Raw genomic sequence first — 113280 nt, forward strand, 5'->3', positions numbered from 1 at the left:
ACGAGCGATTAGAGGTGGCGCACAAATTCCCGATCCTTGGGCGCGAGCCGACTATTGCGGATTCTCGTTTTGTTCGCTATCTGTTGGCTTGGCGCATAAGCACTTGTACATGCCCGCCGGATTGGTCGGAGCCAGCCCGCTGAGCCGCTGCCGTCAGCCCGCATCTGGCTGTGGTTGACGTGGTTTTAACGGCTGAAAGGCATGGTGGGACCGGACGATCCAAACTATGTTTGACGCCAAGCTAGATAAGTGGACCGCTAATGGCTCGCGGCGAGTTGATGAAAAAGCTGTTAGCGAGTTACGGCCGGGACGACGAATTCCGGGCGATTGCTGAACAGATCATTCTGGAGGAGGAGCAGAAGAACAACCACGTTCTAGCTCGGTCGCTCCGCCAAACCCTAGACCATGCCTCGAACCGCGCGCCCCCACCGCGGGCGCTGGCACCGCTCATTCCGTTCCCGGACGCCGCCAACGATTTCGTCGAGCGCGTCGAGCCGGAGCACACCAAGGACGACATTGTTCTCAGCAAGGCCAATATCCGGATCTTTTCCGGACTAATTCAGGAATTTCGCCGCGCTGATGACATCCGCCGCAGCGGACTCCCGGTGCGCTCGAAGCTGCTGTTCTGTGGACCTCCGGGCTGCGGAAAGACTCTTTGCACCGAGATCTTCGCGGGCGAGCTCGGGCTTCCGCTGTTCGTGGTCAAGATCGACCGCCTGATCTCCTCCTATCTTGGCGAAACCGCGACCAACATTCGCAAGATTTTCGAGTTCGCGCGCAAGCAGCCCTGCGTCCTCTTTCTCGACGAATTTGATGCGCTGGCGCGCTCGCGTGATGATACGAGCGAGCACAACGAGCTGCGGCGCGTGGTCAACAGTCTTTTGATCTTCATCGACCGAATCAAGCCGAAGGGCTTTCTGGTTGCGGCGACCAATCTCGACCAGTCCCTTGACCCCGCGGTCTGGCGCCGCTTCGACGAGGTCATCTGGTTCGAAAAGCCGGACCGGGAGATGATCGAGCACTTCCTGGCGCTGAAATTCAAGAATATCAAAACAGCTTTCGATCCAGTCTCTCATGTCGGTTCGCTGGATGGCTATTCTTTCGCCGAAATCGAACGCATTTGCGTGCAGGCGATCAAGGCCGCCGTAATCGAGCGCCGCAAAGAGGTCCGTGAATTGGACTTCTGTCACGCCGTCGCTGATGAGATTCGACGGCGATCCGGCACCGCACGCCTGCAGCATTTGGAAGACTAATCCGGCGTGCCGCGCTACGACCACCTCCAGCTCCTGCGGCTTCCCGAGCGTCTCGAGCGCCGGAAGCATGGAGGAGGTGGTGCTGCTCCTCAACGAGATGTCGGCGGACATAGCCGCAAGCTTCGGGCCGAGCTCGACACCGCGATCGCGGAGCAGCAACGCCGCCGGCGTCCGGAATTCGTCGACCCGTCGCTCATTCTGCGCGTTCGCATGACCGGAATGACGATGGAGGAAGACTGGGAGCGGCTTGGACTGACCCTCCTCGCCAGCGATGAAGACAAAACCCTGATCCTCTTCGCATCGAATGACGATCTGCAGGGTTTTCGCGATCGCCTGCAAGCCTATGCGCAGGGAACCCCGCCTGGACAAGCCGCCCCGTCCTACAATGGCTTCATCACCCGCATCGAAGAGATTAGCGCGGTGGAACCTCGTGATCGTATCGGGCTGCGATTGCGTGAAGAAGGGCTGACCCTGCCTGAAGACTTCGATGCGGACCGGATCTTCGTCCTCGACCTCGAGCTATGGGACATTGGCCGGCGTGAACTCCGCACCCGAAAGCTTGAGCAAATCGCCGAGTACATTAATGCGCGGGGAGGCGAAGTGCTTGACCGCTACGTTGGCCCGTCGATTACGATGCTGCGGGCGCGCATGTTGGGCACCGTAATACAAACGCTTCTCACGGTCGAAGACGTTGCCGATCTCGATCTGCCGCCTGAACCTGATATCGCCACCGGCGAGGCGTTTGAGTTGACGATCGCCGATTTGCCGGAGACGGACGACCTTGGCAACGACGCGCCGGTCATTGGTATCATCGACAGCGGCGTCAACGATCATCCGTTGCTGGCGGGTGCCATCGTCGGTGCGATCGGCGTGCCGGAAAGGCTCGGCACGGCCGACGATTGGGGCCACGGCACGCGCGTTGCCGGCGTGTCGCTATTTGGCGATCTGCGCGATCAGATTGCTGTTGGTGCGTTGGTACGAGCGGGGCGCATTGCTTCGGCCAAGGTCGTGAACGAACGTGGTCAGTTCGACGAGCGTCGTCTTGTTCCCTCCCAGATGCGCGAAGCCTTGACCACTCTCAATCAGCGTTTCGGTTGTCGGCTCTTTGTGGTCGCGCTCGGTGATCCCAAGCGCACCTATGACGGAGGCAAGGTTGGGCCTTGGGCAGCGACGCTCGATGAACTCGCCCGCGAACTCGATTCCCTCATCATCGTGTCGGCCGGCAATCGCGCGCCCCGCAGCGGCAACCGTCTGGAACAAGCCGTCACGGAGTATCCCGGCTATCTGCTCGAGCCGGCCAACCGTCTGTGTGAGCCTGCGGGCGCCATGAACGTTCTCACGGTCGGCGCGTTGGCGCACGGCGAGGGTCTTGGGCCCGATCTTGTCGAGCACGTTCATATCCGACCCATTACGCGTGCGTTCGAGCCTGCGCCCTTTACGAGGATAGGGCCCGGCATCGGCGGTTCCATCAAGCCGGATCTAGTCGATGTCGGAGGCACGATGGTATTCGATCCCGCAGTAGGACGGCTGCGGCTGGGCGAAGACTTGCCGACCGCCGGTGTTCTCACGCTCCATCATCTGTTTCTTGACCGGTTGTTTACGGCGGGGTCTGGCACGTCCTATGCGGCCCCTCGCGTTGCCCACAAAGCCGCTCAGATTCTTGCGCGCTTTCCCCGTGCATCTGCGAACCTTGTCCGTGCGTTGCTTGCAGGCGCGGCGCGCATTCCGGATGAGGCCCAGCTCAGGCTTCAAACCCTCGGTGACGATGCCATGCGTTCAATCTGCGGCCATGGCGCTGTTGATTCAGAGCGAGCAGCATATTCGGATGATCATCGCGTCGTGCTGTATGCCGAGGATGAATTGGCGCTCGACCACTTTGCGGTCTATCAGTTGCCGATTCCCGAACTGTTCCAGAGTGGCGGTCGTCGCAGCATCCGCGTGACGCTTGCCTTCGATCCCCCAGTTCGTCACACCCGCGCCGACTATGCCGGAATTGGCATGAATTTTCGTCTCGTGCGAGGATGCAGTCCCGAACGGATCTTCGAGCATTTCCGACGGAGAACCCAGGAGGAGGGGCGTCAGCCGGATATCGATAATCGTTTCGACTGCGACCTGAAGCCGGGCCCGCGCGAGCGTGAACGCGGAACTCTGCAAACTGCGAGCGTAACGTTTACGCGTGGCACCGAAGCCTATGGCGACAATTATTATCTAGTCGTGCGTTGCGATGGCGGCTGGGCGGGAACGTTCGAAACGCAACAACGCTTTGCAATCGTGGTGGAGTTGACCCATCAAGCAGAAGTGCAATTGTATGAGCGGCTGCGTGCTCGTGTCCGGCTCCAAGGTTAAGCAGAGAGTGGAATGAGCCGTTCGACACCTTCGTCACGGATCCTGATGCGATACCGACGTCGGTCCGATCCGATTTCTCCGCGCCGCGCTTCACTTCCACCAACGCCGTGTCGCAGACCCGACCGAGCCGGGCAAAATATCGCTGATTGATCTTGAGGGTATGCGATGAAATGGGGAGACAACGCCCGAGATTTTGATACCGCACTGGCGGTGTGGCCGCACTATCGCCCACTGTTCGATAACTGGCTGATGCAGGAACTGGTGGAGCAAGGCGACAAGGCTCCGATCTGGCGCGACCGCAGGGTGCCGACCGAGAATGGACGCGTGCGCGGCGACATCTATCCGGACCGCGAGGCCGCACTATCGGCCGCCGCCTCACTCAATCAGACGCTGCACGACGCGCTCGCAGCGCGCGAGATGGATGCCGCGAGGAAACGTTCGCTCCAGCTTAAAGTCGCAAAGAACCTGCAATCCAAAGAACGCCTTCGCGACGAAGAAGAGCTTATGCTCGCCGAGGCACGCCGCCGGCACGCCAATGATCCGCGACCGGACCCTTCTGCAATTGTGCTGCCTGCGGAGTCAGTTCCTTTTCGTCAGGAATTGAGCGAACAGCTTTCAGACATGCCCTATTTGAGGGTCGTGATCGTGACGGTCCGGGAGACGAATCGCAGTTGGCACCGCTCCATTCTTTACCTCTCGCACGACAATAAATGGTCCAAGCCTTACATCGCCGGCGAGCGATCTGCGGCAAAGGCGATGCGAGCACGAATCGCCAACGGCTTCGGCTACAGCGCCGACGACCATTGGGGAAAGACCAAGGCCAAGATTCGTCAGATCTTGTTGCCCCGCGCCAACCAGTTGCTGCAACTCGCAAGCGTGCAGCGTATGCTGGCGGAAGCGTTGGCCAATGGTCATAAGGTGCTGGTCTCGAACGGCATCGTCTTCTGGTACGAAGAAGATGGCGGCATCGGTTGGCAGATCAAACAGACCACGTCCACCAAAGAGTCCGAGGGAAGCACCTTGTGGAAGGAAGGCACAATCCGCTCGATCAACCACGGCCGATTGGTCATTTTGCCTTATATCAAAGAGAGCGGCGAGCAGGTGCGCGGGCACACCAGGAACGGACCGAATGACGGCAGAGCCAAACCACGGCACCCCGATCACTACGTCGATATTCCCTTTGCGCAACTCGACGGTGACCTCATGATCGGTCTGTTCGGCGAATTGCCCTACGAATAACCTGGATCGCCGCGCTAGCGTCACTACACAGCAAACGGAAGCCTCGGCTCGTTCCGCTCATCGCGGGTTCGCGCGAAGGCTTCTGCGGCGGCGCTAGCAATACGATGATGCGTCAGCTGCGATCGTTAGATCGATAGACCAAGCTGCAGCTCTGCCTCGTTGCCTTGTAACGACGAAAGCGACACCCCCAACAGCCGGACTGGCTTCGAAAAGGGCATCTCGTTCTGAAGCAATGCGACCGATAGGCGTTCGAGGTCCGCGCGACTCGAAACGGCGACGGGTACCGACCTGCTGCGCGTAATCATCTCGAAGTCGTTGAACTTGACCTTCAGAGTCACCGTCCGCCCCCGCGCTCCCTTGTCTTCACAGTGCAGCCAGATCTTGTCTATCAATGGCTGAAGTTCGGCGACCATGGTTTCGAAATCGGTCAGGTCGCTAGAGAAGGTATTCTCTGCGCCGACCGACTTTCGTATTCGATCAGAGCGGACCTCACGGTTGTCGACGCCCCGCGAGATCCAGTAGTAATAGCTGCCGGCCTTCCCGAAGTTCGCCTGCATGAATTCGAGTGACTGGTTTCGCATGTCGAGGCCGGTGTACAGGCCGAGCGAGTTCATCTTGGTGCTGGTCGCCGGCCCGATGCCGTGAAACTTGCCGACGGGGAGGGTTTCGACGAATGTCGGTCCCATCTCGCGGGTGATGACGTACTGGCCGTTGGGCTTGCGGTGGTCGGATGCGAGCTTGGCGAGAAACTTGTTGTAGGAGATGCCGGCAGAGGCGTTGAGGCCGGTTACCTCCTTGATCTTCGCGCGGATCGCTAACGCGATGTCCCGGGCGAACGTAATGCCTTGCAGATTCTCGGTCACGTCGAGGTAGGCCTCGTCCAGCGACAGCGGCTCGATGATCGGGGTGTGCTCGGCGAAAATCTCGCGGATCTGCTGCGAGACCGCCCTGTAGACCTCGAAGCGAGGTTTCACGAAGATCAGATCGGGGCACTGCCGCTTGGCCGTCACCGAAGGCATGGCCGACCGGACACCGAATTTGCGGGCCTCGTAGCTAGCGGCTGCTACCACGCCGCGCTCGCGGGAACCGCCGACAGCTACGGGCTTGCCGCGGAGATCTGGATTGTCCCGCTGCTCGACCGACGCATAGAAGGCGTCCATGTCGATGTGGATAATCTTGCGTTGGCGGCCCCGGGGAGCGGCCTGGTCGTCGTCCCCATCGGTCACGTTGTCGGCCCGGTCGGATCTTCCTTGACGCCGCGGGCGACGATCCGAAGCGTTCCGTCGGCGAGCGGCCGCTGCAGCATCAAGGCCTCGCTCGAAGAAGCCGTCATCCAGGCCTCCACTTCGTCGGGCGTAGTTAGGATCACCGGCATCGCCTTCGGGTGGATGGCGCCGACCTCTGCATTTGGGTCCGTCGTGAGGAACGCGAAGAGATCGTTGGTCGTCTCACCTTCCTTGACCTTCCGGACGGATGTCCAGTTAGTCCAGATGCCGGCAAAGCAGGCGAGGGGACGGGTTTCATCGAGCGCGAACCAGATATCACCGCCCTCGGCCTTGTTGAACTCGCTGAAGGAGTTAAAGGGCACCACGCATCGGTTTTCGGCTCCCAGCCATCTCGTCCAGTGCTTGCTTTTTACGTTGCGGATGTTGGTCGTGCCGCCGTCCGGCTCCATTCTGAGCAATTCCTTGAAATCCACTGCCCTGCCCTTGGCCTGCAGTTTCTCGGCTCGCTTCTTCGTGGCTTCCATCAGTGCCTTTGACGACGACGGCATTCCCCACCGCGCCTTAGCAAGTTCGCGGCCCTCGGCTCCGTTCCGCACAATCGGTGCCTTGTAGTCGGGAAAGATCCCGGGCATCGGCGCCAGGTTGCCGACGTATCGGTTCACGACACGAAACAGCGCGCTGATCGCAGCCTGGTTGGTCGTGATCGAATAAAGATTGCACATCGGTCAGGGTTCGGTTCGAGAGTGGCGCGGCTGCCACGTCAACTGTAGCAGAGTCGCGGATGGACGCCGCCCCGCCTTGGCGCATTTGCGGCAGCGCAGCCGGCTGGCGAGATCGTGCACGAAGGTGGTCGGCGGGTGCTTCATCGCAGCGAGGTCCACGTCGCTCGGCGTCTTGCAGCGCGCACACCTGATCTCTAGCCAGGGGAAGCCTCCGTTCACGGCCTGGTCGATGGTCGGCGACGGATCGATCGGTTCGCCGTCACTCCACATCCGCTCGTTCCAGCTTTCGCAAAGCAGCCTATCGGCTTGCTGGATCATTGCCTCGCCCTTGGCCCGCATCTCTGCCGATTGAGTAGCCAGGATGTTGGCCATCGCGCGTGCCTTGCCGAGCTCTTTTGCCAGAGCCTTACGATCGCCGCCCGACAGGGGCGTAGGGTGATACTTCGGGGCCATCCGGACATCCAGACGCAAAGAGAACGGATCGGCAAATCCAGAGCGACTACGACGCCTCGAACGCTGGCCAGCACCCGTCTTCTTCATGCCTGCCGGTGCGCTGCCGGCAAGTGTTGTCGAGCAGCCGCTGCGCGACGTCCTTCCACAGCGCGTCGGCGCCATACAAGCGGACGGCATCGGCGGTCTGGATTTCTACAGTCCGCTCGCAGCGGCGGCAGGAGACGCGGAGTACGTGACGCTGAATTTCGGAGAGCCGTCGCTGCCGCATCTTGGTCTCGGTCGTGCCGGCGCGAGGGTCTTTGAGGACTGAGTCCCAATATTCGGCCGGGAGCGGCGGATCTGGAGCCGCAGTGGAAGGGCTCGGCCTACGGGCGGCTTCGGCGGCCAGCTTTTCCATCTGCTTTGGGGTCGGCATGCGCCAGCTCGCGGGTCGGTCGGTCATGCCTGAATTAGAACATAACAAGAACAACTAAGGCAACTGCTGAGAAAAATCCTCTTATGGGACGGGCCGCGATGTCGGAACCAAGCCGGTTGGTTCGTCTTGAATCCGGCATCAGTAATGGAGTTCCCGCGATGGCCCCCCGCGCCAACTGGAAAGGCTTCCTGCGTCTTTCCCTCGTCACCTGTCCGGTTGCGCTCTACCCGGCCACCTCGGAATCCGAAAAGGTCTCGTTCAACCAGCTGAACCGAAAGACCGGCCATCGGATCAAGTACGCCAAGGTCGACGCCGACACCGGCGAGGAGGTCGACAACGAGGACATCGTCAAGGGCTATAAGGTTGATACCGATACCTTCATCGAGGTGACCAAGGAGGAGCTTGAGAACGTCGCGCTGGAATCGACGCGAACCATTGAGATCGACGAGTTCGTCGACCGCAGCGAGATCGATCCGCGATATCTCATTCGGCCCTACTACCTGCGTCCCGACGGCAAAGTCGGGCACGATGCCTTCGCCGTCATTCGGGAAACCATCCGCGAGATGAACAAGGTTGCAATCGGCCGTGTGGTGCTGACCAATCGCGAGCACATCATCGCGCTCGAACCGCTCGATAAAGGCCTGATGGGGACATTGCTGCGCTACCCCTACGAAGTCCGTCCCGCGGATGAGTATTTCGACGATATCCAGGATGTCAAAGTCACCAAGGACATGCTTGATCTCGCCAAGCACATCGTCAATCAGAAGGCGGGCCATTTCGAACCGGACAAGTTCGAAGACCAGTACGAAACCGCCCTCATCGATCTCATCAATCAGAAGCGCGCCGGCAAGCCCATCAGAGCGAAAGAGCGTCCTCGAGGTGAGAATGTCGTCGATCTGATGGATGCGCTGCGCAAGAGCATCGGAAGAGAGGGGGCGGCCGCGACGGAGCCGCCGAAGAAACCAGGCAAGAAGCCGCGCAAGGCGGCGACCGGGCAGAAGGAAATGCTGATGCCGATCGCAGGCAAGAAGCCGGCGAAGGAGACCGCGGCGAAGAAGCCGGCGGCCAAGCCGCAGCGGAAGTCGGCTTAGGAGTCGTGAAGCATCCGGTGAAGCCGAAGGCCACTACTTCGCCGTCCGCGGCAGCCCCGGCGAATGGCGATTCCCATCTCGACGACGTTATACGAGGTCATCTCGTCAGCCGCCTAATGGCTGCCCGGTCGGTGCGCAACGCCAGAACGGCGGCGGACCGCGAGGCCGAAGCAACCGTGCATAGAGCCGTCGACCTCGCGATTCAAATAGCGGTTTGTGCGCTTTGCGCGCCGCTGGGAAGTTTATCAATTTGCGTGATTTTCCCTTGGGAGTGTTTGGTAGCATCGCCTTCAGCCCAATCAGTTCGATTTTGCGGGCTTCGACCCCTGCAGAGCCAATCCATCGGCGCGGTACGCAACCATGGGTGCAACGCACCATCGGCAAGCTTAACATTCTTGAATCCTCAAGGGTGCGAAACCGCGCTATGATTAGATTTTCCCTCAGGGGGCAGCTTATGTTCGACATGGCAACCACCGCGCTTTTGCGCGCGGTTCTCGATGAAGTCTGTGAAAGCGTCTCGCACCGCGAGATCGGGGCACGTACACACGTCGCGTCGAAAATCCTAGAGGCTGCGACGAGAGGCGAAATCTCTCCCGAGGGTCCCAAACAGGTTGGTCGCGACGCCCTCTCGCACGCGCCAACGATGTGGCGCTGATCGCGGGGCGGGCGTGAACTTCCAGGTCACCGTCCTGAAGATTTTGGTAGCTTATCCGGACGGCTTTGCCGTGATGGAGGACCTCAAGAGGGATATGGCCATCCTGGTAACGAGTGGCCGCGACTGGGCGGACCGGACCAGGCGCCTCGCGGCCAATGTGCCCGACCTCGACATCTTCTCACAAGGATTGGTCGAACGGATAAGCGGAGGATGGAAGATCACGTCCAAAGGACGGGCGTTGCTCGAATTGATGGAAGCGCGGCCAACGGCCTTGGAAAGCGCCGAGGCGCCTCCAGTTCTGGAGACGAGTGCGACCTCGTCGGCGCCTGTTCCTCCGCTGCGGCAGCCCGCCGACCGTGCCAAGCGACGGCGCGAAAGACGTGAACGTCGGCGCGAGACGCGCGAACGGGCAAGAGCAAACGCCTCTTGAGGTAGCGACTGAGGGAAGAAAAATCCGCCAAATGGGAGCAGCGTTTGATAGTCCCGGACTGTCGATTTGCCTCCCCAGCCCCAAGCGTACCGCCGTTACCTTGTTTGCGGCCATGCCGGCCCCGATCTACTCGGGACGGTGACTGAGTATGGGTCCTTCTACCGAGCCGGCGAGCGACAATATAGCGAGGAAATGGAGGCCGAACCCGCGCGGGAGAGCTGGCCGGGTTCCTTTTGAGAGGGCGTTGCGCGGTCGGTGAGGCTGTATAGCTACTTCAGACAATCGCCATAAAGTTCACTGACATGCTTCCCAACAGTCAATCTTCACGAAGGCCGTAATGTCCCAGTACTCACTCGATGTATTGCGTCAGCGCTATGTCGTCGAGAAAAGACCGCTCGAGGCCAGCGTCGAGCAGATCTTGCGGGCCGACACCCGCGCCGGAGCGCGTGCCATCCTGGCTTCAATCGATAAACGCCGCTTCGAAAATAGGTCGGAAGGGCAGCGCCTCCGCAAGATGCTCCGCTTCGAGACCTCGCTGTGGGAAACAGGCCATCATGCCGTGGCAGGCGTGGATGAGGCCGGAATGAGCCCACTCGCCGGGCCGGTCTCCGCTGGCGCCGTGATCCTGAAACCGGGCACGCGGACAGTCGGAATCGACGACTCGAAAAAACTCGACGCCGCGGCTCGCGAAAAACTCGCGAAGGAGATCAAGGAAAAGGCGCAGTGTTGGTCTGTGGCGTTCGTCGAGGTCGAGGAGATCGACGCGATCAACATCTATTGGGCGGGCATTCAGGCTATGCAGCGTGCGGTTCGGGGCCTAGGCTTGACGCCGCAGCACTTGCTGATCGATGCGAAGCGGCTGAAGGAAATCGACATCCCTCAGCAGGCCATCATCAAAGGCGACGCCAAGTCCGCCAGCATCGCCGCCGCCTCCATCCTCGCGAAAGTCGAGCGCGACGCCGTCATGCGGACGCTCGACGTGCGACACCCCGGCTATGGCTTCGCGGATCATAAGGGCTACCCGGTGCCGGCTCATTATGAAGCGCTCGCCAGACTTGGCGCATGCGCAGCTCACCGGCGGTCGTTCGGACCGGTTCGTAAGGCTCTCGGGTTGTCGCCCTTACCTCCATGGCCTTCGGCATCTGAGCGCGACGCCGGCTGAACAGGTCTACGCTTCGTCTCGGCGGCGCTATTTTCGCGACCACTTCTTTTCGCGTACGACGTCCTTCGCGTTTTTGTCGGACCGCAGCCCGAGATAGACTGGCTGGCGCAGCTCGCCCTTGCTGGTCCACTCCGCGAACTTCACTTCTGCGACCAACGCAGGATGCACCCAAGTCGTGACCTGCTCATCCTTCACCTTGGCTGGGAACGGCGACTTTGCCGTTTTGAGCTTCATGAGCTTGGCGTGAAGCTCTTCGAGAGCCTGGTGGCTGAAGCCGGTGCCGACGTGGCCTATGTACCGCCATGCATCGCCTTCGCTTACCGCTAGCACGAGAGCGCCGAAGAAGGGCCGGGTTCTCCTCGGCGCCGTGAAGCCGGCTATCACAACCTCCTGCCGCTGCGCGGTCTTCACCTTCAGCCAATCGGCTGTTCGGCGTCCGGACGCATAGGGGCTGTCGGCGCGCTTGGCCATAATACCTTCGAGATGTCTCCGCTCGGCTTCTGCAAAGAACTTCGTTCCCTTGTCTTTGCGGTGGTTGCTGAACGCGATGAGCTTGTGGCGCGGCAGGATGGCCTTTAGCCGCTTCTTGCGCTCTAGGAGCGGCAGCGCGCGCAAGTCGTCACCGTCTGCGAACATGAGGTCGAACGCGCAGTACAAAAGCTTGGCCTTGTGGCGAAGGGCGTTTTGAAGCAACTGAAAATGGGATACGCCGTCCTTTCCGATCGCGACGAGCTCCCCGTCGATCACGGCATCGCCCTTCACGCCCTCCAGCGCTTTGGCGACCTCGATATAGCTGCGGCTGATGATCTTGCCATTTCGGCTGTAGAGCGCAACCTTGCCTCGCCGGATTTCCGCGATCATCCGGAAGCCGTCATACTTGTCCTCGAAAACCCAGCCGGGATCGTCGAACGGCGCGTCGGTGAGCGTAGCGAGCATCGGCTGCAGGCGCTTGGGCAGGGTCGACGTCCGGCTCATTCGAGGCCAATCCTTAAGAGCACGTTGCGAAATGCATGGACGTCCTTCAAGGATTAGGGAACGCTTCGGGGCCGCGTCGTGTTCCGCAGACTCCGTGGCATGCGACCTTGACGCTCGATTAAGGAGGGCGGATCAGACCGATGGCGAGAAAGCTGAAAACCTTTCAGACTTCGATGGGCTTCTTCGATCTGGCGATCGCTGCTCCTTCCATGAAAGCGGCCCTCGAAGCCTGGGGCGCCAATAGCAATCTCTTCCACCAGGGCGCGGCGAAGGAAAGCGACGATCCGGACGTCATTGCTGCGGCCATGAAGAAGCCTGGCGTCGTTCTCAGGCGCCCGGTCGGATCCAACCGATCCTTCAGCGAGCAAGCCGAACTGCCCTCCGATCTCGGCGGGGACAGAAGATCGACGAACGCACCGCGCAAATCGAAGGGCCAAAATTCGAAGAAGCCTTCCTCACGTCCAGTTGACAAGACGGCCGAGCGGAAGGCTGCGCTTGCCTACGAACGGGAGGAGAGGCGCCGGGAGAGTGAACGGGCGAGGGAGGAGGCCGCCAGGCAGAGACAACGTGAGCGCCGTCAGCAGGCGGTCGACAAGGCGCAGGCTGCGCTGGACAAGGCGGAGCAGGAGCACGCGAAGCGGGCTGCCGCCATCCAGGCCGAGGTTGAGGCTCTCGCGAAGAGATCGCAAACCGAAGACGATCGCTGGAATAAGGAGAGGGAGCGATTGGAAGCTGCGCTGCAGCGTGCGCGGAGTTAGTTTCAGTTCTTGCGCGGCGGCACCGAGGGAAGGCAAAGGGTTGCCGTCAAGCGATCATCGTTCGGGATCTGGTACGCGCGCTGCGGCTCGGTTCACCGCGGTACGGTCCCGTCGGTCTTCAGGGGCGAGCTCCATGATCGCTCGATGCAGCTCGGCCGGAATCGTCAGCGGACTTTCGGGGGGCTTGTTCGCCCACTGCCAGAAGCGATCGAACGCGTCCATCACAGGTCCTCCCGCAGGCCCCGGAAGAAGGGGTGGCGGACCTTTCCCTCGGCCGACTTCGCGCGATACTCTATCTCCGCCAGAAGCTTGGGTTCGACCCAGATGCCCTTGTGAGCGATGCGCTTGGTATAAGGCTGGGTCTTCCGGATGAGGGGTTTAAGCCGTTTCTGCAGATCGGCGGCCGAGACCTTGTCGAAGCCGTGGTCGACTTTGCCGGCGTAGACCAGATCGCCGCCCTTGCGTCGGCCGACGTAGATCCCGTCCCACTTCGTCCCATCGAGTGCGAAACCGGCGATGGTCAACGTCTCTCGCTGTACGCAGGTCTTCTTGACCCAGTCATTCGTGCGTCCCGCCGGATAGGCGCTGCCCCGGACCTTCGAGACGACGCCTTCGAGGCCGAGCTTGCAGGCGTGCGCGAACATTTCGCGGCCGTCTATCTCAAAGCTTTCGCTGAACTGGATGTCGGTGCCGCTCAAGATCTTTTTGAGTTCGGCTTTGCGCTGAAACAGCGGCAGCTTCCGGATATCTCGGCCGTTCAGGTAGAGCAGATCGAACGCTACGAGCACGATACTCTTCGATTTGCCCTTGAGCTCGGTCTGCAGGACCGAGAAGTCAGTCGTGCCGTCGGCAGCGGGCACCACGATCTCGCCGTCCACCACCGCCGAGTTCGCCTTGATCCGCCAGGCGTCATGAGCGACCTTCTTGAAGCGATGCGTCCAATCGTGGCCGCGCCGGGTGAAGATCTTCGCCGTCTCGTTGGCCAGATGGACCTGAACACGGTAGCCGTCGAACTTGATTTCGTGAATCCAGCGCTCTCCGGATGGCACCTTCTCGATCGAGGTGGCCAGGGCCGGTTCGATAAAGCCGGGGAAGGGCGCCTTGACGCCGATAGCCGCCGGCATTTTACGCTGAAACGCCACTGCAAAACTCCACGCTACAGCCGATTCAAATTGGCACAGTTCGAATTGTTCCGGAACCGGCGAATCCTTGTTGCGTAGCCTCGACGCTACGAACAGGAGGTATCCATGGCGGCAGCGAAGAAGTCGAAGACGGCGCGCGGGCGAAAACAGGACCGGGCACGGGTAGCCGGCGGGCGGGACTACGAGGTGCAGTACGAGGCGAAGAAGACAGGTAAGTCGGCGCCGGCGGTGAAGAAGGCTGTCAAAAAGGTCGGCAATACGCGGAAGCGAGTGGAAAGGCGGCTAGGCCGCTGAGTAGGAGACGGGTTGGCATCGGTGCTTAGCGTCGGTCCTCCTCGTCAGGGGCGCATTCTGGGCAGCTATCACCAATCGAGTCCAGCACGTCGCGAATTGCGGCCTCCGCTGCTTGAGGGGAGACGTCTGCTGGCGGGTCCTGACGGGCGTTATCGAAGGCGGGCTCTCGTGCATGCGGATCGGCGCGGTCTTGCATCCAACCGTGCTCCTCGCACTCGCGGATGGCGCCGGCTTCGTTCAGCACGTTGATCGCCCAACCGCGCAGGGTGCCGATCGCCGGCCGTCTCTGCTTGGTCATCAGCATTGAAAGGTTCTCCCACGCTCACGCTGAGACGAATCATTTAGTCCCGGAGACGTTCTCCATCGCTAACACACGACTGGGATTCGGGATCGTGGGATCTCGTGGTTTTTCGAAGGCTGAATTTTCAGCTTGGCGAGGTGCTAGGGTGGGCAAGAACGAACTGAAGAAACCACGTCCGAGCTCAGGTGGTTGCCCCTTGTCCGATTAGCGCGTGCGGCTGTCGCCGCACCGGGCTCTCGTGAACCGAGCCGCGCAGCGTCTCGGTAGGGTAGGCGCGAGACACCTCGAAGAGGATATCCCTACGCCTCCCCCCAAACCGTGCGGGCACTTTTCAATGCACACGGCTTTCCGTACGCGCATGCTCTCGACCGGAGACGGCTGCACGGCATGACGGGCACAGGACAATGGTCTTGCGCCGCCAACCGGACCGTTTCCAGACCGTCAGCGATCCGCTTCGCAGGTCACCCAGGCGACGGAGATGATGCATCTCGAATGGTCCCGTCGAATCGCTGCACGCTTCGCATTCGCGAGCGTTAAGTCGATTGATCAGATCATTTGGGCTTTTGACCCACCACGCACCTGCCGTGACGTTGTCGATAGTCGGACTTGTCCAGTAGGCTCGGGTGAGATGTTTCAGTCTCCACAGCTTGATGCTGCGAAGCTTACCACGGACCACGGAGCTAACCTCGTAGTCCGTGCCTTTCCACAGACGCGCCATGGTTCTTGCTCTCGTCGTCCGATGCCGCATCGCCAGCGTCTTCACAAGACTGCGGAACACGACAAGCTCCAGCAATCCCAAGGCGCTCTTGATGTCGTCGGCAAACGAGTGGTAGTTCGCAAACCCACGGAACTCTGAGTTATAGGCGAGGACGGTTGCAACGTCGCTGGTTACCAGGAACTGCTCGCGCGGACTGCCGGTCTTCTTGGCGAGATCGCCATAGCCGTGTTGCTTGCAGAACTTGGTGACTTCCTTGCGCGGCACCCGCAGGCTGACATTGCCGGTGGTCGGCCGACGCATCACGCGCCATGTCCGTCCAGCCGGTCCCTTGCGGCCGGATTTTCGTCCAGCCCCGTAGGATGTGTATGTCGAGATGCGATAGCTCAGGAAGGTCACTCCCTTTGAAGCGGCGTGAACCCCACTTTTCTCGGGCGACACGGCGAGCTTCAAGGTCTCCGTCAGGAATCGTTCGACGCAAGCCATGATCTCACTCGCTTCCCGCTTGCTCCCGATCACGCCGATGAGGAAGTCGTCGGCATAGCGGCAGTAGCGGAGCCTTTTGAAGTTGGGGTCCATCGGATCGACGGAAGGCACTTTCCGTCGCTCCTTATTGATGGCTTTGATCTCCGCAAATGCAGCATCGATCTCGGCCCGATCCGTGCCTTCGGCACGGAGCCGTTCAATCTTCCGGCGGAGACTGAGGACGCGCCGTTCCAACGCCACGTAGCGCGGGAATGGACGTCGCTCACGGCCTTTGTCGAAGTCCGCCTTCATCATCTGCATGTGCTGGTCCAGCTCGTGCAGATAGATGTTGGCGAGCAAGGGCGAGACAACGCCGCCCTGCGGCGTGCCACTGTAAGTGCGTCCATAGACCCAATCTTCCATGTAGCCTGCTTTGAGCATTCCTTCGATCAGACCAATGAACTTATCGTCATCGATCCGCTTCCTTAGAAGCCCAAGCAGGATGTCATGGTCGATGTTGTCGAAGAACCCACGCACATCCACTTCGACCAGCCACTTGCAGCCCGTCCAACTTTTCTTGATGAGCTTGAGTGCGGTGTGACAGGATCGCCCCGGGCGGAACCCATGTGATTCGTTGAGGAACACAGGTTCATAGATCGCTTCGAGTAGAATCCTGACCGCCTCCTGAACGAGCCGGTCTTCCACCGTGGGGATACCCAGCGGTCGTGTCTTGCCGTTGTCCTTCGGGATATAAACCCGCCGGACTGGCCGGAAGCGATAAGTGCCATCTGCCACGCGCCTGGCGATGTCGGCGAGCTTCTCCAGCGACATGCCGTCGAAGGTCTTGCCGTCTACACCGGGCGTCAGAGCTCCCTTGTTGCGGGAGACCTTTTCGTAGGCCCACTCGAAGAGATGCGGACATCTCATCAGGCGGTGAAGGCCATTTACGCGCTTACCCGACCGCGACAAAGTCGGCAGTGATTCAATTCTTCTCTGGATGGTACCGGCCTGCATCAGCAGAACCTCTCCGTCGAAGAATCTCTTCTACGCATACTGCACATGCCGTTATTCGCGGCATCGTCCTTCCCCCGATCGGAGGCGCTTTCGGTCCGGTCGCCCGGCCTTATACGCATGATCGTCCGCCTCGCGGCGGCTGTCCCGGCCGTTACGCCGGGCATTTGGGTACTATGACGGCTCCGTCGCCATACAGGTCCTCGAAAGAACCTGTTGCAGGCGATCCCGTAGTTGCGTGTGCGGGGAGTTGCGGTGTGTTTAGGTGTCCCATTCGTCTCCTTGACCCACGGATGGTGGTCGTCCCACGCGGACTGGTGGCAGTTCGCACTGGCCGGTGCGATCTGCCCCGCGTGGCGTAGCGTGTCAGCCGCGTTCGCTACTGCCAGCCCTTTGGCGACTGGAAACTGGGATTCAGGCAATACAGCTTTCACCATGCACACCTTACTTTGTGCTCTCCACCGGGCTGCGGCGCCCGATTTCAAGACGTTTCCCGGCATGCTCTGGTCCCGTTCTCCTTTCGGAGTCTCAGTCGCTTCCGACACCGGTAAGCCGGGCAAGTAAGAGCCATAACCAGCAGGCTCCATTCTTTCGAACACTCCCTTCTTCTCCACGCCTCAACGGCGCACGCCTAGCGGCTTTGATCCCTCGCGCTAGAGCTTTGGTGCTCCTCGCCGGGGGCACTCGGGAAAGGGGCTCGCCTGCGGCGATCGCTATCACTGCCCCGTTCCCGGGTGCCGCTATTGAACCGGTCTCGTCGCTGCACTCGGACCCGCGTGCCCCTTCGGGTCGCTATGCTCACGCTCTCCGGGTGCCATTTTCCGTTGCGGCGATGCGCCCTTGGGCGCACGCCTGATCGCGAATGAGGCCCTCGGTAGATGGCGCAAGGGCTGAGAGTAAGAGTGCAGGCTGGTTTTTCCGTGACGGGTTAGAAGTTGCGAGAGAGGCTCGCGGCGCCCGTCGCGGAGACCCGCGATGTCAAACACTACTGCTCGCGCGCGCGCCGGCCAGGACCGGGCAACCCTCTATAACGAAATTACCGACAAGATCATTGCCGAGCTTGAGGCCGGACGCGTCCCCTGGGTTCAGCCCTGGGGTACGGCCGCAGCGAAAGCGCCGTTGGCCATGCCGAAAAATGCCTCGACTAATCGGCAATACAGTGGCGTGAACATCCTCATTCTCTGGGGAGCCGTGATCGAACGCAGATTCACCGGGCAAAGCTGGCTCACTTTCCGCCAGGCGCTCTCGCTTGGTGGTCACGTTCGCAAAGGAGAGCGCGGTACCACCGTTGTCTACGCGGATCGTTTCGTGCCGAATGACGAAAGGCGACGCGCCGCCGAGACCGGCGAAGACGCCCAGGCGATTCCATTCCTCAAACGATTTACCGTTTTCAACGTCGATCAGTGCGCAGATCTGCCTGACGAGATTGCCACCGCTGCGCCGCCACCGCCGGCTGGCCTCATCGAACCTACGGTCGACGCCTTGATCAAGGCCAGCGGAATTCCATTTCGGATTGGTGGAGATCGCGCATTCTATGCCACAGCCGAAGACTATGTTCAGGTCCCGCCGCCGCAGGCCTATTTCGAGCCCATCAACTGGCATCGCACCGCGCTGCATGAACTCGGTCATGCGACCGGGCATCCCTCGCGCCTCAATCGCGACCAGAGCGGATCCTTCGGTTCGAAGAAATATGCCTTCGAAGAACTGGTCGCCGAGTTAAGTTCCGCGTTCAGCTGCGCCTCGCTCGGGATCGTGCCGACCGTGCGCCATGCCGACTATATCGGCTCCTGGCTTGACGTTCTGCGCGAAGACAATCGGGCCATCGTGCGTGCCGCATCGCAGGCGAGCAAGGCCGCGGACTATTTGCTCGGCTTCGTTCCCGGGTCCATTGGGCCCGCGTCGCTGGATTCGGCTGTCGCCGATCACGAGGCGGCGTGATGCTTGGCCTCGCGCGAGAGTGAGAGGAGGGAGGCTGTTCGCGACGGGTTGGAAGCCGAGAGAGAGTCTCACGGCCGCCCGTCGTGGAGAGCCAAAATGACGAAAGCCGTACAAAAGATCACGCTGTCGCCTTCCCGGGACATTCCGTTTAACAAGCTCGTGCTCAGCCAGTCGAACGTTCGACGCGTCAAGGCCGGTGTCTCGATCGAGCAGCTAGCCGAGAGCATCGCGCAGCGTACGCTTCTGCAAAGTCTGAGCGTCCGGGCCGTCGCTGATGCAGATGGCAACGAGACCGGCATGTTCGAGGTGCCGGCGGGCGGCAGGCGCTATCGGGCTCTCGAGCTCCTGGTGAAACAGAAGCGCATGACGAAGACGCAGGCGGTTCCGTGCGTCGTCCGCGAGGGCGGCATCGCAGAAGATGACTCGCTCGCGGAGAATGACGAACGGGTCGGTCTGCATCCGCTGGACCAGTTCCGGGCATTCAGGACTCTGACTGATGCTGGCCTCAGCGAGGAAGATATCGCAGCGCGCCATTTCGTGCCCCCGGCGATCGTCAAGCAACGCCTGCGGCTGGCGTCGGTGTCGCCGAAGCTGCACGATGTGTATGCCGAAGACGGCATGACTCTCGAACAGCTGATGGCGTTCTCCATCACGGGCGACCAGGCTCGCCAGGAGCAGGTCTGGGAGAACGCCTGTCGCTCTGGCCATGACGAGCCCTACCAAATCCGCCGAGCGTTGACCGAAAATACCGTCCGCGCCTCGGACCGTCGTGCTCGCTTCGTTGGCGTTGACGCCTACGAGAAGACAGGCGGCGCCGTCGAGCGCGACCTCTTTCAGCATGATGATGGCGGCTGGCTGCAAGACGTCGCGCTGCTCGATCGGCTCGTTAGCGAAAAACTCACCGCTGAGGCCGAGACCATCGCTAAGGAAGGATGGAAGTGGATCACGGTTGCCGTGGATTTCCCCTTCGGTCATGCCACGGGCCTTCGGGAACTCGATGGCAAACCTGCCGATCTCACCGCGGAGGAGCAGGCGACCATTGACGCCCTCAACGCCGAGCATGCCAAGCTGGAATCCGACTACCAGGACGCCGACGAGCTGCCCGATGACGTCGATCAGCGCCTCGGTGAAATCGAGGCGGCACTGGCGGCATTCGAAGACCGGCCGATGCTTTACGAACCGACGGAGATCGCCCGAGCTGGTGTCTTCGTCAGTATTGATTCCGAAGGACGGCTCTCGGTGGACCGCGGCTATGTCCGCCCCGAGGATGAAGCGCCGCAGGAGGATGCGGCCGTCGGGCAGGACGCCCATACATCGTCGAGCGGCGGTCAAGGGTCTAGCAATCCCGGTGTGCAGCGGACGGCCATCTCGGTTGCTGGCGGTGCTGCTGATGCGGAGGATGATGACGAGGATGCCGCGCGACCGCTGCCGGACCGTCTCATCATCGAGCTGACGGCGCATAGGACGCTGGCGTTGCGCGATGCGCTGGCAGAAAATCCTGCGATCGCGTTCCAGGCGGTGCTGCATAACTTCGTGCTGACGGCCTTTTACCGGTTCGCATCGTCCGGAAGCTGCCTTGAGATCGGCCTCCGCACGCCGAACTTTCCCGCTCAAGCCCCGGGCCTGCGGGAGAGCGCGTCCGCGAAGGCCGTCGAGGCGCGGCATGAGTCCTGGAAAGCACGGTTGCCGAAGGGCGAGAACGATCTTTGGGATGCGCTCACAACCCTAGACGGCGCCGCTCAGGCGTCCCTGCTCGCGCACTGTGCGTCATTTGCGGTCAACGCGCTGTACGAGCCAGCCAACCGCTACAATCAGGGCCGTGTCTCTGCCCACGGTGTCCGCACGCGCCTCGACCAGGCCGATGTGTTGGCGCGCGCGGTCGGGCTCGACATGGTGCAGGCCGGCTGGCGACCGACCGTCGACAACTATCTCGGCCGAGTCACCAAGCCTCGCATTCTGGAGGCGGTGCGGGAAGCCAAGGGCGAGCCGTCCGCACAACTGATCGACCATCTGAAGAAGGCTGAGATGGCAAAGGAGGCCGAGCGCTTACTCGATGGTTCGGCCTGGTTGCCGGAGCCGCTGCGCCTTGTCGATCCCGATGCAGCGCCGGTGGTGCAGGAGGGCGAAGCGGGCCCGCTGCCCGAATTCCTCGCCGACGAGGAGGATCGGGAGAACGCCGGCGACGATGACCCGCAACAGCTGGACGCGGCTGAGTGACATAGAGCGGGATGGCTCCAGCCATCCCGCGTTGCTTGGGGGCCGGTGTGCAGCGCCGGTCCCATTTTTTTTGGCGAGCGCTGAGAGGGAGAGTCGGGCCGGGAGGGGTTTGAGCCGTTGGGGTCAGAGAAGAGCGCCTGATGGTTCGACCCGTTCCTGCTCTTCGAAAGAAATCCTGTCATGACCGAATCTCTCGCGGGCGGCGCTGCCGCCGCGCCGCTCTCGATGCGTGCCGCTGCCACTCTCACCACTGCCGCCCTCAAGGCCGCCCGACAGATCTTGACTGATCTCGAACGCGGCCGTCGCATCGATGCCGCAGTCCTGCGTGGCGCCATGGAGGCTGCCTTCGGTGCCTCGGACGCGGCCGGCGCCTGGAACTGGAAGACCGCCTATGATGTCTGCGAGGCGGCAACCGTTCTCTTCCTTCGCAAGTTCGGTCCGGCCATCCGCGCCAAGGCTGGCTCGACGGCTGCCATGCTGCCAATGCTCGCGAGAATCGCGAGCTGTCTGCCGACCCATACGCGGCGCTCCGAGGATAGTCAGGCGCTCCAGCAATTTTCGACGCCGATCCCGCTTGGGCTGGCCGCATGCACCGCAGCCGTCATTACGCCTGCCGACCGCGTTCTGGAGCCATCCGCTGGGACCGGCCTGCTCGCAATCCTTGCCGAGCTCGCCGGCGGCTCTCTGATGTTGAACGAGTTGGCTGAAGGCCGCGCGGCGCTGCTAGATCATTTGTTCGCCAACGTTGAGGTCACGCGGTTCGACGCCGCGCAGATTGATGATCATCTCGACGCGATGTTGTGCCGAGCGTCGTTCTGATGAACCCGCCGTTCTCCGCGGTAGTGAATGTCGATCGACGGATGGCGGACGCGGCCTTCCGGCACATCGCTTCGGCGCTCGCGCGCCTTTGCGACGGTGGACGCCTCGTCGCCATCGCTGGCGCGGGCCTTGCGCCGGATAACCCTACGTGGCTAGAGGCCTTTGTTCGCCTCCAGGCGTGCGGGCGTGTCGTGTTTTCTGCCGCGATCGACGGCGCCGTCTACGCCAAGCACGGCACCCAGACGGACACGAGGCTGCTCGTTATCGACAAGCTGCCCGCCGCGGATCCGAACGCTTTTCCCGCTTCAGTGGGCATGGCGAGTGATGTAGCCACGTTGCTTGAGTGGGTGACGCAGCATGTGCCTCCGAGGTTGCCCGTCGCGGCGCCGGTCGTTGCCGACGTCATTCGGCGCCCTGCAATTTCCCGATCGGCCGGCGCCATTGCACCAAGCCCATCGTCCACTTCCGGGAGCGCGCCGGAAGGTGTGGAACTTGCGTACGAGACCGTCGAATGGTCGCCGCCGGAAGGCGCCCGCCTCACCGATGCGCTGTATGAGGAGTACGGATTGCAGTCGATCCGTATTCCCGGATCATGCGCACATCCGACCAAGCTCGTGCAATCCGCGGCGATGGCGTCCGTTGCGCCACCGAAGCCGTCCTACCGTCCGCGTCTACCTTTAAGTCTGGTGGCGGACGGAGTTCTATCGGACGCCCAGCTCGAAAGCGTCATTTATGCGGGCGAGGCGCATTCCGAATTCCTCGCGGGCTCCTGGACGGTCGATACGACGTTTGACGTTGTGGCCGCCGCGCGCGACGACGCAGAGACTGCCGTCCGCTTTCGCCGCGGCTGGTTCTTGGGTGATGGCACTGGCGCGGGCAAGGGGCGGCAGGTTGCCGGGATCCTGCTCGACAATTGGCTTAAGGGCCGCCGCCGTGCGGTCTGGATCAGCAAATCCGACAAGCTGATCGAAGATGCGCAGCGCGACTGGTCCGCGCTCGGCATGGAGCGACTGCTCGTTACGCCTCTGTCCCGCTTTCGCCAGGGCACACCGATCCGGCTATCGGAAGGCATCCTTTTTGCCACCTACGCCACGCTACGCACCGACGAGCGTGGCGAGAAGCTTTCGCGTGTCGGACAGATCGTTGAATGGTTGGGCTCCGACTTCGACGGAGTGATCGTCTTCGACGAGAGCCACGCCATGCAGAATGCGGTCGGCGGCAAGGGCGAGCGCGGCGATCAGGCGGCCTCTCAGCAGGGGCGCGCGGGCCTGAGGCTCCAGCACGCCTTGCCCAATGCTCGCGTGGTTTATGTCTCGGCAACAGGCGCCACCACCGTCCACAACCTCGCTTATGCGCAACGCCTTGGCCTCTGGGGCGGTGCCGATTTCCCATTCGCCACGCGCGCCGAGTTCGTCGAGGCAATCGAGGAGGGTGGGGTTGCGGCAATGGAGGTGCTGGCGCGCGACCTCAAGGCGCTCGGTCTCTACGCTGCCCGCTCATTGTCCTATGAGGGCGTCGAGTACGATCTCGTCGAACACCAGCTTACGCCGGAGCAGGTTCGCATCTACGACGCCTATGCCGACGCGTTCAGCATCATCCATAACAATCTCGACGCGGCGATGCGGGCCGCCAACATCACCGGCGAAACTGGAACGCTGAACGGGCAGGCAAAATCCGCGGCCCGATCCGCCTTCGAGAGCGCCAAACAGCGCTTCTTCGGCCATCTGCTGACCTCGATGAAGACGCCGTCGCTCATCCGATCGATCGACCGCGATCTCGACGCCGGCCATGCCGCTGTCATCCAGATTGTCTCAACGGGCGAAGCGCTGATGGAGCGCCGGCTCGCGGAGATCCCGACCGAAGACTGGGGCGACGTCCAGGTCGACATTACCCCGCGCGAGTATGTGCTCGACTATCTCGCCCATTCCTTCCCGGTCCAGCTCTACGAGCCCTTTACAGACTCGGAGGGCAACCTCTGCTCTCGGCCTGTCTATCGCGATGGCCAGCCGGTTGAGAGCCGGGAAGCCGTCGCACGTCGCGATCGCCTCATCGAGAAGCTCGCCTCGCTGCCTCCGGTACCTGGGGCGCTCGATCAGGTCGTGCAACGTTTCGGCATCGACATGATCGCCGAGGTGACCGGCCGTTCGCGCCGTGTCGTGCGCAAGGGCGACCGGCTGGTGGTCGAGAACCGCGCCGGCTCGGCCAACCTCGCCGAGACCTCGGCCTTCATGGACGACGTCAAGCGGATCCTCGTGTTCTCCGACGCAGGCGGCACGGGGAGGAGCTACCATGCCGAGCTGTCGGCCCGGAATCGCCGCTTGCGGGTCCATTATCTGCTCGAGCCCGGCTGGAAGGCGGATGCTGCGATCCAGGGCCTCGGCCGCACAAACCGGACCAATCAGGCACAGCCGCCGCTGTTTCGTCCCGTCGCGACAGACGTGAAGGCCGAAAAGCGCTTCCTTAGCACCATTGCGCGCCGGCTCGACACCTTGGGAGCAATTACGCGCGGACAGCGCCAGACCGGAGGGCAGGGCCTGTTCCGGCCCGAGGACAATCTCGAAAGCCAGTATGGGCGTGACGCGTTGCGTCAACTCTACACACTGCTCGTCCGAGGCAAGGTCGACGGATGCTCGTTCGAGAAGTTCGAGGATGCGACCGGCCTGAAGCTGACAGATGCCAATGGGCTCAGGGATGACCTGCCGCCGATCACGACCTTTCTGAACAGGTTATTGGCGCTCACCATTGACCTACAGAATGTGCTGTTCACCGCCTTCGAGCAGCTCTTGACCGCTCGGATCGAAGGCGCGGTTGCATCCGGCACCTACGACGTGGGGTTGGAAACCCTCCGTGCCGAGAGCTTTGTCGTCACCGACCGGCGGACGATCTATGACCATCCGGGGACCGGCGCCGAGACCCGGCTGCTCACGGTCGCCCAGCGCCAGCGCAATCATCCGGTGAGTCTGGATGACGCTCTTGCTCGTCTTTCCGATCGTCAGGCCGTCCTGCTCGTCAATGAGCGCTCGGGACGAGCCGCTGTGCAGGTCCCCGCGGCGGGCGTCATGCTCGATGACGGCGAGATCGAGCGGCGCGTCCGTCTGATCCGGCCGATGGATCAGCACACGGTCCCCTTGACCACCATGGCCGAAAGTCATTGGGACGAAGCGGATCGTGAACGCTTTGCCTCGACCTGGCTGGCGGAGCTTGCCGAGGTGCCCGAGTTCACGGAAAGCACGATCCACGTTGTGGCGGGCTTGCTGTTACCGATCTGGAAGCGGTTGCCGAACGAGTCGACCCGCGTCTATCGGCTCCAAACCGATGCGGGCGAACGCATCATCGGACGCAAGGTCTCTGCTGTCTGGGTCGCAAGCGTCCTTGCGGCGGACGCGCCTTCGCTGACGCCGGATGCTGCCTTTGCTGCGCTGGTGGAAGGACGGACCGTCCTCGATCTAACGGAGGGCCTCCAGCTTCGTCGAGTCCGGGTGATGGGTGCATATCGCATCGAGCTGTCGGGATTCAACGACACGATGCGCGATCGCCTCCGTGCTTACGGCCTCTTTGGGGAGATCATCTCCTGGAAGCTGCGCATGTTCGTACCCACGGACGCGAGCGGCATTGAGGTCCTGTCGAGGGTGCTCGACACCTTTCCGGTTACGGGCGTCAGTGAGCGGGAGGCCGCGTGATGTCCGGCGATGTCTCCGAGCTGGCAGGCCGCCTCGCGCGCGAGGCCGAGGCGGTGTGCCGACACTATCTCCCCAATGGTAAGCGGGCGGGGCGGTACTGGGTGGTGGGCGACGTCCACAACACCCCGGGCCGCTCGTTGTTTGTGCGGCTCCAGGAATCGTCGAAGGGCCCCGCCGGCAAATGGACCGATGCCGCGACCGGGGGGCATGGCGATCTCCTCGACATCATCCGCGAAAGCCTTGCCTTGCGAGACTTCCGCGAGGTCGCCGAGGAGGCGAGGCGCTTTCTGAAGCTGCCTCGCTCTGAGGAGCAATCACTCCCGAGACCCGTTCGTCCAGTCGTGCCGGCCGGATCGCAAGAAGCAGCCCGTCGACTTTTTGCAATATCCGGTCCGATCGAAGGGACGTTGGTGGAAACGTATTTGCAACGTCGTGGAATAAGCCAAATCCACCATGGTGGTAGCCTGCGCTTCCACCCACGTTGCTACTACCGACCGGACGAGCATTTGCCGACTGAAACCTGGCCGGCGATGATAGGCTCTGTCACGGACGCCGAGGGACGGATCACCGGCGTGCATCGCACCTGGCTAGATCCACACGGCTTTGATCGCGTGCGGCTCGGCAAGGCCCCGATCGACACGCCACGACGGGCCATGGGCGACCTGCTTGGTAACGCCGTTCGCTTCGGCGTGGTGGACGACGTGCTCGCTGCGGGCGAGGGGATCGAGACCATGCTGTCGCTGCGTTATGTACTGCCGACCTTGCCCATGACCGCTGCTCTCTCGGCCAATCACCTCTCAGCCTTGTTGCTGCCGTCTGGCCTACGCCGACTCTATATCGCCCGTGACGCAGATGCCGCCGGAGATGCCGTACAGGCTATTCTCACCCAGCGCGCAGAAGCCGCCGGCATTGAAGCGATTGCATTGTCGCCCCGGCTGGGCGACTTCAACGAAGATCTGCACATCTTCGGCCTCGAGGCCCTCCGAGCAGCGTTGCTACTTCAACTCGTACCGGAGGACGTCGTCCGTTTCCTGCATTCGTCGATGGCAACCGCGGAATAGCCCCGGCAATTCGATGGGCGTCGACAGATCGGTCGCGGTGCGGCCACTGCCGGAAGAGGACGCGACCTCGGCCTTCTAGAGGGCGATCGGACGGCAAGCGGCTCGGGCCGGCAATGGCCGCGTCCGGCTATTTTCCGCCGCGCGCCGGCAACGAGAAGACACCTTAGCCATCTGGCGAGCGCGCTTTGCATCGCGAAGCAAAATAGCCGGCCTCCGCCATCCTCCGCTGCGCTTCGGCCCTCCGCTCCGCTCCGGGTTCTGGCCCGTTCCGCCTGCCGTCTGAGTGATCGCCACGAAGGCCGCGATGGTCGCGGCCGATCCGGCAAAGGATCACCTCCATGACCGATCACGATGACATTGAACCGCCGCACGCCGCATCTCCGACTGAACACGTTCTTACCGAATTGCAGCTCTTCGGTTACCGCCCCTTCGACGACCAGCCCGATCCACGGCCGCTCCCCGAGGGCAGGATCATTACCGGTGCCGTCGCTGACATCTTCGATGCCCTGGTCGCCACATTGAGCGACACGCGGCTCGAGCCGGACCTTGACGATCTGCTCTGGTCGACTGTCAACCTGTTCCATCGTGCCGTCGACCGCATCGGTCGCCAACTCGACGACAACGAACAGGCGCAACAGAAGAGTCAGCGCGAGCAGAACGGTTCCGAAGTTCGATCCGTCGAACTCGAGCGCATCACAGCGGAAGGCATCACGCTGATTGAGCGCCGCAACTGTCTGGAGCTCTTCCGCGATCAGGCCATAGAGCGCTTCGAGACTCACACCGGCTCATTCTGGCGCCCCCGATCGGGATCGCTGGTGAACCATCGTACGCTGACCGCAGCGATGATCGACTCCCGCGACTTCATCGCGGCCAAGCGCCGCGCCGAGACCGAGGTCATGCTGCCCGCTGGGCCGAAGATCGCACTCACCGGAGGACTCGACTTCAACGACCATCATCTGATCTGGGATCGCCTCGACAAGGTTCACGCCAAGCATCCCGACATGGTCCTGCTCCACGGCGGCTCACCGAAGGGGGCCGAATTGATCGCCTCCAAATGGGCGACGACCCGTAAGGTGGCTCAGATCACCTTCAAGCCCGACTGGACGAGACATGCCAAGGCAGCACCGTTCAAGCGCAACGATGCCATGCTCGAACTGCTGCCGATCGGCGTTATGCACTTCCCGGGCACGGGCATCCAGGACAACCTCGCCGACAAGGCGAAGCGGCTCGGCATCCCCGTCTGGAGGTTCGGCGGCGCGTGAGCGCCGTCTTCTCGACTCCAAGCCTTCGAGGCGGAATTGCTCACGCCGCAACTCCGCCTCCTTTCAGTCTCATATCCAGAGTTGCGCCGTGGTGGTGGTGGTGGAAGGCGCGACTGGTGCTTCTATGCACCTGGAGCCACCACCATGCTCGCCCTTGGGCTTGTTCTCAACACACTCGGCATTGGCTTGTTCTGCTGGGCGATCTTTGCGATCGCAGTGTATGCCCTGCCGTTTTTCGTCGCACTGAGTATCGGGATGACTGCGTTGCAGACCGGCACTGGTGTCGTCGCCGCGCTTCTTATCGGGACGGCCGGCGGCGCGCGGACGCTCGTCCTCGGCCAGATCGCCGTCGCTGTTACTCGGTCCTTGGCCTTGCGCATCGCGATCGCGACAACGTTTGCTGTTCCCGCCGCGGTCGCCGGCTATCATGTAGTCTTCGCCCTGTCCCCGATCGGGGTGCCTTCGCTGGCTTGGCGAGAGGTCTTCGCATGCCTAGGCGCGGTTTGCATTGGCCTCACGTCGTGGATGCGCTTATTCGTTTTGGCGGAGACCCGCCCCTTCGAGCCGGGTGGTGTGGTGGAGAGTACGTCCTAACCAGGTTCTTAAAGGCCGAGAGCTGACCGTCTACCGCCTTCATCGTCGAACAGGTTCGCATAGTTCGGCGCGCTGAATGGGAGATGATTGAGACCTGAGCGCGCGAGAGGCAGTCCTGCTCGGAACTCCTCGATCAAGCTGCCGGCATTCGGTCTGGCCCACGCAGCCGCGGCAGAGCGATCTTACCTGATCGGTTCTTTGGAGACGATGCCGCCCTTTGCAGGAGATTGTTTCTCTTTCCGCGCTGAATCGTTCCGATCCCTTGTTCATCAAAACCGAGATAGCCACGCTTCTCCAGAGTTGTGGGTCAGCACGCGGACGCACGTGGCCTCGTTGATGGCTTGATCTGGCCGAAGACCGGCTTTGCCTCGATCGTCTGAGCCGCAACGCCGTTGATGCGACTTTCTTCCCCTGGGCTTCGCCCATTCCTCGCGAGACAAGAAAGTCGCCGCAACGACGTCCTCCGCTGCGCTCCGGCCCGAGCGGGTGCGTCGCCGATCGTCCTCGGCCCTAGATCGCCATCGAGGCCGCGGTGGTCGCGGGCTCGAAACACAACAGGAGAAGTGACATGGCTAACATCGGTTCTTTCAAGAAGGTCGGTAACGATTTCCAGGGTGAGATTGTCACGCTGAGCCTGCAAGCTAAGGGCGTCCGTATCGTCGCCGAGACAAGCCGGTCCAACGACAACGCCCCCAGTCACCGCATCTACGTGGGTCGCGCGGAAATCGGGGCAGCCTGGTCGAAGCGCTCCGAGGAGGGCCGCGACTACCTCTCGCTCAAGCTCGACGACCCGTCGTTCAACGCGCCGATTTACGCGAACTTGTTCGATGACGAGGGCGGTGAAGGCTATACCCTCCTCTGGTCGCGGCCGCGCAAGAACGGCGAGTAAGAACGCCCACAAACCCCGTCCGACCAAATCGGGCGGGGTTTCTTAGAAGCCTACCCATAGCGTAACGCCATTTCACCGCTGCCTGGCCCATCCGCGCGGAGGCAGACTGGTTCGCCCAATCGTTGACACGGCCGATGCCACCCACGGCCGACAAAAAAATATCGTGCAGCTTAAGGCACTCGATGACGTCCATTTGAGGGATCTGTTGTGCCGAAATAACGCTCGCAGCAAGGCCCGAGTGCCAGTCAATCCACCCAGTGCGGTGGCGCAAACAATTTTGGCACGCACTGGAGACTGGAAGTTTCCAGCAATCGCCAGCGTAATCTCGGCGCCGACGATGCGCCCCGATGGCTCACTGCTTACCGAACCGGGGTATAACAGGGAGACGCGCCTGTTGCTGGTCGAGCCGCCGCCGATGCTTCCCGAGGCGCGCGAGCACACCCGCAGCCAGATGGATGTGTTGCTGAAGCACGAGCTCATCGCGCCTTACCGGCCACAAGCCTCCTTCGGAGGCTATGATCGCTACGCGAAAGCCGACCTCGACACCTTTCTTGCCAACCTTCGGCGCTACGCCAGAGCCGTGGTTCGGCCGCCGAAGCGGGCGGCCAATATTCCGGACGCCGCCCGCCAAGCGTGCTGCTCGGCCGCGGAGGTCGTTCGGCTGATCCTCGATGATCGGATCGAGGTTATGCGACTGCGCAGCGTGCGCGGCTACATGGCGCTCCACGTCAACGTCAGGCAGTTGCTGGATGCCGTCCGAGGACCTGAGACCGGTCTGTCCGTGCGCCGGCTGGCGAGGCTGATGCGCACGAGCGATCGTGTCGTGGAGGCGCTGATCAAGCACAAGCACCTCGCCAGCTATACGGCGCCGAACCCGATGAACCGGTGCCCGCAGGTGCTGGTGAGCCCGGCCGAGATCGCGAAATTCGAGGCCTCGTTCGTGTCGCTGCATAGCCTTGCAAAACAGCTGAAACGCTCGCCAGGCCGCATGCGCGCCGAGCTCGAAGCGGCCAAGATGAAACCCGCGTTCAACCCAGCCCAGGTCCGGGCCAGGTTCTACCGCCGGGCAGCGATCACGGCAGCAGGCTTATCGACGCCAACTTCACGCCAGTTGTGGCTCCCCTAATAGTTCCCAACTCAGTTTGGCAACAGGTTGTTGCCAAACTGAAACCGCGGACTCAAAACACGCGAGCGCGCCAGGCGCCGGTTGGACGCTTTCGGGCAGAAGCGGACATCAGCCCGCTGACAATCCCTGTTGAAGCCGTCGAAAATGACCCGAAGCGGACCTCGTCCATCCCTCCTGTCGCGGTACGCCAAAGGAGTAGGCTGGAGGCATGCGCAAGGCTATTCAAAAATGCTATGTGGTCAGGATAGCCAGTCGACGAAGGTGCGCACGAAAGCCCCCTCAAATCCTGCGGATCACGATCGTGGAGGACAAGATGCGGATATTGCCAGTCACGACAGGATTGACGTTGGCCTTTTTGACTAGCGGCGCGGCGGCCGCTCAACAAGCAAGCCAGTTGTCAGCGGTCGGAGATTGGAAGCTAACGGCGATCTACGACAAATTCGAGGATGGACATCTTCGAAATACTTGGGGAGACAAGCCGCAGGGTCTGCTGCAGCTTAGCGCGGGCGGTCTTATCAGCTTGCAAGTTATGGGTGGAAACAGGCCGCCGAAGTCCGAAACCGTTCCGACTGAGCCAGTTGGGCCAGTACGGTGCTCGTACGGAACGTACGTCCTGGACATAAGTGGCAAAACGTTGAAATTTGTCGTTCAGCAAGACAGCTATCCGCAATTCATTGGCGTTACCCGGACTCTCAAGGTGGAGGAACTTACACCCACTACACTGAAGTTCTCAGTGGCGCCGATACACGATCCGAAAGGCGGAGACTTCACGCCGCATCTGGAGTTCGCGCGCATTCAATAGGGCCGAGTTGGTGTCGCGATCTTGCGCAGCGCTCCGCCAGCACTTCGTTCGGTCCCGATCTGATCTGCCGATTGAGCGGCGTCGGTCTTACTTCCGCTTGTGAGGGGTAGACCGGACATCAAACGGCCTCGTGCAAATCGAGGCTTGTGACCCGTCGCCGAATAACCCGTTGCGGAAGTCGCTCCCTTATTCGATCACATCATCGGCGCGCAATCAGGATTGACCGATGAACCCGCCAAATCGAGTGTTGATTGACCGCCAGTTGCGCAGGTTTACGCCGAAAGCCCTGCCTTCTGTAAGCCAGTCATAAGACGTGCGCGGTCGTCCTCCCGCACATAAGCGTTCTGGTTCGCCGCAACGACTCGATTAAATCCGGGAACCAGCGCCTGGACGCGTGCAAGTGCTGCCGCCGCCCGCTGCTGGTCGCCGGCGAGGGCGCTGCTCGCCGCCAGCATGATGTTCGGATAGGCATGGCCCGGCCGCACCGTCGCGGCTTCGGCAGCAAAGTCCGCCGCCTTGGCGTAGTCGCCCTTCTGGAACCAAGCGAAGGCGAAAAAGAGATCGAACTCGTCCCGCATCAGATCGCGTGGACTTAGACGAATTGCGTGGGCAATGGCTGCGAGCGCGCCGTCGCCGTCGCCGGCGAGCGCAAGGCCAGCGCCGAGGAACGAATGACCATAGGCGAAGTTCGGGTTGAGCTCGACCGCCTTGCGCGCCGCGGCGACGGTCTCACCGCCGCCTCGCGTAGCGATACATAATATGGTGCGGGCGACGTAAGCCCAGGGATCATCGGCGTCGAATTGCAGCGCCTTGGCCACGCTGTCACTGGCTTCCGCAAGTGCAGGTCCCATCGCGTCCCACCCTTGAAACGCGCGCCACACGGTCAGCCAAGCCTTGTGGGCGTAGGCGCGGGAATAGCCCGTATCGGCTGCAATAGCGCGGTCGAGTAACGCCATCCCGGCCCGGCTGTCGGCCTCGGTGAACCGGCTGATCCGATCCATCGCCTGCATGACCAGTTCCCAGGCGTTGAGGCTGGACGGCGTCTTGTGCTGGGCTCGGATAATTTCGGCGACGTGAAGCTGCGGTTCGATTGCCCCGGCGATGCTCTCGGTGATCTCGTCCTGGACGGCGAAGATGTCCTTGAGCTCACGATCGTAGCGTTCGGCCCAAACGTGATTGCCACTCTGGCCATCGATAAGCTGAGCCGTCACCCGCACGCGGTTCGTCGCCTTGCGGATGCTACCCTCAAGCACATACCGGACACCAAGCTCCCGCGCGATCGTCTTTACCTCTATGGCTCGACCTTTGTAAGTGAAGGTCGAATTGCGTGCGATCACGAAAAACCCACGGAGCCGGGATAGCGAAGTGATGATATCCTCGGCAATTCCGTCGGCAAAGTGCTCCTGCTCCGGGTCGCCTGACATGTTGGCAAATGGAAGGACGGCGATTGACGGCTTGTCGGACAGCGCGAACTGTGCCGAAGGCATTTCGTGCGCTGCAGCCTCCCGTTGCGTCGCAGGCAATGCCTTGCTGGCGACGCCGACTTCAAGCGAATAGACTCGAACTGGCTCGACGATGTTCTTCAGTTGCGTCGGGCCAAGATCGCTGACCGCGAGATCGAGCCTCGCTTTTACCAGACGGTAGGCGTCTTCCGACAGACAGATGCTGCCGGGCTTGGCGATGCCCTCCAATCGCGCGGCGATGTTGACGCCGTCGCCCATGAGATCGCCGTCGCTCTCCTCGACAACGTCGCCTAGATGGATGCCGACACGGAATTCGATGCGGCGCTCGGGCGGAAGGCCGGCGTTGCGCTCGATCATTCCGTTCTGCACCTCGATAGCGCAGCGCACGGCATCGACCACGCTGCGAAACTCGATGAGGCTCCCGTCGCCGGTGCGCTTCACCACGCGCCCATGATGCACCGCGATAGTCGGATCGATCAGATCGCTGCGCAGCGCCCGCAGCCGCGCCAGGGTGCGATCTTCGTCGGTACCGGCAAGCCGGCTGTAGCCGACCACATCCGCCGCTAGGATCGCTGCGAGTTTCCGGGTTTCCGTCACGACCGTCCCCTGCGCTGTACCCAAATTAGCACAAAACGAGCCTAAAAGCGGACCCTTTCGACGTTCGCCGCAACGCAGCGATACTTCCGAAGTTGGCCCATCGCGACATATTGCGCCGCCGCAAGAACTCATCCGTTATAGGGGCGAAGCGGACATTGCGTTCGTTGCATCAGGCCGCAAACTAGATGCTCATGCCTTACGATCCCGGAAAAGCTACCGCACGCACACTAACTGCTCGCGCAACTCAGTCTGCGCGTCGGGCGCGGATCGCGGGCGCACTTTCGTGTAAATCACAGTCTCGCCTGCCTGAAACGTGAGCCACTTCAGAGGATTCGTTGGCTGAGATCGCGGGCTTTCTATAGTGTGAACGACACCGAGTGCAGGACGTTGAAGTCAGAATAGCCATCGACGCCGCGAACGATGGCCTCGCCGTCGATCACGAACTGCTTCTGACAATCCTTGAGCGCAGCCTCGACGATCCAGGGGAAACGCTTGGTGAAGTCGTTCCCGCCCTTAGTGATCAGCCGAACGCGATCTCCGTCCCGCTCGAGGCGCAGGCGGTAGCCGTCGTATTTGAGCTCGTGGAACACTCCGGGCCGGCCGGCACGGCCTTGCGAACCGTTGGCAGGCAGAACTGGAATTGGGCATGCCCCGAAGGTAGATATCAGGAGCCGGTTTTGCGAGCCGTCAGCCGCTCCGCCAAAATCTCAGCTTGCTCTTTTGTCAGCTTCTCGGCGAATGCCCCGTCCTTTTCTATCTGGGCTGGTCCTTTGAGTTCGCTATCGTAGACCATCCAGCCATTGCCACCTTGCCGAACGAGGAACCGGCCTCGCATCGGGCGTCCAATAAGTTCCATTTGCAATCACCATCTGCGAATTCCAACCGAGCAACAGACTTACAGGATGGCATCGCCAGGCATTGAACCATGTGAATCGGCTCCATCAACTTTAGGCGAATAGTTCTCGCCGGCCTGGGTCGCGCGATTGGGTGCCGTTCTAGGCAGGACACGGGTCACGACATTATAGGACGACTGGCGTCAGCACCGGCCTCTAGGCCCCCAGAGGTGCTGGGGCCTTTTTCTATGACCGGCATCTCGTCACCGGGATTCTACGGAATCCATCACGCTGGCATTTAGCGCTAATTGTCACAGGTGCCGGGGCTCGATTTCATCCCGAAGCAATTTTCAGTTTTCTGGTGGGGGCCGTGTCGAGACACGATCCCCTTTCATTTGTGCGACTGTTTCAGGCCTAAGCGGATCATGAGAGCCGCTGCGATTGCGAATGCGGGCACACGCGGCAGCCAAACTCGTAAGCAATGGCGATAGACCGGGCCTCAATGCTTGGTGGACGCCCTAATCTTCCGATCACTTCCATGTTTTCATTGCGCACGGTGACGGTGCGTCCGGTTTCGGAGGCAATCTTCGCGGCCACTCTTAGGGCCGCATGCTCGTCGGTCAATTCCAGCATGATGATGCTGCCGTTTCCGGAAAATGCGCGAGGGTTTGAAATGTTGACGATGAACAAAGGTCGATTTTGAAGGATCATACGCGACCTCATATACGCCCTCCCTGGCTCCGAGGAGGTGCGCTAGGAGCCAAGGCCGCGTTTCACGCGAACCGCTCCAATGGAGGTTGGGCGCAGTTCGGAGCGGGGAAAGCTATTCTTCCTCTGTGCCTGGGTTCCCGCTTTCACCTATGATTATTGTCCCGACCGGTCCAAATTCGGTCGCGCGCGAGGCGGCTTCACTTTGTTGCGGCGTCGGAGGATGGCGGCTGTTTTTTGGCTCTTCCTGCCGCATGGTCGGCAGCATTAGTTTCGCAGTGAGCCGTCGCAGCCTCGCATGCGCCCGCTTGGCTGGGGTATTAAGGCGCTCGCCTACTTCGCCATACCTGCTTTCCTCTTGCGGGAACGGCTCCAGTTTGTGCGGCCGAGGAAGGCGTCGGGCACCGGCAGCTTCAATAATTCGAGCGCCCGCTGGACGATCTCGCGAATGAACGCGCTTCCACTGGTGATCCGCATAGCTTCGTTGCGTACGCGATAGACTGGCTGGAACGGCATGGCCGCGCTCCCTCACTGTATGCAGGCGGGAGAGCTGCCGGTCTCTCAACCACCGACGCCTACGGGCAGAGCCTCCGCCGGTGATGACGATCCAACGCACCAAAGTAACACAGGTTCCCTTGAGAAACTGAAGGCCGGGAGGCCCCAGCACTCCGGCGGGGTGGTCTCAAGAAAAGGCCCAGAGCGGGAGCCCTGCGGTCAAGTTTCCGATAGGTATGAAGCGCCGTGATGAGGGGCGCTCTGCGGCACCACGCGTGATCGCCGCACCTGCACGGTACCGGTCAGAACCGGTGCGACAAGCCAGAAACTTGCATGGCCTATGCTGTGTATAGCAATACTGGCGTCACAAAGTTGCAATGCAGCGTTGGTGATATTGTCGCTTAGCCTGTGGGGTGACCACCAGCGCGGGCAACGCGGGGGGCACTTATGCTACGCGGCCTGAGTGGCCCCGCTCGCACGATGGCGGCCGTTCTGTCTGGATCGTAAGTCGGTAGGCGATGAACTTGGCCCGTCGAACACCTCAAGTGTGAGGTCACAAACCGGGCAATGATATTCGCCCTTACCGCCAGATACAGACCATAGCTCCAATCGTCGGAAGTCCGCACCGCACTGCGGACATGTCATGTCCGTCCTTCTCATCGCGCCGACCTCCGAGGTTTTATGCTACCTTTTGGAAACCAGCTCGGCGGAACAATGTTTGCGCGTATGCCCGATATTTTGATCCGTTGCCCGGAAACGGGAAAGCCGGTTCAAACCGGATTGGATACTGAAACAGTTATCCTCGAGACCCTGCCAAGCGTCGCGCTCCCAGCGACCTGTCCACATTGCGGGCAAGTCCAATACCGGAAGCCGACAGAGGCTTCGGGTCGGCTGCAAGCCGGGCCCGCATTCACGCCACCACTACGCGAACAGATCCTTGCCCGCCTGCGTTATCCTCACGAACGTTCCGCTCTCGTGGTACTCGAGCCAGCCTTGGCCGATCGCGTGCTGGAGCCCGGCCCAATACTCAGCCGGCGTCGCCTTGTTCCTCATCGATCATCGGGCGGTTGATCTTCTCGATTTAGATCCGGCCGTCCTGGATGGGCTCGAAGGCCTTGGCGTGCTCCATGATCCTGCGGGCGGCTTTCTCGGCGTCGGAGTAGGGGCGGTCGCCCTTAATCTGCATTGTGAATTTCCGTCAACTTGTAGTCCGGTCGGATCATGCCACCTTGAGTCTGTTTCTCCGTTTTGATGAGCATTTCAGCGCGCCGCTTGACTTGAGCCGGGGCCACTTTCAAGCTGCCGCGGCTTGCTACGGAAAATTTCGACTGCACGTCTGAGTGGCGCCGACGTCGTCAGTTGACGCAAAGCTGCGACTGGTCCGAGAAGTTTCAACTAGGCGCTGCGCTTCACTTCGATGACTATCAAGCTTTCCAGTTCTTTCACCGCTTCTTGTTCGGTCATGCCGCTAACAAGAGCTAACTCTTCGGACAAGCGATCAACGGCCGTCGTGTAGAGCTGACGTTCGGCGTAGTTCTGGTCCGGGCTGGCGGCGCGCCTGTGGAGGTCGCGCATCACTTCGGCAATTGCAACAATATCACCCGAATTGATCTTGCTTTCGTACTCGTGAGCAATCCGGGACCAATTGCCCCGCGCCTTATGAGGTGGTTGACCCAGGATTCGTCGTACATGCTGGACGGTGCCAGGCTCGGACAACCGACGCATCCCGGTTTTGGCCGCTCTGCTCGTTGGAACGCGTAGTGTCATCTTGCTCTTCTCGAAATAGACGACGAAGAACTCGAGGCAGGCGCCGGCTACAGTCTGCTCTTCGATCGCAACGATTTGACCGACACCGTGCGCAGGGTAGACGATGAGGTCAGTCGTCTTGAATCCAAAGCGCGCCTTGTTGCTCTGGCATCCATCCGCCTGATGGGCAGCGGGCGCAGCTGATTGCGTGTGACCTGAATGATTAGCGCTAGGCTGATAGTCAAAATTCATTTCGTGCTCCATGACATCTGAAATCGGTTTCTGCCAATTCGAGTCTCTGATCAATGAACGCATTAGAAACAGACTGCGTGGGGCTCAGAAAAAAATGGCGACCCATCTATCCCTCACCAGTAAGCTGCGAGCGCGAGCGCCGCCACGATAATGGCGCCAGCTATCCCATTCGGTTCGATGGCGTGACTTCTTGGCAACGAGTTCGCAGCCTACAAGTCGAGCAGTTGCCATGCCTGCAGGCAAGTGACTGGTAAACGCGGTGTGCGAAGAAGATACCTAGGGAACTTTTGCGCGATGTGACCGACGTCGCGTTGAGCGTTGACCTTTAGCTCGGGCCGGTTTGGTGAGCTCCGCATAGACCAATCGGTGCATTGTCTAGCGCTGAGCAGTTTGGGGACGCTCTCTGTACGCAGCGATGCGCGCTATAGACTTGAGGATCGGTGCTGTCCTGGCTCTGCTAACCTTTAGTCGGTCCAAGTACGGTCCCCACACCGCGGGCATTCAAACGTATGAATGACAATTCCACTTTCCGATTCCATGATTGTTCGGACAAGGGTAAGTGTGGCTCCACAAAAGCGGCAGTCATGATGTGATCGGTCCGGGACAGTGGCGATCTTCTCAGCTCGAAATAGGTCCACGCCTGCTGCGCCATTTGTTTGGAAATGATTAGCTGCTCTTGAAGTCCCGATGCTTTTACAATCGTCTTGGCAAAATGCTCGATCAGTCAGCGCTCACGCAAAGGCGTTTGAACCGCCAATGGGTTCAAGTGGGGAAAGCACGTGCGAACGTTACGGCGATTCCCACCCGCACGGAGTGGCGCAATACCCACTGTGGACAACAATCGGCTCGGATGCTCGAGCACACTCCATATTGCTTTGGCAAGGTCTCGATCGGTCTTCGGACCACGACCAGGGCACAACGCTGCCCGCTTAAAATGCACACGGGCAGCGTTGGCTCTAGCCCCAGGATTGAAGTGCAAAATCCTGACGAAGAGAGAACTGCGTTAGCGTGCAAGCGTTTCTTACCTAGGGAGGGGTAACCCTGAGGCTTCGGTTGCGACCGGCATCCTACGGCTCTACCAAGATATCTTCCTTCGCTTCGCCGCGGGCGACGATCTTCAGCATATCGTCGCCCAATGGGCGCTGCAGCGCCTTCGCTTCATCCCACGGCTCGCGCATCCAGACATCGCGCTCCTCGTCGGTCGTCAAGATCACGGGCATAGCCTTAGGGTGGATGGGCTCGACGATCGCGTTCGGTGTTGTGGTGAGGACCCGTAGACGAGATGCGGCCCGGGGATCGGCTTTGACTTGGTGCCGCGATCGCCCTTGAACACGGTCCAGATGCCGGCGAACGCGGTCGGCGGCCGATCATCGCCGAGCGCGAACCACACCACGTCTTTTTTCTTGGTCTCCGGGTTTGATTCCGGCGCGTACTCGGCGAAGCTGTTGAACGGCACGAGGCATCGGTTCTCGGGCTCGAGCCAGCCGCGCCAGTGGGGTGATGAGGTGTTGCGGATGTTGGTGACCGGTGGACGGCCAGTGCGCGGCGGAGGCGGCATTCCCCAACGCATCAGGATCATCTTGCGCTCCGCACCGGCATTGCGAACAACCGGGACTGTGCTCTACCAATACCCCCGCCGGGTCTGGGACCGACCGGGGCTGGGAAAGATGGTGCGAGGCGGGATTATCCCGGTGGGCTCCAAGGACCCACCCGCATGACAGCGTAGGAGAGAAACCTGCGCAAGGTGATTTGATGAGCAACCGGCCGCAGATTAGTGCAACTCAGTTTCTATGACTTGCGTCCTTCCTCTTTGGAGATGTCCTCCAAAAAGCGCTCAAGAGCGCGCCTACCCGCATATTCCGCGGCAGTCGGAGACTGAAAGCCACTCGAGCCTAACAACACGCCCATTGGCTTGCTTCGTCTCTTCAATTCCCCGACGCCACGGGTGCGATCTGACGCCCGTATCGACAATCTCTATGTAATCTGGCTCTGTTCCCATGGGGTTCATGAAGATAGGACCGCGGGCCGTGCCGAATAAGACGTCCTCCGCTTAGCTTGGCCTGATTTATGCTTCGAAGATGCCAGACGGAGGAAGCGCAATGAAGCGGGACCTTTTAGCTATCTGCGGCGGAATAATCGCGAGTGGCGCTATCGCTTGGAGCTTGTGGGGCAATCCAGTGAACGTGCCGCACATGCACGGACTTCAGTCCGTGGCGGTGGATCAAGACCTGCGTCTCGTCTCCCACCGAAGTCCATATATGCGAGACGAGCGTTGAGCCCGTCATCGCTCTCCGGGCCACCACATGGTGGAAATCTTGTTTGTCCGCAATGCCACAAGGTGGCTGCGCTTGACCGCACGGCCAGCTCGACGCGAGCATTCCTTGCACCGCATGTAGCGCTCTAACTCGTGGATCGGCGTCCACTTTTGGGCGCCTCACAATATCGAGCGCGACCGTTTGGTGGGTCTCACAGCCTCGCAAAAGAGAGCTGCCGTCGCACCTCCGCCGGATCTCACCATTGCAGAGATGAAGCAGACCTTAGCGTCTCTCCAACAAGCGGTGCAGCGGATTGAAGCCGACCAAAAAAGCAGGCTGCTCAGATCGGTGATCCTCAGCAGAAGACTGCCGCCAAGCAGGGCGAGCGGAAGCTAATATCTGACCAACTCGGTGCTCTAAGCGCGCGAGTGTTGCGATCTGCAAGGGCAGAAAGCCTAGCGCAGCGACTCCTTCTCAGCAAAGACTCACCAAACGATAAGCGGTTCGGTCAGAGTGGTGAGCGGCGGCGGCCTCTGCAAGTTGCAGATGCTTGCTACGACGGCGGAGAGGCCGAGGCTCATCAGGGCTGTGGCTTTCGAAACGGCACCACAACTCCGTCGGCCGCACGGATTGCCACCTTGGCCAATTCTAACGCGTCGAACCTAAGATTCACAAGCGTATCGGCGACGCCCTGACGGTCTAGCTCGCGCACGATCGCCTCGGTTACCCTCATCAGTCGATCGGTGTCAGCTTCGTTCATGTGCATGGCGTAGCTATGACGGTGGGGCGGAGGAAAAGGTCGAAGCCTCGGGTGCTGTCTAGTTAGACCGGTCGACAGAACGAATTAGGACAGCCGACGAAGAACGCCCGGCAATCCGAAGCTGCCGGGCGGTAACTGTCGTCTCCATGCTGCAGTCCTATGTATCTAAACATTTCAGCTGACATCAACCTTACAAAGCGCCCGTAAAAGACCGGTCTATGTCTCATGGCTTCATAGGAAATGACTAGGGTATCTGAGTTACCTTACTGCTCGATCCTGACCTTGCCCGTCCGGATCACCTGCATAGTGATGCCTTGGAATTTGGAGGGGCCCCGTCGCGTCTCGGCGAGCCGGGGCTTTTCCATTTTGGAAGATGCTGCCGACACTCAGAAGGATTGAACTAAGAGCACTACGTGTTTTCCCGGATTGCTGCGAGTGCGAAGTGGGGTAGGATTTTAGGTGCCGGGGCAGGTTTTCAAGTGAAGATCGGTATTTCGAGAATTTCCGGCAGGGGGCCGTCCACGCGAGCGGCCCCTTTTCTGTTCGGCAGGCGAACGGCCTCAGCGTGTTCCCTCGCGGTGACCGATCGGAGTATGCTTGATGACCTGGACGCGGTCGTCTTCGGCCATCATGGCCTCCGGAACGGAATCACGTCGCCGTCACGCCGCGCGGATCACGACCTTAGCCAGTCAGCCAGCATGTCGGCGAAGCCTGGAGTTCATCTCCTGGACGATCGCCTCGGCGGCCAAAAGGCGCTGGGCTGGAAGCCGCCAGGATTCTGACCTTGTCTCCAGAGACGACCGAAAAAGTGAAGACAGCTCTACTCAACGGAGCAACAGTCAGCCAGATCATATCTGGCAAGCCTGTTGGAGGTGGAATGCGCGATCCAAGTTTGCGCATTGCGGACGCCCAGAGATTGGCAGCGTCGCGCCGTCTGGATCCGGAGCTAAATAGGTTTATCGCAGAAGCTACGGCCAACAATAACGGCCGCGGACAGCAACTCAGATTTGCCAAGGCGCGTGCTCGAATCCAGTCGGCCATTAGGCGCGAAGAAGCTAACGACGGTGTGGCGTATGTCACGCCGCTGAGGATGGCCGACGAGGCGCAGTACGACCGTCTGATGGACACCAATGTGAAGTCGGTGTTCTTCTCGGTTCAGGCCGTCGAACCAATCATGCGTGAGGGCGGCTCGATCATCGTTACGACGGCTTGGCTGAACCAGGTCGGCGTGCCAGGGCGCGCGGTGCTTTCGGCTTCAAAGGCGGCCGTGCGCTCGTTTGCCCGCACCATGTCGGCGGAACTGATACATCGGCGCATTCGCGTCAATGCGATCAGTCCGGGACTCATCGACATCCCTATCCTTCGGGGAGTGGGTCAATCTGAACATCCCGGACAGACTGACGCGCAATTCCGTGACTATCTCGCAGGCGCGAGCGCCACGATTCCAATTGGGCGTCTTGGGCGCGCCGACGAAATTGCCGCCGCCGTGCTCTTCCTCGCTAGTGATGCGTCAAGTTACATGCTGGCTCGGAATTGGTCGTCGATGGCGGCTCCGCCGAGCTCTAATGTTGCCAATGAGGTTTGCTTTGAGAATGTCTCCTTTTGGCTCATCAGCGACCTCGGGAGACGTCCGCGGTCGCGCAGCTCTTAGGGGTTGAGCAGACAGTAGGCGGCCGGCCACCTGATGAGTACACGGTCGTGAGCGACTACTTGCTCTTAGGGGTGGGACGAATCCGTTTCCGGCCCTTGGCTAATGGCTTTGGCGTGGCGGCTCCCCTGGGCGGTTCAACAAAGAATTCTGAGAGCCGAACACCTAGCGTTTCGGCCAGTCGCTCGAGCAGATCAATGGTTGGATTCTCGGTTTGTCGCTCCAAGCCGCTCATATATGAGCGATCAATCTCAGCATCATATGCCAATTGCTCTTGCGGAATACCGCGAGCGACGCGGATTCGGCGGACGTTCCAGGCCACAAGCGCACGAGCTTTCATGCACAAAAGCAGCCATCGTGTAGACCATCAAACCACTGGCTATAACCGATCTATTCAGATACTTTGATCCTGGGTTTCCATCGAATGCCACGAATAGATATGAATGGGCCGCCACTAGATCCTGACGTCGCGGATGTCGCGCCGAACGAGCCGGCGCTGACGGCATATGACGAACAGCATGTCGTCACGTACATTCGCCTTCTGCAGGCGGAAGGCGAGGGGGCGGACTGGCGCGAAGTTGCTCAATTGGTCTTGCATATAGACCCAGAGCGAGAACCAGACCGCGCGAGAAGCGCATATCAAAGTCATCTTGCGCGCGCCAAATGGATGACTGAACAGGGCCGCCTACTACGTGGCACCGGATCGAAATAGTAGAAAATCGCCGGCTGATGACTTGCAGGCAGAACCATTTTCTTTTGCTAATCGGTGGTCATTCCGGTGCACCACGTGGTGCCAAATTAGGGGCTTCCTACAACCGCCTCGTTCATACCTATTGCGCCGCAATCCTTGTTAGCTGCGTGCAATGGGGGCGGAAGCAATGCTTGAATTCGACTGGCGGTCGCCGGAATCCTACAAGAGACTACAAGACGCCGAAATCACCGACATCGCCTGGGAATGTCTCCGCCGCAACGCCGACTATCGGCGTGAGTACGAGGTGATGATTGCCAACAGTCCGAACGGCGAAGTGACAGACGAATTCAGGAGGAAATGGGGTATCTGCTTTCGCCCATGACCCGCAGAGGTCGTTCGACGAGCAGACGGTCTTTTGGGCGCCTGAGGTCTTAGCGGCGGTCGTTCCGGTAAAGGTCGCAGTGGCCGACGACGGCGGAGCGTCGTATCAGCCACTGCTCGACCTTACAGCAGGCGAGGTGCGCCGCGCTGTCGACGGCTGGCACGCCGTGCTGCGCATCGCTGCGGTAGATCACCGCATTTGGTCTAAAGACGCGCCAGTGGTCGGCGCGTCATTTGCGGCCGAACTGCCGTTTGATGGCGATTTCGGCGCGCGTGCCTATGCAGCTCGGCGGCTTTGGCGTGCGATCAATGGGCGCGCGCCAGGTCCGCCATTTCACACGCTATCCAAACAGCGGCGCGAACGGTTGAGTGCCGCGATCCGCGCGCTCGATGCGCATAGCGCCGGCAGAAGCTATCGCGTTATCGCCGAAGCGCTGTTCGGCCAAAAGCGTATCCCCGATCGCGCCTGGAAGACGCATGATCTACGCAATCGAACAATTCGCTTAGTGAAAGGCGGCCTCGCGTTGATGCGCGGTGGTTACCGCAAACTTCTGCGGCCCGGACGTAAGGACGAGTAGTGCCGTCCACTGGGGTGCCGAAAATCGTACCCCAACATTCAGCATCCCCCTCCGAGATCCTGCTCCTCCATGATGACCGCACACACGCCGGCCTAGCCACACGTGGTGCGCTGTCCTCCTGGAGTTCTCAAATGTCTGATCCGATGGCCGGTCTTCCCCCGCGCTTCCTGCGTACACCTGAGGCCGCGCGCTACCTCGGCCTGTCCGGTCGCACGCTCGAGAAGCACCGCACGTACGGTACTGGACCGACATATCGGAAGATCGGCGGTCGTGTTGTCTACGCCGTCGATGACCTGAAAGCGTGGGCCGACCTCGGCGCCAAGACGTCGACGTCCGACCCCGGGAAGGGGACTGTGCTGCCGGCCAAGAAGCACCCCGCGCTGCGCCCTTATGCGGGCCAGGAACGTCGCTGATCACCGCAAAAGGATAGTGATCATGCGGCGCAGACACCATTCTGAGCGCGATCAGCTTGAGCTTTTTCGGGCGCTGCCCGGCGATCTTGCGCCCCGTGACGCGCAGGATCTGATGGCTTATCCGTTCTTCTCGCTGGCAAAAACGAAGCGGATCGTGCCGATCGATTTTCGTGCGGGTGCGATCGCAATTCGTGTCGAAACGGTGCCGGAACACGGCATGGCAACCATCTGGGATGCAGACGTTCTGATCTGGGCTGCGTCCCAGATCGTCGAAGCGCGTGACGCCGGCTTGAAGACGTCGCGCCTGATGGCTGCAACGCCTTACGAGATTCTGACGTTTGTCGGCCGCGGAACAAGTGCGCGAGACTATGACCGGCTGAAGGCTGGTCTCGACAGACTTCAGTCAACGACCGTGATGACGTCGATCCGCCAGCCGACTGAACGGCGACGGCATCGATTCTCATGGATCAACGAGTGGAAGGAGACGGCCGATTCAAATGGTCGCCCATTCGGACTCGAGTTGATCCTGCCTGATTGGTTCTATGCCGGCGTAATCGACGACGCGCTCGTGCTGACGATCGACCGCGCCTATTTCGATCTGACGGGCGGGCTTGAGCGCTGGCTTTATCGGCTTGTGCGCAAGCACGGCGGTCGGCAGGACGGTGGCTGGAGTTTTGATCTTGTGCACCTCCATGCCAAGTCCGGCATCCTCTCGCCGCTCAAGCACTTCGCGTACGACGTACGCCAGATCGTCCAGCGCCAGACGTTGCCCGGCTATCAGCTCGTTCTCACGCGCGATCGGAACGGCACCGAGCGCCTGAACTTCGCGCCCCACGCCTGTTGATCCCTTAACGGCACGCCTGCGCCGGCGCGGTCTCATTCTAAATTCGGAGGACAACCTGTGAATCAGCTCGTGCTATCGGGGACCGCAACTCTCGTGCTATCGGGGACCCGATCCTCGTGCTATCGGGGACCGGAATCGAGCTTAAGAGCTTGTTTCTCCGCGCTTTCCAGCCGCTCTAACTTTACTAACCAGAAATCCTTCGGATTTCTTCTAACGGAGCAGACCACAACTTCCATGGGAGGTGACCGGCAACGCCGGTCTGCCGGTCCTGTAGGCCTCCACAGGGCGTACGCGCACTTAACGGCCCCCAAAGCGCATGGCTCCCCGTTCGAGCTTCAGGGAGCGGCAGCATGAGCGATCTTACCGAAGTAGAAGTGTTGTGGCTCGAGAAGCGCATCGAAAACCGGATTCGATTCGGTCGTATCGCCAAGGAACGGAAGCTTGATCGCCATCGGCGCGTCCTGTCATTTGCACCCGGCAGCATCTTTGCCTTCGTCCGTTGGACGTCCAACGACTTTGGGACGATCATTTCGCGGATCGACATCTTGCGCGCAGTTGCTCCGGGACGGCGCTGCTCGACCGTCCCTTATGTGACTCCCGGCGGAGAGATTTTGCTGCGTCTGTCCGGCTGGCCGAAGGTTGAGCGTGTGCTGCAGATGGTCGATGCCGTTGATGCACTCGGCATCGATCCAGCGGATGTTGCGCCCGATCATTGGCATCACGTTCACAACCGCCTGTCCGTCAACGAAAACCCGCGTCCCTACACGAAGGCACGCCACCAGGCCTGGCTTCATCGCCAAAAGGTGATGCGATGACAGGCCGCCTAATGATGCTGGCCGTGACGATTGGGGTCGCTGCTGCGCTCATTGCGACGGTCGTCCTGGAGCCGCTTCCGCTTTACATCTGGAACGCATCCGCGAGCGTGCCGATCGGTCTCTACCGCTTCCGCCCGGCGGACCAATTCCAGGTCACTGAATTGGTCGCCGTGCAGCCGCCGGAGCCGCTCGCGACCTTCCTCGACCTTAACGGCTATTTGCCCATTGGCGTCCCGATGCTGAAGCGCGTGCTCGCCCTTCCTGGGCAGCGTGTTTGCAGAATCGGCCTCACGATTTCGGTCGACGACGTCGCGGTGGGCGAGGCGAAGGATCACGACAGTCGTGGCCGGCCGCTGCCGAAATGGCAGGGCTGCCGCGTCGTCGGCGACGGCGAGCTGTTTCTGATGAACTGGCAGTCGGACGACTCTCTTGATGGCCGGTATTTTGGATTTCTTCCGGCATCTAGCGTGATCGGCCGTGCGATGCCGGTGTGGACGTGGGAGGAGTGATCGTGCGTATTCGACGTGTTCTCCTCGCCATTCCCTTGTTCGATCGATTGCGCGATCATTTCTTCGTCTCGATCGATGTCTGCAAGGCTGGCGCGAGCCCGGCCGCGTGCTTGGGTCCATTGGGCACGCGCGTTTGTGCTGTCGTGCCCCTGATGCTTCTTCTGACCGCGTTCGACAGCGCTGCTTTGGCCCAGAGCGGATCAGCCGCCCAGCCGGCGATCAGTGCGACCGGCTTCATCAATGAAGCCTCGCAACGCTTTGCGATTGCGCCGAACTGGATCCGATCAGTCCAAGGCATCGAGAGTGCTGGTGACGTGCACGCCAGATCGCCAAAAGGCGCAATGGGCCTGATGCAAATCATGCCGGCGACTTGGGCGGAACTTCGCGAGCGCGACAATCTCGGGAACGACCCCTACGACCCGCACGACAACAGTCTGGCCGGCACGGCATACTTGCGCGAACTGCTCGATCGGTATGGCTCGCCTGGTGTGTTTGCCGCGTATAACGCGGGACCAACTCGCTACGAAGAGCATCTCGCAGGCGGCTCTCTGCCAGACGAGACGCGAGCATACGTCGCAAAGCTTGCAGATCTGCTTGCCATAGAACTGCCGCCGAGGTGGACGTCCAGCGGACAGTCATCAGCAGCTGCGGCGCTATTCGTCACGCGATCCGATCTCATGAAAACGCGTGATCGGTTGTTGGCGCTCGTGCCGTCGAGCGGTGTCACGACCGCAATCTCGGCGCCCGATGTTTCGCCCATGGTCCCCCGGCCTATTGGCGTGTTCGTCCCTCGATCGGATTCGGAAGTATCGCGATGACCAAGTGTGCGGGTTCGCAAGCCTTGGCGTGTTTCACAAAGCAAGTGGCACGTGCTGATGGCGTATGGGCGATGCCTTCGGCCCGCGCTCTACTCGTCGCTTCGCTCCTCACCGAGCCACCCTACGGGTGTCTCGGCCCTTCGGGTAACGATCGCTATCGCAAGCGCTCACAAACAGTCGGGGGCGGCCGGGGGACCACGACGGCAGGACGGCGAGATAAAAGGGGCTCGCCGGTCGAACCGCAAGCCATTGGCATGGCTTGGGTTCTGGCGTGCCGGTCGGTCGGGGCGCGTGCCGCGCCTTGCATTTTGACGAACGCAATCAAAGGCGTTTTCGGCACCGTGTGCGCTTTTGCTCGTTTGGAGGCCCTGCCATGAGCGTGGGCGACAGCGATCTGCGTGTTCGGCCGGGGCGCATTCGCAGCACCCGCGCGCCGAAAAAAAAGAGCTTCATCAATCAGGTGCTGCGGGCGGCGAAGAAAGCAGGACACACCTCGGGGCAGGCCGCGGCTGGTAGGCGTTCTGCGGCCTATGGGCGCTCTACGTTTGGCCGCGGGCGCCTCGCTTTTAGCCGCGCCAGATTGTTCAGCCCGACACGGCGCGTTGTGGTGAGGGCGCGCGTAGTTCGTCATAAAGGGCGAGCCTTCCGTTCAGCCCCACTGACCGCCCATCTCTCGTATTTGAAGCGCGATGGCGTGACCCGGAGTGGTGAACGGGCCGAGATGTTCGATGCCGGCGGCGACCGTGCCGATAGCGCGGCCTTCGCTGAGCGCTGCAAGGACGACCGCCACCATTTCCGGTTCATCGTTTCGCCCGAAGACGCCGGCGACATGACCGACCTCAGGGCTTTCACCCGCGACCTCACCAGGCAGATGGAGACGGATCTCGGTACGCGGCTCGATTGGGTGGCCGTCGATCATTGGAATACCGACAACCCACATGTCCACCTTCTCGTTCGGGGCGTGGATAAGGACGGGGCGGACCTTGTGATCTCCCGCGACTATATCAGTCAGGGCCTGCGCTCACGCGCTGAGGAACTGGTCGGCATCGAACTGGGTCCTACACCGGAGCACGAGATCCGCAATTCGCTGGAGAGGGAAGTCACGGCCGAGCGATGGACACGGCTCGATCGGGAGATCCGGCTGGCGGCAGATGAGACCGGCTATATCGATCTACGTCCCGAAAATCCCGGCAAGTTCGATCCCGAGATCCGGCGCTTGATGGTTGGCCGCCTCCAGCACCTGGACAAGATGGGACTTGTCGCGTCCACGGCATCTGGCGAATGGATGGTCGGGCTTGAGGCCGAACGCAGCTTGCGCGATCTCGGCATGCGCGGCGACATCATCAAGGCGATGCACCGCGCCTTCACCGAACGTGGGGAAGTGCGTGGTGTTGCCGACTACGTCATCGAAGGTGCACCGCCGGCATCCCAGATCGTCGGACGCTTGATTGAGCGAGGACTGCATGACGAACTGACCGGCGAAGCCTTCGCCGTGATCGACGGAACCGACGGACGTGTACATCACGTTCGCTTCCACGGGATCGAGGCCTTCGAACATGCGCCGCCGATCGGCGGCATCGTCGAAGTCCGACGCTTTGGTCAAGCTAGCGATCCACGTCCCACGCTAATGCTGGCGACCCGTTCCGATCTTGACCTTGGTGAGCAAGTCACCGCGAAAGGGGCGACCTGGCTCGACCACAGGCTGGTCGAACGCGATCCGATGCCGCTCGCCATGGGAGGATTCGGCCGCGAGGCCCGTGACGCCATGGAAGCCCGGACCGAGCATCTGATTCAGGACGGCCTGGCACAGCGGCAGGGCCAACGCATTATCCTGCAACGCGATCTCCTGAACGCGCTGCGTCGACGCGAACTGGACGCGGTGGGAGCCAAGGTCTCGGTAGACTCTGGCCTGCCTCATGTGAAGTCAGCGTCCGGGGAGCACGTGGCAGGCACGTATCGCCAGCGGCTGACGTTGGCGTCGGGGCGTTTCGCCATGATCGACAATGGGCTCGGCTTCCAACTCGTGCCCTGGTCGCGCGAGCTCGAGAAGAAGATCGGCCAACACGTCACCGGTGTCGTGAAGGACGGCGGTGGCATCGAATGGGGTTTTGGTCGGAAACGCGACCTCGGCCTCTAGGTATCTCACCAATTCAGTTGCGGAAGGACGCTCGGAATGTCCGGAACCAAAATCCTTTGGGGGCAGGTGATCGTTGTGGGCCTGATCGTCTTGCTGGCCATCTGGGGAGCGACCGAGTGGACAGCCTGGCGACTTGCCTGCCAGCCGGAGCTTGGGCGGCCCTGGTTCGAATTGTTAGGCTTCAAGGTCTATTACCCACCGATCTTCTTCTGGTGGTGGTTCGTCTACGATGCCTACGCGCCTCAGGTTTTTGTCGAGGGCGCCTTCATCGCGGCATCGGGGACCGTCGTTTCGATCGCGGTGGCGATCAGCATGTCGGTCTGGCGGGCCCGCGAGGCCAAGAACGTCGAGACCTATGGCTCGGCGCGCTGGGCCGGTCTGGAAGAGGTGAGAGCGGCCGGTCTTCTCGGTCCAGATGGCGTGGTGCTGGGTAAGCTCGACGATGATTACGTTCGCCATGATGGACCGGAACACGTGTTGTGTTTTGCTCCCACCCGGTCCGGCAAAGGTGTAGGTCTCGTCGTTCCCTCGCTGCTGACTTGGCCCGGCTCGGCCATCGTTCACGACATCAAGGGCGAGAACTGGCAACTGACTGCCGGTTTCCGCTCTCGGCACGGCCGCGTCCTGTTATTCGACCCGACCAACCCAAAGTCCTCGGCCTACAATCCGCTGCTCGAGGTTCGGCGCGGGGAATGGGAGGTTCGCGACGTCCAGAACGTGGCTGACGTTCTGGTCGACCCCGAAGGCTCGCTCGACAAGCGGAACCATTGGGAGAAGACCAGTCATTCGCTCCTGGTCGGCGCCATACTCCACGTCCTCTATGCCGAGGCAGACAAGACCTTGGCGGGGGTTGCAGCTTTCCTCTCCGACCCGAAGCGGCCGATCGAGGCGACGCTGAAGGCCATGATGACGACGCCGCACCTTGGTGAGCTGGGTGCCCACACCGTGGTCGCTTCGACCGCGAGAGAGCTTCTCAACAAATCCGACAACGAACGTTCCGGCGTCCTGTCTACCGCGATGTCGTTCCTTGGACTTTACCGTGATCCCGTCGTGGCCCAGGTGACCAGCCGCTGCGACTGGCGAATTGCCGACCTGATCTCCGATCCTCGGCCAGCGTCGCTTTACCTCGTGGTGCCGCCTTCCGACATCTCGCGGACCAAGCCGCTGATCCGCCTGGTGCTGAACCAGATCGGCCGTCGCCTGACCGAGGACTTGCACGCCAGCAACCGCCGGCACCGTGTCTTGATGATGCTCGACGAGTTCCCGGCACTCGGGCGGCTCGATTTCTTCGAGTCCGCGCTAGCCTTCATGGCGGGCTACGGCATCAAGAGCTTTTTGATCGCGCAATCGCTCAATCAGATCGAGAAGGCTTATGGGCCGAACAACGCCATTCTCGACAACTGCCACGTCCGGGTCAGCTTCTCGACCAATGACGAGCGGACCGCCAAGCGCGTGTCCGACGCACTGGGCACCGCGACCGAGATGCGAGCGATGAAGAACTATGCCGGGCACAGATTGAACCCCTGGCTGGGGCACCTCATGGTATCCCGACAGGAGACGGCGAGGCCGCTCTTGACCCCAGGTGAGGTCATGCAGCTGCCGCCGCGAGATGAAATTGTCATGGTCGCGGGCGCGCCGCCGATCCGAGCATCAAAGGCACGCTACTACGAGGATCGCCGATTCACCGAGCGAGTGATGCCGCCGCCCGATTCGGCGACGTCCGGCCGGACATCGCGAACGGACGGATGGTCGATGCTTGGACTGCTCAAGCCGGCGACGGATCCAACCGACAGTACAGGGCAGGGGGAGGACACGGCCAATAGTGGACTTCGTCGTGAGCCCGAGCTCCCCGATCACGTTGCGATCGTCAAGGAGACAACCGATTCAACGCCGGCGGAAGAATTTGCCGTTGTTCTTGACGACGACGAAGATGCGGTCCGTCAATCTCGGCTGCTCCGTCAGCAGATGCGCGGCGTCGCCCGTCAAGTCGCGATGGACCCGGATGACGGGATGGAGCTGTGAGCCAACATGCGCGACCGCATGAATGTTTACTTTCCGCCGGAGCTTCTGAAGCAGATCGCGGATCTTGCGGATCGGAAGAATGTTTCCAGGTCTGCGATCGTGGAAGCGGCAGTTGCGTCCTTTCTGTCACCAGACGGAGCAGACAGGAGGGAGGCGGCGTTCACCCGTCGCCTGGATCGTATATCGCGTCAGATGCAAAGGCTGGAGCGTGACGTCGGCCTGACGGCCGAAACCCTGGCCCTCTTCATTCGCTTCTGGCTGACGATCACGCCGCCTTTGCCCAATGACGCGCAGGCGGCCGCACAGCTCAAAGGGCGAGAGCGTTTTGAAGGATTTGTCGAAGCGCTCGGTCGTCGCTTGCAGAAGGGGCAGAGCTTCCTGCGCGAGATTCCCGAAGATATCGTTCGTCAGGAGCCGGGCAGCGAAACCTGATTGAACCACGTAGGCGAGCTATTTCGCCGGCCATTCTTTTTCTACGCCACCCTACGATGCAGGAATTTAGCCAAGCCGACAAAGAGCTGGACGCGCTATCGGCTCGAATGAGCTGAAGAGCAAAGGGGCCAGCATGCAAATGTCAGCCGCGTGGCGCCTCATCGCGCGCGTTTTTCTCCCGTTCGCTGCTGGATACTATCTTTCATACCTGTTCCGAACGATCAACGCTTTGATCGCCGGCCATCTTATATCGGATACCGGACTCGGGTCTGCTGACCTTGGGTTGCTTACGTCAATCTATTTCCTGATCTTTGCGGCGGCTCAGATCCCCATCGGAATATTGCTGGACCGCTTTGGCCCGCGTCGCGTCCAAAGTGCGTTGCTCTTGGTCGCCGCCGCGGGTGCCGGCCTGTTCGCGATGTCGACGGGGTTGCCGTCGCTCTTGATTTCGCGAGCAATGATCGGCCTTGGGGTGGCGGCCGCGCTGACGGCCGGGTTGAAATCCATCGTTCTCTGGTTTCCCAGGGAACGAGTGGCCTTGCTGAACGGCTACATGGTGATGCTGGGCTCGCTCGGAGCGGTGACCGCCACGACCCCAACCGAACACCTGCTCGCCTTGATCGGCTGGCGACAGCTCTTTGAAATCCTGGCGGCCGCGACCGGTGCCACGGCCGTGCTCATCTACATCGTGGTCCCTGAACGTGTCATCGCCCCATCAATAGAATCAATCCCCGCCACCCTCAGCTCCGTTTTTGGCGACAGGCGATTCTGGCGAATTGCCCCGTTGTCGGCAACTTGCGTGGGATCAGCCTGGTCTCTGCAGGGATTGTGGGCCGCACCGTGGCTGACCGACGTAGAGGGACTTGGTCGTGAGGGGCTCGTCGGGCAGCTATTCATCATGACGATCGTACTTTGCGGCGGTGCCTGGTTGTTCGGCACAACGGTCCATTGCATCCGGCGAAGAGGAGTTGGAGCGGAAACGATATTGGCGATTGTCGCGGTGCTCTTCATCGCCGCCGAGCTCGCCTTGATTCTGCGCGTGCCTTTGCCCTCCATACTGCCGTGGTCTGTCGTCGCGATTGTCGGAACAGCGACCGTGGTCAGTTTTGCGGTGATAGCTGATTACTTTCCGCCAGAGCTTGCCGGGCGTGCCAACGGCGCCTTGAACGTACTGCACTTTGGATGGGCATTCTTGGCTCAATACGGGACAGGCCTGATTCTGGAGCAATGGTCCACGGAGGATGGCCATAGGGCCATCTTGGCCTATCAGGTTGCGTTTGGTTTCAACGTAGCACTGCAGATCGTGACGTTCGTTTGGTTCGCGCGACCGTGGGTCCGATCCTTCGCCTGGTGGATCGGTTCAATTACCATCTTCACGCCGGTTAGCGTTTCCGACGCAGTTGAACCGGTAATTCCGTACGAGCAAGCGACCGTACTAATACCGATGGATGGCGACGCGGAGTGGTGAGCCCCGCAACGTTGCGTGCAAGCCCTTACCGACGAACACTGATCAAAATTCCTGCTATCGAGCTTGTTCGTTCGAGGAGGGCGTCAGGTATCTGTTCCCGGTCTTTCTTTTTCTACGCCAGCCTACGATCGCCGTAAGCGCTTTGTTGCCCCAAGTCGTTCGGTGGCTTTTCTAATCAACCCATCTGAGGACGCTCTCTAAACGTCCTCGTTCGGTGGGGGCGACGGTGGCAATCCATTCCTTTCAAGCGGAGGCTAATTCGCGTGGTGCGCGAATGCTGCGTAGCGCGCTCGGTACGGCGATTGCGGGCTACCTGGAAGACGACGCAATCATTGAGGTCATGCTCAATCCGGATGGGCGTTTGTGGATTGATCGGCTGTCGAGTGGCCTCACTGATACCGGCGAAACTTTGTCTGCGGCGGACGGCGAGCGTATCGTTCGTTTGGTAGCGCACCATGTAGGCGCTGAGGTGCATGCTGGCTCGCCACGCGTCTCTGCCGAGCTACCTGGGACCGGTGAGCGCTTCGAAGGCTTGTTACCTCCAGTCGTTGCGGCTCCTGCGTTTGCTATCCGTAAGCCCGCGGTCGCGGTGTTCACACTCGACGACTATGTGGCCGCGGGAACGATGACATCAGATCAGGCCAGCGCCCTAAGGGCTGCGGTCGCCGCGCGCAAGAACATCCTCGTCGCTGGCGGGACCTCGACCGGCAAGACCACGTTGACCAACGCGCTCTTGGCCGAGGTGGCAAAGACCACCGATCGGGTCGTGCTGATTGAAGACACCCGCGAACTTCAGTGTAAGGCGCCCAATCTCGTGGCGCTGCGGACCAAGGACGGCGTAGCGACGCTATCTGACCTTGTCCGGTCCTCGCTTCGACTGCGTCCTGACCGCATCCCGATCGGTGAAGTCCGGGGCGCCGAAGCGCTCGACTTGCTCAAGGCCTGGGGCACCGGTCACCCCGGCGGCATCGGTACCATCCATGCTGGAACCGCGCTCGGCGCCTTACGGCGGCTCGAGCAACTCATCCAGGAAGCCGTCATCACGGTTCCGCGTGCCCTGATTGCCGAGACCATCAACATCGTCGCCGTGCTTGCGGGGCGCGGCGCTGACCGCCGCCTCGCTGAGCTCGCCGCCGTCTCAGGGCTCGGTGCCACGGGTGACTACAGCCTTTCACCAGCAGGAGACTGACATGCGTCAGCAATTTCGCTTTCTTCGAGGTACATCGTTGGCCGCCTACGGCACCATGCTTTTGGCAGTTCGGACCGCATGGGCGGCTGGCTCGAACATGCCGTGGGAGCAGCCACTCAATCAGATCCTGCAGTCGGTCGAGGGGCCCGTCGCCAAGATCATTGCTGTCATCATCATCGTCGTGACCGGGCTCACGCTCGCCTTTGGCGATTCGTCCGGTGGTTTCCGGCGGCTGATCCAGATCGTGTTCGGTCTGTCGATCGCGTTCGCGGCCTCGAGCTTCTTCCTGTCGTTCTTCTCCTTCGGTGGCGGCGTGGTGATCTGATGGATGACCCCGTCACTGGTTTTGTCGTGCCCGTTCACCGCGCGCTCACCGAGCCGATCTTGATGGGCGGTGCGCCCCGGTCGGTTGCGATTGTCAACGGCACGCTTGCGGCAGCCCTTGGGCTGGGATTGCGGCTCTGGATCGCGGGTCTCGTCCTCTGGTTCATCGGCCACATGGCCGCCGTCTGGGCCGCCAAGCGCGATCCTGCCTTCGTCGATGTGGTGCGCCGACATCTGCGCATTCCCGGTCATCTCAACACCTGAGCCCTCGGTCATGATGAATCTCGCCGAATATCGCCATTCCAACGCGCGGCTCGCCGACTTCCTGCCCTGGGCAGCCCTCGTCGACGAGGGAATCATCCTGAACAAGGACGGCTCGTTCCAGCGGACGGCAAAGTTCCGGGGGCCTGACCTCGACAGCGCAGTGCCGGCTGAACTTGTCGCCGTTGCCGGCCGTCTGAACAACGCCTTGCGCCGTCTGGGATCCGGCTGGGCCGTGTTCGTTGAGGCCCAGCGCCATTTTGCAGGTGTTTACCCGCCGAACACTTTTCCGGATGTCGCGTCTGCACTGGTCGACGCCGAGCGCAGAGCACAATTCGAGGAGGCAGGGGCCCACTACGAGTCCAGCTACTTCCTGACCTTCCTCTATCTGCCACCGGAGGAGGGAGCCGCCAGAGCTGAGCGACTGCTCTACGAGGGGCGAGATCGGACTGTGGGAGCAGACGCTCGCGAGGTGCTCCGCGGGTTTGTCGATCAAACCACCCGCGTGCTGCAACTTATCGAAGGGTTCATGCCGGAATGCGGCTGGCTCGATGATCAGGCCACGTTGACTTACCTGCACTCGACAATTTCCACCAAGCGTCATCGAGTTCGAGTGCCCGAAGTTCCCATGTACATCGATGCTCTATTGGCGGACCAGCCGCTGACCGGCGGGCTCGAGCCGATGTTGGGCTCAGCTAATATGCGAGTTCTCACGATTGTTGGCTTCCCGGGCACGACGACGCCGGGAATTCTGGATGACCTGAATCGCTTGGCGTTTTCGTATCGCTGGTCGACGCGCGCGATCATGCTCGACAAGACCGATGCCACCAAGTTGCTGACCAAGATCCGTCGCCAGTGGTTCGCCAAGAGAAAGTCCATCGGGGCCATTCTCAAGGAGGTCATGACCAACGAGGCGTCGACGCTGCTCGATACCGACGCTCACAACAAGGCAATAGACGCCGACGCGGCCCTGCAGGAACTGGGTTCGGATCAGATCGGACAAGCCTTTGTCACGGCGACCATCACGGTGTGGGACCGCGATCCCAATGCCGCCGATGAAAAGCTCCGCCTGGTCGAGAAGGTCATTCAGGGCCGCGACTTCACCTGCATGGTCGAGACGGTGAACGCCGTCGAAGCCTGGCTTGGCAGCCTGCCGGGGCATGTCTACGCGAACGTGCGGCAGCCACCGGTATCGACCCTCAACCTCGCTCATATGATTCCGATGTCGGCCGTGTGGGCGGGCGACGCAAGGGACCTGCACTTCAAGGGTCCGCCGCTTTTGTTCGGCAAAACCGAGGGATCAACGCCGTTCCGATTCTCACTCCACGTCGGCGACGTCGGTCATACCCTTGTGGTGGGGCCGACAGGCGCTGGCAAGTCAGTGCTGCTCGCGCTGATGGCGCTACAGTTCAGGCGTTACCCGAACTCTCAGGTCTTTGCGTTCGATTTCGGTGGTTCGATTCGGGCGGCCGCCCTCGCCATGGGCGGTGATTGGCATGATCTCGGCGGCGCATTGTCTGACGGAGGTGAACAGCCCGTCGCCCTGCAGCCGCTGGCCTGGATTGATGATCCTTCCGAGCGCGGATGGGCGACGGAATGGATCGGCGCGATCCTCGCACGGGAAAAGGTCGAGATCACCCCGGAGGTCAAGGATCATCTCTGGTCGGCGCTGACATCTCTCGCTTCGGCGCCGAGGGAGGAGCGCACCCTCACGGGCCTGTCAGTCCTGCTCCAATCGAACTCTCTGAAACGCGCCTTGCAACCATATTGCCTGGGTGGTCCGTCCGGGCGCCTGCTCGATGCCGAATTCGAGCGCCTCGGCGAAGCCGCAGTCCAGGCGTTCGAGACCGAAGGGTTGATCGGAACGAGTGCGGCCCCGACCGTCCTGGCCTACCTCTTTCATCGGATCGGAGACCGTCTCGACGGCCGGCCCACTCTTCTCATTGTCGACGAGGGTTGGCTTGCCCTCGACGACGAGGACTTTGCCGGCAAACTCCGGGAGTGGCTGAAGACGCTCCGGAAGAAGAATGCCTCCGTCATTTTTGCGACCCAATCGCTTTCGGACATTGACGGCTCCGCAATCGCACCGGCGATCATCGAGAGCTGCCCGACGCGGCTGTTGCTGCCGAACGAGCGGGCGATCGAGCCGCAAATAGCGGCGATCTACCGTCGCTTCGGTCTCAATGACCGCCAGATCGAGCTTCTGAGCCGGGCTACGCCAAAGCGCGACTACTATTGCCAGTCTCGTCGCGGCAACCGGATGTTCGAACTTGGCCTTGGCGAGGTTGCGCTCGCATTCACCGCAGCCTCTTCCAAGACAGACCAGGCCACCATCTCGCAAATCATCGCCGAACATGGACCCGACGGCTTCGTGCCTGACTGGCTCCAGCGCCGTGGCGTCGCCTGGGCGACAGATCTGATCCCCAATCTCGTCAATCTGGAGAAATCGCTATGAAGCGTCTTGGCCTATTGGCGGCCACTGGCACCATCGCGCTGATGCTTGGCGCCTCAGTGCCCGCACGGGCACTGATCGTCTTTGATCCCAGCAACTACGTTCAGAATGTTCTGACGGCCGCGCGGGAACTGCAGCAGGTCAACAATCAGATCGTCTCGTTGCAGAACGAGGCGCAGATGCTCATCAATCAGGCAAAGAACCTGGCAAACCTGCCGCATTCATCGTTGCAGCAACTGCAATCCTCGATCCAACGCACCCAGCAATTGTTGGCCCAAGCCCAGCGCATCGCTTACGACGTGCAGCAGATCGATCGTGCTTTCTCGACAAACTACGCGCCAGCTACCAGCAGCCAGTCGGATCAGTTGCTGATCGCCAATGCTCAATCGCGTTGGCAGAATTCCTATGCAGCGACGCAAGATGCGCTTCGTGTCCAGGCCGGCATCGTTGGTAACCTCGACAGCAATCGCATCCAGACGTCTGCCCTCGTAACCTCGAGCCAGAGTGCCAGTGGCGCCTTGCAGGCAACTCAGGCCGGCAACCAGATTCTCGCGCTTCAAGCGCAACAACTTGCCGATCTCACAGCAGCCGCGGCGGCGCAGGGCAGGGCGCAGAGCCTCGAAGCGGCTCAGCGCGCTTCGGCTCAGGATCAGGGGCGAGAGCAGCTCAGGCGTTTCCTGACGCCAGGACAGGGCTATCAATCCTCCAATGTGCAGATGTTCCACTGATGACCGATGTTAGGGCATTCAAGGCACTGTCGCTGCTTACGACAATCGGCCTAGTGGCCGTCGCGGCCTGCACGATTCAGCTGCGTGGCCGCGACGAATCTGGGTCGGCACCGAAGGCGGAGCAGAGGACCGATGCAGCCAACGCCGACCTCGTACGTTGCCGCGGCGTCACTCCGGAGGAGACGGCAGGCTATCGCCACTGCCAGCAGATTTGGGCTGAAAACCGGCGCCGCTTCCTTGGCGCGAAAGACGGCGTCGTAACTCCCAGCCACGATGACTCAACCAACTCGATACCTGCCCAAAAGGATCAAAGCCGGATCCCGCAGGGATATCCGCTACCGAAGACACCTGAGGCGAACAAGCCATGACCGGTACGGGGATCATTGACCAGTTTCTGGAAACGTTCACGCGCTATATCGACAACGGTTTTGGGCTACTTGGCAGCGATATCGGGTATCTCGCAACGACCCTTGCGGCGATCGACATCACGCTTGCCGCTTTGTTCTGGAGTTGGGGAACTGACGAGGACATCATCGCGCGCCTCGTCAAGAAGACGCTCTTCGTGGGGGTCTTCGCCTACCTCATCGGGAACTGGAACAGCCTGGCGCGTATCATCTTCGAGAGCTTCGCCGGTCTTGGACTGAAGGCATCGGGCGCAAGCCTGTCCGCATCCGATTTCCTGAGACCTGGAAAGATCGCTCAAGTCGGGCTTGACGCCGGCCGACCGTTACTCGACTCGATCTCCAACTTGATGGGCTACATCAGCTTCTTCGAGAATTTCGTCCAGATCGTCGTTCTCCTGTTCGCCTGGGTCGTGGTGTTGCTTGCCTTCTTCATTCTGGCGATCCAACTCTTTGTCACCCTGATCGAATTCAAGCTCACGACGCTTGCCGGCTTCGTGCTCATTCCCTTCGGCTTGTTCGGCAAGACTGCTTTCGCGGCCGAGCGGGTGCTGGGCAACGTCATATCATCCGGCATCAAGGTCTTGGTCCTGGCCGTCATCGTTGGCATTGGCTCGACCCTGTTCTCGCAATTCACCGCTGGCTTTGGTGGCAATCAGCCGACCATTGAAGACGCGATGACGCTGGTGCTGGCGGCGCTCTCCTTACTAGGCCTCGGCATCTTTGGTCCGGGTATCGCAAACGGCCTTGTGTCAGGCGGACCGCAACTCGGCGGCGGCGCTGCAATTGGAACAGGCCTTGCTGCCGGCGGCGTTGTTGCGGCGGGCGCGGGTCTTGCCGCCGGCGGTGCTGGTCTCGCTGGCGGCGCAATCGCTGGCGCCGCGCGTAGTGGCGGCGCTGCGATGAGCGGAGCATCAGCGGCCTACCGGAGCGGCGGCCTTGCCGGTGTCGCGGAGGCCGGCGCTTCCGCTGCGATGAGCCCGTTGCGTCGTGCAGCGGCTGCGCTCGGCGGAGGTAGGGAAGCCGGCGCGCAGGGCGCGAGCACTTCGGCCGAAGGACAGCCCGATTGGGCGCGTCGCATGAAGCGTGCCGAGACTGTTCGGCACGGTGCGTCGGCAGTCAGCCACGCGGTTCGCTCAGGTGATCACGGTGGCGGTGGCTCTTCCGTCGATTTGTCTGAAGGAGAGCGCTGATACTTAGCCACTGCGCCTTCGCCAGCCGCTGCGCGGCCGACTGAAACGCGGACACCGAACAACTCGAAAACGATTACTTGATCTCAGGGGCAACTATCGATGTTCAAACGACCTTCCGTACACTACGGGCGCATGCCCGAGCCGATCACGCCTTACCAAAAGGCAGCGCAGGTTTGGGACGAACGCATTGGATCTGCCCGCGTACAGGCCAAGAACTGGCGCTTGATGGCGTTCGGCTGCTTGATGTTATCAGCCGGTCTCGCAGGTAGCCTCGTGTGGCAATCGAGCCAAAGCTCGATCACGCCCTGGGTGGTTGAAGTGGACCATCTCGGCCAGGCCCAAAGGGTCGCGCCGGCCAACATCGACTATCAACCCACTGATGCGCAGATCGCCTACCATCTGGCGCGCTTTATCGAGGATGTCAGAGGCCTACCGGCGGACGGCATCGTTCTGCGACAAAACTGGCTCCGGGCCTATGATTTTACGACCGATCGTGGTGCTGCTGCGCTCAACGACTATGCGCGCAACAATGACCCCTTTGCCAAGTTGGGCAAGGCCCAAATCTCCGTGGACGTCTCAAGCGTCATTCGCGCGTCGTCTGAGAGCTTTCGTGTCGCGTGGACCCAGCGCGTCTACGACAACGGCTCGCTGAACTCGACGGAGCGCTGGACTGCAATTCTCTCGATCGTGATCGAGACACCCCGCGATGCTGAACGCCTGCGCAAGAACCCTCTTGGCGTCTATGTCCGCGCCATCAACTGGTCAAAGGAGTTGAGCCAGTGACCAACACGACGCATGACGCTTATTCGTATCGTCCTTTCCCGCAGATCAGGCTCAACTCGGCTTGGTCCCGGTTCGTGACCTCAAGGCGAGCACTTCTGTCAGCGCTCTTGCTTTGCTCGTCGGCGCTCGGCGGGTGCTCGACCTATATTCCTCCTGGGATCAGCTATGACGCTCAAGTCCCGCCACTACCGGCGGCTCCAGCGGCGTTGGACGACAGGTCGCAGCCGCTTCACGTTCCGCCGCTCTGGAAGCCGGTTCTCGGCGGCAAATCGGGAGGGAAGGAAGACGCGGAGCCAGTGAGCCGGGTTGAGACGGCAAACAGTGCGGCCCGGGTCGAACCGCGCAAACGCGGGTATTTCAACGCGGCGCAGATTTACGCGTACAGTCCTGGAGCCCTCTATCAGGTTTACGCCGCACCGGGGCAGATCACGGATATCGCCCTCGAGGAGGGTGAGCAGTTGGCGGGATCAGGACCCATCGCGGCCGGGGATACGGTGCGTTGGGTCGTGGGCGACACCGAGAGCGGGAACGGCGACACGCGCCGCGTCCATATCCTTGTCAAGCCGACCCGTGCATCGATCGAGACTAACCTCGTCGTCAATACCGACCGCCGCACCTATCTTATCGAACTCCGATCCCGCGAGCGGCCATACATGCCGTCCGTTTCCTGGTACTATCCGGAAGCAGCGCGCGAACGATCCCGTTCAGTCGCCCTGAAACCCGTTCTTCCGGATCCGGCGCAGCGTATCTCCCGCTACGCCATCGAAGGGGACAGTCCTGCGTGGCGGCCGCTCGCCGCATATGACGATGGCCGCAAGGTCTATGTCGAATTCCCGCCGGGGATCGTGCAAGGTGAGATGCCTCCGCTCTTTGTAATTGGTCCAGATGGCAAGACCGAACTCGTCAACTATCGCGCCTACGGCAACGTGCTGATCGTGGATCGGCTCTTTGCAGCCGCCGAACTCCGGCTCGGCGGCGAGCACCAGCAGAAGGTCAGGATTGTCAGGACCGACGGGAGGCCGTCGTCATGAACACTCCGCATGGAAGCGATCACGAAAAAATAATTCCGCCGGAGACACAAAGGGAGCAGTCCGAAAGCTTCCGCTTGAGAGCAGAGAATCCGCGTGTGACACGATTGTCCCGGAGAGTCCTGGCCGGTGGGAGCGCCGTTGCATTGCTCGTCATCGGCGGAACTGTGTTGTGGTCGCTGCAGAGCAATCGTCCCCGAAACTCGGCGGCCGACGAGCTTTACAGTACCGATCATCACAATATTGCTGACGGCATTACGACGCTGCCGAAGGATTACGCTGGCGTTTCGCGGCAGCCAATCCCGCAACTCGGTCCGCCACTCCCTGGGGACCTCGGTCGACCGATCCTTGCCGCCCAAGGCCAGTCGCCGACGATCGGCGGTGATCCGGAACAGCAGCGCCGGGACCAAGAGATCGAGGCAGCCCGCATCAGCCATTTGTTCGCTGCGACCAATGGAGGAGTGCGTCCGCCCACTGCTGCCGCGGTTGGAAGCGACCGGGTTGTGCCACCGAACGCAACGAACTCTGGCGACGATGGATCTGCGCAGAATGGCCAGGACCGCAAGCTTGCCTTCGTCAACGCCTCCGTGGACCGTCGCACGGTAAGCCCTGACCGTGTCACCAGACCCGCTTCACCATACATCGTTCAGGCCGGGACGGTGATTCCGGGAGCACTGATCACCGGGATCCGATCGGACCTGCCAGGCCAAATTACCGCGCAGGTCACCGAGAATGTTTTCGACACACCGACCGGCCGCTTTCTGCTTGTGCCTCAGGGTGCGCGCCTGATCGGTATCTACGATAGCCAGGTCACCTTCGGCCAGTCCCGTGTCCTGCTCGTTTGGACCCGGCTGATCATGCCGAATGGACGTTCAATCGTTCTCGAGCGGCAGCCTGGCGCTGACACCGCGGGATATGCAGGTCTTGAAGACCAGGTCGACAACCACTGGCGCGAACTCTTCAAGGCCGCGGCACTATCGACGTTTCTGTCGATCGGGACTGAACTGGGGGCCGGCTCAGACACCAATAGCAACGACAGCACAATCATCCAGGCATTGCGACACGGCGCCTCGGACTCACTGAACCAGACCGGACAGCAGGTAGTTCGGCGCAGCCTGAACATCCAGCCCACTCTGACCGTGCGACCCGGTTTCCCGGTTCGCGTTCTCGTCAATCGCGACCTCATACTTGCGCCTTATGGAGGATAGGGGATGCCCAAGCTGAGAATAGGAGCACTGCCAGACGACAAGCCAGTCAAGGTTACCACTGAGCTTCCAGCGTCAGTCCATCGAGATCTCGTCGCCTACGCAGAGGCCCTTGCACGCGAAAATGGGCAGCGCATCGATCCGGCAAAGCTGATCGCGCCGATGCTGGCACGCTTTATGGCCACGGACCGCGGTTTTGCAAAGGCGAGACGTGCCGATCAGGCCCCGAGAGCCGGCGGAGGTGAGGGATAGCGGTCTGCCAACAGATTGAGGAAACGCTTCAGAGCCGGATTCTCATTGTCGTGGCGCCAATGCGCATAGAAGTCCAGCCGGCTTGATCCCGTTCTGTCCCGTAACTCGCGGTACGCCAAGCCGGCGAAGCTCGCTCCAATATCCGATTCCAGCACAAGGCTGAGCCTCAGGCCCATACTTATCAGACTCTTGACAGTGTCTCGGCTAACGTCATGGAATTCGATCTTGGGGCGGTCCTCTGATAGTACCAGCTTGGATATCAAGAGATTCTCGAGCTCCTGTCCAGAATCATACTGGCTCAAAAGAATTGTTTCATTGTGCAGGTCGGTCCAGTAGACAATCTCGCGTGCTGCCAAGCCGTGATCTTTAGGCAGCGCGATCAAGATGCGTTCGCTCCAGAGCGGTAGTGCTTTGGTGTCCCTTGAAAGCAGACGTCCCGGAGTCACGATTACGTCGACGGTCCCGCTACCAAGGGCAGTCATTAGACGAAGGCGAGAGCGTTCCACCGTTGCCAATTCGATCTGCGGGAGCCGCTTCTTGAAATCCCCTAAGATAGCTCGCAAATTCCCAGTGGAGATGGATGTGCAGAAGCCGATCGTAAGCTGACCGGTTTCGCCGCGGCCATTAGATTTGCCCGTGTGGACTAGTGCATCGACTTGCTCCAAGATCAACCGCGCAATTCGCAGAACCGCGGAGCCAGCGCTAGTAGGCTTGATCCCTCCGCTTGAGCGATCAAACAAGGAGGTCCCGACTAAATACTCGAGCTGGCTAATGGAACGACTGAGAACAGTGTGTTTGATGGAAAGCACTTCTGCAGCTCGTCGGAAGCTTCCATAATCAGAAGCGACAACGGCTAATCGAAGCTGGTGTAGGTCAATAGCTCTCGCCGCGTGCTGATGATCGTCTCTATTACTAATCTCGGTCATGTTCGTAGCTCGGTAGCAAACCGTAAGGCACGGCGTCCCCGCTCCACGCGGGGCCGCATATTTCGTTTGTTGGTATTGGATCGTCCTAGGCGGCGGCCGCGAAGATAACCGGCGTCCAAAGAGCCGGCATCGAAAGGCCACCGGCTTTACGAAGGTTGGAGAGAATCTCACCTGAAATCGCAAGATAGCCCGCCACGGCTAAGGTATTGCCAATAGCGGAAGGATTGCCAATGCGGCGTAGCGGCCAACCGGCTCGTTGGAGGATTCGTTCCATTCGGACATCGGTGACGGTAACGATATCGGTGAGTTGTCGTGAAAGCCCGAACTCGACCATTCCGGCAAAGAGCTCATAAGCGGCGCGAGTGATACCGTGATCTCCCTTCGCAGCGTCGGCAGCAACATCGATTGCGAATCGACTACTTTCCCAAACGAGAGGAGTTGACGGCGCAGGCTGGCCTTGAAGAAGCGCGGGAAAGGTGTCGCGAAGCATGATCGAGCCAAGAGTAGGGAGGAGGCGAACGGAACCTTGCACTTGGCCGCTCTGAGACACTTGCACCAGGTAGATCGGACCCAATGCGTCAAAGTCATCAACCTCCATGTCCCCGCTGGTATGAACGTCCCACGCCATGCGGAGCTTGAAAACACGATGCCGCAAACGATGCATTTCAACGAGAGTGCCCGAAAACTCCCCGTACGAAGGTGGCGCGATTAGTTGAATCATAGTCCCTCCAAAAAGTGGTTCATGAGCTCTTTTGAAGCGGGATTCTTGACTTGATTCATCACCTGTAACTGCAGGGGGCGCGGGCCCTAATTTTGCTTTCCTTTGTTCGCAGCCGCTAGGAGTGTCACCGCTTGCACAACGGTCCGCACACCGAGCTTCTCCTTCGCGTTCTCTAGGTAATATGCGACGGTGTTGCGTGATATGCCGAGGATGCATCCAATTTCCCAGGCGCTTTTCCCTTGTGAGGCCCATTCCAGACATTCGAGCTCTCGAGGTGACAAGAATACCTCTGCGATTCTATGCCCGGTTCTGAGTTTACGGCGCACGTGAGCATGGAAATACATTGCTATGAGCTGAAGTACGCGCGCCTGTGAACTAGTGAAAGTTTCGAAGGCGTCACTGCGCTTGGATGCAGCGAACGTCAGTGCAGCGATGGGACCGTGACCGTCATGAATAGGGACGGTGAAGCCGAGCCGGATTCCAAAGTTGGAGGCTTCATCAAGCATCTGCTGTTGAAGCGATGAATAGGTTTTCTCTGCCGGAGCGAGCCCCCACCTAAACGGCTCAGTGTTGCCCAGTGCTTCTTGAATGACTGGATCAATTCTCTGATAGCGGCTCTTAAGATAGTGCGACGTCCAGGCGTTAGGATAGTTCGAGATCAATCGTGGTTTCCCGTAGTTGGTTCGCGGGAGCGCCAGATAGGCAAAGCATGACAAATCTAAGGATTCCGCGGTGATGACCATCGTCCGCGAAAAGTCTGCGGGTTCTTTGGCCGCGGCGAGCATGTCAATGAACGTTTGGAAGACGCGATGCATATAGCCGCTCCACCGCTATTCCTTGCGATACATACAGGTGTGTTGCATTGTACATGCAGTATAGATACAATAAGCATACGGTATTGGCTAGGAGGCCCGAGTTTGGAAAACGAAGATATGAAACCGGAAGATGCCGTTTTAGGCGCGCAGACCGGTTCTAAGGCCGCGTCCGGCGGTAGCGCGCTCGTCGAACTGAATGCGTCAACCGCCGTTGACGCAATGCGCAAGGGCGAACTGAGGGCGGAAGACTACGCGAACGCGCTATTGACCAGGGCAAATTCACTCCAAAGTCTGAATGCGTTTCGGACACTGAGTCCAGACGAGGTCCGTGAAGATGCTCGCTCGGCCGACAAAGTACGCGCGTCCGGAGCGAAACTGGGGCTGCTGCACGGCCTGCCCCTGCCGGTGAAGGACAGCGTCAACACGAAGTCACTTCCGACCTCGAACGGCACTCGGGCCCTTCGCGATTTTAAGCCGAAAGAAGATGCTGAGGTCGTGAAGCGACTTTTAAGTCAGGGCGCCATCGTAATGGGAAAGAGCAATTTGCAGGAGCTTTCCTATGGGTGGACCAGTAGCAATGACACGTTCGGGTCAGTGCGCAACCCCTATGATCAGGCGTGCGTTCCGGGCGGCAGCAGCGGCGGCTCCGCGGCCGCCGTCGCGGCTCGCATGGCGCCATTGGCGATTGCCGAGGACACACTGGGGTCCATTCGCATTCCGGCATCATGTTGCGGGCTCGCCGGCCTTCGTCCAACGTTTGGACGCTATCCGGGGGCTGGTATCATGTCACTTACCCAGAATAAATTCGATCAGGTCGGCCCCCTTGCGCGATCCGTGGCAGACCTAGCGCTATTCGATGCTGCAGTGACCGGTGAAACTGCAGCTACGGCGTCAGTGACGTTATCCGGCGTGCGTATCGGAATTGCTCCTGACTACTTCTACTCGGGGCTGGATCCGGAAGTGGAGCGCGTCGCAGAGGCGGCCATTCGTAAGCTGAAAGACGCGGGTGCAGTGATTGTGCAGGCCAACATCCCGGAAGTCGTGAAGTTGGCCTCTGAGATTGCATTCACGATCATCACTTACGAGACCGTGCCGGCAATATCGGAGTTTCTAGCGAACGAGAAAACCGGTTTGACCTTCGAAGAGATGTTTTCCCAGGTGAGTGAGAGCATGCAGGGAGTCTTCAAATCTCTCTCCCTCGTTCCAAACAGGCCGTCGGCGGAGGTGTATGAAGCAGCTCTCCTTAACCGTCGAAATCTAAAGCAAGCGATTGCGAGCTATTTTTCCGATCAACAGATCGCTGCGCTCGCCTTTCCGACTCTTATGACACCGCCTCCAAGGATCGAGCAGGAAAGCGACGTCGTCATCCGCGGCGAGAATGTGCCACTTGGCGTCGCGCTTGTTCGCAACATTGCCGTCGGTACGTGCGCGAGCTTGGCGAGCCTCATCCTGCCGGCCGGCGTCACCGCGGGCGGGTTGCCGGTAGGAATGGAGTTTGACGCCCTGCCCGGCGAGGATCGTAACCTGCTTTCGCTCGGCTACGCGCTTGAGAACGCGCTCGGCCCCATCCAGCGGCCGGCCATCTGAGCGGGCTTCTTCCAATCCATCTCAAGAGTTTTTTCGCCTATCACGGAGTTAGCTGGTTAGCTTTCAGTAATGACCTCCCAAACTTGCCCGGGTCCGGGGCACTTCGGATCCGGGACCTTTTTGAGCCGGCTGATCGATGACCGGCGGTCGCACATGATTGTTGAAGGAACTCGGCCGAAGAAGAAGCGAATCTGATGAACGTCGATCTTCACAAACTATCCATACGGGAATTGTCGAGCTTCCGTGCTCAGGTGAGCCTTCGGTACGAATCGTTTACAGCGCGCGAAGTAAATCTCGATTTCTCTCGCGGGAAGCCAAGCCCCGAACAACTCAGTTTGTCCGACGACTTGCTGTCCATGCCGGGGACGACGGCTACCGCTCCGCAGATGGCGGTGATTGCCGCAACTACTACGGAGGCGTCCATGGCTTGCCGCCTACCTGTCGGTTGTTCGCAGGCGCCTGTGTTGTGGTCATGGGATGCGCTGTTGTCCGGCTTGACTTCTCCCGATGCCAACATGCGTGGAACAGCACTGCAGGCGCCAGGCGCCGCTGCGGGCACGATTGCGCCGGGTTTATCGATGGCGTTGCACATGATCCGCGCCGGTGAGCGGACGGCCCCCCATGCGCACTCGTATTCGCATCTTTTCATGGTGCAGATGGTGTCGGCGAGGTCGATCTCGACAGCCACGAGCCACGGTCGATCGCGCGCGGCGACGACATTTTTATTCCCGCCTGGTGCGCGCACTCTTTCCATTCGGGTAAAGACCTGGCGCTGCTTGCTCGGCAGAATCTGCCTGAAATTGCAGAGGCTGGCAGTCTTGTGCGAGAAACGGGGGACGGCGTTCTGAGCTTTGCTTACGATCCGCACGACGCAGACCGAACCAAAGCATAGGTGGGTGAGCGCGCGGGCCAGACCGCCCACGCGCTTCGCCCTAAACAATGTCGCTACTAAACGCCGGTTCGCGTTCGTGCAAATTTGCGACAAGCTGAAGGGCCTGCTCTAGCTCATCGCCCGAGATTGGAGCACCGATCGACAACCGTATCGCGTTTGGCGCTTGGCTCGGCGAGATCGCAAATGAATCGCTTGGAGCGGCAAGGACTCCATTGCGCGCCAATGTATTTATGAACTCGGCTCGGGACCATTTTGCCGGCAGCTTAACAAATGCATGCAACCCGCCCGGAAATGCACTGAAGTCGGCATGCTTGAGAGACGAACGCAGGATGTTGTGTCGTGCTTTCATCTCAATCTTGATTTCGGACAGGATGCGCTCGGCTTCGCCCGAAAGAATGAGCCGCGTTGCAAGTGCGATTTCAACGGGCGGCGGCAGTAGCATGGTGAACCGCAATCTTTCCGCTATTTGTTGCGCTACCGCTGCGTCGGGGCTTACGACGTAGGCAATGCGAAGGCCGGAGGCTAACGTCTTTGCGAGGCCGCTTACGTAGATGACGACATCGGGGGCAAGTGCTGCGATCGGCGGTGGCGCGTCTGGCACGAGCTTGCCATAGGCATCGTCTTCAATGATGGCGATGCCGTTCTTGCGGGCAATTTCCGCGATGGTCTTCCGACGCTCCACGCCCATCATGGATGCCGTGGGATTTTGTATCGTCGGCGTGCAATAGAGAGCCTTGGGGCGGTGTTCGCTGCAGGCTCGCTGGAGGGCATCCGGTAAGATTCCTTCGCCGTCCGTTTCGACGCCAATGAGCGTAATCCCGAGCAGTCGAGCTACGGCTTTTATAGCGGGCCATGTGAGTGCTTCCGTCAGCATAACGGCGCCAGGGCCGACGATCTGCGACATGATGGCCAGGAAAGCGCCGCGGGCACCAGCCGATAAGGTGATCCGGTCTCTGAGATCACCCCCAAAACTGCTAGCCAACCATTGTCGTCCTGCATCGAAATGCGCCGGTTCTAGCTGACCTCCGCGGTACTCGAGCGCGAGTGCGCCCTTCTCTGAAGCAAGATCGGCTAGCGCCTTGCCGACTACGGACAACGCCGGAACCGGGGGGGGCCAGTTCGACACGAGGCTGATCGTTGCGTCGATCTTGGCTCCTCTATCCGGTTCGGCATCGCGCACATAGGTGCCCTGGCCTGCCTTCGCGGCAATCAGCTTCCGGCTCCGAGCTTCCTCATAGGCGCGCGTGACGGTCGTGAAGTTGACGCCAAGTCCTTCGGCCAGTTCCCGCTGCGACGGAAGCGGGTCTCCGGCCTTCAGCCGCCCAGCTTTGATGTCCTCGGCAAGCGCCTGAACGATACTAAGGTAGATGGGCCCTGAGGCTCCCTTCAGGTCAGGAAGCCACGAATAAACTTTTCCGAAATCGGCCCTTGCCATACCCGTACATTCTCCATACTGTGGACATACAGATGTAACTGTATGTGACCTGAATCCAAGTGTATGGATGCGGGTTGGAAATGCAAGTCGTGCTGGGCCCCGATCGTTCACGCTTGGAGCCCGACCGGCGGAAAGCCGGCGAGCGAACCGGGCCAACCGCTTTGCATCCGGCGACGACCGAAGGGCAGGAAAAGATGACGAGGAAGATCGCGGTTATCGTGGGCTGCGGCATTATGGGTAGCGATGTTGCGGCGATTTTCCTGTCGCAAGGCTGGGACGTACAGGCGGTTGCCCGGGACGAGACGAAGTGGGACGCCGTGAGAGCCCGCGTCGCACGAGCGGTTCAGCAACTTGACAGCCGTGGCACGGTCGGAACACTGCGGCTGGTCACAGACATTCGCGATCTCGCGTGGTCTGGTGTCCAGTTTGGGCTCGAGACTGTCCCCGAGGACTTCGAAGCGAAACGCAAGCTGTTTGCCGAACTGGATCGGCTCGTACCTCCTCAAATTCCCCTGCTCACCAACACCTCGGGACTACGAATTAGCGAGATTGCAAGGGATTGCGCCACACGTGAACGGATGGGAGGCCTGCATTTCTTCTTGCCAGCGCATTTGGTGCCCGCGGTCGAGGTTGTGCGCGGAGAATTGACGCAGGCTTGGGTCATCGATCGTCTATCGAACATCCTGCGATCGGTCGATCGAATCCCAATCCGTGTCGAAAAAGACGTGCCAGGCTTCCTGGCAAATCGCATCCAACACGCCCTCATGCGGGAGGCGTTCGCAGTCATTGATGAGGGATTGGCGCGCCCGGAAGACGTGGATGCGGCCGTTCGCTTTGGTTTCGGCTTTCGATATGTCGCAGCCGGTCCCATCCTCCAGAAGGAACTGTCGGGCCTTGATACTCAGCTGGCCGCAGGACGCTCAATCTATCCTGCTCTGAATACCGCATCGAAGCCGAGCCGTGTTTTGACCGAGCTTGTCGCCTCCGGACACTACGGGACAAAGACCGGGCAAGGCTTCTGGAAGTGGACACCGGAGGGCATCGCTGCCGAACAACAGCGGTTTGAGCGTGCCCTGATCGCGGCGGTCAAGCTTCTGAAGGAAGACGGGCAAGGGACAAATCATATACCCGTTGAGCCGAACTCGGGCGGAGCCACCAAGTGAGTGAACTCGCCGTCGACTTCGAAGAAATCGCAGCGGCACAGGCGCGCAGCGCAGAGTTTGCCCTCAAGACACCGCTACTGACCAATCACGTACTGGACCGACGCGTCGGCGGCCGCATCTTCATCAAGGCGGAAAACTTCCAGCGAACGGGTTCCTTCAAATTCAGAGGGGCGATCAATCGGCTGCTTGCGATTCCAAAAAGCGAGCGGCAAAGAGGTGTGGTCGCGTTTTCATCTGGCAACCACGCTCTGGCGGTCGCGGAAGCCGCCAGGATCCTCGACATCCCTGCTGCGGTCATCATGCCGTGCGATGCTCCGGCCATCAAAATCACGGGCGCCAAATCTCGTGATGCAGAAGTGATTCTCTACGACCGGACGGCCGATGACCGCGAGGCAATAGCCGCCTCGCTCATCGAACGCAGAGGCGCAGTGCTCGTCCCACCGTTCGATGATCCACTTGTTATCGCCGGACAAGGGGTTGGGGCATTCGAGGCGATCGAGCAGTTGTCAAACGGCTCCGGGATCGAGCAACCCGACCAAGTCATCATTTGCTGTAGTGGGGGAGGTCTCGCGTCTGGCTGGAGCGCCCTGCTGCATAGCGTCAGTGAGAAGATCGCAATTTTTACCGTAGAGCCCGCCGGTCTTGACGACATGGCTCGCTCTCTTGCGAGCGGTCGCTGGGAGAGCAACGACCGTGCCGCAGAGACGATCTGCGATGCGCTACGGGTATCGACGCCAGGAAAGCTTACGCTTCCGGTTCTTCTCGCGCGCGGCGCGAAAGGGCTGAGCGTTAGCGACAGCGAGGTTCTCCACGCGGTGTTATTTGCGTTCACCGAGCTGAAGCTCGTGCTCGAGCCCAGCGGAGCTGCTGCTCTTGCCGCGGTGCTTGCCCAGAAGATTGAAACCTGCGGCCGCGACACACTGGTTGTCGCATCGGGCGGCAATGTCGATCAGGCTCTCCTTGCCAACATCGTAACCATGCGAGCTTACGTATGATCCCGCGTTCACCCCGAATGGCGTCTTTAAAGACCTCGCCAGCCTCGATTCTCGCAAAGCAAGCAAGAGCATTGAGGGCAACCGGACGCGACATCATCCTTTTGTCTTCGGGCGAGATCGAGTTTCCGACCCCGCCTCACGTCATCGAGGCCGGTCTGCGAGCCGCAAAGGCGGTGCCGGTCGGCTACACGAACGTCGACGGAAGCGTTGAACTCAAGGAAGCCGTGCGCGGCAAGTTCGCGCGCGAAAATAACCTTTGTGTCGGCCTCGAAGAGCTCATTGTATGCAACGGCTCCAAGCAGGTGATGTTCAATGCGCTGACGGCGACGGTTTCTCCCGGTGATGAGGTCATCGTGCCGGCGCCGTACTGGGCGTCGTATCTGGATCTTGCAACGATCACTGGAGCGGTTCCAGTGGTTGTAGATACATCCGCCGCGTCCGGTTGGAAGCTGACGCCACATGACCTCGATCGCGCAATCACGCAGCGCACCCGCTGGGTTATCATCAACAATCCGGTAAACCCTACCGGAGGTGTCTATTCTGCAGCGGAATTGCGGGCCCTCGCCGCCGTGCTGCAGCATCACCCAGACATCCTCGTGATGTCGGATGATCTCTACGAGCACATTATTTTCGACGAGACGGAGTTCGCGACAATGGCATCTGCCGCTCCCCAGATGAGGGAGCGCACCCTGACAATCAACGGTGTCTCGAAGGCCTACGCCATGATGGGATGGCGGATCGGCTACGGCGCTGGCCCGGCAAGCCTCATCGCCGACATGGTGAAGGTCCAGTCGCAGAGCACTTCGAACGCAAGCACGGTGAGCCAGGCGGCGGCCGAAGCGGCGCTGAATGGGCCTCAGGATGAGATTGCGCGGAGGCAGACACTGCTCGCGACGGCTCGCGCCCATGTCGTCGACGCCGTTGCGAAGATACCCGGCCTGAGCATGCGTTCTCCGGCGGGGACGTTCTATGCTTACATATCGTGCGAGCAGCTCCTGCAGAGCTCTGCAGCCCTCGGCAGAGGTTGGCGCACGGATGCTGACCTCGCGCGCTTCGTTCTTGATGAAGCCGGCGTGGTGGTCTTGCCGGGCGACGATTGCGGGCTCTCTCCGTTCTTCCGCATCAATTTTGGTTGCTCCTCCTCATTACTCGATCAGGCGCTCGATCGGATTGCTCGCGCGGTTGAGGTCGCGAGCGCGGACGGTCTCGATGACTCGCGGCTGGAGACAACATGAGCGCGATCGAAGGGAAACTGGCCTCACTTGGTCTTAAGCTGCCGGCCCGCGCGCCCGCTATGGCACTCTACGCGCCGGTTTCGATTGACGGTGGAATTGCCTTTGTCAGTGGCCAGTTGCCGCGTGATGGGGACCGGATCACAGTAACGGGCCCCGTAGGCAGAGAAGCCAGTTTGGAGGCCGCCCGCGACGGCGCTCGACTTGCGCTATTGCGGGGGCTGGCGGCGCTACAACACGAGATCGGATCGCTGGATCACGTCCGGCGGATTCTTAAACTGTCGGTCTATGTCCAAAGCGCGCCGGATTTCGCCGAGCAGAGCGCCGTTGCGGACGCTGCGTCCGAGCTCCTTTATCGGCTATTTGACGATGCTGACTCTCACGCGAGGACGGCAGTTGGCGTGGCGCAACTCCCCAAGAACGCATCGGTCGAGCTCGAGCTGATTGTCGGGCTAGCGCCCACTTACGCTGAAAGGAATGTGTGATGACGCCTGTGAATCGCCAGCCGCGCGATAGCGACGGCGTTGTAAAGAAGGCCCCCGAGACGATCAGGGTCCAGACGCCAGACGGGCTCGCGATATCCGCCCAGGTGTGGGGTAATCCAAGCGGACCCGAGATTCTGTTCATTCACGGTTTTTCTCAGAGCTATCTTTCCTGGAAGCGGCAATTCGGCAGCGATCTCGCTGGGGAGTTTCGTCTCGTGACCTACGATTTGCGCGGGCACGGTGGTTCAGACAAACCTCTCACGCCGGAGAGCTATCGTAGCTCAAAACTCTGGGCCGATGAGTTGCAGTCAGTCATGGCGGCGGCGAATCTCAAGCGTCCGGTTCTGGTCGCGTGGTCATACGGCGGCCGCGTTGTCACGGACTATCTTTTGACGCACGGCGCGGAGAGAATCGCTGCAATCAACTTTGTCGATGCGACGACCAAGGTCGCTCCCGACGTGTTCGGCGCGGCCATGGGTCTGCAGACTTCGATGGCATCGGCGGATCTCGCGACGAGCATCGCGGCGACTCGTGATTTTCTCAAAAGCTGCTTCGAAGTGCAGCCGAGGGCCGAGGCATTCGAGCAGATGCTTGCTTTCAACATGCTGGTCCCGCCGCAGGTACGCGCCGGGATGGCTGGCCGGCCGCTCGACGTCGATGAGGTCCTAAAAGCTCTCAAAATTCCTGTCTTGGTGACACATGGGCAGGAAGACCGTGTCATCAGCACGAATATGGCCAAACACACCGCAAACACTATTCCAAATTCAAATCTCTCGATCTACGAGGGCATTGGCCATACCCCCTTCTACGAAGCGCCTGATCGCTTTAACGCTGAACTCGCCGCTTTGGCCCGTGCCGTAAACAGCTCCAACTGAAGGGGGAGATGTTGGACAGCTTAGCCGTGGTGGCATTCGAGGTCGTTACCTTCGGAGCTATCGTAGTCCTCGTTGTGTCGGGGCTGGGTATCATCGTCAGCATGATGGGCATATTCAACTTTGCCCATGGCGAGCTCGTTCTGCTCGGGGCGTATGTCACCTACCTGGCCCATAGCTTGGGCCTGCCCGTTTGGGCCGGTATGGTCGCTGCGCCATTTCTCGTCGGTGCCATAGGTTTTGTCCTCGAGCGGCTGATCGTACGTCGGTTTTATGCAGCTCCCGTCGCGGCCATGGTCGCAACCTACGCGGTCGGACTCGTCATCCGCGAGACGGTGCGTGGTCTCATTGGAGGCCTCTACCTCGCCGTCCCTGATCCACTTGGCGGCTCATTTCAGCTGGGCGATCTCTACGTCTCCAAGTGGCGGTGTGCGATTGTGGTCACGACTGCGATCGTGATGGCGGCGAGCTACCGCTTGCTCAACCACACGTCTTTTGGACTAGAAGTTCGTGCATCGCTCGAGAATCCGGTGTTGGCCAGGGCCTCCGGAATTTCCACGGGCCGGATCTACAGCGCCACGTTCGCCTTTGGCGCGGCGTTGGCAGGATTGGCAGGCGCGTTGATCGTGCCTGTGTTCACGCTCTTCGCCGATCTGGGAATCCGATTTCTTATCCAGGGCTTTGTGGCCGTCATGGTCGGTGGTGTCGGGTCCTTCGCAGGATCTCTGGTGGGCGCGGGAGTAGTCGGCGCGCTGAATGCATCGCTCCCGTGGATCATGGCGCCGGTAGTCGCCGACGTGTCGGTTCTCCTATTTGCAATTCTGTTGGTCAAGGTCCGGCCGCAAGGCCTCGTATCAAAAAGGGGAGGCTAGTAACATGCTTAATCTGCAGCTGAGCCGGCGCCGCTTGCTTAGTCGTGTGGGCAGGGGGAGTCTAGTCATCGCCGCCGGAGCAGCCGGTTTAGCGTCGCCGATCCGTCGCTCATCGGCATCTGATCCGATCAAGATCGGGGTCGCGACGGACCTGACAGGGCCGTTGGGTTTCGCTGGGACCGCTAATGCGAACGTTGCGCGGATGGTGGTGAAGGAGATCAACGACAACGGTGGCCTGCTCGGCAGACCTGTGCAGCTGTTCATCGAGGATACGGCTTCAAACGAATCGGTCGCTATCGGGAATGTTCGAAAATTGATCCAGCGCGACAAGGTCGACGTAGTGATCGGTGGTCTTGCAAGCTCGATGCGGAATGCCATCAAGGACGTCGTCGTTACCAAAGGCAGAACGCTTTATATCTATCCCCAACTGTATGAGGGGAAGGAATGCACGCCTTACATATTCTGTACTGGTCCGACGCCCGCGCAGCAATGTGACGAACTCATACCCTGGTTGACCAAGGGCGGCGCGAAGCGTTTCGCCTTACCTGGAGCGAACTACGTCTGGCCACGCTCCCTGAATGCTTATGCCAGAAAGGTTATCGAGGCAAACGGGGCCGAGGTTGTCTTTGAGGAGTACTACCCTCTTGACCAGATCGACTTCACGTTTGCCGTTAGCCGAATAATCTCGAATAGGGCTGATGTTGTATTCAATACAGTTATTCCGCCTGGCGTCGGACCGCTTTTCAAGCAACTGTCCGACGCTGGCTTTATCAGAAATGGTGGCCGGCTCGCCTGTGTCTACTATGACGAGAACACCCTTGGCATCAACCCTTCCGCCGAAATCGAGGGCTTAGCAAGCTGTCTCGATTATTTCAAAGCGGTGACGCTCGAGGATCCCGTAAGCGCCAAGATCCAAGCAGAGTATGAGCGACAGTTTCCCGCCTCGTCGCTGTTCGCGGCAGGCAGCGCTGCAACCGGGGTTTATCGCGGGCTCAAGATGTGGCAGGCCGCCGTCAAGGAGGCCGGCGGCACAGACCGAGACGCGGTCGCTGCCTCCCTTGATCATGCAAAGATATCGGAAGCCCCTGGGGGGCCTGCGGAGATGGTGCCAGGCAGCCGCCACTGTCGAATGCGGATGTACATCGCTGTCGCGAAGCAAGGCAAATACGAACTCGCAGCACGTAGTCCGTCTCTCGTCGATCCGAGGGAGTGCTGAGTTGACCACAACTTCAATTGAGCGCCGGGCGTTCGCGAACACGCTACGCCCGTCTGCTCAGATCAGCCGCTGGCTGCATGGCCGAACGTTGATCGAAATCGCCGCGCTCGCTACGTTCTTGATCCTTCCGCTAATCGTATCGAACTATCTTGTGGTTTTTGCGACACGGATCTTGATCCTGTGCATTTTCGCGCTGTCGTTCGATTTGCTTTGGGGCTGTGCCGGTATCATGAGCTTTGGCCAGTCACTTTTCTTTGGTGCAGCTGGGTATGGCGTCGCGCTCGCGGCTCGCGACTTTGGAGTGACTTCACTCTTAGCGGTGCTGCCGATTGGACTGCTGGTCGGGTTTGCTGTTGCGACGCTGGTCGGAAGTGTTCTTCTACTAGGGAGGCGTCAAGCAAGCGTCGTGTTCATTTCGATGGGAACATTAACGGGTTCTTACGCAGCTGAGCGGCTCGCGCGCGGCTGGTATTATCTGGGAGGTCAGAACGGCATTCCGTCAATTCCGCCGATGACAATCGGACCTTATGATCTAGCTGAAGGAGTTGGTTTCTATTTCGCCTCGCTTTTGCTCCTACTCATCGTCTACGCGGCCTGCCGGTTCGTGATAGCGTCGCAGTTCGGCCTCGTGTTAGCGGGCCTGCGCGATGGAGAGCAACGCCTTCTGTACTTCGGGTATAGAGTTCAACATTTCAAGTTAGTTACCTTTTCAGTGGGTGGCGCAATCGCGGGGCTGGCGGGAGGCCTCTACACCTTCCACGAAGGGTTTGCCGGCCCAGGAAGCCTTGGTGTCGTCCTGTCGACGCAGGTCGTTCTTTACGTGCTGTTCGGGGGGGCCGGCACACTGATTGGGGCGGTTATCGGGACGACCACAATCGAGACCTTGGGCTTTTGGTTTTCAAATTCGTATCAAGAGGTGTGGCCTATCATCCTTGGGTTGATCCTCGTAATCGTCATCACGCTTCGTCCGGCGGGACTGATAAGCTTCCTGCTGGATCGTCGTGAAGGAACTGACGTCCCGGTAATGCCCCCAGCGGCGAAGGGAGGTTGTGATGACCCTGCTTAAGGCGTCTCGCGTTGTCAAACAGTACGGCAATTTTACCGCGCTGCATGACGCCGCTCTCTCAGTTGCTACCAACGAATTTCACGGATTGATCGGACCAAATGGGTCAGGCAAGAGCACTTTCATGAAGTGCCTTGCTGGTGCCGAGTTGCCGACCGGAGGCACCATCAGTTTTTTAGGTGAGGACATCAGCAAGGCGCCGCCGGCGGAAAGAGCCCGCGGCGGCATGAGCCTCAAGTTCCAGGTCACGAGCATTTTGCCGACGCTCTCGCTCTACCAGAACGTTCTGCTGGCGCTACAGGCGAAATCGTCGATGATTGACCTCGTCTTTTCGCGCACACGCGTGTCGCTGCGCGAACGAGTGATGCAACTTCTTGACGAATTTCAGCTCGCGGATCGTGCCCATGACGCGGCCTCTACATTGTCGCACGGGCAACAGCAATGGCTCGAGATCGCGATGGCGTTGGCGGCAGAGCCCCGACTGCTATTGCTCGATGAACCCACCGGCGGAATGAGTCAGGAGGAACGACGCGCGACCGGCAGGCTGCTCGAACCCATTAAAGACCGGTGCTCAATCGTGATCGTAGAACACGACCTCGAGTTTATTCGTGAGATCTGCGATCGGATTACGGTGATGGATCGGGGACGGGTACTTGATACCGGCACAGTGGAAGAGATCCAGGCGAGCGCGAAGGTACAGGAGGTGTATTTACGTCGTGTCTGACAACCATCTCCTGCAAGTCACAAATCTTGATACTGGCTACGGTCGTGGCCGTGTGCTGTTCGGTGTCTCCCTGTGCATTCCGAACTGCGGTGGTGTAGCTGTCCTGGGCCGGAACGGTGCTGGCAAATCCACGCTCATGAGGACCATTGTAGGTGAGCTACCCGTTGAAGGAGGCGAACTCAGCTTTGGGGGACAAGATATCACGCGTTTATCGACCGAGGGCCGCGTTCGCCTTGGCATCGGGTATGTACCCCAGGAGCAGGCCGTCTTTGGCGGACTATCGGTACGAGAGAACCTGCTTGTTGGGATCCTCCGGAATTCGGATCGATCTGCGATTGATCGTGTTCTCGCGATCTTTCCCAAGCTGACCCAAAGATTGGACCATTTGGCTGGCTCCCTGTCCGGTGGAGAACGCAAAATGCTAGCGATTGGCAGGGCCTTGGCATGTGATCCCAAGGTCTTACTGCTCGATGAACCGACGGAAGGAGTGTGGGTGGGGGTTATTGAAGAAATCGCCGAGCAATTGACAGCTCTTGCACGCAGCATCGCAGTGGTGATCGTGGAGCAACACATCGATTTGGCGTTGCGCGTCGCAGGCCGTGCTTGTGTGCTTGACCGAGGAAAAGTTGCCATGGAAGGCACAACGGAAGAAATTCGTAAGAGTCCAAAATTGGCTCAGTACCTCGCCCCGTAGCTCTTCATGAGGCTATTGCCGACGCGGCACCGACGACGTGATCCGCGAGATCGCCGAGCAGACCGATCTACTGGCATTGGATGCCACCATCGAGGCGGCGCGAGCCGGCGACAGCGGCCGGCGCTTTGCGATCGTTGCCGATGAGGTCAAGAATCTCGGCGAGCAAACCGCCAGGCACATCGAGGGCATCATGAACAAGATCGCGAGCATCCAGCACGCCACCGTCACCAGCGTCGAAAGCGTCAAGCACATTTCGCAAATGGCGACGAGGTCGCAGGAGGCGACAGCGGAGATCGCGGTGGCGGTGGAACGCCAAAGCGCGACGGCGCGTCAGATCCGCGCCAACGTCACGGAGGCGGAGCGGACCACCTAGGCTGTCGCCGACGTTCTCGTGCCGGTCATGAGCGACGTCGCAACGGCGGAGCGAGCGATCGGGGATGCGCTGTCCAACGTCGACTTCCTGAAGGAGAAGTTCGATGTTCTCGTCGCCCAGATTAGCGAATTCCTGGCGTCGATGAAGGAGAGCGAGCTGAAGCCCGCGGCGGCGCTTGATGCCGCGCGCAATCCGACAACGTGAGCCGCGCAATCGGAAACGGTTGCGCGGCTTCGCTCGGCCACTCAAGCCTTTTACGTGATCTTTTCAGCGTGCGCCTTGTCATAGAAGTCTTGCAGAAGGAAACTCGAGTTCCCGAGCGAAAGGTATGCGAGGTTCTCCGATGACCAAGCGAGATGGAAGCCCAAATCCGGATAGAAGCGCTTGGATAGTGCGAAATCCCTGGAAGGCACGAATGCCTTTGTTTCGATCGTTGTCATGTTCTGCATCGCGCTACTCTCGTGCCTGCGTCTCGTCCGACATCGCACCGCGCCCCGCGGTCAGGCGATCTTGCGCAATCGGGGGCTTGCCGTACAGTGGCCATTTTGACATCAAGCATGCGAATTGTGCCAATGATCAAAGTCGATATTCTCGTGCCCGAAAGCTCTAGTCCTGCAGCCCTCGGCATCACCCTGGACGTGCTGGATGCGGTCAACCGGTTGGCTGGCGAAGCTGTCTTCGGATGGCGCGCCGTTGTCACGGAAGGCTCGACTGCCCAGCTGCGCGGAGGTGTGAGCCTGCCTGCCCAGCCGTTATCCCGAGCAAGGCCGCGCGACCTCGCGATCGTTTTGGGGATGGGCGCCGGGACCGATGCCGAGATCGAACACAGAGTTGTCGCGCCCGATGCCCCAGCCGCGGCCAAATGGCTGCGGTCGGCCTGGCACCGCGGTACGACCATTGCCGCATCCTGTACCGGCGTCTTCCTGTTGGGCATGGCTGGGCTGCTTGATGGCCGCCGTTGCACGACGACCTGGTGGCTCACGCCAAAGCTGAAGGCTTTGTTTCCCGAGAGCCTCGCCAATGCCGACTGCATGTTGACAGAAGATAGTCGCATCTGGACGGCCGGCGCCTCTTTCGCCCATATCGACCTCATGCTTGGACTGGTTGCGCGTTTCGCCGGACCCTCGCTGGCCGAAGACGCGGCGCGGCATGTTGTCGTCGATCAGCGCGCCTCACAGGCGCGTTACGTCATTCCGGCGTTTCTCGCCGCTCAAGATCCGATCGCGCGCAAGGTCGAAGCCTATGTGCGGCGCAGCCTGAAAGCACCCTTCTCACTGCGCGACCTGGCCAAGCAAACAGGCACGACGACCCGCACGCTCAATCGGCGTCTTGTGCTCGCCACGGGCCTGTCACCGATGAGATTTGTTCAAAAGATCCGCGTCGATGCCGCGCTCCACCTCTTGCAAACAACGCGGCTGCCCCTGGAAGATGTGGCCGAGGAGGTCGGCTTCGACGACACCTCGGCGCTCTATCGCCTGATCCGCCGCCACACGGGAAAATCACCGGGCAAGTTTCGGGCCTAGAGAGAAGTTCGATCACGGCAGAGATTTCGGCTCGACAGGCCCTCCATGTCCGTGATCGGGACGCATCGCGCGCGGCGCGCTTCCGTTCGTCTTCAGGCAAATAGAGGAAACCGCTGCCCGCGAGACGGATCGATCACGCGAACGCTCAGCCCCCGGCGTTCGAGCTCCAGGCGGAGCGGCTCGACCGATTTTGCCGGCGTGAACGGCGGCAGCCAATCATCGTGATGGCACATGACAACCGTTTTCGGTTCTATCGCCTTGACTTCGTCGGCCATGAAGCTCGGCCACGCCCCTTGAAATGGCTCGCCGTCGACATTAGCGCGCTGCGAAATGGCGAGGATCGCGACATCGGCGCGCATACTCGGTAACAGACCAGACCAGTGGCCGCTCGAATTCTTGAATATGATCGAGCCCACGGGGGTGCTTATCCGAAATGCAAACGTTCCTCCGTGGTCGAAATCATGCGGCTTCAGCCCGGCAACGTGCCGCGCGATCTCCGGGCCGCAAAGGGCGGCATCCTCCAGGCTTTTGAACACATCGGCGTCCCGGCGTCTTCGCTCGAAGACGTTGATATCGAGATCGCCGGTGAGGACCTTGTCCGGATCGGCCGAGTGCGGTGCCCAAACATGAGAATGAAGTGCGGGAATAGGCACCGCCTTGACGTCTGGATTGAGGGGAATCGGCTCTCCACCTGAAATCGGTAGGCCCTGGGCGTCTGGCAAACCTGCTCCGCGAAGCTGATGGAGTACGTGGTGATTGGCCACGACCGTTGCGCCGGTGCGTGAGGCTAGGCTGAGCACGTTGCCAATATGGTCAAAGTCACCTTGTCCCACCAGGATCCAGTCGGCTTCCGCGACGTCCTTTACCGACTGTCCGCTGCCGGACGCGCGACCAATCCGCTCGATATATCCGTCCAGCATGACGGTGAGCTTGCCGAGCCGCAGCCGAAAAGTGGTCACGCCAAACCATTCCAAAGTGCAGTCCGACCGCTCTAGCACGGTACCAGCTCCTGTCGTTGTTCTGAGCGAGCTCTAGGCAACAAGGGTATTTAGTCCCGCAAAGTGCGGCGGATTAGGAGTGGCGATACGGACAATTTTGATGCGTATTTTGCCAAATGGGTCGACGTTCTGGTTCGATCTCATCCGGCACTCGTCAGCCGCGCCGTGCCATCAAGTCGCCATTTTGCCGCAACAAGGGCCTGGCAGGATCAGCATGATTAATGTCTAAGTTGCCACTGCATCTCCGCGAGGTATTTTTGCAAGATCGAGCACCAGCTACCAAATGGGAGACTTGCATGCCGGTTCTGTATGTCACGCTAACGCCAGGCGCCTTCAATGCAGAAGCCAAGCAAAAGTTGGTCAAAGCGTTGACGGAAGCGGCGTTCGTCGCCGAGTCGGTACCTGATCTTCCGGCCTCTCGCGCCCGGGGACTGGTTCTCCTGCAGGAGTTGCCGGCGGGACAATTCTATTCAAACGGTGAACCGGTCGATGGTCAAATTGGAGGTGTCTTCATCAACTACCAGGTTCCCGCCGGCGTGCTCGACGGGTCCAGAAAGGCGAGATTCGCTCGAGCGCTTCAGGAATCCGTCGATGTGGCCCTCGGCAGCGAAAGCAACTGCCCGGTGATCACGTCGGCCGTGATCCACGAAGTAACGGAAGGACAGTGGGCACAAAACGGAAAGATCCTCCGCTTGCCGGACAATGTCGCAATCACCAAGTTCGAGCACTTGGTCAGCATGAACGAGGAAAGCTAGAAAATGACGATCGACTCGATAGCTATCGAGCAGGCCCGGGCGCTGATTGGTCGTCCCGGTTCACGCTATCAGTTGCCGACGCCGGCGCTGATTGTCGACGTCGATGCATTAGAGCGCAATGTCGAGGATATGGCGCAGCGGGCCAGGGCGGCGGGACTGGCGCTTAGGCCTCATTCGAAAACTCACAAATCGGCGACGATCGCTCGCCGGCAGATCGCTGCCGGGGCGGTCGGCGTTTGCTGCGCCAAGCTCGGCGAAGCCGAGGCGTTGGCGAAGGCCGGACTGCGCAAGCTGCTCATTACGTCGCCGATCGTCGGGAGCGACACCACCGCGCGCGCAGTCGCTCTCGCGCGGATCGACCCCGATGTGATGTTCGTTGTTGACCATGAGCAGCAGGTCGAGGCGCTGGCGTCGGCGGCAAGCAGTGCACAGCTTACATTGTCCGTGCTGATCGATGTCGATGTCGCCATGGCGCGCACGGGGGTCGCAACGCCGTCTGCGGCCGTAGGCCTCTCCTGCAGAATTGCCAGCTACCGCTCCTCACTTCGACTTGCCGGTGTACAGGGGTACGGGGGAGCTTGGCAGCACATCAACGGCCAGAGCGAGCGACGAAAGGCGGTGGCAGCCGGCATGGCGCGGCTCAGCGCGATTGTCAAGGAACTGCGGGGATCGGGGCATCACGTGCCGTTGGTAACCGGTGGCGGCACGGGCACGTTTGCGGCCGACGCAACGCTCAAGGTACTGAACGACGTGCAGCCAGGGTCGTACATTTTCATGGACGACCAGTATCGCGACGCGCTTGGGAATGATGAGGATGGCAGCTTCGCGCAAAGTCTGTTTGTTCAAGCGCGGGTGGTCAGCGTCAACGCAGAAAAATGGGTCACCATTGATGCGGGCCTCAAGGCGTTTGCGACGGACGGTCCGGTCCCTCGCGTCGCCGATCCACGTTTCTCCAGCAATAGCTATTTTTACTTTGGTGACGAGCACGGCGGGCTGATGCGTCCTCCCGGCGGGAACGGCATTGCGCTTGGAGAACGCATCGAACTCATCCCACCCCATTGTGATCCTACCGTCGACCGCTACTCCGTCTATCATTTCGTCCGAGGCGATACGCTTGTCGATATCGTCGAAATCGAGGCAGCCCGTCGGTCGCAGTAGTCAAGAAAGGAGCTTGGGCTCTGATAACGCCGCGTCAGTGCTCGCGATAGTTTGGAACGATCGATGCTACGATGAGCCTACGCCGGCTTCTCCAGGAGCTCCGCTACGGCCTGGTGATGACCGCTCCTTGCCAGTGTGGCGGCCGTTCGGCCGTCGTCCGCCTTGGCCAGCCTGTCGGCTCCGTTCTCAAGGAGCAATTTCACCAGTTCGATGTTTCCGTGGGCCGCAGCTTGTTGTAGCGGGGTCCAGCCACCATTTTGCGCGACGTTCACCGCCGCGCGGTGCGCAAGGAGCAGGTGCGCCATCTTAAGCGCGCATGCGCCGTCACGGTTGGCGACGGCGCTGTGCAACGGCGTCACCTTCATCTGATTCCGGGAGGGTGCGTCTGGATCTGCGCCAGCCTTGAGCAGAATCTGCATGACACCTGCATGGCCGAAAAACGCGGCAAGGCCCAGCGCGCCAAAGCCATCCGGTGAAACTGCCTTCGCCAGCTCTGGATCCCCAGCGAGCAAGGTTATCACACGGCGCTCGTTGCCCGCGGCAGATGCTTCAAAGATGTCGAGGTCCTTTGCCTTGGCCTTGATCACCTCGGCGATCTTGGGTTGTTGATTGTAGAGGGCCATCATCAATGCCGAGAGCCCCTGCGGACCCCTCGCATTGGCGAGCGCTGGGTCGGCCTGAAGCGCCGCTTCGACCGTCTCGATCTCCCCAGCCTTTATGGCGGCGAAAAATTTGTCGATATCAGGCATGCCGATTCCTCATTAATCTGCGGGCTGGGCGACATCGAGCATCAACCCCGTGGTCGGACTGCTTACCGGATCACGATGGACATCAGGAGCGCGTCGTGGCGCGACCAAAATCTCCGTGCCTTCCGGCGCCTCCTGCGAACCTTGCGATCCCGGTCGCGCTTTCCGCCTTGAACACGCCTGTGCAGTTGTACCACTCCTTCTCGAGCGCCGCGCGCTCGGTTAGCCCGTGTTGCAGATGAACGGAGCGCCGATCGGCGCGCAGAGACAGCTGCGGGAAGCCGGCGATCACGCGAGCCATCTCTTCTGCGGCCTGACGCGCTTGGCCCTTGGGTACGACCCTCTCACAGAGGCCGATGCGCAGACACTCGTCAGCGCTGACTTTTCGGCCTGTCATGATGAGCTCGAGAGCGCGGCCCTCGCCGACAAGGCGAGGCAGCCGCACGGCGCCGCCGTCGGTGAGTGGCACACCCCAGCGCCGGTTGTAGACACCCATATAGGCGTCTTGGGCCATGATACGGCAATCGGCCCAGAGTGCGAGCTCCATGCCTCCGGCCACCGCTGGGCCTTCGATCGCCGCGATGACAGGCTTGCCCAGTTCGAGTCGCGACGGCCCCATCGGCCCGCGCGGGACGAAGCTGCCGTCCTTGGGGAATTCCAACGACCTGTGCGTGCTCCGGTTCTCAGGGGTCGCAATCCCGCGGGCCGCGAGACTTTTCAGATCGGCCCCGGCGCAGAACGCGCCGCCTTCTCCCCAAAAGACGGCGACGTCCACCGCCTCGTCGGCTTCGAAGGCGACGAACGCGTCATAGAGCGCATCCGCGTGGTCGGGATCGACGGCGTTACGCACGTCGGGGCGAGACTGAATAACTGTCAGTACGCGATCCCGGCGCTCGATACGAACTGTCATAGGTAGCTCCTACATGGTGATCCGCCCACGGGAAGTCAGACGAACCGCTCGGCGGATCGGACGGGATGATCTTCCAGGCGACTCCTTCGGTCGCCTCAGGCCGCCCATTTCGACGCGCAGACAAGCGCGTCGTCCAGACGATCATTGCCCCAGTACATCTCGGTTCCGACAAAAAAAGTCGGAGCGCCGAAGACGCCTCGCGCGCGGGCTTCATCCGTTTGTTTGCGCAGAAGCGCCTTGACCGGCTCGGATTGGGCCCGCTGAAGAATGTCGGAGCTAGGCAAACCAATTTCAGCCAGCAGGACGCCATCTGCTCCGGATGATTGATATCCTGGTCATGCGCGAAATTCAGCTCCATCACCTTGCGGCAGAAGGCACCGACCCACGGTTGGTCAGCGCCCAGCAACACGATCCGCAAGGGCAGAACGCCGAGCCGCGGAAAAACGTTTGGCTTGACCCACGCCGCAAGCCCGTATTTTCGGCAAAGCCGCGTCATGTCCTGCTGCACATAGGCGCCCTTCTCCTGCTGCAGGACGAAAGGCGAGTTCTCCATTCCAAGCGCACGGAAAATCGGACCCAGCAGGAACGGTTTCCACGCGATACGGACGCCCAGCTGCCGAGCCTGGTCCTCAATCCGCATGACGCTGAGATAACTGTAGTTGCTGCCGAAATCGAACCAGAACTCGATTTCCGGCGTCGTGGAGGAGCCCCCTGAACTGGTCATGACCTGGCGCCTTTCATGATTCAGTGTCCTCTGAGACATTGTGCTCTATCGCATCAGTGCCGCACCAACCATGCGGCGATGGGGACCGTTACCACGCTCACGACGGTTGAGAGCACGATCGCTGCCGAGACTTGGTCGTCGTCGGCCGCGTAGCGCTGGGCCAGGACGTAGTTGCTGCCAGCGGAGGGCATTGAGGCGAGGAGGACGGCAACCTGCACCCAGATGGATTCGAGCCGCAGCAGCTGCGCGAACAGATACCATACGAGTAGCGGATAGGCGATCAGCTTTCCTGCGGTGAGCCCGGCTGCGACAGTGGCCGTCGTTCGGTCAATTCGTTGCATGGCGAGTGCGCCGCCGACCGCGAACAGAGCCGTCGGGCCTGCGGAGCCGCCGAGAAACACAAGAAAGCGATCGATAGGCGAAGGGGTCGCAATGCCTGTGGCCGCGAATGCCGCGCCGAGCACGATCGCTGCGACAACTGGATTGAGAGCGGTGCCGCGTATCACGTGAGAGGTGATGCCCGCTCCGGAGCCGCGGGATGCCCCCATGATGGCGCCGCCCAGCGACAGGAGGACCATGACCTCGGCGAGAATTGCCATCGCGAGTGGGCCTGCGCTGCGCTCTCCAAAGAACGCCGTTGCGAGAGGAGGCCCGAGGAAGCCGAGGTTGCTGACCGTTGTCGTTGTGGCATGCGCGCCTGCCGCGGCGGTGCTTTGCCGGCCAAGAAGATGCGACAGGCCGAATACCAGCGCGAAGATCAGACATCCGCTTCCGAGATAGCCGCCATAGAAGAGCACGTTGAATGAGCGGTCGAGCGGCTGGCCAGAAATCATGCGAAACACAAGGGCCGGGAGCTCGAAGCGGAACGAAAACGCCCCGAGCGCGTCACAGACCCCAGGCGTTGCGAGACGCGCACGCGCCGCTACCCAGCCGAGCCCGACGACGCCGAAGATCGGCAGGCAGAGGAGGGCAAAGTCGATCATGCGTGGGCCGTTGTACGCCGCTCGATGGCGCGGATCACCGCGATCATGTCCTCGTTGCCGAGGCCCAGCGCTTCGGTCTCGCCGTAGAGCGCAAAGCAGACGTCGATGAGCGGCGATGCGATGCCGGCATCGCGAGCTGCTTCGACCACGAGGCGGTTGTTCTCCAGAACGTTGGAGATCGCAGCTTGGTGGGCGAAATCCCGTTTCAACAGTTTCGTCGCCTTGCCCCGCGAGACATCGCTCGCCATCGGCCCGGCGTCCAGCACGCCGACGAACTGCGTCAGGTCCAGCCCGTGACGTTCGGCAAAATGCATCGCTTCGGCCAGTCCCGTCACCACCGTGATCAGGAACACGTTTACGGCCAGTTTCATCCGGAGTGCGCTAGGCACGGTGCCACAGTCAAAGCTCTCTCGGCACATCGGCGCAAGCAGGGTGCGGATCGATGCGACGTCCTCGGCCTGCCCCGCCAGCATCGTCACCAGTTGTCCGGCCTCCGCCGGCTTGCGGGATCCGGAAACCGGCGCTTCGACGTACCGGCCGCCGGCGGCGCGTACATCCGATTCCAATGCCTTCGAATAGCTGGGCGGGACCGTCGCCATGTTGATCAGGATGTGCCCCTTGGCCCGTTCGTCGAAAGCCGGGGTCCCGCGCGCAAGCACGCCGTCCATGGCGGCGCCATCGGCCAGCATCAGGATGACCACACGACAGCGGGAGAAGACCTCGACGACATCGGGTGCGATCGTCGCGCCCGCGCTCGCCAGCGCTTCGCATTTCGCGGGCGAGCGATTCCAGACGACGATTGGCCTCCCAGCTTTCACCAAATTCAGTGCCATAGGCTCGCCCATGGTCCCAAGGCCGATGAAGCCCACGGTCGCCGTCGGAGCAATCATGAGACGAGATCCTTCGATAGCGAGTTTGGCGTCGCATCCGTCACGCTTCTGCTGCGTGCGCGTAGATGCCAGTTTCGACCGCGCGGGCCCCACTGTAGCCAGGGACTACACTTTCGTATATCAGATAGTTTTGAACTCGTGCTTCACGAGAATCGATAGATGAAACCGACGTTCGACATCGACGCGCTGCGTACGATCGTGGCGGGCACAGAATTCGGAAGTTTTGCACGGGCAGCCGTGCAGCTCGGCCGCTCGCAGTCGGCCGTCAGCATGCAGCTGAAGCGTCTCGAGGAGCAGGCCGGTCGCCCGCTATTTCAGCGTAGCGGCCGTGGCCTTGTCCCGACTGAGGCCGGTGACGCATTGCTCGTCTATGCGCGCCGGATCATCGAATTGCATGACGAGGCTGCCGCCGCGCTGGGCGCAACGGTCGCGGCGGCCTCGGTGCGATTGGGGCTTCCTCAGGACTTCTTCGAAGACGTCATGCCCGATGCGATCACGCGCTTCTCGCGGCAATGGCCGGGCGTGCATGTCGAGGTGAGAGCCGGCCGTAATTATGCACTTGAGGATGAGGTGAATGCCGGCCATCTCGACATGGCGCTTGCCTTTTTTCGACCTGGTCGCAGCAGGGCGGGAACGCTGCTTAGATCCCTACCGCTGTTCTGGTTCGCCGGAAGGAAACTTGCAAAATCCGACCCCCCAGCCGGAGTCCCGCTGGTCCTCTTTGATCACCCCTGTCTATTTCGGCAGGCCGCGCTCCACGCGCTGGATAGCAAAGGCTTGCCATGGCGATTGTCTCTCACGACGCCAAGTCTACCTGGGGTTTGGGGGGCTCTCCGATTTGGGCACGGCGTCACGGTTCGGACCTCGCACAGGGTACCGACGGGGATACGCAATGTGGGCGCCGAGTTCCGCCTTCCCCGGTTGCCGGCTATCGAACTGCGCATGATCGCGCGAAGCGATCTTTCGCCTGCAGCATCAGGACTCCGAGCCATTTTGGCGTCCGTCGTCCATGAGAGAGTGACAAGCATTAAATAGGAGCCGCTGGCAGCCTAACGTGACGAGTATTGTGCTTGTCATAATGGCAGGTGTCACAGCGGTGGCGATGCGGCGTGAAATTCGCCGCCCGAATTGTTCATCCATTTCGCCGCCAAAGGAATGAAAGCAGAAACGTGCAAACGTCTCGACCTTGATCCCTTTGGGCAACCATGGCTTGCCGTCGAAAGGAAGTCGCTGCCCGCGAGGGTGACATTATGGCTGGTGAAAGCGGTGAGCGGCGCAAACAGGACGAATGCGAGGGACAACAGCGCGAGTGTCTCCGACGTGTTTATGCATCTGCTCACGGCACATCCTCAGAGACCGAGCGCGGCGTGATAGTCGAGACGGAGTTGGGCTGCTCCGGGGGTACCGCCGCACTCTACTCTGACCCTTTGTCGAGCTCCCCGACGATCCAGCCTATATGCCCTGCCACCGCGGCGTTTCGCACCGAGGCAAGCCAGTCGGCCGATGTCGGCCGCAGCCGGCCAGCTTTGCCAGGGTCTGCCATTGGGCGGGGCCTCTCAATCATGCGGGTACTTCGCCAGCAACTCGCCGCCGCCCGTATCCGATCCGTCGTTGCAGTCCTTGAACCCTGCATAGTTCGTCGGTGTGAAATCGTCGTGGTTGGTGACGATTTTGCCGCGCGTGGATTCGATGCCCCATTCGATCAGGCCAAGATGCAGCGACTCCAGATAGCGCATCAGAGCCAGTGCCACGAGCGGCGTGTTCTTCCCTGTACAGCCGTTGGTTGGCGTCGCATTCCATTCCGTGACCAACGCGGGGAACGTTCTCGCGCTCGCACCGAACGTTGCTTCCCATTGCTGCTGACGGTCGAACGCCCCGCCAACGAGGTAGGGATGAATCGCGAATGCCATTCGGTCAGGCATGGGATCGTGGACCAGCGGAAATAATCCGTTGGTGATCCGCGCCCAGTCGAGCCCATCAAGTAACAGGATGTTGCGTACCCCACGCCCGCGCACCGCGTCGATCAGTTCCTGCATGGCCTTCGCCCATTCGGCGCGAGCGGTGGCATCACCCCTCTTACAGGGTTCGTTGAACAGTTCGAGCATGATCGCCTGATCGTTGGGCAGGGCTGATGAGAGCGAATGCCAGGCACGTGCCGTGTTGGCTGAGGGCATGCACTTTACTTCCGGTGTCCCATCCTGCTGTGCGTCTATGACCAGCACGACTGCGAAACCGTGACTGCGAGCAAGCTGCACGGCTTCGACGATCTGATGAGCGTAGCCAACGTCGTAGATGGCAGCCTGAGGGTCGAGGCCACCCTGGCTGACGTGGAAGCGCAACGTGTCCGCGCCGAGTCGTGCGTGCACCTGCTTCAATTCCACCTCGCCCCAATAGCTGCGCTGCAGTTGGGCGGACTTGTCGATGGCAAAGAACTTCGGCGGCTTGACGAAGGCGTTGACGTCGACCCCTTTGGGCTGCCACGGTCTGCCGTCTCTATAAAAGTCCTTTCCCTTGATCGTGATGCCCTCAGCGGTTGCCGGTGCGATAGAGAGGAGGCCCGTCAGCGCGGTCAGCAGCAAGACTGTTTTCTTGAACATTGATCGGAATCTCGCACGGTGGACACGGCAGCGTTGCGCCCCGTCACAATACCAAGCTCCGTTGTACGGGAGATGAATGTGGGGGCGGGGGGACGCCCGGAGCCGGAGCGTGCATCCAGATGGGTATCGATGCCCGTCTGGACATGGGTTAGGCCTCGCCTAACGACCTGGGACGACGCGCTCTGTTCAGCCCATTTTTGCGGTAGACGTTGAGCCGCTAGGTCTCGCGAGCGTTCTCCGTGGCCCGCTTTCGGATGATAGTCAGCCCGGCGCTGACAGCCGCCTCAGTACGACGGAGCTTCTGGGCGATCTCGCGCTGTGTCAGCCCGGTCTCCCGGATCAATTGCAACAGCTTTTGCTCTTCCTCAGCGGACCACGATCCTGCTGGCATGGGAACTCTCCAAATTGTTCCGTGATGAAATGCCAGTAGTAATTGCAGATTCCTGGAGCCGCGTCTGCCCGGTGCGTAGGCCGATCGGGAACCGGCACGGCATCTGCATGTAGTCAGAGACCAAAGCCGCGAAAGGATTGTTATATGCAGCTCGCAACGCTACCGGCCACTGCCTTCAAGTCGCCGGCCATTAGCCTCTCTGGCATTGTCGACTATAACATGTACACCGCCTTTCGAACGCAGTTCGACAACGCTGCCGATAAAGTCCTTGTCGTGATCGAACTGTCGACCTTGGGTGGGGACCCCGAGGTCGCCCGAATGATGGGGGAGGACGTGCGGTTCGCGAGTGAGACAGAGCCGCAACGTCGCTTCGTATTTCTCGGTAAGGCTGTGATTTATTCGGCGGGCGTTACGTTCATGAGCTTCTTTGCGCGGCCGAACAGATACCTCGCACGCGGCACACGACTAATGATCCATGAACGCAAGCTTTCGAAGAGCCTGGTGATCGATGGCCCTTTGACGACATGCATTGCGGTTGTGAGGGCGACGCTCAACGAAATCGAATGCTCGATCGCCATACAGAACGAGGGCTTTCAAAATCTAATTCTGGGCTCGAACGTGACGATCGAAGAGGTCATGCAGAAGGCGCCGTCGAACTGGTATTTGGAGGCGCAGGACGCGAAGACGTTGGGTCTCATCGAGACGGTTCTGTAACGCCCCGAAATGATGTGACAACGCGGCACCAGCGAAGTGTAGGGGATTCGCCCGTCCTTGCTCGGCGGAAGACGCTGCAATGAATTGTGTCGCTCACCAATCGAAGCGGACCGAGTACCGCTGCTTCAGCCTCAGTTCGGTGGTCTTTGCCGATATAAGGACCTGCGCTTCATCAGCGCCATCACGCATGACGGGCACCAAAGTCCAATCAGTACCGGAGGGGATGATTTCGACGTGGCAGACATGCTCTCCGCCCGGGAGACTGCGGAGCTCACGCAGAGCGATGAGTTCAAGATCTTTGGCGCACGCCATTGTGACTGGCACGGGAGTGCTCCTGGCCTCTCATCCCGGGATCAACTCCGGCTGCCCCGTGCTGTTCCTGAGGCATTAGGCCAGCGAAGGGGAACTGCCCTATGCCGCACCGATGAGAGAGCCGGAAAGCAGCCAGACACTCCGATCGGGATGCCCACAGGAAATGACGCTTGATGCATGGATCAACGATCAACCGAGCGACAGCATCTCTAGGGAAACACTTCGAGTGAACAGCTTGGCTGTCCTGCCTTCCGGCCGGCGCGCGAGGAGGCGCTGAAGACTGGCCTTGCGCATTGACAATGGCAGTCCCCGCAGGTCGTTCCCATCCATCGCCAGGATATTGAACGCCAGCATTTCGACCTCGGCATTGTGCTTGCCTGCGCTCGGCCTGCAAGGCCTTGCCACGGGCCAGCGCGGCCTGCTCATGAGCGTTCGGCACGAGGCGGCGATCTTTGCCTACGCCCTCGATGTCGTAACCGTAGGCCGCTTTCCGCCGTTGTAGATGCGCAGCGCGGTGCGGTGCCGCTTGGCGTCGCGGATGCGCTCACGAATGCGGTCGCGCTCATTCTCGGCGACTGCTGACAGGATGGTGAACACCAGCTTGGAGATGCCGTTGCCGGTGACATCGCCGCCGAGGTCGATCATACGCAACGCGACTCGATCTTCCTTCAGTTGCTCCAGTGTGCCGAGCGCATCAGCGGCCGAGCGGAAGGCGCGATCTAACTTGGCCGTGATGATGACATCACCGGGCTGCAGCGCCGCCAGCATGCGCCGGCCCTCATCGCGCTCGGCGAGCGGCACCGAACCGGATACGCCGGCCTCGACGAAGGTGCGGGCAACGCTCCAGCCCTTCATCATGGCGTACCCTTCGATCTGGCGCCGTTGCTGCTCCAGGCTCTTGCCGTCGCTGACCTGTTCTGACGTGCTGACCCGGCAGTATCCGCACACGGCCGTGGCAACCTATGCCACATGAAATGCAAGGGAAATTTGATCTCATCGGCGACTGTGCTAAGGCGGACTCGGCGTGGTAACGGAACCCATTATCCTGGACCGGATGGGATTTTCAGGCAATTACCCCCAGCCCTCTCCCGCTTGCGGGGGAGGGCTGGATCTTCGATGACTATCGAAAAATAATTGCGGGCCGGTGGATGCGGAATGCTGAGGTCGCGGAGGTTCGAATGAAGACGGCCTGGATTTACGTCGACACAAACAAGATGGTCGGAGACAAAGACCATCTCAAGGTGTTCGAAACGATCGAAGCCGCCCAAGCTTGGCTCAAGGTGAACGATACCGAGGGAGCGGCATTCGAGTACCCGGTTTTGGGACATGTCCGATCAGCCTCAAGGACCAAATCCAGCCTCGGGCGTCGCGAGACGGTGATCGCGCTTGCGATGGCGGCGATCGTCATCTTGGCGGCCATATTGCTCATTGCCGCATGAGGCTATCCTGTCCTGCACCGAAGCACAGCTTGCCGAGCTTGTGGCTGAAGGCGATCATTGGGGACGCAGACCCGGTACTTTGTTTGGCCGTGGACGTGTTCGGCGGAATTGCACACAAGCCGCCGGGCAGCTTCGTGAAGAAGCCTCGGAACGTTGCCGACGCCTGCGACGAGATCGCGGCGCGATGGCGAACCGTTCGGCCTCCATCTGGCTATGACGGCCCGGAACCAGACTGATGTGAGTGGCCTATTTCGCATCTGCGAATGGCCTAAACGAATAAGCCCCAGCGCCCCGGGGAAGGCAGCGCTGGGGACTAATGGCGACGGCGTACCGTGGGGCAGGATTTTGCCGCCGCCGATTGCCTAATTATCCCGACACTAAATCGTTCCTAATCGAGCGGCCTGTTTCGATTTGGCGAGTGCCTATTTCGGCCAGTACCCATGATCTAGATCAAGGGATTTAGTCTCCGGGGGTCAGACGACGGGGTCCAGCACCGGAATGAAATCGGGCGGCTCGACCAGATCCAAGTAGCCGGCGTGCGGGTCGTTCCAGCGCTCGGCCGGGGCGACCCCGCGTTATCTGGCCTCGGGCCCCGCTGCGCGGTGGCAAACGTTAGACCAAGAACCTTGGGCTCTGAGCCGCACCGCGGCTTCGCTGCGGTTCATCTCAACCGCAATGCGTATCCCAGGGGCGGTTCTTTGGCATTGTGATGCAAATCAGTCTTTGAGGCCAATTCGTACTGGCGAGCCTTCTCCAGTAGCGCGTCTCTTACTGGACCGGGCGGAAGAAGAGCGGCCTGTCTTCGCGCTTCCTGTGCACACTCAGCGTTGAGTTCCTGTTCTTTCGTCACGGTTCGCCTCCCGCTCCTTGCGTACGGCCGCGGCAGAATTCCCGACTTTATCGACGACCTTGCGAAGCTCTTCCTTCGAGATACCGAGCTCAAGAGCCCAGCATTTTATTTGATCAGGCGCATGCAGATTGATCTTTGAGCGCTCGAACTGATCTTTTTTTGTAAGGCTGTCCATTCTCAAATAACTCTTGGCTCGGACGCTCCGTTCCTAAGTAGGAACTGTCTGCCTGATTGATGTGTTCAACGGATCAGGAGGTGCCGGACATGGCAAAGGCAGCATGGACACGACCGGGCTCACCCATCGGCAAAAAGGGCCCACGAAAAGCTCACCCCAAGTACAAACGCCGTTCGCGCCAACCTTGGACAGATAAGGAGGTCAGACGGCTCCGGGCGCTAGCGAGGGCAAACACTCCGACGGGCGTTATCAGCCTCAAGATGGAGAGACCAAAGGGGTCGATCGCGAGCAAGGCGCAGCGTGAGGGCATATCGCTACGGCCGATCAACCGCTCACCCTACAACCGGCGTAAGAAGACCGCGCGGCGATAGCTCTTCGCGGGCGGGGTTTCTTCGAGTGTCCCCCGCTCGTATTCGGCCACTCGACGCCTGGCCACCGTTGCACGCGTACCTCGCGCGCTGCGCCACGCTGGCGCTCGCGCGGATCTTTCGTCCATGCCAGTGGTTTTCGCAGGACCAAGCCGGGGCCGCTGCAGATCGGACAGTTGGGATTGATCACGCCACGAGCAGGCGCTTGTAGCGCCGGTAAGCGTCGATGGCACAGTTCGCCAGCAAGAGCGGCCGACGCTCACCGGCCCGCGCCATGTCATCGATGCTTCTAAGGAGGAAGTGGCTCGCGTCGCCAGGATCTGTGATCTCTCCTGAGCGCTCGAGGAAGTCCCAGGCGACCTGGATCGACTTTTCTACGACGATTGGCAGGAACTCACTCATAACAATAAAACTGATGTTGGTCTCGAACGTTCCTTCTGCGATCGCTCGACATCGGCCACCGTCCAACATTTTCGATCTCCCAAATCTCCAGCCAACCCCTAACCTCTGATCATCGTTAGGAACAGTCGATAAAGCGCTCGGTTGAACTCGAACTAGATGGAGGATGACATGGCTTACGAAAAACGTGAAACGGGAAGTCTTATAGGTAGCGATAAGGTCGAAGGGACTGCTGTTTACGGCTCTGACCGATCACGTATCGGCTCGATCGAACGGATCATGATCGACAAGGTGAGCGGGAAAGTCGCATACGCTGTTTTGGGATTCGGCGGCTTTCTTGGCATTGGCGACGATCATTATCCGCTACCCTGGCAATCATTGAAGTTCGACACTGGCCTCGGTGGCTACGCGACCGGTCTTACTGAAGACCGTTTGCGCAGCGCGCCGAAATATAGCGAGGAGCGTAGCTGGAATTGGTCGGATCCCGGGGTGGCTAGGTCGGTTGACGAATATTACCGCGGAATACCCGCGCCTTAATCGAAGGCCGCACACACCTTCGCCACCGCGACATCGGATGCCCTCCAGCTTCGGAGGGCATCGTCCTGCTAACATATTTGAATCCCCCGCACCGACTAGGCACGCTAGGCCGATCGCCCTCAACGGCGTGGGCGGGACTGCGGTGAATTTTCAAGTCACCGTACCAAAGATATTGTTGAGCTATCCTGGCGGGACTGGCCGACCTCAAATGCTGCCATCCTGGTGACCAGTGGCTTTGAATGGGGCGAGCGCACCAAGCGACTGGCGCCTCTTGCCTGATCTCAATCCCGCGCAAGCAGGCCATATGGGCGCGCGGCAAGAAGCCGTGTTCTCAACAGGCCTCATGGCAAACCTCACATAAGCAATCTTGGTCTCTACCGAGTCCGAGGAAGGGCTCCAGCACGGGAAAGCGCCGGAGCCCAAGTTTGCACTTTTTCAGCCGTTGTCGGCCGCTATGAGCGGCGTCCCAAGCGTTCAACTGCGTCGGAGCGATCACCGCGTGGGAAGCCAAGCCACGCTTGCGATCAGGGCCACAAACGATACTGCCGCGGAGCAAGGCAACTCGACGCCGTCTATAGGGTAGTGGTTTGCCTGCATCGTGGGCCTCCTAGATGGGGACCCGCGGGCCGGATGACATCAGCCATTCCGCCAAATGGGCGGCGGTCTCTTCCTGCTCCTCAACAATATCTCACGCTCTCAACCTGGGCGGAGTTTCTTAGCCCGTTGGCGTAGCTCTTGGGCTTCTCTGGCAAGGCGTTCTTCAAGTGGGAAAGTCCGCTTAACCCTGCGTCGCTTCATAGCTCCTCTCTCCAAAGCTGACGTTGCTGCCACAAAAACGGAATCAGAAAGCACAACGAAGCCAAAAAGTTCCATGGCTTATTCTTGGTCGAAGACGCGCGCTGTGAGGCCTCGAACGCTGGCCAGTAGAGGCGCTCGCGGCGGGCAACATAGACAGTTGTCAAGGTGAGGTAACACGGGAGGGCAGCGCCGATGCCGCTCTTTCCCAGTACAATGAAAGTGGCGTTCCAGGAGAACGCTCGTGATCGGGACGGCTTCGGCGCTCGCCGCCTAGCCCCAGCAGATGCGCCGGCAGCCGTTCTGGTTGCGAAATCGCGAGCCCCTTGCACAACGCCGACCGCTTGAAATGCTTGCGGTCGGCGCTGGTTCTAGCCCCAGGAAGGTAATGCAAAATCCTGACGGCAATTAGTACGCGTAGGGCGTGCCGAAGGTTCAGGGCTTCGGACTTGAGAAGATTAGGTACTCCAAAGGAGTGAAGAGAGCCCGGCTCTAGGCGAGCAGGTCCTTGCCAGCTTGCAGGATTTTCACGTAAGTCCCGGTCTCGTGGGATTCGAGCCAACCCCGGTCTATCGCATATCCTAAGCCGGCCCAATATTCGCCGGGCGATGCCTCGTCGAGGTAGAGCAGGGGGCCAGTTGATCTTCTGAATGTAAATCCTCCTGTCCTGAACGGGCTCGAATCTTGAGCGCGCTGCATGATCTGGTGGGCAGCCATCTGGGGATTACGCGCAAAGGGCAGTCAAGTCTCTACATCCAGATCAAGCGGCTGCTCGGTCGCAGTGGCGCTCTGAAGATTCCGAAGTGACGTTCTGGCCATCGATACGGTGGTCTTTGCAGGAAGGTACCCATTGACATTTCTGGGTTCTATACCCTGACAAGTGTCCCCGCACGGCTTACGGCGTTCGTACGCGCCTTCTCGCCGCGTGCATTGAAGAGCGTCGTTCATGCGCGCTGGTCGGTTAACGGCAGCGGCGCGTCGTGATTTGCTTACCGTGGATACAGCCAAAGCGAGCCCGGCCTGAAGCGTGAGGGTGGCTGTCGGCGAGATGGACATCGCCGCAAGTAGACGCGACCTAAGTTGCGCCATCGCATGCGCAGGGTCTGAAAGCCACGTGTCAAGTTGGCTCAGATAGCGGGCGACGCTCTCGTCCAGCTGAGCACGCCGCCGTTGCACCTTGCGGAAATCCGCGATCGTCTTGTGATCCGGAGCGAGCCGACCCAGCAGCAACATCACCTCGACATTGCGGCCGGCTTCTCGTTCGAGCCGTCGGCTCGACCGTACCCGGTTCAGATAGCCATAGATGTAAAGCTTTAGGAGAACTGAGGGGTGGTACGACGGTCGACCCGCTGACGCCGGCTCCAACCCCTCAAAGCCGGTCTCAGCCAAATCGAGCGCATCGACAAATGCGTCGATCACGCGAACGGGGTTGCTCTCGTCTTGTCTGTAACTCCGTGAGCGATACGGCAAGACGAATCCATGCTAGTCGCCTTGGCGAATGCTTCGCAAAAAAGACCCGCTCAAAAAGCCGAGCGGGTCTTTCGCATGGAGCCTGATTGCTCAGTGCATGTGGATCAACAGTAGCCGGTGCCACCGACGACGATGACGGCAGGGACGACCCACGGCAGCAGTACGGGCATGCTCTTCTCCAATCGCTAGGGTTCGGGAGGCTTACGCTGTCTCCGCAAAGCCCTATTGGTCGGTGCAAACCTTGGTGGTCTTCACCGCCGACTCGGCTTCGGTTCTGGTCTTGTAGACCCCGTCGCCCACGATCGTGGTGGTGGTCGTCGTCGGCTTGGTGTCGACCACGGTGCACTTCTTGGTGGATGCGTCGCGCACAACGTAGAACTCGGCGGCGCTGGCGGCTTGGGTCCCGAGAGCAAAGGCGGCGAGAGCGCCGCATACGATCAGTTTCTTCATGATGTCCTCCTCCTCAATGTTTCGTAGTGCGTCCCAACGGCGGATTTTGAAGGAAGTTCCAGTTTTTCCCGAAGCGATGCTCCCGGCGGGCACCGGATTCACCACCAACGCGCGCGGCAAATTTCTTCGGATGAACAGGGGAGCAATTGCTGAAATGTCCGCTCAGGAACCAGGCCCGCCGCGCGATGTTGTTGGGCACCACATTCAGGAGTTTCAGATGAACAAGCATTTATTGTTGGCTACCGCTGCCGGGCTCGCGATCGCGACATCGGCCTTCGCGCAGTCCTCTCCAAGCTCGTCGAGTTCAAATCCTGCGGCCGCGCAGCATCAGCAGGATTCCACGACCACGACGACACCGTCCTCCTCGAACACAGCGCCGTCGTCGTCTACTTCGGGGGGCACCCAGAACAACGCCACCTCGACCAATTCGGCTCAGACGCAGCCGCCGGCTTCGACAGGCCAAAGCGCCGCGGGCCAATCCTCCAATTCCGCCACTGGCGCCAACGCCACGCAGGCGCCGGCCTCGGGCAACGCGCCTAGCCAGGCGCAGACCAGCCAGCCGTCCAACCAGACCAACCCGCCGTCAAACCAGGCGCAGACCAACGCGCCTTCGACCGGTCAGACCCAGAGCGCAAATCCGCCCGCCCCGAACAACAGCAATCAAGCCCAGTCGCCGGCCGGTAGCGGCTCGACCAATACGGCCCGGCAGCCGAACGGCCAGCGGGACACGGCCGACCGTTCGTCCAACACCAACGTGAGCGCGGCGGTCAACATCAACGACCAGCAGCGTACTCGCATCAGCACGTCGATCTCGCACCTCAACGTCCAGCCTCTGACCAACGTGGACTTTTCGCTGTCGGTGGGCACGACCGTGCCTCGGGACGTGCGCCTGCAGCCGTTGCCGGCTGATGTCGCCGAGATTGTCCCGCAGTATCGCGGCTACGACTTCGTCCTGGTGAAGGACGAGATCGTGATCGTTGAGCCATCCAGCTACAAGATCGTTGCGGTCATGCCGTATTCGGGCCGGGAGACCGCGGCGGCGCCGGCGCGGTCCGAGCAGCGCAAGACGACCTTCAGCGATCGCGATCGCGAAGTGATCCGAAAGCACGCCAAAGCGCGCCCCGTCGAGCGCGAGCGGCGTACCACCGGTAGCACCGTCCGCACCGAAATTCGTACCGGCGAACGCGTGCCGGAAGACGTGGAGATCGAGGCATTTCCCGACGAGGTCTACCGGGATGCGCCGACCTTGCGCGAATATCGGTACATCAATCGCGACAGCCACACCTACATCGTCGAACCGCACGAACGTCGTGTGATCGAAGAAATCGACTGATCTCGTCAGGAAGGAGAAACCACGATGAAGACCATTGTGCTGGGACTACTTGCCGCCACCCTGGTGGGATCGGCCGCGATCGCCGCTCCGCTCAGCGCTGCCGAGGTCGGCTCGCCTGAGCTGTTTGGCGTCGACCAGGTCCGACTGGTCTGTAACGACTACGGCCGCTGCGTCCGCACCCGCGGTCCCCGCTATGTTCAGCGCTATTACGGCGCTGACGATGGCTATGTGGAGCGTCGGAGCTACGGCTATTATGGCGGTCCTGGTTATTACGATCGCGGTTATGGTTACTACGGCGGGGGGCCGGGCATCGGCTTTAGCTTCGGCACGCGCGGCTGGTAAGCGCCGACGAAACATGGTGGGGCCGCTTCTTCAGGAAGCGGCCTTGGCATGTCGAGCGCGTCGCCAGAAGCCGCCGCAAGCTCGACTTGCGTGCGGGCTCCGCCATTGGCCGAGTTATTCGATAATTTTCCATACGCGAAGCGAGAAGACATCGGCCACTTCGGTCGTTTCCGGTTCGCACACAAACGGCTCGGAGACAGGATCTGGCACCTCCGCACCTTTCAAAGATCCAGGCCGCTACCCCGGCCCGCAGGGCAGGCCAGGGCTCCGAAAATTTTTTGGCTCCCTCTTGAAACCAAAATCCGCTTTGCTAATTTTTTTGTCGCCACCGAAGGGTGGCGGCCGGGTGCCTGGTTGGACCTGGTCGGTTGAGACGGGCACCGGTCGTGTCCGTTGCCGCTCGTATCCATCTTGCTCTTTGGAGGATTTGGCTATGCGCAGTTACGACTTTTCGCCCCTCTGGCGTTCGACCATTGGCTTCGATCGCCTATTCGACCTCGCGGAAATGGCACAGCGGGCCGGCGAGGACAATTACCCGCCCTACAACATCGAGCGGCTCGGTGACGATCGCTACCAGATTTCACTGGCGGTGGCGGGCTTCGCGCCTGGAAACATCTCCGTCACGGCCGAGCAGAACGTGGTCACGATCGAGGGAAGCAAGCCTGAAAAAGGCGAACACCAGTTCCTCCATCGCGGCATTTCAACCGGCGGCTTCAAGCGCCAGTTCAGCCTTGCCGACTATGTTCAAGTCAAGCAGGCGGCTTTCGATAACGGGCTCCTGATCATCGAGCTTGTTCGGGAAGTGCCGGAAGCGATGAAGCCGCGGCGCATCGCCATCAACCGCGCGCCTCTGGACAATGTGCAGAAGCTTGACGCCAAGGCAGCTTAGGAACGCGTCAGGCACGGGGTCGCGCGCATAAGCGCGCGGCTCCTCAATTCGTCTATGTCAGAGGAACCCATGCGGCCGACGACCGCCGATGGCAATGTTTTCGAACTCAACGCGCTCTTGCGTCCCGGCGCCGTGTTTGAGCACCCAAGAGACGTGGTGCAGAACGCCAGCCTGACCCTCTCGGAAAAGCGGGCCATCCTGCTTCCTGGGCGTCGGACGCATCAGCCATTGCGTCCTGCCGAGCCATGCGGGCACCGACCGGACCGAAGCAGCCGGTTTCGATCGACGAAATTCTTGAAGCCTTGCGCGAACTGGATGGCGGTCCTCGGCACCCGCCGGGGTGGCAGGCCGTACCGGTTGCGTGCGACTTCGCGCGCTATCGCTGCGTGATGCATCGGGAGGGTGGATGCTTGATCAGACCCAGGCGCTCCACGACGATTCCGGACTTCTGCACCATGTCGGCTTCACCTCGGTGCCATCAGGTCGTCGGACCGCGACGCGCTGACCGACAAGATGGAGAAGATCACAACCACGGGCAGCTTCATCGACAAGGCGCCCGGCGGCCCAGCCGCTGGTCTACGAAGCGACCAGCGAAATGGAAGGCGGCCCCTCCGATCCGTGGTCGCGTGCAAGGGGTTCGAGGCGATGATGAAGGGTGAAGGCGACGTGGTGACCGGCCTCAAGAAGAAGATTCAGTCAGGGGCGCTAATGTGACGCCGGCCGAAACGCTCGCTAAACAGCATCGCAAGATGGCAGAGCCCGGCACCGCGAAATCTTAGGCTGGACCATCATTTCGTCACGGATGTTGCGGCAACTCGCTGCTCCGCTAAGCATCCGAGGGCAATGCAAAGGATGCGCGAGGCGGCAGCTGCGGGAATTTGTCGATGATCGCCCGCACGCCGTGTCGTCGCTGCAGCCGTAAACAGGGCCGCGCCCCAGCCGCGCGCTGCGCTTGGTCCTCGGCATGTGAGCCGCCGACACGGCGCTGCCCGACCTGGGTGACACGCTCAATTCAGGGCATTAAACCGGGAATATCGCGGTCGATCGCAAGGTCATCAAGCAGTGGCGATGAGCCTCCCGCGAGAATCGAGCCGATGAGCTCTGCGGCGAGGAAGCTGAAGGTAATACCGTTACCGCCATAACCAAAGGCGGCGAAGATATTCTTGCAGCGGGGCACCCTGCCAATCAACGGCAAGCTGTCATGAGTACTATCGAAAGCGCCCGACCAACTATAGGCCACATCGTCGGACGCACGCGGCCATAGCGTTTTCAGGTACGCTTTGAGCGCCCTCACCTTTGCCCGTGTCGCCTCATCACGAGCCGCGGGCTCGATGAGCGCATGATCATCCTCTCCACCAAGGACGATTCGGCCATCGGCGCTCGTCCGCGCATAGTGATAGTTCCGGCTCGCTTCCCATATCAGCGCCTGTTCGGGCCATAGATTGCCCGGCTGCCGTCGAGTCGCGATGGCCCAACTGGAAGCTGGCAGCTGGCCCGTAGGCTTCACGATGTCTGGCATCACGTAGCCGGTCGCGAGGACGACGTACCGCGCTTCGATCGAAAGCCCGCTTTCAAGGCCGACGGTCACGCTCGAGGCCGCATTATCGTAGGCAACCGCGTTGGCCTTCAGAAGGCGTGCGCTGCGCTGGAGGGACATATCAAGCAGACCATGCGTGAGCTGCACCGGATCGGCGTCGGCGGCGTCTCTTGACAAAAGGGCTCCCGCCCGCGCGATGCCGAAGCGTTTCAGCAGTGCGCCATGATTAAGATACACGGACGGCAGACCAGCGCGGCTCCTCAGCGCGTATTCATTCTGAATGAGTTTTGGATCGTCATCGACAGCGAGATAGAGCGAAAGACGTGGCCGCATCTGACAGGCAATTCCATGATGCGCAACCATGGACAGCAGGCCTCGCGCAGCATGGTGGCTGGCCCGATAGCAACGGATTGCTTTCTCGAAGCCATAGAGCTGCGCGAGTTCGAACAGCGGCTGGTCGATTTCCCAGAGCAGCATGGCAGTGCTGGCCACCGTGCTGCCGAGACTTGGAAGCTCGCGATCGATGATGACCACCTGGCGGCCTTGCCGTGTCAGGCGCTCGGCCACCAGCGCTCCGGTTATGCCGGCGCCGATAATCAGGACCTCACAACGAAAGCTGCCAACAATCGGCTCAATCGGCGGCGGCTGCAGGACGGCCCAAGGCGTACGCGGGCTGCGTAGATCGTCCTGCTCGATGTCTTCGTCCTTGAAGATGGAGCGCTCCCAGAGACTTGATTAATATCTCGCTAGACCTTCACCGAGCGCAAAGCGGACACGGCAAGATCCTTCGACATCGATACCGGTAGCATCTCCTCAGCCGAGGTCGTCCCGCAGGGCCTTGAAAAGGGTGTGCTAGTCAGCGGGCTCCCCCTCGAACTAGCCTTTGCCGTTGCGGTTGGTGAATCTGGCGTTTCCGAGACCCGTGCCGATCGTCAGCACGCCCCAGCGTTTCACGTCCTTGATGAAGGGGATTTGCGAGAGGCCCTGCACGACGCCGTCATTATGCATGACGATGGCGGTGTCGTGCTCGCCGATATTCGGAATGGCGTCCACGAGGCTGGCCGGCAGGTTGAACTTGCTGCTTTCCCAATTGCCAGGCAAGTTCTGGGCGCCTTTCTCGATCGACCCGTCGCGCTCGATGACCCCGGGGCACGCGATGCCGATGAACGGGGCCAGGGTGAATCCTTCCTTCTCCGCCTTTGCGGTGAGGTCCTTGAGCATCTTGACGAGCCTTTTGACTGCATCCGCGCGGCTCGGCTCGTCATCGACATGCCGCCACAGGCTCGACTTCCACACCCTAGCCTTGGAGAAATCCGGCGACTTCTTGGCGCATGTCTCGACCACGCCGCAGCGGATATTGGTTCCACCAATATCGACTGCGAGAATAGAATCATTCCCTTCGAAGATCCAGGAGGGAGCAAGGTGCAAGGCGCCGATAAGACCCGCGTCGTCCGGGTCATGGACGATCGGTAGAATTTCGACTTTGAATCCTTCGGCTTTGATGATGATCTCGGTGCGCGCAATCGCAACTTCCCCGAGCCGGCTGTCGCTAAAGCCGCCTCCAACCACGATACGCTCTGTCTTTTCCCATGCCTTGGTCTTGAGGAAGCGGCGCGTAACATGCGCGAGCTCCTGCGAGAACTCCTCGATGGCGCTGTGCACGATCGCAGCGGCTCGGGGATCGTCGTCGGTCAGGACTGCGTCGAGCTCTTTCTTGCTGATCTTTTCGGACGGCTCGTTTCCGAATGGATCTTCGCCTGACTTCCGCAGCGGCTTTCGCCATTTCTCAAGAATATCACGGAATGCGGCCTTGTTGGCCCGGTCACCGAGGAATCCTTGCTCGTCCTTTAATTCGACGTTGAAGCTGTCGATCTCTACGGATGGCAGTCGGGACGCGCCGTGAGCGGCGATGCCGGTGGTCGTGATTGTTTCGTCGGCCATTCTGATCCTTGAACAAGCCCCGAATAAACATGCGGCTAGTAACAACGATGCGGACCGAATGTCCGTTCCTCCGCGGGGCCTCTCAATCATCACGCACGCCGCGAAGAACGGATGCCGCACCTTGACCTCACGCGCGCCATCTAAGAGGTAATCCGCGAGAGTGATGGTCCCGTCAACGTCGGGGATAAGGCACCCGCTAGTCGACGGAAGCCGGGCTTAATCTGGATCACCCTGCTCGAATCCGCGTGGTAACCGCGGGACGTCGCCATCCGGCTGGTTGCAGCGTGGGCATGGAGCTACAGCGCTACCACAAATGCAGGAGTGCGGCCCCATCCATGGCTGGTCCGGATGGTTCTCGCAGACCCAACCGCTGTCGTCACAAAGGATGCAGACGGCGCTCATTCGAATATCCTGGAAATTGCCGCGTGCGTCCGGTTCTTGACCTTGATCCAGTGCGGGCACCGGCCGCCGCTATAGGGCCGATCGGAGCGCTTCGACACCAGGCACTCGAAGCCGAACTCGCAGGCCGTCCGGAACAGGTCCGGACCGATCTCCGCCTCGCTCGTAGTCGGACATGAAGATGCCTTCCGGCCGTCGCGTGAGAAGACGCTGTAGGTTCGTCTTGCGCATCGACAGCGGCAGGTCGCGCAGGTCGTCGCCGTCCATCATCAGGATATCGAAGGCGAGCATCTCAACCTCGGCATTATGCTTGCCGGAGTGTAGGGCGTTGAAGTCAGAATAACCGTCCACGCCGCGGACGATGGCCTCGCCATCGATCACGAACTGCTTCTGGCGGTTCTTCAGCGCGGCCTCGACGATCCGAAGCGCTTCGTCCAATCGTGGCCGCCCTTGGTGATCAGCCGGACACGGTCTCCCTGGCGCTCAAGGCGCAGGCGGTAGCCGTCGTACTTGATCTCGTGGAACCACTCGCGCCCCGCTGGCACGGTCTTCCCAACGGTTGGTAGGCAAAAATCAAATTTAAGCATGCCCAGAATATCGGTATCAGGTGCCGCTTTTGCGAATCACGCGGGCGAGGCAAAGTCGACTGCGCGGCAACGGCCTCAGCGCCGCCCCAAGCCCCCAGCTTTGTTACTGCCTCGAAATGGGCCGCTCGCTGGAACATCGAGCCGACAGGAACGTCCAGCGGCCGATGGCCTTGGCTATCGGAATGGGAAAGGCACCTTCGATGCCACGGTACTACTTCGACTTAAAAGACGACAACGGCGTTATCCTTGATGAGGAAGGCCTACATCTCCGAGACCTGGAGGAGGCGCAGAATGAAGCCGCGCGTTCCTTGGGTGGGATGGCCCGGGATGCATTAGCGAATGCTAGGGGCGCGGCGGACCACATGGAGATTGCTGTTCGCGACGACGATGGAGATGTCATGGTCGTCCGCTTCTCCTTCGAGATTAGTCGCAAGCGTCAGAACTGATCGCGTAGATGCGGTCACGGAATTGACGCCGCCGCGACGTTTTCAGCCAGGTTCGGCCCTTAGTGGATCATTAGAGCCGCTGCGATTGCGAATGCGGACAGGCAGGGGGCGGCCAAACTCATGAGCGTTAGGGTGATAGGCTTGGGCATAGCGATTTGACGCTTTGTTGCAGCAAAAGTTGCTGCCGCGCGGGGTCTAGTTTGGTAGCCTCAGCCAGCTCTTGATCCAACGGGCGGCGCTTGCCGTCTTGATCGGGTCGGGGTGAAGCGTCGCGATCAAATGATCGAATTGCCAGAGTTCAATGGAATTGCGATTCAATAGAGATTTTACGCGCTCTTTAGCCGCATTTTCGTCAGCGCAGGAAAGATCGATCCGCTGTTTGATGTGGCCGTGGTCACCTAAAATATAGGCCTGAAAATCACCCATTTGGCGACCTCCTGTCGCCCAAACCGCATGGAACTTACTAGGCTCCCAAATCTGTTCCAGCGCAATGAACTTTGTTTTCGCGTAGCAAAAAGAGCCGGTGCTGCAGAATTAGGACATGGGGCCTGACAGATCTAAGTAAATGCGGGTCGGCAGTTCGGCTGCAGACTGCCGCCATGTTCAGGTTCGGTCACATGAACGGCGTCCAGTATGCATTCCTGAGCTTCGCGGGAAATGCCCTTCGTCGGGCTAATGGTCAGCGTCGGCTGGCTCCTCATCGAATTACCCCAGCCTCCTAATTGAGCAACGCTGACAGCGGCCCCAGCCTGTGCCCCCTTGCTGGAGCCGTTTCGTGACCGGGCCGCCAACTGAGTCTCCCCTCAATGCTTCGTCCCATTTTTGCGGTAGATCAGGGAAGCGCAAAATAGCCGTTCGGCTCCGGAGCGAACCTCGATTGCCATATCAGGTCGGTCGTTTGCGAAGGTCGAGTTTTTGAGCATGCCAACGAGCATTTCCATCGCTTCGATCTCGGCAAACCTTTGCTCTGGCAGATCGCGCCCCTCTTCGTCCGCGAAGAATTCGCGACCACTTTGAATGTCGAAGAAGTAGAGTGCCATTGGTCGTTCTCCCATCAAAGAGGCGGGAGCGCGTAGAACTCTCAGTCACCGGCGCCTGACGGTCTCATGCCGACGATGGCAGACAATCGGACCGGATGCGGAATCGTTGCTATGTGGGCGGCTTTAGTCCTGGCGATGTAAGCCATTCTGACAGATGGGCGGCCATCTCGTCTTGCCGCGCCTTCCTCAGTGGTGCTTCTTTCTTCGCGCATGGCGGCAGTGCCTTGGCCTGGTTCCGTAGGCGCATGGCTTCATCCGCTAGACGTTCTTCCAATGACTGCGTTTGCTTGAAACGACGCCGCCGCTTCATGGCGTGCTCCCTATTGGTGTTAGGCGGGAGCGCGGTGAGGGCGATCTCATCACCGATAGATACCCGATGCCGTGCGGTGATGGACAACTAACGAATCGAAGGATGCGACGTTTCTGGTTCGCGCTCCGCCGGCCTGTAAACTGAGGCGGCCTTTCTACGCTGTCGGCGGGCTCACAGCTTAAAATGCCGGTCGAAGTTTGGCCAATAACTCGCGGCTCTCGGCAATCTGCCTCAGCGCTTTTCCCCGGATTTGGGATAGCTCCCAGGAACCAGGACACTGTTGCAAGCGCGCTATTGCGGGCGGAACGGAGCGGCGCGCAATATCGCAACCGCCGACCCTTCCAACAGAGATTGATCGGCGGATCAGCTTACGGCCCCAGCACCGGCCTCTAGGCCCCCAGAGGTGCTGGGGCCTTTTCTATTGCGGCAGGGAACGAACCTGGCCGAGCCTGGTTTATCGGACGTTCAGATCCCCCCGACAGCATCTGGACATCAGTAGTGGAAGCTTAGGCCCCAGCAGTACCCTCGCTGGGGCCGCTTCTGTGTGTCGATTAGGACACCGGTCCTGACATGCCTAAGTAAATGCGGGAACGATTATTTGGCCGCACTTTGGCGCAATGTTCAGGCTCAGTCACCACGACGGCGTCGAGTTCACCTTCATTGCGTTGGCGGCGATATCGTTTGTAGCGCTTATCGTAGGCGTCGGCGCTCTGTTGATCTGATCCTGTCATCTCATGGATTGATCCAACCGCCTTGGCCTCAGCGTGTACCCCCTCGCTGGGGCCGATTCTTTGAGCCGCCGGCCAGGCGGCTTTCCCCAGTGTCCATCTTTGGAGATCGCCAACCGAGGCGGCCTTACTTTTGGCCCAGCAACTTGCCCGTTTTGCTGTTGACCAAATGAAACATCTCGCAGGCCGGACAGGCGATCTGCTGATAATCATCACTGCTTTGGTCACCCTGGCTCGATGCCTCTTCTGTCCGGCACTGGACGTTCAGGCCAGACGTCGGGAATTTGATGAGGATGTTGCGCGCCATAGACGGTATTATGGGCCGCCACCGCCGATCCTGAATTCAGGATTATTACGTAGGGGTCAGGTTGCTGTCGGACCAGATCGGCTCTCCTTTTGCGGAAAGAGATCCTGTGTCCCGCAGCTGATGTGTCAGGGGACGCGCAAGTGCCGGCCGTCGGGTCTCAATGCCAGGTGGACGCCCTGATCGTCCCGATCACTTGCATGTTCTCTTTACGCACGGTGACGGAGCGTCCGGTTTCGGAAGCAATCTTCGCGGCCACTCTCAGGGCCTCATCCTCGTCGGTCATCTCCAACATGATGATGCTGCCGCTTCCGGAAAATGCGCGAGGGTTTGAAATGTTGACGATGAACAAAGGTCGATTTTGCAGGATCATAGCCGACCTCATGCGCCCTCCTGGCTCCTAGGAGGTGCGCTAGGAGCCAGGACCGCGTTTCACGCGAACCGCTCCGTGGAGGTTGGGCGCCGTCCGGAGCGGAAAGCTATTCTTCCTTTGTGCCTCAGTTCCCGCTTTCACCTATGATATCGTCGTGGGTTGGTCTTAGGGAAGTTAGCCCGCACCCATCCTCGCATGCGGGAAGTGGGGCCGTACATCGGCGCCGCGGCGACCGCAAGCGATGCAGGTAAACCGAGGCTCGAGGTCAGAAAGGCGCACGCGATCCGGCCACTGATCGACCTTCTCTGGCGGCAGCTCGATCGAATGGCTGCAGCTATGGTCCGAACAGGACACGAGCAGGCCGCGGGCGCCGGACTGGCGTATCTCGCCGAGGGTGATCTTGGGCTCGGTCATGTCGGGCCTAGCTTCGAGGTTTTCGAAATGGCACCACGTCTCCGTCCGCCGCACGAATAGCTGCTTTTGCCACGTCGAGCGCGTCGAACCTGAGCTTAACAAGGGCATCAGCAACGCCCTGCCGGTCAAGCTCACGGACGATCGCCTCGGTTACTTTCATCAGTCGTGCGGTCTCAGCGTCGGTCGGGTGCATGTAAGGGCTATCAGGCTTGCGAGGAGGAAATGTCCTAATCGGTGAGGCGGGGCACGGGCGGGCGCTCGATGTTTAATTAGGCGAGGGGGTCGCTCGCGCGACCCCTTTTTGCTTTTCTTTAACCAGATCAACGCGCTTGGCTCGGAGGCTTCCGAAACGGGATCACATCTCCGTCTGCCGCGCGGATCGCGGCCTTTGCCAGGTCCATGATCTGAAAGCCAAGATCAGCCAAGGTGTCCGCCACGCCCTGCCGGTCCATCTCGTGGACGATCGCCTCGGCGACCTTCATCAGGCGGGCATTTTCGGCGGTGGTGTCGGTCATCGAGTTATCCAGACGATCGGCGAGGCTGACGGGGGCAGGGAAGAGCTCCGTTCCGCAAACCTAAGTCCTTTGTGAGCGTAGTGAAATTATCGCGCTGAATCGCACGCTCGGAAAGCCGCTAGGTCTTGTCGCGACGAGCTAGCGCTGGACCAGAAATTGGTCAACGATCTCGTTACTTCGAGCTACTTCGTTCAAGGGAGATTTCCGGTAGTTGTCCAATCAACGGGACCTCGGCCGAAAACCTCACATCTCTCTTCAGCACGTCTATTCCGTCGCAGAACGCACACCGCAGCTCGGTTCGCTGGTCGTCCCGAGATAGCGCGGCGTTGAGACGCTTGCCGCACTGCGGGCACCTCGTAAGGTCCATAGCCTCCCTCCTTGTCCGCGCTCAATTCGATTCAGGAACAAAGGTTCCTTATTTGGAGCTGAGGGGTTTAAGGAGGATCAAGGTAGAGAAGATCGTCGAGTGGGTCGTCCGCACTTACGGATTTCGGTATGATTTTTCCTCGAGGCGCAGCGTCTTGCCGCTCCGTCACATGAAGCATCACGATGCAATGGTACGCACCAGCCGAAGCGGAGCGGCCATCTGCATTCCCGGCACCAGCGCTATTAGCTGGATATACTTCCGTTTCAAGTCGAGCCCGTGCCCCCGTCGCCATATTTCGGCTTCTTGGTATCGTGGCCCATCAGTTCGTCCTTTAGCTCGTCCGGCGTCTCGACGCTGCGCAGCCGGTCCTTGAAGCCATGGCGAAGCGAATAGAGTGTGTGAGTCTCTGTCTCGCGGAGGCCGTGATCGGAGAAGTATGCATTGACTGCGGCCGATAGCGTGCTCGCGGTAATGCGGAAAGCCGTTCGGGAATTGTTGCATCGCTTCTAGCGAGACCCCGATCAGCGGGATATCGCGGTCGGAAAAGGCTGTTTTCAGGACGCGACCGTCTGGGCGGACGCGGACGTGCGGGATCGGCGCGTCCAGAACGATATGTCGCCGGCGCAGGTTGATGATCTCACTCGGCCGGGCGCCGGTGTTGATCATCACCAGGACCACGGCACGCTCCTCATCGTTCATGGTCTCCAGTGCGCCGGGAGCCAGGAGGCGATTGACGATCCACCACGGCGAGAACGGCGGCCGAGGCCGCGACGCATCGCCCTCGAGCCTGGCGCCGGCGAATACGCGATCCAGGTTGAGCCGATGACGTTTGGAGACGGCCGAAAGCATGCCGGTGATGTGCGTCAGGTTGCGATTGGCCGTCGCGACCAGGACTTCGCCATCGACCACGCGCTCGGTCCAGTGGTCGGTATATTTCAGCGCGTCGTCGCGCGTCAGCCGCCTGATGGCCTTGTCGCCTGTGACGGTAATCAGGAGCTCGACTGCGCGAAGTTTGCCGTTCTTCCATTTCTTCAACTGGCCAGGCGACATCTTTGCGATGGTGGTTTTCTTCGCGACCGCGAATTCGTCGTAGAGGCCGGAGAGCAGCATCTCCGGCAGGTCGACGCCGCCGAGTGCTGCCGCCGCGGTCGCCGGGTCGTGGCGCCGGTCGCCGACCGCGATCGCGTCGAGCCGGCGTAGGATCTCGGTGAGGGCTGCCTTGGCGACGTCGTCGACGGGCCGGTAGCCGAGCTGCAGGGCCTGCGCGCGCTGCCGGGCGTCGTCGAGCGCGACGATAGCGTCCTGGGTTCCCTGGCCGGCCTTGGCCCGCCAGAATGCTTGAAGGTCAATGTTGAGCCGGTCTAGTTCACGATTGGCGATCGGAATATCCGTCGTCAGGTTGTCGCCTCGGTTCGCCAGCGCGACATCTGCTGTACCAGATGCGTGCGCCGTTGCTCGATAGTGATGTCATCGGCGGTCCGGTCGAATCCGGATTCGGCACGAAGGGCAAAATTCAGGGACGGGAATCGACGCAAAGGGTCGATTGCTGCTTCGCCCGGCTGACGGCGACATAGATATCCCTGCGGTCGAAGGAAGCGTGGGCAAAACACGACAAGGTCCACGCAGGCGGTCCACGCGCTATCCTGGTGCGAGCGCCCTCGTCGGCGCCAAATAGACAGCGACCCGCAGATTACTCGATCGGATCTGGTCGATCAGCCATTGCAAGATCAAAAACGTCTTACCAGATGCTATCGGAGCAGACGCGGAAAGCCACTGGTCATTGTCGGCTTGGCTCCAGAATCGCTGTTGGAAGTCGTTGACCTGAGCGCTGTGCCTCGATACGTAGCGTCATACCGAGCCGTCCCTCCAATCGGCGGTGAGCAAACCGCGTTCGGTCGCGAGTGCGACCGCGCGAAAATTCGACAGCTTGCTCAAGAGAACCGCGCCTGAGTCTCTTATGGCTTCACTGTCGGAGAGCGTGATGGCAGCAGGGGCAATACGGAGCGCCGCGTCTTGATATGTCCGCTGATCCGACCGCGCGAGAATGCTTTCCGCAAGCAGAAGCCGCGGCCAGACGTCATCAAGCAAACTCAACGACACGCCAATTCTTAATCGAAAAATAGCGAGCTATTTAGCTATCGAGGTTAATTCCAATTTCGGAGTGGAGCAGAACCAATTCTTCGTTAATCCGCAGCCGAAGACACGCGGACATTGGAGGTATCTACCATCTAAACAGCGGCGTCAGGGGCACCGGCAAGCGCGTCGATGATGCGGCCCAAACGCCAGCCCGCCGCTAGCGAACGAAGCGGTTGTAGCAGGTGGTGTACGGACATCACGCCAAGGTGCTCCAGTGCGCAAGACCCAGAAGATGCATTGAGGACACGACGGTCGTTCGCCCGAAGAACGCCACCGGCTTGTTCGGCAGATGGGCTTGATGGCAGTCCATTCATCATCGGCGACTTCGTAGCGCATGATTCGAGCTCCAGTTTGGAAGCTTGCATCACAGCGATCTGGTCCAACGCAACGCTTCGAGGCAAGCGCCGGTTGGACGCTTACGGGCAGAAGCGGACATCAGCCCACCGATGACCCGAACCGGAAGTATTGCGGCGGTGCTATCTGCACCAAAAGCCAGATTCGGCCGCAATGGCGGGAAAGAGCGGCACTTTATCCCACCAGGACTAACGTGAGTTATTTTCGGACCCGGACGTCGTTTGGGATGATCGGTGCGACGGGCAGGTGATTTTCATTCCGCATTTTTTCAGCCCGAGTAACGACGCTCCTCCTCGGTGGGATGGCGGTTCGGCGCTCCAGCTTGGCCCAGCATGATCCGGATGCTGGGCCTCTCTATTGCTAGGAACACAATATGGATTAATCGCATGTTCGGGACGCTGATCCTGCCGACAGCCTTCTGGACGAATACACACACTCGGAAACGGTCTCAGCGCGTCCCCTCTCGCTGGGATCGTTTTCCTTCTCAGGAACAAGCGGCGATCCGCGAAGTTGAGCTGGCATAAGATGTGGAGTGGGACACTTGACGGCCTCAGCGCTCTCCTCGGGCGCCCGGGCCGTCGCTTCAGGGCTTGACGGTGATGGAAGAACGCCGCGATTGGACACTCATCATCGTGTTGCTGGGCATTGCGGCCGCAGTATTGGTGGTCGAGATTATCTAAATCGCCCGTTTTGGCGAATCCGAAGAGGCCTCGGCAACCCTTGGAGTCCCTGGGGCGAGAAGTGGCAATCCTGTCACACCCGCCGGCCTGATTCACATACGATAGTCCGGTCTCTTTGTGAGGATGATGCTAGCCAACTCGGGGGATGCGTGTATGAGCGTGCGAGGGGTTATCAAACGAGAGCTGCGGTTCTTGGGGTCAATGCTTCTTGGCTTTTCGCCGCTCTGGATCGTCGCCGGGTTGCTAATTTTCTTTAGGTGGTAGCGGGCGGCTTGCATCGTTAGGTGCTGTCCTAATTTGGATACGCGCAACCGGGAATAAGGACATCAACCGAAGTACGGGTTTTGCACGAGAACTGGCGGCACGTCGGATGATCCGGTCGGCGGGCGACCCTTCAAGGAGCCTGGCTGGCGATCCGCCTCCAACTCTCTGCGACGATGTGAAGGCGCGTCCGGTTGGATTGATCGAACCATTCGGCCGTCGCCTCGTAGGCTTCGGCAAGTTGCCGCATTTGAGCGGGTGACATACAAGCAGTCTGGGCAACGCCGGGAAGGCTCTCGACTACATAGGTAAATGAGCGGCATCAAATGGGACACCCGCAGGCCGGGCAGGCG

At 60.5% G+C, this 113280-nt stretch carries 112 protein-coding genes and 9 pseudogenes; 70 read left to right on the forward strand and 51 right to left on the reverse strand.

Annotation, left to right across the window (positions count from 1 at the left end):
- Positions 1-260: 260 nt before the first annotated feature.
- From XH92_RS14400 to XH92_RS14410, 3 genes are all read left to right on the forward strand, one after another.
- The gene (locus XH92_RS14400; RefSeq protein WP_194459789.1) at positions 261-1253 is read left to right on the forward strand and encodes an AAA family ATPase; all 993 of its coding nucleotides are present in this window, start codon (positions 261-263) and stop codon (positions 1251-1253) included.
- A gap of 6 nt (positions 1254-1259) precedes the next feature.
- On the forward strand, positions 1260-3599 hold the full coding sequence (locus XH92_RS14405) for a S8 family peptidase (RefSeq protein WP_246788420.1): 2340 nt from the start codon (positions 1260-1262) through the stop codon (positions 3597-3599).
- Between the two features lie 165 nt (positions 3600-3764).
- Positions 3765-4838 (forward strand): hypothetical protein, encoded by a 1074-nt coding sequence (locus XH92_RS14410; RefSeq protein WP_194459790.1) that lies wholly within the window; start codon positions 3765-3767, stop codon positions 4836-4838.
- 125 nt (positions 4839-4963) lie between these two features.
- On the opposite strand, the gene dinB is transcribed toward XH92_RS14410, so the two are convergent.
- The 4 genes from dinB to XH92_RS14430 form a co-directional block, all read right to left on the reverse strand.
- The gene (gene dinB / locus XH92_RS14415; protein ID WP_246788551.1) at positions 4964-5998 is read right to left on the reverse strand and encodes a DNA polymerase IV; all 1035 of its coding nucleotides are present in this window, start codon (positions 5996-5998) and stop codon (positions 4964-4966) included.
- Between the two features lie 62 nt (positions 5999-6060).
- Positions 6061-6786 (reverse strand): SOS response-associated peptidase, encoded by a 726-nt coding sequence (locus XH92_RS14420; protein ID WP_194459792.1) that lies wholly within the window; start codon positions 6784-6786, stop codon positions 6061-6063.
- Between the two features lie 3 nt (positions 6787-6789).
- Positions 6790-7239 (reverse strand): hypothetical protein, encoded by a 450-nt coding sequence (locus XH92_RS14425; RefSeq protein ID WP_194459793.1) that lies wholly within the window; start codon positions 7237-7239, stop codon positions 6790-6792.
- A gap of 46 nt (positions 7240-7285) precedes the next feature.
- Entirely contained in the window at positions 7286-7681 is a 396-nt protein-coding gene (locus XH92_RS14430) for a hypothetical protein (protein WP_194459794.1), read from the reverse strand.
- Between the two features lie 131 nt (positions 7682-7812).
- Here XH92_RS14430 and XH92_RS14435 point away from each other — a divergent pair, with 131 nt between their 5' ends.
- From XH92_RS14435 to XH92_RS14445, 4 genes are all read left to right on the forward strand, one after another.
- A complete protein-coding gene (locus XH92_RS14435; RefSeq protein WP_194459795.1) occupies positions 7813-8745 on the forward strand; it encodes a Ku protein in 933 nt (310 codons plus the stop codon).
- Between the two features lie 454 nt (positions 8746-9199).
- Entirely contained in the window at positions 9200-9400 is a 201-nt protein-coding gene (locus tag XH92_RS42975; RefSeq protein WP_246788422.1) for a hypothetical protein, read from the forward strand.
- A gap of 13 nt (positions 9401-9413) precedes the next feature.
- Positions 9414-9830 carry a hypothetical protein gene (locus XH92_RS14440; RefSeq protein WP_194459796.1) on the forward strand — a complete coding sequence of 139 codons (417 nt, stop codon included), beginning with the start codon at positions 9414-9416 and terminating at the stop codon, positions 9828-9830.
- A 337-nt stretch (positions 9831-10167) separates the two neighbouring features.
- The gene (locus XH92_RS14445; RefSeq protein ID WP_194459797.1) at positions 10168-10992 is read left to right on the forward strand and encodes a ribonuclease HII; all 825 of its coding nucleotides are present in this window, start codon (positions 10168-10170) and stop codon (positions 10990-10992) included.
- Between the two features lie 27 nt (positions 10993-11019).
- On the opposite strand, the gene ligD (XH92_RS14450) is transcribed toward XH92_RS14445, so the two are convergent.
- Complete coding sequence (gene ligD / locus XH92_RS14450; RefSeq protein WP_194459798.1) at positions 11020-11967, reverse strand: non-homologous end-joining DNA ligase; 948 nt, start codon at positions 11965-11967, stop codon at positions 11020-11022.
- 140 nt (positions 11968-12107) lie between these two features.
- Between ligD (XH92_RS14450) and XH92_RS14455 the strand changes: the two genes are divergently transcribed.
- A complete protein-coding gene (locus XH92_RS14455; protein ID WP_194459799.1) occupies positions 12108-12725 on the forward strand; it encodes a cell envelope biogenesis protein TolA in 618 nt (205 codons plus the stop codon).
- A gap of 54 nt (positions 12726-12779) precedes the next feature.
- On the opposite strand, the gene XH92_RS14460 is transcribed toward XH92_RS14455, so the two are convergent.
- Positions 12780-12947 carry a hypothetical protein gene (locus XH92_RS14460; protein ID WP_194459800.1) on the reverse strand — a complete coding sequence of 56 codons (168 nt, stop codon included), beginning with the start codon at positions 12945-12947 and terminating at the stop codon, positions 12780-12782.
- Positions 12947-13867 (reverse strand): non-homologous end-joining DNA ligase, encoded by a 921-nt coding sequence (gene ligD, locus XH92_RS14465; RefSeq protein ID WP_194459801.1) that lies wholly within the window; start codon positions 13865-13867, stop codon positions 12947-12949. The genes XH92_RS14460 and ligD (XH92_RS14465) overlap by 1 nt, the downstream gene beginning before the upstream one ends.
- Before the next feature lie 105 nt (positions 13868-13972).
- On the opposite strand from ligD (XH92_RS14465), the gene XH92_RS14470 reads away from it, so the two are divergent.
- Positions 13973-14161 (forward strand): DUF3606 domain-containing protein, encoded by a 189-nt coding sequence (locus tag XH92_RS14470; protein WP_194459802.1) that lies wholly within the window; start codon positions 13973-13975, stop codon positions 14159-14161.
- A 25-nt stretch (positions 14162-14186) separates the two neighbouring features.
- Here XH92_RS14470 and XH92_RS14475 read toward each other — a convergent pair whose 3' ends face one another.
- Together XH92_RS14475 and XH92_RS14480 are read right to left on the reverse strand one after the other, a co-directional pair.
- Positions 14187-14465 carry a hypothetical protein gene (locus XH92_RS14475; protein ID WP_194459803.1) on the reverse strand — a complete coding sequence of 93 codons (279 nt, stop codon included), beginning with the start codon at positions 14463-14465 and terminating at the stop codon, positions 14187-14189.
- Positions 14466-14793: 328 nt separating this feature from the next.
- Complete coding sequence (locus XH92_RS14480) at positions 14794-16656, reverse strand: reverse transcriptase domain-containing protein (RefSeq protein ID WP_194459804.1); 1863 nt, start codon at positions 16654-16656, stop codon at positions 14794-14796.
- 972 nt (positions 16657-17628) lie between these two features.
- Between XH92_RS14480 and XH92_RS14485 the strand changes: the two genes are divergently transcribed.
- From XH92_RS14485 to XH92_RS14525, 10 genes are all read left to right on the forward strand, one after another.
- Entirely contained in the window at positions 17629-18591 is a 963-nt protein-coding gene (locus XH92_RS14485; protein WP_194459805.1) for an ArdC family protein, read from the forward strand.
- 96 nt (positions 18592-18687) lie between these two features.
- Positions 18688-20808 carry a ParB/RepB/Spo0J family partition protein gene (locus XH92_RS14490; RefSeq protein WP_194459806.1) on the forward strand — a complete coding sequence of 707 codons (2121 nt, stop codon included), beginning with the start codon at positions 18688-18690 and terminating at the stop codon, positions 20806-20808.
- Between the two features lie 180 nt (positions 20809-20988).
- Positions 20989-21627, forward strand: a complete 639-nt coding sequence (locus XH92_RS43825) for a hypothetical protein (RefSeq protein ID WP_371818015.1) — start codon at positions 20989-20991, stop codon at positions 21625-21627.
- Positions 21627-25307 (forward strand): strawberry notch family protein, encoded by a 3681-nt coding sequence (locus tag XH92_RS14495; protein ID WP_371818016.1) that lies wholly within the window; start codon positions 21627-21629, stop codon positions 25305-25307. The genes XH92_RS43825 and XH92_RS14495 overlap by 1 nt, the downstream gene beginning before the upstream one ends.
- Entirely contained in the window at positions 25307-26368 is a 1062-nt protein-coding gene (locus tag XH92_RS14500) for a toprim domain-containing protein (protein ID WP_194459807.1), read from the forward strand. Before XH92_RS14495 ends, XH92_RS14500 begins: the two co-directional genes overlap by 1 nt.
- A gap of 338 nt (positions 26369-26706) precedes the next feature.
- Positions 26707-27630, forward strand: coding sequence for a DUF2493 domain-containing protein (locus XH92_RS14505; protein WP_194459808.1), 924 nt, complete (start codon positions 26707-26709; stop codon positions 27628-27630).
- A gap of 144 nt (positions 27631-27774) precedes the next feature.
- The gene (locus XH92_RS14510) at positions 27775-28224 is read left to right on the forward strand and encodes a hypothetical protein (protein WP_194459809.1); all 450 of its coding nucleotides are present in this window, start codon (positions 27775-27777) and stop codon (positions 28222-28224) included.
- 568 nt (positions 28225-28792) lie between these two features.
- Positions 28793-29113, forward strand: a complete 321-nt coding sequence (locus XH92_RS14515; RefSeq protein WP_065728096.1) for a DUF736 domain-containing protein — start codon at positions 28793-28795, stop codon at positions 29111-29113.
- A gap of 394 nt (positions 29114-29507) precedes the next feature.
- On the forward strand, positions 29508-30239 hold the full coding sequence (locus XH92_RS14520; protein ID WP_194459810.1) for a hypothetical protein: 732 nt from the start codon (positions 29508-29510) through the stop codon (positions 30237-30239).
- Positions 30240-30540: 301 nt separating this feature from the next.
- The gene (locus XH92_RS14525) at positions 30541-31041 is read left to right on the forward strand and encodes a lipocalin-like domain-containing protein (protein WP_194459811.1); all 501 of its coding nucleotides are present in this window, start codon (positions 30541-30543) and stop codon (positions 31039-31041) included.
- A 272-nt stretch (positions 31042-31313) separates the two neighbouring features.
- On the opposite strand, the gene XH92_RS14530 is transcribed toward XH92_RS14525, so the two are convergent.
- The 10 genes and pseudogenes from XH92_RS14530 to XH92_RS14570 all read right to left on the reverse strand — a co-directional run bounded on the left by XH92_RS14530 (position 31314) and on the right by XH92_RS14570 (position 40150).
- A complete protein-coding gene (locus XH92_RS14530; protein ID WP_194459812.1) occupies positions 31314-33101 on the reverse strand; it encodes an adenylate/guanylate cyclase domain-containing protein in 1788 nt (595 codons plus the stop codon).
- Between the two features lie 356 nt (positions 33102-33457).
- The gene (locus tag XH92_RS14535; RefSeq protein WP_246788423.1) at positions 33458-33691 is read right to left on the reverse strand and encodes a hypothetical protein; all 234 of its coding nucleotides are present in this window, start codon (positions 33689-33691) and stop codon (positions 33458-33460) included.
- 74 nt (positions 33692-33765) lie between these two features.
- The gene (locus XH92_RS14540; protein WP_194459813.1) at positions 33766-33957 is read right to left on the reverse strand and encodes a hypothetical protein; all 192 of its coding nucleotides are present in this window, start codon (positions 33955-33957) and stop codon (positions 33766-33768) included.
- Between the two features lie 400 nt (positions 33958-34357).
- Entirely contained in the window at positions 34358-34645 is a 288-nt protein-coding gene (locus XH92_RS14545; protein ID WP_194459814.1) for a hypothetical protein, read from the reverse strand.
- A 330-nt stretch (positions 34646-34975) separates the two neighbouring features.
- Complete coding sequence (locus XH92_RS14550; RefSeq protein WP_194459815.1) at positions 34976-35158, reverse strand: hypothetical protein; 183 nt, start codon at positions 35156-35158, stop codon at positions 34976-34978.
- 900 nt (positions 35159-36058) lie between these two features.
- Positions 36059-36190: a hypothetical protein gene (locus tag XH92_RS43595; protein WP_256437654.1), complete on the reverse strand. Its 132-nt coding sequence runs from the start codon at positions 36188-36190 to the stop codon at positions 36059-36061.
- A gap of 342 nt (positions 36191-36532) precedes the next feature.
- Positions 36533-37135, reverse strand: coding sequence for a CarD family transcriptional regulator (locus XH92_RS14560; RefSeq protein ID WP_194459816.1), 603 nt, complete (start codon positions 37133-37135; stop codon positions 36533-36535).
- A gap of 1067 nt (positions 37136-38202) precedes the next feature.
- Positions 38203-38747 (reverse strand): annotated as a pseudogene (locus tag XH92_RS14565) (SOS response-associated peptidase family protein); the annotation flags it as partial.
- A 669-nt stretch (positions 38748-39416) separates the two neighbouring features.
- Positions 39417-39609, reverse strand: a pseudogene (locus tag XH92_RS42980) (hypothetical protein); the annotation flags it as partial.
- Positions 39610-39970: 361 nt separating this feature from the next.
- Positions 39971-40150 (reverse strand): hypothetical protein, encoded by a 180-nt coding sequence (locus tag XH92_RS14570; RefSeq protein WP_194459817.1) that lies wholly within the window; start codon positions 40148-40150, stop codon positions 39971-39973.
- A 784-nt stretch (positions 40151-40934) separates the two neighbouring features.
- On the opposite strand from XH92_RS14570, the gene XH92_RS14575 reads away from it, so the two are divergent.
- Positions 40935-41801, forward strand: a complete 867-nt coding sequence (locus XH92_RS14575; RefSeq protein WP_246788424.1) for an SDR family oxidoreductase — start codon at positions 40935-40937, stop codon at positions 41799-41801.
- Between the two features lie 55 nt (positions 41802-41856).
- Here the strand turns inward: XH92_RS14575 and XH92_RS14580 are convergent, their stop codons facing one another.
- Entirely contained in the window at positions 41857-42138 is a 282-nt protein-coding gene (locus tag XH92_RS14580) for a helix-turn-helix domain-containing protein (RefSeq protein WP_194459818.1), read from the reverse strand.
- A gap of 99 nt (positions 42139-42237) precedes the next feature.
- Between XH92_RS14580 and XH92_RS42985 the strand changes: the two genes are divergently transcribed.
- The 23 genes and pseudogenes from XH92_RS42985 to XH92_RS14690 all read left to right on the forward strand — a co-directional run bounded on the left by XH92_RS42985 (position 42238) and on the right by XH92_RS14690 (position 62722).
- The gene (locus tag XH92_RS42985) at positions 42238-42510 is read left to right on the forward strand and encodes a DUF2285 domain-containing protein (protein ID WP_246788425.1); all 273 of its coding nucleotides are present in this window, start codon (positions 42238-42240) and stop codon (positions 42508-42510) included.
- A 166-nt stretch (positions 42511-42676) separates the two neighbouring features.
- Positions 42677-42871, forward strand: coding sequence for a transcriptional regulator domain-containing protein (locus XH92_RS14585; RefSeq protein WP_194459819.1), 195 nt, complete (start codon positions 42677-42679; stop codon positions 42869-42871).
- A 79-nt stretch (positions 42872-42950) separates the two neighbouring features.
- Entirely contained in the window at positions 42951-43448 is a 498-nt protein-coding gene (locus tag XH92_RS14590) for a DUF2285 domain-containing protein (RefSeq protein ID WP_194459820.1), read from the forward strand.
- A gap of 131 nt (positions 43449-43579) precedes the next feature.
- Positions 43580-43861 (forward strand): AlpA family transcriptional regulator, encoded by a 282-nt coding sequence (locus tag XH92_RS14595; RefSeq protein ID WP_194459821.1) that lies wholly within the window; start codon positions 43580-43582, stop codon positions 43859-43861.
- 22 nt (positions 43862-43883) lie between these two features.
- Positions 43884-44766, forward strand: a pseudogene (locus tag XH92_RS14600) (replication initiator protein A).
- A gap of 289 nt (positions 44767-45055) precedes the next feature.
- Positions 45056-45520, forward strand: a complete 465-nt coding sequence (locus XH92_RS14605; RefSeq protein WP_194459823.1) for a DUF2840 domain-containing protein — start codon at positions 45056-45058, stop codon at positions 45518-45520.
- The gene (locus tag XH92_RS14610) at positions 45517-46029 is read left to right on the forward strand and encodes a S26 family signal peptidase (protein WP_194459824.1); all 513 of its coding nucleotides are present in this window, start codon (positions 45517-45519) and stop codon (positions 46027-46029) included. Before XH92_RS14605 ends, XH92_RS14610 begins: the two co-directional genes overlap by 4 nt.
- 2 nt (positions 46030-46031) lie before the next feature.
- Positions 46032-46847, forward strand: coding sequence for a lytic transglycosylase domain-containing protein (locus tag XH92_RS14615; protein ID WP_194461264.1), 816 nt, complete (start codon positions 46032-46034; stop codon positions 46845-46847).
- Positions 46848-47220: 373 nt separating this feature from the next.
- Complete coding sequence (locus XH92_RS14620; RefSeq protein WP_194459825.1) at positions 47221-48984, forward strand: DUF3363 domain-containing protein; 1764 nt, start codon at positions 47221-47223, stop codon at positions 48982-48984.
- 36 nt (positions 48985-49020) lie between these two features.
- Positions 49021-51006, forward strand: coding sequence for a conjugal transfer protein TraG (locus tag XH92_RS14625; protein ID WP_194459826.1), 1986 nt, complete (start codon positions 49021-49023; stop codon positions 51004-51006).
- Positions 51007-51012: 6 nt separating this feature from the next.
- On the forward strand, positions 51013-51438 hold the full coding sequence (locus XH92_RS14630; protein WP_194459827.1) for a CopG family transcriptional regulator: 426 nt from the start codon (positions 51013-51015) through the stop codon (positions 51436-51438).
- A gap of 133 nt (positions 51439-51571) precedes the next feature.
- Positions 51572-52906, forward strand: a complete 1335-nt coding sequence (locus XH92_RS14635) for an MFS transporter (protein ID WP_194459828.1) — start codon at positions 51572-51574, stop codon at positions 52904-52906.
- Between the two features lie 274 nt (positions 52907-53180).
- On the forward strand, positions 53181-54095 hold the full coding sequence (gene trbB / locus XH92_RS14640) for a P-type conjugative transfer ATPase TrbB (protein WP_194459829.1): 915 nt from the start codon (positions 53181-53183) through the stop codon (positions 54093-54095).
- 55 nt (positions 54096-54150) lie between these two features.
- On the forward strand, positions 54151-54420 hold the full coding sequence (locus XH92_RS14645) for a TrbC/VirB2 family protein (RefSeq protein ID WP_246788552.1): 270 nt from the start codon (positions 54151-54153) through the stop codon (positions 54418-54420).
- Positions 54420-54683 carry a VirB3 family type IV secretion system protein gene (locus XH92_RS14650; RefSeq protein WP_194459831.1) on the forward strand — a complete coding sequence of 88 codons (264 nt, stop codon included), beginning with the start codon at positions 54420-54422 and terminating at the stop codon, positions 54681-54683. Before XH92_RS14645 ends, XH92_RS14650 begins: the two co-directional genes overlap by 1 nt.
- A 10-nt stretch (positions 54684-54693) precedes the next feature.
- Positions 54694-57135 carry a conjugal transfer protein TrbE gene (gene trbE / locus XH92_RS14655; protein WP_194459832.1) on the forward strand — a complete coding sequence of 814 codons (2442 nt, stop codon included), beginning with the start codon at positions 54694-54696 and terminating at the stop codon, positions 57133-57135.
- A complete protein-coding gene (gene trbJ, locus XH92_RS14660; RefSeq protein WP_194459833.1) occupies positions 57132-57860 on the forward strand; it encodes a P-type conjugative transfer protein TrbJ in 729 nt (242 codons plus the stop codon). The genes trbE and trbJ overlap by 4 nt, the downstream gene beginning before the upstream one ends.
- The gene (gene trbK-alt / locus XH92_RS14665) at positions 57860-58228 is read left to right on the forward strand and encodes a putative entry exclusion protein TrbK-alt (RefSeq protein WP_194459834.1); all 369 of its coding nucleotides are present in this window, start codon (positions 57860-57862) and stop codon (positions 58226-58228) included. Before trbJ ends, trbK-alt begins: the two co-directional genes overlap by 1 nt.
- Positions 58225-59454: a P-type conjugative transfer protein TrbL gene (gene trbL / locus XH92_RS14670; RefSeq protein ID WP_194459835.1), complete on the forward strand. Its 1230-nt coding sequence runs from the start codon at positions 58225-58227 to the stop codon at positions 59452-59454. The genes trbK-alt and trbL overlap by 4 nt, the downstream gene beginning before the upstream one ends.
- A 99-nt stretch (positions 59455-59553) precedes the next feature.
- Positions 59554-60237, forward strand: a complete 684-nt coding sequence (trbF, locus tag XH92_RS14675) for a conjugal transfer protein TrbF (RefSeq protein WP_194459836.1) — start codon at positions 59554-59556, stop codon at positions 60235-60237.
- On the forward strand, positions 60234-61268 hold the full coding sequence (gene trbG, locus XH92_RS14680; protein ID WP_246788426.1) for a P-type conjugative transfer protein TrbG: 1035 nt from the start codon (positions 60234-60236) through the stop codon (positions 61266-61268). The genes trbF and trbG overlap by 4 nt, the downstream gene beginning before the upstream one ends.
- Positions 61265-62473 carry a TrbI/VirB10 family protein gene (locus XH92_RS14685; protein WP_194459837.1) on the forward strand — a complete coding sequence of 403 codons (1209 nt, stop codon included), beginning with the start codon at positions 61265-61267 and terminating at the stop codon, positions 62471-62473. Before trbG ends, XH92_RS14685 begins: the two co-directional genes overlap by 4 nt.
- A 3-nt stretch (positions 62474-62476) precedes the next feature.
- Entirely contained in the window at positions 62477-62722 is a 246-nt protein-coding gene (locus XH92_RS14690; RefSeq protein WP_194459838.1) for a DUF2274 domain-containing protein, read from the forward strand.
- Here XH92_RS14690 and XH92_RS14695 read toward each other — a convergent pair.
- The 3 genes from XH92_RS14695 to XH92_RS14705 all read right to left on the reverse strand — a co-directional run bounded on the left by XH92_RS14695 (position 62689) and on the right by XH92_RS14705 (position 65184).
- Positions 62689-63648 (reverse strand): LysR family transcriptional regulator, encoded by a 960-nt coding sequence (locus XH92_RS14695; protein WP_194459839.1) that lies wholly within the window; start codon positions 63646-63648, stop codon positions 62689-62691. The two genes, XH92_RS14690 and XH92_RS14695, sit on opposite strands and share 34 nt — an antisense overlap.
- An 85-nt stretch (positions 63649-63733) precedes the next feature.
- A complete protein-coding gene (locus tag XH92_RS14700) occupies positions 63734-64369 on the reverse strand; it encodes an acyl-homoserine-lactone synthase (protein ID WP_194459840.1) in 636 nt (211 codons plus the stop codon).
- 86 nt (positions 64370-64455) lie between these two features.
- The gene (locus XH92_RS14705; protein ID WP_194459841.1) at positions 64456-65184 is read right to left on the reverse strand and encodes a LuxR family transcriptional regulator; all 729 of its coding nucleotides are present in this window, start codon (positions 65182-65184) and stop codon (positions 64456-64458) included.
- A 102-nt stretch (positions 65185-65286) separates the two neighbouring features.
- On the opposite strand from XH92_RS14705, the gene XH92_RS14710 reads away from it, so the two are divergent.
- Together XH92_RS14710 and XH92_RS42835 are read left to right on the forward strand one after the other, a co-directional pair.
- Positions 65287-66771 carry an amidase family protein gene (locus tag XH92_RS14710; protein ID WP_194459842.1) on the forward strand — a complete coding sequence of 495 codons (1485 nt, stop codon included), beginning with the start codon at positions 65287-65289 and terminating at the stop codon, positions 66769-66771.
- Positions 66772-66965: 194 nt separating this feature from the next.
- A complete protein-coding gene (locus XH92_RS42835; RefSeq protein WP_210345554.1) occupies positions 66966-67619 on the forward strand; it encodes a hypothetical protein in 654 nt (217 codons plus the stop codon).
- Positions 67620-67703: 84 nt separating this feature from the next.
- Here the strand turns inward: XH92_RS42835 and XH92_RS14720 are convergent, their stop codons facing one another.
- Complete coding sequence (locus XH92_RS14720; protein ID WP_194459843.1) at positions 67704-69098, reverse strand: PLP-dependent aminotransferase family protein; 1395 nt, start codon at positions 69096-69098, stop codon at positions 67704-67706.
- A gap of 80 nt (positions 69099-69178) precedes the next feature.
- On the opposite strand from XH92_RS14720, the gene XH92_RS14725 reads away from it, so the two are divergent.
- From XH92_RS14725 to XH92_RS14785, 13 genes are all read left to right on the forward strand, one after another.
- Positions 69179-70261 (forward strand): 3-hydroxyacyl-CoA dehydrogenase family protein, encoded by a 1083-nt coding sequence (locus XH92_RS14725; protein ID WP_246788427.1) that lies wholly within the window; start codon positions 69179-69181, stop codon positions 70259-70261.
- A complete protein-coding gene (locus tag XH92_RS14730) occupies positions 70258-71256 on the forward strand; it encodes a threonine/serine dehydratase (protein WP_194459844.1) in 999 nt (332 codons plus the stop codon). The genes XH92_RS14725 and XH92_RS14730 overlap by 4 nt, the downstream gene beginning before the upstream one ends.
- Positions 71253-72491, forward strand: a complete 1239-nt coding sequence (locus XH92_RS14735; RefSeq protein WP_194459845.1) for a pyridoxal phosphate-dependent aminotransferase — start codon at positions 71253-71255, stop codon at positions 72489-72491. Before XH92_RS14730 ends, XH92_RS14735 begins: the two co-directional genes overlap by 4 nt.
- Positions 72488-72973, forward strand: coding sequence for a RidA family protein (locus tag XH92_RS14740; protein WP_194459846.1), 486 nt, complete (start codon positions 72488-72490; stop codon positions 72971-72973). Before XH92_RS14735 ends, XH92_RS14740 begins: the two co-directional genes overlap by 4 nt.
- Positions 72973-73848 carry an alpha/beta fold hydrolase gene (locus XH92_RS14745; RefSeq protein ID WP_194459847.1) on the forward strand — a complete coding sequence of 292 codons (876 nt, stop codon included), beginning with the start codon at positions 72973-72975 and terminating at the stop codon, positions 73846-73848. The genes XH92_RS14740 and XH92_RS14745 overlap by 1 nt, the downstream gene beginning before the upstream one ends.
- Before the next feature lie 8 nt (positions 73849-73856).
- Complete coding sequence (locus tag XH92_RS14750; protein ID WP_194459848.1) at positions 73857-74717, forward strand: branched-chain amino acid ABC transporter permease; 861 nt, start codon at positions 73857-73859, stop codon at positions 74715-74717.
- 4 nt (positions 74718-74721) lie between these two features.
- Positions 74722-75933, forward strand: coding sequence for a substrate-binding protein (locus XH92_RS14755; RefSeq protein ID WP_194459849.1), 1212 nt, complete (start codon positions 74722-74724; stop codon positions 75931-75933).
- 61 nt (positions 75934-75994) lie between these two features.
- Positions 75995-76999: a branched-chain amino acid ABC transporter permease gene (locus tag XH92_RS14760; protein ID WP_246788553.1), complete on the forward strand. Its 1005-nt coding sequence runs from the start codon at positions 75995-75997 to the stop codon at positions 76997-76999.
- Positions 76986-77720 (forward strand): ABC transporter ATP-binding protein, encoded by a 735-nt coding sequence (locus tag XH92_RS14765; protein WP_194459850.1) that lies wholly within the window; start codon positions 76986-76988, stop codon positions 77718-77720. The genes XH92_RS14760 and XH92_RS14765 overlap by 14 nt, the downstream gene beginning before the upstream one ends.
- Positions 77713-78414 (forward strand): ABC transporter ATP-binding protein, encoded by a 702-nt coding sequence (locus tag XH92_RS14770; RefSeq protein WP_194459851.1) that lies wholly within the window; start codon positions 77713-77715, stop codon positions 78412-78414. The genes XH92_RS14765 and XH92_RS14770 overlap by 8 nt, the downstream gene beginning before the upstream one ends.
- A 37-nt stretch (positions 78415-78451) precedes the next feature.
- Positions 78452-78787, forward strand: a complete 336-nt coding sequence (locus tag XH92_RS14775) for a methyl-accepting chemotaxis protein (protein ID WP_194459852.1) — start codon at positions 78452-78454, stop codon at positions 78785-78787.
- A gap of 27 nt (positions 78788-78814) precedes the next feature.
- A complete protein-coding gene (locus XH92_RS14780) occupies positions 78815-78991 on the forward strand; it encodes a hypothetical protein (RefSeq protein WP_194459853.1) in 177 nt (58 codons plus the stop codon).
- A gap of 368 nt (positions 78992-79359) precedes the next feature.
- A complete protein-coding gene (locus XH92_RS14785) occupies positions 79360-80310 on the forward strand; it encodes a GlxA family transcriptional regulator (RefSeq protein WP_194459854.1) in 951 nt (316 codons plus the stop codon).
- A gap of 92 nt (positions 80311-80402) precedes the next feature.
- Here XH92_RS14785 and XH92_RS14790 read toward each other — a convergent pair whose 3' ends face one another.
- A complete protein-coding gene (locus XH92_RS14790) occupies positions 80403-81284 on the reverse strand; it encodes an MBL fold metallo-hydrolase (protein WP_194459855.1) in 882 nt (293 codons plus the stop codon).
- A gap of 320 nt (positions 81285-81604) precedes the next feature.
- Between XH92_RS14790 and XH92_RS14795 the strand changes: the two genes are divergently transcribed.
- A complete protein-coding gene (locus tag XH92_RS14795) occupies positions 81605-82063 on the forward strand; it encodes a hypothetical protein (protein WP_194459856.1) in 459 nt (152 codons plus the stop codon).
- Positions 82064-82066: 3 nt separating this feature from the next.
- Positions 82067-83221 carry a DSD1 family PLP-dependent enzyme gene (locus XH92_RS14800; RefSeq protein ID WP_194459857.1) on the forward strand — a complete coding sequence of 385 codons (1155 nt, stop codon included), beginning with the start codon at positions 82067-82069 and terminating at the stop codon, positions 83219-83221.
- Positions 83222-83298: 77 nt separating this feature from the next.
- On the opposite strand, the gene XH92_RS14805 is transcribed toward XH92_RS14800, so the two are convergent.
- The 6 genes and pseudogenes from XH92_RS14805 to XH92_RS14825 form a co-directional block, all read right to left on the reverse strand.
- On the reverse strand, positions 83299-83970 hold the full coding sequence (locus tag XH92_RS14805) for an ankyrin repeat domain-containing protein (protein ID WP_194459858.1): 672 nt from the start codon (positions 83968-83970) through the stop codon (positions 83299-83301).
- Between the two features lie 82 nt (positions 83971-84052).
- Positions 84053-84877, reverse strand: coding sequence for a crotonase/enoyl-CoA hydratase family protein (locus XH92_RS14810; RefSeq protein ID WP_194459859.1), 825 nt, complete (start codon positions 84875-84877; stop codon positions 84053-84055).
- A 95-nt stretch (positions 84878-84972) separates the two neighbouring features.
- Positions 84973-85161, reverse strand: a complete 189-nt coding sequence (locus XH92_RS43830; RefSeq protein WP_371818077.1) for a DsbA family protein — start codon at positions 85159-85161, stop codon at positions 84973-84975.
- Between the two features lie 83 nt (positions 85162-85244).
- Positions 85245-85640 (reverse strand): annotated as a pseudogene (locus XH92_RS43835) (DsbA family protein); the annotation flags it as partial.
- Positions 85641-85654: 14 nt separating this feature from the next.
- A complete protein-coding gene (locus XH92_RS14820) occupies positions 85655-86584 on the reverse strand; it encodes an AEC family transporter (protein ID WP_194459860.1) in 930 nt (309 codons plus the stop codon).
- Positions 86581-87474 (reverse strand): NAD(P)-dependent oxidoreductase, encoded by an 894-nt coding sequence (locus XH92_RS14825; RefSeq protein ID WP_194459861.1) that lies wholly within the window; start codon positions 87472-87474, stop codon positions 86581-86583. Before XH92_RS14825 ends, XH92_RS14820 begins: the two co-directional genes overlap by 4 nt.
- Before the next feature lie 159 nt (positions 87475-87633).
- Here XH92_RS14825 and XH92_RS14830 point away from each other — a divergent pair, with 159 nt between their 5' ends.
- Complete coding sequence (locus XH92_RS14830; RefSeq protein WP_194459862.1) at positions 87634-88509, forward strand: LysR substrate-binding domain-containing protein; 876 nt, start codon at positions 87634-87636, stop codon at positions 88507-88509.
- 521 nt (positions 88510-89030) lie between these two features.
- Here XH92_RS14830 and XH92_RS14835 read toward each other — a convergent pair.
- Positions 89031-90071 carry a cellulase family glycosylhydrolase gene (locus tag XH92_RS14835; RefSeq protein ID WP_194459863.1) on the reverse strand — a complete coding sequence of 347 codons (1041 nt, stop codon included), beginning with the start codon at positions 90069-90071 and terminating at the stop codon, positions 89031-89033.
- Between the two features lie 535 nt (positions 90072-90606).
- On the opposite strand from XH92_RS14835, the gene XH92_RS14845 reads away from it, so the two are divergent.
- A complete protein-coding gene (locus XH92_RS14845) occupies positions 90607-91176 on the forward strand; it encodes a peptidase S14 (RefSeq protein ID WP_194459865.1) in 570 nt (189 codons plus the stop codon).
- 501 nt (positions 91177-91677) lie between these two features.
- On the opposite strand, the gene XH92_RS14850 is transcribed toward XH92_RS14845, so the two are convergent.
- Together XH92_RS14850 and XH92_RS14855 are read right to left on the reverse strand one after the other, a co-directional pair.
- The gene (locus XH92_RS14850) at positions 91678-91842 is read right to left on the reverse strand and encodes a hypothetical protein (protein ID WP_194461725.1); all 165 of its coding nucleotides are present in this window, start codon (positions 91840-91842) and stop codon (positions 91678-91680) included.
- A 102-nt stretch (positions 91843-91944) separates the two neighbouring features.
- Positions 91945-92436, reverse strand: a complete 492-nt coding sequence (locus tag XH92_RS14855) for a recombinase family protein (RefSeq protein ID WP_246788428.1) — start codon at positions 92434-92436, stop codon at positions 91945-91947.
- Between the two features lie 230 nt (positions 92437-92666).
- Between XH92_RS14855 and XH92_RS14860 the strand changes: the two genes are divergently transcribed.
- Positions 92667-92927 carry a hypothetical protein gene (locus tag XH92_RS14860; protein WP_194459866.1) on the forward strand — a complete coding sequence of 87 codons (261 nt, stop codon included), beginning with the start codon at positions 92667-92669 and terminating at the stop codon, positions 92925-92927.
- Positions 92928-93748: 821 nt separating this feature from the next.
- Here XH92_RS14860 and XH92_RS14865 read toward each other — a convergent pair.
- Together XH92_RS14865 and XH92_RS14870 are read right to left on the reverse strand one after the other, a co-directional pair.
- A complete protein-coding gene (locus tag XH92_RS14865; protein WP_194459867.1) occupies positions 93749-93952 on the reverse strand; it encodes a DUF3606 domain-containing protein in 204 nt (67 codons plus the stop codon).
- 554 nt (positions 93953-94506) lie between these two features.
- Positions 94507-94791, reverse strand: coding sequence for a hypothetical protein (locus tag XH92_RS14870; RefSeq protein WP_246788429.1), 285 nt, complete (start codon positions 94789-94791; stop codon positions 94507-94509).
- Positions 94792-94890: 99 nt separating this feature from the next.
- Between XH92_RS14870 and XH92_RS14875 the strand changes: the two genes are divergently transcribed.
- Positions 94891-95256 (forward strand): PRC-barrel domain-containing protein, encoded by a 366-nt coding sequence (locus tag XH92_RS14875; RefSeq protein WP_194459868.1) that lies wholly within the window; start codon positions 94891-94893, stop codon positions 95254-95256.
- Positions 95257-97227: 1971 nt separating this feature from the next.
- Here XH92_RS14875 and XH92_RS14880 read toward each other — a convergent pair.
- Both XH92_RS14880 and XH92_RS14885 read right to left on the reverse strand, forming a co-directional pair.
- Positions 97228-97521, reverse strand: a pseudogene (locus tag XH92_RS14880) (transposase); the annotation flags it as partial.
- Positions 97522-97743: 222 nt separating this feature from the next.
- Entirely contained in the window at positions 97744-97971 is a 228-nt protein-coding gene (locus XH92_RS14885; protein ID WP_194459869.1) for a hypothetical protein, read from the reverse strand.
- Between the two features lie 217 nt (positions 97972-98188).
- On the opposite strand from XH92_RS14885, the gene XH92_RS14890 reads away from it, so the two are divergent.
- The 5 genes and pseudogenes from XH92_RS14890 to XH92_RS14905 all read left to right on the forward strand — a co-directional run.
- On the forward strand, positions 98189-99304 hold the full coding sequence (locus XH92_RS14890; protein ID WP_194461269.1) for a DUF1236 domain-containing protein: 1116 nt from the start codon (positions 98189-98191) through the stop codon (positions 99302-99304).
- Positions 99305-99328: 24 nt separating this feature from the next.
- Entirely contained in the window at positions 99329-99646 is a 318-nt protein-coding gene (locus XH92_RS14895) for a hypothetical protein (protein ID WP_194459870.1), read from the forward strand.
- Positions 99647-100079: 433 nt separating this feature from the next.
- Complete coding sequence (locus tag XH92_RS14900) at positions 100080-100535, forward strand: Hsp20 family protein (protein WP_194459871.1); 456 nt, start codon at positions 100080-100082, stop codon at positions 100533-100535.
- 69 nt (positions 100536-100604) lie between these two features.
- Positions 100605-100925 (forward strand): annotated as a pseudogene (locus XH92_RS42990) (hypothetical protein).
- Between the two features lie 231 nt (positions 100926-101156).
- A pseudogene (locus XH92_RS14905) lies at positions 101157-101314 on the forward strand (oxidoreductase); the annotation flags it as partial.
- 233 nt (positions 101315-101547) lie between these two features.
- Here XH92_RS14905 and XH92_RS14910 read toward each other — a convergent pair.
- The 3 genes from XH92_RS14910 to XH92_RS43840 form a co-directional block, all read right to left on the reverse strand.
- On the reverse strand, positions 101548-102642 hold the full coding sequence (locus tag XH92_RS14910; RefSeq protein ID WP_246788554.1) for an FAD-binding oxidoreductase: 1095 nt from the start codon (positions 102640-102642) through the stop codon (positions 101548-101550).
- 306 nt (positions 102643-102948) lie between these two features.
- Complete coding sequence (locus XH92_RS14915) at positions 102949-104013, reverse strand: ROK family protein (protein ID WP_194459872.1); 1065 nt, start codon at positions 104011-104013, stop codon at positions 102949-102951.
- Between the two features lie 471 nt (positions 104014-104484).
- The gene (locus tag XH92_RS43840) at positions 104485-104850 is read right to left on the reverse strand and encodes a hypothetical protein (protein WP_371818018.1); all 366 of its coding nucleotides are present in this window, start codon (positions 104848-104850) and stop codon (positions 104485-104487) included.
- A 349-nt stretch (positions 104851-105199) separates the two neighbouring features.
- Between XH92_RS43840 and XH92_RS14925 the strand changes: the two genes are divergently transcribed.
- Positions 105200-105445 carry a hypothetical protein gene (locus XH92_RS14925; protein WP_194459873.1) on the forward strand — a complete coding sequence of 82 codons (246 nt, stop codon included), beginning with the start codon at positions 105200-105202 and terminating at the stop codon, positions 105443-105445.
- Positions 105446-105640: 195 nt separating this feature from the next.
- Here the strand turns inward: XH92_RS14925 and XH92_RS14930 are convergent, their stop codons facing one another.
- The 10 genes and pseudogenes from XH92_RS14930 to XH92_RS14970 form a co-directional block, all read right to left on the reverse strand.
- On the reverse strand, positions 105641-105871 hold the full coding sequence (locus tag XH92_RS14930) for a hypothetical protein (RefSeq protein ID WP_194459874.1): 231 nt from the start codon (positions 105869-105871) through the stop codon (positions 105641-105643).
- Between the two features lie 377 nt (positions 105872-106248).
- A complete protein-coding gene (locus XH92_RS14935) occupies positions 106249-106485 on the reverse strand; it encodes a hypothetical protein (RefSeq protein WP_194459875.1) in 237 nt (78 codons plus the stop codon).
- 1165 nt (positions 106486-107650) lie between these two features.
- Positions 107651-107830 carry a hypothetical protein gene (locus XH92_RS14940; protein ID WP_194461726.1) on the reverse strand — a complete coding sequence of 60 codons (180 nt, stop codon included), beginning with the start codon at positions 107828-107830 and terminating at the stop codon, positions 107651-107653.
- 157 nt (positions 107831-107987) lie between these two features.
- Complete coding sequence (locus XH92_RS14945) at positions 107988-108200, reverse strand: hypothetical protein (RefSeq protein WP_194461727.1); 213 nt, start codon at positions 108198-108200, stop codon at positions 107988-107990.
- 174 nt (positions 108201-108374) lie between these two features.
- A complete protein-coding gene (locus XH92_RS14950) occupies positions 108375-108614 on the reverse strand; it encodes a hypothetical protein (protein ID WP_194459876.1) in 240 nt (79 codons plus the stop codon).
- A 7-nt stretch (positions 108615-108621) separates the two neighbouring features.
- Complete coding sequence (locus tag XH92_RS14955; protein ID WP_194459877.1) at positions 108622-108807, reverse strand: hypothetical protein; 186 nt, start codon at positions 108805-108807, stop codon at positions 108622-108624.
- Between the two features lie 127 nt (positions 108808-108934).
- Complete coding sequence (locus tag XH92_RS14960) at positions 108935-109129, reverse strand: hypothetical protein (RefSeq protein WP_194459878.1); 195 nt, start codon at positions 109127-109129, stop codon at positions 108935-108937.
- Positions 109130-109673: 544 nt separating this feature from the next.
- Positions 109674-110606 (reverse strand): hypothetical protein, encoded by a 933-nt coding sequence (locus tag XH92_RS14965; protein ID WP_194459879.1) that lies wholly within the window; start codon positions 110604-110606, stop codon positions 109674-109676.
- Positions 110607-111134: 528 nt separating this feature from the next.
- A pseudogene (locus XH92_RS43845) lies at positions 111135-111251 on the reverse strand (hypothetical protein); the annotation flags it as partial.
- Between the two features lie 476 nt (positions 111252-111727).
- Positions 111728-111968, reverse strand: a pseudogene (locus XH92_RS14970) (transposase); the annotation flags it as partial.
- Positions 111969-113280 lie beyond the last annotated feature (1312 nt).

Origin of the sequence: Bradyrhizobium sp. CCBAU 53421 (assembly GCF_015291625.1) — a bacterium.
GTDB lineage: Bacteria > Pseudomonadota > Alphaproteobacteria > Rhizobiales > Xanthobacteraceae > Bradyrhizobium.

Coding starts and splice junctions, on each gene's coding strand:
- trbB (WP_194459829.1), top strand. CDS start 53,181: ATGCTGCGTAGCGCGCTCGGTACGGCGATTGCGGGCTACCTGGAAGAC.
- XH92_RS14690 (WP_194459838.1), top strand. CDS start 62,477: ATGCCCAAGCTGAGAATAGGAGCACTGCCAGACGACAAGCCAGTCAAG.
- XH92_RS14445 (WP_194459797.1), top strand. CDS start 10,168: ATGTCCCAGTACTCACTCGATGTATTGCGTCAGCGCTATGTCGTCGAG.
- XH92_RS14695 (WP_194459839.1), bottom strand. CDS start 63,648: ATGACCGAGATTAGTAATAGAGACGATCATCAGCACGCGGCGAGAGCT.
- XH92_RS14935 (WP_194459875.1), bottom strand. CDS start 106,485: ATGGCACTCTACTTCTTCGACATTCAAAGTGGTCGCGAATTCTTCGCG.
- XH92_RS14620 (WP_194459825.1), top strand. CDS start 47,221: ATGAGCGTGGGCGACAGCGATCTGCGTGTTCGGCCGGGGCGCATTCGC.
- XH92_RS14955 (WP_194459877.1), bottom strand. CDS start 108,807: ATGCACCCGACCGACGCTGAGACCGCACGACTGATGAAAGTAACCGAG.
- XH92_RS14500 (WP_194459807.1), top strand. CDS start 25,307: ATGTCCGGCGATGTCTCCGAGCTGGCAGGCCGCCTCGCGCGCGAGGCC.
- XH92_RS42835 (WP_210345554.1), top strand. CDS start 66,966: ATGAACGTCGATCTTCACAAACTATCCATACGGGAATTGTCGAGCTTC.
- XH92_RS14410 (WP_194459790.1), top strand. CDS start 3,765: ATGAAATGGGGAGACAACGCCCGAGATTTTGATACCGCACTGGCGGTG.
- XH92_RS14795 (WP_194459856.1), top strand. CDS start 81,605: ATGCCGGTTCTGTATGTCACGCTAACGCCAGGCGCCTTCAATGCAGAA.
- XH92_RS14945 (WP_194461727.1), bottom strand. CDS start 108,200: ATGATCCTGCAAAATCGACCTTTGTTCATCGTCAACATTTCAAACCCT.
- XH92_RS14940 (WP_194461726.1), bottom strand. CDS start 107,830: ATGGCGCGCAACATCCTCATCAAATTCCCGACGTCTGGCCTGAACGTC.
- XH92_RS14845 (WP_194459865.1), top strand. CDS start 90,607: ATGCAGCTCGCAACGCTACCGGCCACTGCCTTCAAGTCGCCGGCCATT.
- XH92_RS14515 (WP_065728096.1), top strand. CDS start 28,793: ATGGCTAACATCGGTTCTTTCAAGAAGGTCGGTAACGATTTCCAGGGT.
- XH92_RS14740 (WP_194459846.1), top strand. CDS start 72,488: ATGAGCGCGATCGAAGGGAAACTGGCCTCACTTGGTCTTAAGCTGCCG.
- XH92_RS14860 (WP_194459866.1), top strand. CDS start 92,667: ATGAAGACGGCCTGGATTTACGTCGACACAAACAAGATGGTCGGAGAC.
- XH92_RS14925 (WP_194459873.1), top strand. CDS start 105,200: ATGCCACGGTACTACTTCGACTTAAAAGACGACAACGGCGTTATCCTT.
- XH92_RS14960 (WP_194459878.1), bottom strand. CDS start 109,129: ATGACCGACACCACCGCCGAAAATGCCCGCCTGATGAAGGTCGCCGAG.
- XH92_RS14595 (WP_194459821.1), top strand. CDS start 43,580: ATGTCTGATCCGATGGCCGGTCTTCCCCCGCGCTTCCTGCGTACACCT.
- XH92_RS14480 (WP_194459804.1), bottom strand. CDS start 16,656: ATGCAGGCCGGTACCATCCAGAGAAGAATTGAATCACTGCCGACTTTG.
- XH92_RS14725 (WP_246788427.1), top strand. CDS start 69,179: ATGCAAGTCGTGCTGGGCCCCGATCGTTCACGCTTGGAGCCCGACCGG.
- XH92_RS14965 (WP_194459879.1), bottom strand. CDS start 110,606: ATGCTGCTCTCCGGCCTCTACGACGAATTCGCGGTCGCGAAGAAAACC.
- XH92_RS14895 (WP_194459870.1), top strand. CDS start 99,329: ATGAAGACCATTGTGCTGGGACTACTTGCCGCCACCCTGGTGGGATCG.
- XH92_RS14850 (WP_194461725.1), bottom strand. CDS start 91,842: ATGCTGGCGTTCAATATCCTGGCGATGGATGGGAACGACCTGCGGGGA.
- XH92_RS14505 (WP_194459808.1), top strand. CDS start 26,707: ATGACCGATCACGATGACATTGAACCGCCGCACGCCGCATCTCCGACT.
- XH92_RS14950 (WP_194459876.1), bottom strand. CDS start 108,614: ATGACCGAGCCCAAGATCACCCTCGGCGAGATACGCCAGTCCGGCGCC.
- XH92_RS14540 (WP_194459813.1), bottom strand. CDS start 33,957: ATGGAACTTATTGGACGCCCGATGCGAGGCCGGTTCCTCGTTCGGCAA.
- XH92_RS14785 (WP_194459854.1), top strand. CDS start 79,360: ATGATCAAAGTCGATATTCTCGTGCCCGAAAGCTCTAGTCCTGCAGCC.
- XH92_RS14560 (WP_194459816.1), bottom strand. CDS start 37,135: ATGAATTTTGACTATCAGCCTAGCGCTAATCATTCAGGTCACACGCAA.
- XH92_RS14745 (WP_194459847.1), top strand. CDS start 72,973: ATGACGCCTGTGAATCGCCAGCCGCGCGATAGCGACGGCGTTGTAAAG.
- XH92_RS14605 (WP_194459823.1), top strand. CDS start 45,056: ATGAGCGATCTTACCGAAGTAGAAGTGTTGTGGCTCGAGAAGCGCATC.
- XH92_RS14550 (WP_194459815.1), bottom strand. CDS start 35,158: ATGCCGTTCCAGCCAGTCTATCGCGTACGCAACGAAGCTATGCGGATC.
- XH92_RS14890 (WP_194461269.1), top strand. CDS start 98,189: ATGAACAAGCATTTATTGTTGGCTACCGCTGCCGGGCTCGCGATCGCG.
- XH92_RS14720 (WP_194459843.1), bottom strand. CDS start 69,098: ATGGCAAGGGCCGATTTCGGAAAAGTTTATTCGTGGCTTCCTGACCTG.
- XH92_RS14820 (WP_194459860.1), bottom strand. CDS start 86,584: ATGATCGACTTTGCCCTCCTCTGCCTGCCGATCTTCGGCGTCGTCGGG.
- XH92_RS14610 (WP_194459824.1), top strand. CDS start 45,517: ATGACAGGCCGCCTAATGATGCTGGCCGTGACGATTGGGGTCGCTGCT.
- XH92_RS14470 (WP_194459802.1), top strand. CDS start 13,973: ATGGCGGCAGCGAAGAAGTCGAAGACGGCGCGCGGGCGAAAACAGGAC.
- XH92_RS14580 (WP_194459818.1), bottom strand. CDS start 42,138: ATGAAAGCTCGTGCGCTTGTGGCCTGGAACGTCCGCCGAATCCGCGTC.
- XH92_RS14570 (WP_194459817.1), bottom strand. CDS start 40,150: ATGAACGAAGCTGACACCGATCGACTGATGAGGGTAACCGAGGCGATC.
- XH92_RS14400 (WP_194459789.1), top strand. CDS start 261: ATGGCTCGCGGCGAGTTGATGAAAAAGCTGTTAGCGAGTTACGGCCGG.
- XH92_RS14685 (WP_194459837.1), top strand. CDS start 61,265: ATGAACACTCCGCATGGAAGCGATCACGAAAAAATAATTCCGCCGGAG.
- XH92_RS14485 (WP_194459805.1), top strand. CDS start 17,629: ATGTCAAACACTACTGCTCGCGCGCGCGCCGGCCAGGACCGGGCAACC.
- trbJ (WP_194459833.1), top strand. CDS start 57,132: ATGAAGCGTCTTGGCCTATTGGCGGCCACTGGCACCATCGCGCTGATG.
- XH92_RS14930 (WP_194459874.1), bottom strand. CDS start 105,871: ATGGGTGATTTTCAGGCCTATATTTTAGGTGACCACGGCCACATCAAA.
- XH92_RS14460 (WP_194459800.1), bottom strand. CDS start 12,947: ATGGACGCGTTCGATCGCTTCTGGCAGTGGGCGAACAAGCCCCCCGAA.
- XH92_RS14875 (WP_194459868.1), top strand. CDS start 94,891: ATGGCTTACGAAAAACGTGAAACGGGAAGTCTTATAGGTAGCGATAAG.
- XH92_RS14900 (WP_194459871.1), top strand. CDS start 100,080: ATGCGCAGTTACGACTTTTCGCCCCTCTGGCGTTCGACCATTGGCTTC.
- XH92_RS14435 (WP_194459795.1), top strand. CDS start 7,813: ATGGCCCCCCGCGCCAACTGGAAAGGCTTCCTGCGTCTTTCCCTCGTC.
- XH92_RS14885 (WP_194459869.1), bottom strand. CDS start 97,971: ATGAAGAAACTGATCGTATGCGGCGCTCTCGCCGCCTTTGCTCTCGGG.
- XH92_RS14625 (WP_194459826.1), top strand. CDS start 49,021: ATGTCCGGAACCAAAATCCTTTGGGGGCAGGTGATCGTTGTGGGCCTG.
- XH92_RS14755 (WP_194459849.1), top strand. CDS start 74,722: ATGCTTAATCTGCAGCTGAGCCGGCGCCGCTTGCTTAGTCGTGTGGGC.
- XH92_RS14495 (WP_371818016.1), top strand. CDS start 21,627: ATGAACCCGCCGTTCTCCGCGGTAGTGAATGTCGATCGACGGATGGCG.
- XH92_RS14650 (WP_194459831.1), top strand. CDS start 54,420: ATGGATGACCCCGTCACTGGTTTTGTCGTGCCCGTTCACCGCGCGCTC.
- XH92_RS14780 (WP_194459853.1), top strand. CDS start 78,815: ATGAGCGACGTCGCAACGGCGGAGCGAGCGATCGGGGATGCGCTGTCC.
- XH92_RS42985 (WP_246788425.1), top strand. CDS start 42,238: ATGAATGGGCCGCCACTAGATCCTGACGTCGCGGATGTCGCGCCGAAC.
- XH92_RS14835 (WP_194459863.1), bottom strand. CDS start 90,071: ATGTTCAAGAAAACAGTCTTGCTGCTGACCGCGCTGACGGGCCTCCTC.
- XH92_RS14585 (WP_194459819.1), top strand. CDS start 42,677: ATGCTTGAATTCGACTGGCGGTCGCCGGAATCCTACAAGAGACTACAA.
- XH92_RS14870 (WP_246788429.1), bottom strand. CDS start 94,791: ATGTTGGACGGTGGCCGATGTCGAGCGATCGCAGAAGGAACGTTCGAG.
- trbE (WP_194459832.1), top strand. CDS start 54,694: ATGATGAATCTCGCCGAATATCGCCATTCCAACGCGCGGCTCGCCGAC.
- XH92_RS14425 (WP_194459793.1), bottom strand. CDS start 7,239: ATGGCCCCGAAGTATCACCCTACGCCCCTGTCGGGCGGCGATCGTAAG.
- trbF (WP_194459836.1), top strand. CDS start 59,554: ATGTTCAAACGACCTTCCGTACACTACGGGCGCATGCCCGAGCCGATC.
- XH92_RS14915 (WP_194459872.1), bottom strand. CDS start 104,013: ATGGCCGACGAAACAATCACGACCACCGGCATCGCCGCTCACGGCGCG.
- XH92_RS14475 (WP_194459803.1), bottom strand. CDS start 14,465: ATGCTGATGACCAAGCAGAGACGGCCGGCGATCGGCACCCTGCGCGGT.
- XH92_RS14645 (WP_246788552.1), top strand. CDS start 54,151: ATGCTTTTGGCAGTTCGGACCGCATGGGCGGCTGGCTCGAACATGCCG.
- XH92_RS14635 (WP_194459828.1), top strand. CDS start 51,572: ATGCAAATGTCAGCCGCGTGGCGCCTCATCGCGCGCGTTTTTCTCCCG.
- XH92_RS14825 (WP_194459861.1), bottom strand. CDS start 87,474: ATGATTGCTCCGACGGCGACCGTGGGCTTCATCGGCCTTGGGACCATG.
- XH92_RS14630 (WP_194459827.1), top strand. CDS start 51,013: ATGCGCGACCGCATGAATGTTTACTTTCCGCCGGAGCTTCTGAAGCAG.
- XH92_RS14420 (WP_194459792.1), bottom strand. CDS start 6,786: ATGTGCAATCTTTATTCGATCACGACCAACCAGGCTGCGATCAGCGCG.
- XH92_RS14865 (WP_194459867.1), bottom strand. CDS start 93,952: ATGGACAGCCTTACAAAAAAAGATCAGTTCGAGCGCTCAAAGATCAAT.
- XH92_RS14455 (WP_194459799.1), top strand. CDS start 12,108: ATGGCGAGAAAGCTGAAAACCTTTCAGACTTCGATGGGCTTCTTCGAT.
- XH92_RS14430 (WP_194459794.1), bottom strand. CDS start 7,681: ATGACCGACCGACCCGCGAGCTGGCGCATGCCGACCCCAAAGCAGATG.
- trbK-alt (WP_194459834.1), top strand. CDS start 57,860: ATGACCGATGTTAGGGCATTCAAGGCACTGTCGCTGCTTACGACAATC.
- XH92_RS14735 (WP_194459845.1), top strand. CDS start 71,253: ATGATCCCGCGTTCACCCCGAATGGCGTCTTTAAAGACCTCGCCAGCC.
- XH92_RS14490 (WP_194459806.1), top strand. CDS start 18,688: ATGACGAAAGCCGTACAAAAGATCACGCTGTCGCCTTCCCGGGACATT.
- XH92_RS14700 (WP_194459840.1), bottom strand. CDS start 64,369: ATGATTCAACTAATCGCGCCACCTTCGTACGGGGAGTTTTCGGGCACT.
- XH92_RS14805 (WP_194459858.1), bottom strand. CDS start 83,970: ATGCCTGATATCGACAAATTTTTCGCCGCCATAAAGGCTGGGGAGATC.
- ligD (WP_194459798.1), bottom strand. CDS start 11,967: ATGAGCCGGACGTCGACCCTGCCCAAGCGCCTGCAGCCGATGCTCGCT.
- XH92_RS42975 (WP_246788422.1), top strand. CDS start 9,200: ATGTTCGACATGGCAACCACCGCGCTTTTGCGCGCGGTTCTCGATGAA.
- XH92_RS14750 (WP_194459848.1), top strand. CDS start 73,857: ATGTTGGACAGCTTAGCCGTGGTGGCATTCGAGGTCGTTACCTTCGGA.
- XH92_RS14830 (WP_194459862.1), top strand. CDS start 87,634: ATGAAACCGACGTTCGACATCGACGCGCTGCGTACGATCGTGGCGGGC.
- XH92_RS14705 (WP_194459841.1), bottom strand. CDS start 65,184: ATGCATCGCGTCTTCCAAACGTTCATTGACATGCTCGCCGCGGCCAAA.
- XH92_RS14765 (WP_194459850.1), top strand. CDS start 76,986: ATGACCCTGCTTAAGGCGTCTCGCGTTGTCAAACAGTACGGCAATTTT.
- XH92_RS14510 (WP_194459809.1), top strand. CDS start 27,775: ATGCTCGCCCTTGGGCTTGTTCTCAACACACTCGGCATTGGCTTGTTC.
- XH92_RS14800 (WP_194459857.1), top strand. CDS start 82,067: ATGACGATCGACTCGATAGCTATCGAGCAGGCCCGGGCGCTGATTGGT.
- trbL (WP_194459835.1), top strand. CDS start 58,225: ATGACCGGTACGGGGATCATTGACCAGTTTCTGGAAACGTTCACGCGC.
- XH92_RS14810 (WP_194459859.1), bottom strand. CDS start 84,877: ATGACAGTTCGTATCGAGCGCCGGGATCGCGTACTGACAGTTATTCAG.
- XH92_RS43825 (WP_371818015.1), top strand. CDS start 20,989: ATGACCGAATCTCTCGCGGGCGGCGCTGCCGCCGCGCCGCTCTCGATG.
- XH92_RS43595 (WP_256437654.1), bottom strand. CDS start 36,190: ATGAGGAACAAGGCGACGCCGGCTGAGTATTGGGCCGGGCTCCAGCAC.
- XH92_RS14545 (WP_194459814.1), bottom strand. CDS start 34,645: ATGATCCTTCAAAATCGACCTTTGTTCATCGTCAACATTTCAAACCCT.
- dinB (WP_246788551.1), bottom strand. CDS start 5,998: ATGGACGCCTTCTATGCGTCGGTCGAGCAGCGGGACAATCCAGATCTC.